This window comes from Candidatus Planktophila lacus, from assembly GCF_002287925.1.
GTDB classification, from domain to species: domain Bacteria; phylum Actinomycetota; class Actinomycetes; order Nanopelagicales; family Nanopelagicaceae; genus Planktophila; species Planktophila lacus.
Window position 1 is genome coordinate 972741 of sequence record NZ_CP016769.1, and the last position, 115343, is coordinate 1088083.

The 115343-nt window shown below is 46.6% G+C and carries 108 protein-coding genes, 6 tRNA genes and 1 riboswitch (2 of these 115 cut by a window edge); of the genes, 31 read left to right on the forward strand and 83 right to left on the reverse strand.

Going from position 1 to position 115343, the window contains the following annotated elements; all coding sequences use genetic code 11:
- The 17 genes from A1s21148_RS04865 to A1s21148_RS04945 form a co-directional block, all read right to left on the reverse strand.
- Positions 1-1453 carry the 5' portion of an Rne/Rng family ribonuclease gene (locus A1s21148_RS04865; RefSeq protein ID WP_095671324.1) on the reverse strand. 752 nt of this gene lie to the left of the window's left edge, so the window shows 1453 of its 2205 coding nt (coding positions 1-1453); it begins with the start codon at positions 1451-1453; the stop codon falls past the left edge of the window.
- A gap of 242 nt (positions 1454-1695) precedes the next feature.
- Positions 1696-2847, reverse strand: coding sequence for a rod shape-determining protein RodA (gene rodA, locus A1s21148_RS04870; protein WP_095671840.1), 1152 nt, complete (start codon positions 2845-2847; stop codon positions 1696-1698).
- Between the two features lie 5 nt (positions 2848-2852).
- Complete coding sequence (gene mrdA, locus A1s21148_RS04875) at positions 2853-4943, reverse strand: penicillin-binding protein 2 (protein WP_095671325.1); 2091 nt, start codon at positions 4941-4943, stop codon at positions 2853-2855.
- Positions 4940-5461, reverse strand: a complete 522-nt coding sequence (mreD, locus tag A1s21148_RS04880; protein ID WP_095671326.1) for a rod shape-determining protein MreD — start codon at positions 5459-5461, stop codon at positions 4940-4942. The genes mrdA and mreD overlap by 4 nt, the downstream gene beginning before the upstream one ends.
- Complete coding sequence (gene mreC / locus A1s21148_RS04885) at positions 5462-6385, reverse strand: rod shape-determining protein MreC (RefSeq protein ID WP_095671327.1); 924 nt, start codon at positions 6383-6385, stop codon at positions 5462-5464. It abuts the gene before it with no gap.
- A 9-nt stretch (positions 6386-6394) separates the two neighbouring features.
- Positions 6395-7426 (reverse strand): rod shape-determining protein, encoded by a 1032-nt coding sequence (locus tag A1s21148_RS04890; RefSeq protein ID WP_095671328.1) that lies wholly within the window; start codon positions 7424-7426, stop codon positions 6395-6397.
- A gap of 43 nt (positions 7427-7469) precedes the next feature.
- On the reverse strand, positions 7470-7889 hold the full coding sequence (gene ndk / locus A1s21148_RS04895) for a nucleoside-diphosphate kinase (protein WP_095671329.1): 420 nt from the start codon (positions 7887-7889) through the stop codon (positions 7470-7472).
- 51 nt (positions 7890-7940) lie between these two features.
- On the reverse strand, positions 7941-8294 hold the full coding sequence (locus A1s21148_RS04900; protein ID WP_095671330.1) for a DUF4233 domain-containing protein: 354 nt from the start codon (positions 8292-8294) through the stop codon (positions 7941-7943).
- Positions 8294-9664, reverse strand: coding sequence for a bifunctional folylpolyglutamate synthase/dihydrofolate synthase (locus A1s21148_RS04905; RefSeq protein ID WP_095671331.1), 1371 nt, complete (start codon positions 9662-9664; stop codon positions 8294-8296). Before A1s21148_RS04905 ends, A1s21148_RS04900 begins: the two co-directional genes overlap by 1 nt.
- A gap of 14 nt (positions 9665-9678) precedes the next feature.
- Entirely contained in the window at positions 9679-12267 is a 2589-nt protein-coding gene (locus tag A1s21148_RS04910) for a valine--tRNA ligase (RefSeq protein ID WP_095671332.1), read from the reverse strand.
- A 15-nt stretch (positions 12268-12282) separates the two neighbouring features.
- Positions 12283-13578, reverse strand: coding sequence for an ATP-dependent Clp protease ATP-binding subunit ClpX (clpX, locus tag A1s21148_RS04915; protein ID WP_095671333.1), 1296 nt, complete (start codon positions 13576-13578; stop codon positions 12283-12285).
- 41 nt (positions 13579-13619) lie between these two features.
- Positions 13620-14891 (reverse strand): MFS transporter, encoded by a 1272-nt coding sequence (locus A1s21148_RS04920; RefSeq protein ID WP_095671334.1) that lies wholly within the window; start codon positions 14889-14891, stop codon positions 13620-13622.
- Between the two features lie 41 nt (positions 14892-14932).
- Positions 14933-15559 (reverse strand): ATP-dependent Clp protease proteolytic subunit, encoded by a 627-nt coding sequence (locus A1s21148_RS04925; protein WP_095671335.1) that lies wholly within the window; start codon positions 15557-15559, stop codon positions 14933-14935.
- Entirely contained in the window at positions 15559-16146 is a 588-nt protein-coding gene (locus A1s21148_RS04930) for an ATP-dependent Clp protease proteolytic subunit (RefSeq protein WP_095671841.1), read from the reverse strand. Before A1s21148_RS04930 ends, A1s21148_RS04925 begins: the two co-directional genes overlap by 1 nt.
- 160 nt (positions 16147-16306) lie before the next feature.
- Positions 16307-16693, reverse strand: coding sequence for a hypothetical protein (locus A1s21148_RS04935; protein ID WP_095671336.1), 387 nt, complete (start codon positions 16691-16693; stop codon positions 16307-16309).
- Positions 16694-16716: 23 nt separating this feature from the next.
- Positions 16717-18015 carry a trigger factor gene (gene tig, locus A1s21148_RS04940; protein ID WP_095671337.1) on the reverse strand — a complete coding sequence of 433 codons (1299 nt, stop codon included), beginning with the start codon at positions 18013-18015 and terminating at the stop codon, positions 16717-16719.
- A gap of 45 nt (positions 18016-18060) precedes the next feature.
- A tRNA-Pro gene (locus A1s21148_RS04945) sits at positions 18061-18136 on the reverse strand.
- Between the two features lie 98 nt (positions 18137-18234).
- Between A1s21148_RS04945 and A1s21148_RS04950 the strand changes: the two genes are divergently transcribed.
- Positions 18235-18308: transfer RNA gene (locus A1s21148_RS04950), tRNA-Gly, on the forward strand.
- Between the two features lie 6 nt (positions 18309-18314).
- Here the strand turns inward: A1s21148_RS04950 and A1s21148_RS04955 are convergent.
- Positions 18315-19406 carry a collagen-like protein gene (locus tag A1s21148_RS04955; protein WP_223299361.1) on the reverse strand — a complete coding sequence of 364 codons (1092 nt, stop codon included), beginning with the start codon at positions 19404-19406 and terminating at the stop codon, positions 18315-18317.
- A gap of 261 nt (positions 19407-19667) precedes the next feature.
- Between A1s21148_RS04955 and A1s21148_RS04960 the strand changes: the two genes are divergently transcribed.
- Positions 19668-20369 carry a hypothetical protein gene (locus tag A1s21148_RS04960; RefSeq protein WP_190276866.1) on the forward strand — a complete coding sequence of 234 codons (702 nt, stop codon included), beginning with the start codon at positions 19668-19670 and terminating at the stop codon, positions 20367-20369.
- Between the two features lie 143 nt (positions 20370-20512).
- Positions 20513-20965, forward strand: a complete 453-nt coding sequence (locus A1s21148_RS04965; protein WP_095671339.1) for a ribose-5-phosphate isomerase — start codon at positions 20513-20515, stop codon at positions 20963-20965.
- Here the strand turns inward: A1s21148_RS04965 and trmB are convergent.
- On the reverse strand, positions 20940-21596 hold the full coding sequence (gene trmB / locus A1s21148_RS04970; RefSeq protein ID WP_095671340.1) for a tRNA (guanosine(46)-N7)-methyltransferase TrmB: 657 nt from the start codon (positions 21594-21596) through the stop codon (positions 20940-20942). The genes A1s21148_RS04965 and trmB overlap by 26 nt on opposite strands.
- A gap of 68 nt (positions 21597-21664) precedes the next feature.
- On the opposite strand from trmB, the gene pepN reads away from it, so the two are divergent.
- Positions 21665-24208, forward strand: a complete 2544-nt coding sequence (gene pepN, locus A1s21148_RS04975; RefSeq protein WP_095671341.1) for an aminopeptidase N — start codon at positions 21665-21667, stop codon at positions 24206-24208.
- Here pepN and A1s21148_RS04980 read toward each other — a convergent pair.
- Together A1s21148_RS04980 and A1s21148_RS04985 are read right to left on the reverse strand one after the other, a co-directional pair.
- Positions 24198-24416, reverse strand: coding sequence for a hypothetical protein (locus tag A1s21148_RS04980; RefSeq protein ID WP_223299362.1), 219 nt, complete (start codon positions 24414-24416; stop codon positions 24198-24200). The two genes, pepN and A1s21148_RS04980, sit on opposite strands and share 11 nt — an antisense overlap.
- 19 nt (positions 24417-24435) lie before the next feature.
- Positions 24436-24951 carry an HNH endonuclease gene (locus tag A1s21148_RS04985; protein WP_095671342.1) on the reverse strand — a complete coding sequence of 172 codons (516 nt, stop codon included), beginning with the start codon at positions 24949-24951 and terminating at the stop codon, positions 24436-24438.
- A gap of 120 nt (positions 24952-25071) precedes the next feature.
- On the opposite strand from A1s21148_RS04985, the gene A1s21148_RS04990 reads away from it, so the two are divergent.
- Complete coding sequence (locus A1s21148_RS04990; protein WP_095671343.1) at positions 25072-25617, forward strand: mechanosensitive ion channel family protein; 546 nt, start codon at positions 25072-25074, stop codon at positions 25615-25617.
- On the opposite strand, the gene A1s21148_RS04995 is transcribed toward A1s21148_RS04990, so the two are convergent.
- The 4 genes from A1s21148_RS04995 to ettA are packed head-to-tail and all read right to left on the reverse strand — an operon-like array spanning position 25589 to position 29314.
- On the reverse strand, positions 25589-25975 hold the full coding sequence (locus A1s21148_RS04995) for a globin (protein ID WP_095671344.1): 387 nt from the start codon (positions 25973-25975) through the stop codon (positions 25589-25591). The genes A1s21148_RS04990 and A1s21148_RS04995 overlap by 29 nt on opposite strands.
- Complete coding sequence (locus A1s21148_RS05000; protein ID WP_223299363.1) at positions 25972-27240, reverse strand: MFS transporter; 1269 nt, start codon at positions 27238-27240, stop codon at positions 25972-25974. Before A1s21148_RS05000 ends, A1s21148_RS04995 begins: the two co-directional genes overlap by 4 nt.
- Entirely contained in the window at positions 27240-27647 is a 408-nt protein-coding gene (locus A1s21148_RS05005; RefSeq protein ID WP_095671345.1) for an acyl-CoA thioesterase, read from the reverse strand. The genes A1s21148_RS05000 and A1s21148_RS05005 overlap by 1 nt, the downstream gene beginning before the upstream one ends.
- Positions 27647-29314 carry an energy-dependent translational throttle protein EttA gene (ettA, locus tag A1s21148_RS05010; RefSeq protein ID WP_095671346.1) on the reverse strand — a complete coding sequence of 556 codons (1668 nt, stop codon included), beginning with the start codon at positions 29312-29314 and terminating at the stop codon, positions 27647-27649. The genes A1s21148_RS05005 and ettA overlap by 1 nt, the downstream gene beginning before the upstream one ends.
- A 52-nt stretch (positions 29315-29366) precedes the next feature.
- Here ettA and A1s21148_RS05015 point away from each other — a divergent pair.
- The 6 genes from A1s21148_RS05015 to A1s21148_RS05040 all read left to right on the forward strand — a co-directional run bounded on the left by A1s21148_RS05015 (position 29367) and on the right by A1s21148_RS05040 (position 32344).
- Positions 29367-29440 (forward strand) — tRNA-Arg (locus A1s21148_RS05015).
- Between the two features lies 1 nt (position 29441).
- The gene (orn, locus tag A1s21148_RS05020) at positions 29442-30008 is read left to right on the forward strand and encodes an oligoribonuclease (protein ID WP_095671347.1); all 567 of its coding nucleotides are present in this window, start codon (positions 29442-29444) and stop codon (positions 30006-30008) included.
- A 40-nt stretch (positions 30009-30048) separates the two neighbouring features.
- Positions 30049-30124: transfer RNA gene (locus tag A1s21148_RS05025), tRNA-His, on the forward strand.
- Positions 30125-30157: 33 nt separating this feature from the next.
- On the forward strand, positions 30158-30643 hold the full coding sequence (locus A1s21148_RS05030; protein ID WP_095671348.1) for an inorganic diphosphatase: 486 nt from the start codon (positions 30158-30160) through the stop codon (positions 30641-30643).
- Positions 30644-30688: 45 nt separating this feature from the next.
- Complete coding sequence (locus A1s21148_RS05035; RefSeq protein WP_223299364.1) at positions 30689-31978, forward strand: ammonium transporter; 1290 nt, start codon at positions 30689-30691, stop codon at positions 31976-31978.
- A gap of 27 nt (positions 31979-32005) precedes the next feature.
- Positions 32006-32344: a P-II family nitrogen regulator gene (locus tag A1s21148_RS05040; protein ID WP_095671349.1), complete on the forward strand. Its 339-nt coding sequence runs from the start codon at positions 32006-32008 to the stop codon at positions 32342-32344.
- Here the strand turns inward: A1s21148_RS05040 and A1s21148_RS05045 are convergent.
- The gene (locus A1s21148_RS05045) at positions 32341-32997 is read right to left on the reverse strand and encodes an HNH endonuclease family protein (protein ID WP_095671350.1); all 657 of its coding nucleotides are present in this window, start codon (positions 32995-32997) and stop codon (positions 32341-32343) included. The genes A1s21148_RS05040 and A1s21148_RS05045 overlap by 4 nt on opposite strands.
- Before the next feature lie 89 nt (positions 32998-33086).
- Between A1s21148_RS05045 and A1s21148_RS05050 the strand changes: the two genes are divergently transcribed.
- Positions 33087-33159: transfer RNA gene (locus A1s21148_RS05050), tRNA-Lys, on the forward strand.
- Positions 33160-33341: 182 nt separating this feature from the next.
- Complete coding sequence (locus A1s21148_RS05055; protein WP_095671351.1) at positions 33342-34055, forward strand: FkbM family methyltransferase; 714 nt, start codon at positions 33342-33344, stop codon at positions 34053-34055.
- Positions 34056-34148: 93 nt separating this feature from the next.
- On the opposite strand, the gene A1s21148_RS05060 is transcribed toward A1s21148_RS05055, so the two are convergent.
- Together A1s21148_RS05060 and A1s21148_RS05070 are read right to left on the reverse strand one after the other, a co-directional pair.
- A complete protein-coding gene (locus A1s21148_RS05060; protein WP_095671352.1) occupies positions 34149-35345 on the reverse strand; it encodes a glycosyltransferase family 4 protein in 1197 nt (398 codons plus the stop codon).
- Between the two features lie 1288 nt (positions 35346-36633).
- A complete protein-coding gene (locus A1s21148_RS05070) occupies positions 36634-37896 on the reverse strand; it encodes a WHIM1 domain-containing protein (protein WP_190276867.1) in 1263 nt (420 codons plus the stop codon).
- 41 nt (positions 37897-37937) lie between these two features.
- Between A1s21148_RS05070 and A1s21148_RS05075 the strand changes: the two genes are divergently transcribed.
- The 9 genes from A1s21148_RS05075 to A1s21148_RS05115 all read left to right on the forward strand — a co-directional run bounded on the left by A1s21148_RS05075 (position 37938) and on the right by A1s21148_RS05115 (position 47760).
- Complete coding sequence (locus A1s21148_RS05075) at positions 37938-38789, forward strand: glycosyltransferase (RefSeq protein ID WP_190276868.1); 852 nt, start codon at positions 37938-37940, stop codon at positions 38787-38789.
- Positions 38790-39100: 311 nt separating this feature from the next.
- Positions 39101-39919 (forward strand): glycosyltransferase, encoded by an 819-nt coding sequence (locus A1s21148_RS05080; RefSeq protein WP_190276869.1) that lies wholly within the window; start codon positions 39101-39103, stop codon positions 39917-39919.
- Positions 39877-40743: a glycosyltransferase family 2 protein gene (locus tag A1s21148_RS05085; RefSeq protein WP_095671357.1), complete on the forward strand. Its 867-nt coding sequence runs from the start codon at positions 39877-39879 to the stop codon at positions 40741-40743. The genes A1s21148_RS05080 and A1s21148_RS05085 overlap by 43 nt, the downstream gene beginning before the upstream one ends.
- 181 nt (positions 40744-40924) lie before the next feature.
- Positions 40925-41275: an LbetaH domain-containing protein gene (locus A1s21148_RS05090; RefSeq protein ID WP_095671358.1), complete on the forward strand. Its 351-nt coding sequence runs from the start codon at positions 40925-40927 to the stop codon at positions 41273-41275.
- Between the two features lie 7 nt (positions 41276-41282).
- Positions 41283-42506: a glycosyltransferase family 4 protein gene (locus A1s21148_RS05095; RefSeq protein ID WP_095671359.1), complete on the forward strand. Its 1224-nt coding sequence runs from the start codon at positions 41283-41285 to the stop codon at positions 42504-42506.
- A gap of 69 nt (positions 42507-42575) precedes the next feature.
- Positions 42576-43223, forward strand: coding sequence for a response regulator (locus A1s21148_RS05100; RefSeq protein ID WP_095671360.1), 648 nt, complete (start codon positions 42576-42578; stop codon positions 43221-43223).
- Complete coding sequence (locus A1s21148_RS05105) at positions 43220-44620, forward strand: hypothetical protein (RefSeq protein ID WP_095671361.1); 1401 nt, start codon at positions 43220-43222, stop codon at positions 44618-44620. Before A1s21148_RS05100 ends, A1s21148_RS05105 begins: the two co-directional genes overlap by 4 nt.
- The gene (locus tag A1s21148_RS05110) at positions 44617-46323 is read left to right on the forward strand and encodes an ATP-binding protein (RefSeq protein WP_095671362.1); all 1707 of its coding nucleotides are present in this window, start codon (positions 44617-44619) and stop codon (positions 46321-46323) included. The genes A1s21148_RS05105 and A1s21148_RS05110 overlap by 4 nt, the downstream gene beginning before the upstream one ends.
- 6 nt (positions 46324-46329) lie before the next feature.
- A complete protein-coding gene (locus A1s21148_RS05115; RefSeq protein ID WP_095671363.1) occupies positions 46330-47760 on the forward strand; it encodes a sugar transferase in 1431 nt (476 codons plus the stop codon).
- A gap of 7 nt (positions 47761-47767) precedes the next feature.
- Here A1s21148_RS05115 and A1s21148_RS05120 read toward each other — a convergent pair whose 3' ends face one another.
- Both A1s21148_RS05120 and A1s21148_RS05125 read right to left on the reverse strand, forming a co-directional pair.
- Positions 47768-49312 carry a tyrosine-protein kinase domain-containing protein gene (locus A1s21148_RS05120; protein WP_095671364.1) on the reverse strand — a complete coding sequence of 515 codons (1545 nt, stop codon included), beginning with the start codon at positions 49310-49312 and terminating at the stop codon, positions 47768-47770.
- A 111-nt stretch (positions 49313-49423) separates the two neighbouring features.
- A complete protein-coding gene (locus A1s21148_RS05125) occupies positions 49424-49867 on the reverse strand; it encodes a VanZ family protein (RefSeq protein WP_095671365.1) in 444 nt (147 codons plus the stop codon).
- Between the two features lie 16 nt (positions 49868-49883).
- Here A1s21148_RS05125 and A1s21148_RS05130 point away from each other — a divergent pair, with 16 nt between their 5' ends.
- Genes A1s21148_RS05130 through A1s21148_RS05140 form a run of 3 tightly spaced genes read left to right on the forward strand, consistent with a single transcriptional unit; the run spans position 49884 to position 55572 of the window.
- Positions 49884-50741: an arsenate reductase/protein-tyrosine-phosphatase family protein gene (locus A1s21148_RS05130; protein ID WP_095671366.1), complete on the forward strand. Its 858-nt coding sequence runs from the start codon at positions 49884-49886 to the stop codon at positions 50739-50741.
- A complete protein-coding gene (locus A1s21148_RS05135; protein WP_095671367.1) occupies positions 50735-52156 on the forward strand; it encodes a DUF4012 domain-containing protein in 1422 nt (473 codons plus the stop codon). The genes A1s21148_RS05130 and A1s21148_RS05135 overlap by 7 nt, the downstream gene beginning before the upstream one ends.
- A gap of 2 nt (positions 52157-52158) precedes the next feature.
- On the forward strand, positions 52159-55572 hold the full coding sequence (locus A1s21148_RS05140) for a coiled-coil domain-containing protein (protein WP_095671368.1): 3414 nt from the start codon (positions 52159-52161) through the stop codon (positions 55570-55572).
- On the opposite strand, the gene A1s21148_RS05145 is transcribed toward A1s21148_RS05140, so the two are convergent.
- Together A1s21148_RS05145 and A1s21148_RS05155 are read right to left on the reverse strand one after the other, a co-directional pair.
- Complete coding sequence (locus A1s21148_RS05145; RefSeq protein WP_223299365.1) at positions 55573-56925, reverse strand: metallopeptidase domain-containing protein; 1353 nt, start codon at positions 56923-56925, stop codon at positions 55573-55575.
- A gap of 70 nt (positions 56926-56995) precedes the next feature.
- Positions 56996-58198: a cysteine desulfurase-like protein gene (locus tag A1s21148_RS05155; protein ID WP_095671369.1), complete on the reverse strand. Its 1203-nt coding sequence runs from the start codon at positions 58196-58198 to the stop codon at positions 56996-56998.
- Positions 58199-58295: 97 nt separating this feature from the next.
- Between A1s21148_RS05155 and A1s21148_RS05160 the strand changes: the two genes are divergently transcribed.
- Positions 58296-59159: an alpha/beta fold hydrolase gene (locus A1s21148_RS05160; protein WP_095671370.1), complete on the forward strand. Its 864-nt coding sequence runs from the start codon at positions 58296-58298 to the stop codon at positions 59157-59159.
- Here A1s21148_RS05160 and A1s21148_RS05165 read toward each other — a convergent pair.
- The 25 genes from A1s21148_RS05165 to A1s21148_RS05285 form a co-directional block, all read right to left on the reverse strand.
- Entirely contained in the window at positions 59149-61359 is a 2211-nt protein-coding gene (locus A1s21148_RS05165) for a hypothetical protein (protein ID WP_125932390.1), read from the reverse strand. The two genes, A1s21148_RS05160 and A1s21148_RS05165, sit on opposite strands and share 11 nt — an antisense overlap.
- A gap of 53 nt (positions 61360-61412) precedes the next feature.
- Complete coding sequence (locus A1s21148_RS05170) at positions 61413-63104, reverse strand: hypothetical protein (protein ID WP_095671372.1); 1692 nt, start codon at positions 63102-63104, stop codon at positions 61413-61415.
- A gap of 58 nt (positions 63105-63162) precedes the next feature.
- Positions 63163-63405: a hypothetical protein gene (locus A1s21148_RS05175; protein WP_095671373.1), complete on the reverse strand. Its 243-nt coding sequence runs from the start codon at positions 63403-63405 to the stop codon at positions 63163-63165.
- A gap of 11 nt (positions 63406-63416) precedes the next feature.
- Positions 63417-64145 (reverse strand): hypothetical protein, encoded by a 729-nt coding sequence (locus A1s21148_RS05180; protein ID WP_095671374.1) that lies wholly within the window; start codon positions 64143-64145, stop codon positions 63417-63419.
- A 58-nt stretch (positions 64146-64203) separates the two neighbouring features.
- Positions 64204-65940 (reverse strand): hypothetical protein, encoded by a 1737-nt coding sequence (locus A1s21148_RS05185; protein WP_095671375.1) that lies wholly within the window; start codon positions 65938-65940, stop codon positions 64204-64206.
- A gap of 116 nt (positions 65941-66056) precedes the next feature.
- Positions 66057-66995 (reverse strand): sulfotransferase family protein, encoded by a 939-nt coding sequence (locus A1s21148_RS05190; RefSeq protein ID WP_095671376.1) that lies wholly within the window; start codon positions 66993-66995, stop codon positions 66057-66059.
- 9 nt (positions 66996-67004) lie between these two features.
- On the reverse strand, positions 67005-67760 hold the full coding sequence (locus A1s21148_RS05195; RefSeq protein WP_095671377.1) for a sulfite exporter TauE/SafE family protein: 756 nt from the start codon (positions 67758-67760) through the stop codon (positions 67005-67007).
- Positions 67757-69580 carry an adenylyl-sulfate kinase gene (gene cysC / locus A1s21148_RS05200; protein ID WP_095671378.1) on the reverse strand — a complete coding sequence of 608 codons (1824 nt, stop codon included), beginning with the start codon at positions 69578-69580 and terminating at the stop codon, positions 67757-67759. The genes A1s21148_RS05195 and cysC overlap by 4 nt, the downstream gene beginning before the upstream one ends.
- Positions 69580-70479: a sulfate adenylyltransferase subunit CysD gene (cysD, locus tag A1s21148_RS05205; RefSeq protein WP_223299366.1), complete on the reverse strand. Its 900-nt coding sequence runs from the start codon at positions 70477-70479 to the stop codon at positions 69580-69582. Before cysD ends, cysC begins: the two co-directional genes overlap by 1 nt.
- Before the next feature lie 35 nt (positions 70480-70514).
- Positions 70515-71354, reverse strand: coding sequence for a bifunctional DNA-formamidopyrimidine glycosylase/DNA-(apurinic or apyrimidinic site) lyase (mutM, locus tag A1s21148_RS05210; protein WP_095671380.1), 840 nt, complete (start codon positions 71352-71354; stop codon positions 70515-70517).
- A gap of 3 nt (positions 71355-71357) precedes the next feature.
- Positions 71358-71816, reverse strand: a complete 459-nt coding sequence (gene ribH, locus A1s21148_RS05215; protein ID WP_095671381.1) for a 6,7-dimethyl-8-ribityllumazine synthase — start codon at positions 71814-71816, stop codon at positions 71358-71360.
- Positions 71816-73009, reverse strand: coding sequence for a 3,4-dihydroxy-2-butanone-4-phosphate synthase (gene ribB / locus A1s21148_RS05220; protein ID WP_095671382.1), 1194 nt, complete (start codon positions 73007-73009; stop codon positions 71816-71818). The genes ribH and ribB overlap by 1 nt, the downstream gene beginning before the upstream one ends.
- Positions 73006-73614: a riboflavin synthase gene (locus A1s21148_RS05225; RefSeq protein ID WP_095671383.1), complete on the reverse strand. Its 609-nt coding sequence runs from the start codon at positions 73612-73614 to the stop codon at positions 73006-73008. Before A1s21148_RS05225 ends, ribB begins: the two co-directional genes overlap by 4 nt.
- Positions 73614-74633, reverse strand: a complete 1020-nt coding sequence (gene ribD, locus A1s21148_RS05230; RefSeq protein ID WP_095671384.1) for a bifunctional diaminohydroxyphosphoribosylaminopyrimidine deaminase/5-amino-6-(5-phosphoribosylamino)uracil reductase RibD — start codon at positions 74631-74633, stop codon at positions 73614-73616. Before ribD ends, A1s21148_RS05225 begins: the two co-directional genes overlap by 1 nt.
- 116 nt (positions 74634-74749) lie before the next feature.
- A riboswitch (FMN riboswitch) is annotated at positions 74750-74878 on the reverse strand.
- An 8-nt stretch (positions 74879-74886) separates the two neighbouring features.
- A complete protein-coding gene (locus A1s21148_RS05235; protein ID WP_095671385.1) occupies positions 74887-76434 on the reverse strand; it encodes an inositol monophosphatase family protein in 1548 nt (515 codons plus the stop codon).
- A gap of 3 nt (positions 76435-76437) precedes the next feature.
- Positions 76438-77451 carry an ABC transporter ATP-binding protein gene (locus A1s21148_RS05240; protein ID WP_095671386.1) on the reverse strand — a complete coding sequence of 338 codons (1014 nt, stop codon included), beginning with the start codon at positions 77449-77451 and terminating at the stop codon, positions 76438-76440.
- A gap of 19 nt (positions 77452-77470) precedes the next feature.
- Positions 77471-78313, reverse strand: a complete 843-nt coding sequence (locus tag A1s21148_RS05245; protein ID WP_095671387.1) for an ABC transporter permease — start codon at positions 78311-78313, stop codon at positions 77471-77473.
- Positions 78313-79254 (reverse strand): ABC transporter permease, encoded by a 942-nt coding sequence (locus A1s21148_RS05250; RefSeq protein ID WP_223299367.1) that lies wholly within the window; start codon positions 79252-79254, stop codon positions 78313-78315. The genes A1s21148_RS05245 and A1s21148_RS05250 overlap by 1 nt, the downstream gene beginning before the upstream one ends.
- 44 nt (positions 79255-79298) lie before the next feature.
- Positions 79299-80420 carry an extracellular solute-binding protein gene (locus A1s21148_RS05255; RefSeq protein ID WP_125932391.1) on the reverse strand — a complete coding sequence of 374 codons (1122 nt, stop codon included), beginning with the start codon at positions 80418-80420 and terminating at the stop codon, positions 79299-79301.
- Positions 80421-80575: 155 nt separating this feature from the next.
- The gene (locus tag A1s21148_RS05260) at positions 80576-81025 is read right to left on the reverse strand and encodes an MgtC/SapB family protein (protein ID WP_095671389.1); all 450 of its coding nucleotides are present in this window, start codon (positions 81023-81025) and stop codon (positions 80576-80578) included.
- A gap of 70 nt (positions 81026-81095) precedes the next feature.
- Positions 81096-81566, reverse strand: coding sequence for an FKBP-type peptidyl-prolyl cis-trans isomerase (locus tag A1s21148_RS05265; protein WP_095671390.1), 471 nt, complete (start codon positions 81564-81566; stop codon positions 81096-81098).
- Positions 81566-82906: an argininosuccinate synthase gene (gene argG, locus A1s21148_RS05270; protein ID WP_095671391.1), complete on the reverse strand. Its 1341-nt coding sequence runs from the start codon at positions 82904-82906 to the stop codon at positions 81566-81568. The genes A1s21148_RS05265 and argG overlap by 1 nt, the downstream gene beginning before the upstream one ends.
- Positions 82907-82916: 10 nt before the next feature.
- Positions 82917-84098, reverse strand: a complete 1182-nt coding sequence (locus tag A1s21148_RS05275) for a class I SAM-dependent methyltransferase (protein ID WP_223299368.1) — start codon at positions 84096-84098, stop codon at positions 82917-82919.
- Positions 84099-84138: 40 nt separating this feature from the next.
- Entirely contained in the window at positions 84139-85350 is a 1212-nt protein-coding gene (locus tag A1s21148_RS05280) for a sensor histidine kinase (RefSeq protein WP_095671392.1), read from the reverse strand.
- 2 nt (positions 85351-85352) lie between these two features.
- Entirely contained in the window at positions 85353-86060 is a 708-nt protein-coding gene (locus tag A1s21148_RS05285; RefSeq protein WP_095671393.1) for a response regulator transcription factor, read from the reverse strand.
- 145 nt (positions 86061-86205) lie between these two features.
- On the opposite strand from A1s21148_RS05285, the gene A1s21148_RS05290 reads away from it, so the two are divergent.
- Positions 86206-86679, forward strand: coding sequence for a hypothetical protein (locus A1s21148_RS05290; protein WP_095671394.1), 474 nt, complete (start codon positions 86206-86208; stop codon positions 86677-86679).
- On the opposite strand, the gene hpf is transcribed toward A1s21148_RS05290, so the two are convergent.
- The 9 genes from hpf to msrA all read right to left on the reverse strand — a co-directional run bounded on the left by hpf (position 86676) and on the right by msrA (position 93620).
- Positions 86676-87023, reverse strand: coding sequence for a ribosome hibernation-promoting factor, HPF/YfiA family (hpf, locus tag A1s21148_RS05295; RefSeq protein WP_095671395.1), 348 nt, complete (start codon positions 87021-87023; stop codon positions 86676-86678). The two genes, A1s21148_RS05290 and hpf, sit on opposite strands and share 4 nt — an antisense overlap.
- Positions 87024-87110: 87 nt before the next feature.
- On the reverse strand, positions 87111-87494 hold the full coding sequence (locus A1s21148_RS05300) for a hypothetical protein (RefSeq protein ID WP_095671396.1): 384 nt from the start codon (positions 87492-87494) through the stop codon (positions 87111-87113).
- The gene (locus A1s21148_RS07525; protein WP_190276870.1) at positions 87495-87647 is read right to left on the reverse strand and encodes a hypothetical protein; all 153 of its coding nucleotides are present in this window, start codon (positions 87645-87647) and stop codon (positions 87495-87497) included.
- Between the two features lie 34 nt (positions 87648-87681).
- Entirely contained in the window at positions 87682-88800 is a 1119-nt protein-coding gene (locus A1s21148_RS05305; protein ID WP_095671397.1) for a trans-sulfuration enzyme family protein, read from the reverse strand.
- Between the two features lie 9 nt (positions 88801-88809).
- Positions 88810-90357 (reverse strand): phytoene desaturase family protein, encoded by a 1548-nt coding sequence (locus tag A1s21148_RS05310; RefSeq protein ID WP_095671398.1) that lies wholly within the window; start codon positions 90355-90357, stop codon positions 88810-88812.
- A 7-nt stretch (positions 90358-90364) separates the two neighbouring features.
- Positions 90365-91531, reverse strand: coding sequence for a MalY/PatB family protein (locus A1s21148_RS05315; RefSeq protein ID WP_095671399.1), 1167 nt, complete (start codon positions 91529-91531; stop codon positions 90365-90367).
- Positions 91532-91548: 17 nt separating this feature from the next.
- Positions 91549-92562 carry a LacI family DNA-binding transcriptional regulator gene (locus A1s21148_RS05320; protein WP_095671400.1) on the reverse strand — a complete coding sequence of 338 codons (1014 nt, stop codon included), beginning with the start codon at positions 92560-92562 and terminating at the stop codon, positions 91549-91551.
- A 123-nt stretch (positions 92563-92685) separates the two neighbouring features.
- Positions 92686-93090: a peptide-methionine (R)-S-oxide reductase MsrB gene (gene msrB / locus A1s21148_RS05325; protein WP_095671401.1), complete on the reverse strand. Its 405-nt coding sequence runs from the start codon at positions 93088-93090 to the stop codon at positions 92686-92688.
- Positions 93090-93620, reverse strand: coding sequence for a peptide-methionine (S)-S-oxide reductase MsrA (gene msrA, locus A1s21148_RS05330; RefSeq protein ID WP_095671402.1), 531 nt, complete (start codon positions 93618-93620; stop codon positions 93090-93092). Before msrA ends, msrB begins: the two co-directional genes overlap by 1 nt.
- A 52-nt stretch (positions 93621-93672) precedes the next feature.
- Here msrA and A1s21148_RS05335 point away from each other — a divergent pair.
- Positions 93673-93744 (forward strand) — tRNA-Arg (locus A1s21148_RS05335).
- Between the two features lie 162 nt (positions 93745-93906).
- Positions 93907-94176: a WhiB family transcriptional regulator gene (locus A1s21148_RS05340; protein WP_095671403.1), complete on the forward strand. Its 270-nt coding sequence runs from the start codon at positions 93907-93909 to the stop codon at positions 94174-94176.
- A 13-nt stretch (positions 94177-94189) separates the two neighbouring features.
- On the opposite strand, the gene A1s21148_RS05345 is transcribed toward A1s21148_RS05340, so the two are convergent.
- The 4 genes from A1s21148_RS05345 to A1s21148_RS05360 are packed head-to-tail and all read right to left on the reverse strand — an operon-like array spanning position 94190 to position 97792.
- Positions 94190-95659: a sensor histidine kinase gene (locus A1s21148_RS05345; protein WP_095671404.1), complete on the reverse strand. Its 1470-nt coding sequence runs from the start codon at positions 95657-95659 to the stop codon at positions 94190-94192.
- Positions 95660-95665: 6 nt separating this feature from the next.
- Positions 95666-96058: a DUF6912 family protein gene (locus A1s21148_RS05350; protein WP_095671405.1), complete on the reverse strand. Its 393-nt coding sequence runs from the start codon at positions 96056-96058 to the stop codon at positions 95666-95668.
- Positions 96059-96091: 33 nt separating this feature from the next.
- A complete protein-coding gene (locus tag A1s21148_RS05355) occupies positions 96092-97186 on the reverse strand; it encodes a CpaE/TadZ family protein (RefSeq protein WP_095671406.1) in 1095 nt (364 codons plus the stop codon).
- Positions 97187-97189: 3 nt separating this feature from the next.
- Positions 97190-97792, reverse strand: coding sequence for a flagella basal body P-ring formation protein FlgA (locus A1s21148_RS05360; RefSeq protein WP_095671407.1), 603 nt, complete (start codon positions 97790-97792; stop codon positions 97190-97192).
- A gap of 123 nt (positions 97793-97915) precedes the next feature.
- Between A1s21148_RS05360 and A1s21148_RS05365 the strand changes: the two genes are divergently transcribed.
- Positions 97916-98455, forward strand: coding sequence for an Rv3235 family protein (locus tag A1s21148_RS05365; protein ID WP_095671408.1), 540 nt, complete (start codon positions 97916-97918; stop codon positions 98453-98455).
- Here A1s21148_RS05365 and secA read toward each other — a convergent pair.
- The 13 genes from secA to fdxA form a co-directional block, all read right to left on the reverse strand.
- Positions 98452-101124, reverse strand: a complete 2673-nt coding sequence (secA, locus tag A1s21148_RS05370) for a preprotein translocase subunit SecA (protein ID WP_095671409.1) — start codon at positions 101122-101124, stop codon at positions 98452-98454. The two genes, A1s21148_RS05365 and secA, sit on opposite strands and share 4 nt — an antisense overlap.
- 63 nt (positions 101125-101187) lie before the next feature.
- A complete protein-coding gene (locus tag A1s21148_RS05375) occupies positions 101188-101847 on the reverse strand; it encodes a ComF family protein (RefSeq protein WP_125932392.1) in 660 nt (219 codons plus the stop codon).
- A gap of 40 nt (positions 101848-101887) precedes the next feature.
- Complete coding sequence (gene mtrB, locus A1s21148_RS05380) at positions 101888-103462, reverse strand: MtrAB system histidine kinase MtrB (RefSeq protein WP_095671411.1); 1575 nt, start codon at positions 103460-103462, stop codon at positions 101888-101890.
- Between the two features lies 1 nt (position 103463).
- The gene (gene mtrA / locus A1s21148_RS05385) at positions 103464-104150 is read right to left on the reverse strand and encodes an MtrAB system response regulator MtrA (protein ID WP_095671412.1); all 687 of its coding nucleotides are present in this window, start codon (positions 104148-104150) and stop codon (positions 103464-103466) included.
- A complete protein-coding gene (gene ahcY / locus A1s21148_RS05390; protein WP_095671413.1) occupies positions 104150-105430 on the reverse strand; it encodes an adenosylhomocysteinase in 1281 nt (426 codons plus the stop codon). The genes mtrA and ahcY overlap by 1 nt, the downstream gene beginning before the upstream one ends.
- 94 nt (positions 105431-105524) lie before the next feature.
- On the reverse strand, positions 105525-106898 hold the full coding sequence (locus A1s21148_RS05395) for a phosphomannomutase/phosphoglucomutase (protein ID WP_095671414.1): 1374 nt from the start codon (positions 106896-106898) through the stop codon (positions 105525-105527).
- A 42-nt stretch (positions 106899-106940) separates the two neighbouring features.
- Entirely contained in the window at positions 106941-107318 is a 378-nt protein-coding gene (locus tag A1s21148_RS05400; protein WP_190276871.1) for a DUF3499 domain-containing protein, read from the reverse strand.
- Positions 107319-107360: 42 nt separating this feature from the next.
- Positions 107361-108674 carry a DUF5719 family protein gene (locus tag A1s21148_RS05405; protein WP_095671415.1) on the reverse strand — a complete coding sequence of 438 codons (1314 nt, stop codon included), beginning with the start codon at positions 108672-108674 and terminating at the stop codon, positions 107361-107363.
- Positions 108671-111712, reverse strand: a complete 3042-nt coding sequence (locus A1s21148_RS05410; RefSeq protein ID WP_095671416.1) for a glycosyltransferase family 2 protein — start codon at positions 111710-111712, stop codon at positions 108671-108673. Before A1s21148_RS05410 ends, A1s21148_RS05405 begins: the two co-directional genes overlap by 4 nt.
- Positions 111713-111717: 5 nt before the next feature.
- The gene (locus tag A1s21148_RS05415; RefSeq protein WP_223299370.1) at positions 111718-112026 is read right to left on the reverse strand and encodes a WhiB family transcriptional regulator; all 309 of its coding nucleotides are present in this window, start codon (positions 112024-112026) and stop codon (positions 111718-111720) included.
- 177 nt (positions 112027-112203) lie between these two features.
- Positions 112204-113181: a nucleotidyltransferase family protein gene (locus A1s21148_RS05420; protein ID WP_095671417.1), complete on the reverse strand. Its 978-nt coding sequence runs from the start codon at positions 113179-113181 to the stop codon at positions 112204-112206.
- Positions 113182-114252 (reverse strand): succinyldiaminopimelate transaminase, encoded by a 1071-nt coding sequence (gene dapC, locus A1s21148_RS05425; protein WP_095671418.1) that lies wholly within the window; start codon positions 114250-114252, stop codon positions 113182-113184. It lies immediately after the preceding gene.
- 41 nt (positions 114253-114293) lie between these two features.
- A complete protein-coding gene (fdxA, locus tag A1s21148_RS05430) occupies positions 114294-114611 on the reverse strand; it encodes a ferredoxin (protein ID WP_095671419.1) in 318 nt (105 codons plus the stop codon).
- 104 nt (positions 114612-114715) lie between these two features.
- On the opposite strand from fdxA, the gene A1s21148_RS05435 reads away from it, so the two are divergent.
- A protein-coding gene (locus tag A1s21148_RS05435; protein WP_095671420.1) for a GNAT family N-acetyltransferase crosses the window boundary here: on the forward strand, positions 114716-115343 show its 5' portion. 356 nt of this gene lie beyond the right edge of the window; the window shows 628 of its 984 coding nt (coding positions 1-628); its start codon is at positions 114716-114718; its stop codon lies off the right edge, out of view.

Consider the following 115343-nt stretch of genomic DNA (forward strand, 5'->3'; position numbering starts at 1 on the left):
GGTAAGAGCTGATCTCTTCCCAAGCCTCATTGCCTTGAATTGTAAGTTTACGGAAATCTTCATTGAAGATATCGCGGATAACGCGAACTGCAAGATCTGGCTCTGAGAGCAGAAGTGCCGGTGCGTGGAAATTTGGATTTTCAGATTTCTGATAGATATCTTCCCATTGTGCTTTTAGACGTGCGACATCGTTGGTGAGTTCTTCTTCGCTAACGCCTTCAGCAGCGGTGCGGACAATTACGCCAGCTTCTTCAGGGATTAAGTTCTTTAAGATCGCCTTGAGTCGGGTGCGCTCTGATTCAGGAAGGCGCTTTGAAATACCGCTCATTCCGCCGCCAGGAACATAGACAACATAACGGCCAGGAAGTGAGATCTGGCTAGTTAAGCGCGCACCCTTTTGACCGATTGGATCTTTGGTAACTTGTACAAGGACAGGTTGACCGGTCTTTAAAACCATTTCAATTTTACGTGGTTGAGTTTCAGAGATACCTGCAGCATCCCAATTAACTTCACCGGCATATAGAACTGCGTTGCGACCTTTGCCGATATCAACGAACGCCGCTTCCATAGATGGAAGAACGTTCTGTACGCGACCGAGATAAACGTTTCCGACATAAGAAACGTTGGCGTTACGGTTTACGTAGTGCTCAACCATGACTTTATCTTCGATAACTGCGATCTGAATGCGATCACCAATCTGGCGAACCACCATCTCGCGATCTACGTTTTCACGACGAGCCAAGAACTCTCCGTCAGTAATGATTGTTCCGCGGCGACGATATGGCTCGCGATAATCTCCACGACTATCACCACGATTGTCATTGCGTCCGCCACGATCGCGATCGCGCCCACGGCTACGTGTTCCACGTTCGTTGCGCTCTGCGCGCGCAGGACGTTCGGTACGTTCGCGAACTTCGCGGACCTTAACAACTGTGATTACGCCATCTTCATCAACGGTCTCGCCAGGAGTTACACCCTCTCCAGTTGCACGGCGGCGACGACGGCGACGATGAGTTGTGCCTTCTGCAGAATCTTCGCTGGAATCCTCTGAACTATCTGTTCCTTCATCTGAAGCGTTAGCGTCGGCGCCATCTGCACCGGGCTTACGGCGACCGCGTCCACCACGACGGCGGCGACGATTGCGTCCACCACGGCCATCGGAATCTTCAGAGTCGTCAGAATCAGGCGCTGCTGCAGAAGTACTTACCTTCTCATCAGATCCGCTTTCGACTTCAACTTTCTTTGCGCTCTTCTTTGCTGCAGCCTTCGGTGCTTTCTCTTCTGGAGCAGCCTGAAAAATTGGGACAGGGATCGAAGGCGCTTTCTTCTTCGACTTGGTTTCAACCGCTTCTGTTTCGGGGGTTGTATCAACGGCTGCGCTTTGTTCGGCAGCTTTCTTCTTACTAATCTTTTTCACCGCACGTTTGCGCGGTGACTTTGGCTCAATCGCCATGGCACCAAATCCTCTATGCGTTTAAATAAACGCGCTCTGGCTTGTAGATACTCAACTAGCTAACGCCCCGAACGGGATGCGCACTTGGGTCAAATCCTTCAAGCAAATCTCTGTGGGTACTTCTGTGTTAGTCCGCCGCTGGCTGTGTGCCGCGAATTGGTTCGCGAGCCGCGCTGAACTGTTGGGGTAAGTATGCCAGAAGATGGGGGTAAATCGCGAAATGAGCGGGGTTTGCGCCTGAATTAGCCGCGGTGGCGAGCATTTACGTTTTGCAATAGACCGAAACCGATCATATTGGCGAACATGCTTGAGCCACCATAAGACAGGAATGGCAGCGGAACACCAGTCATAGGCATCATGCCTAAAGTCATACCAATGTTTTCAAATGTTTGAAATGCAAACCAAGCGATAACACCGGTGCAAACTAATTTTCCATAAGGGTCGCTAGATCTTCGGGCGATTCCAAATGCCCGCATCAAAATAATTAGATACAAGAGAATGATAAATCCGCAGCCAAGAAAACCTAACTGCTCTCCAGCAACTGTGAAGATAAAGTCAGTTTGTTGTTCAGGAACGAAACGTCCATTTGTTTGTGGGCCGTTGAATAATCCTGTGCCAAGTAATCCACCAGAGCCAACGGTGATTCGTGCCTGACGTAATTGGTAACCACTCCCCTGCGAATCTGCATTTGGATCAACAAAGGCCTGTAAGCGCTTTACCTGGTAATCATTAATAACACCGACTTGCACCGCTGCAAAACTGCCAACGATGGCAACAATGATTAATCCCGCAACCCAACGAAGTGGGGCGCCAGATACTGCAATGATTGTTACGACCGCGATACTAATAATAAAAACAGTTCCCATATCTGGTTGAGCCAGAATTAAGAGAACTGGAATTGCTGCAATAACCAGCGCCTGCATAACATCTCTGTGGGAAGGCGCATCTGAGTCGTGGCTACGCTCAGATAAAATCATCGACATACCAACGATGATTGAAATCTTTGCCAGCTCTGCCGGCTGTACTTGGAATCCACCAGGTAGACCGATCCACGCGTTTGCACCATTTACTTCTTCGCCAATGCCTGGAATCAAAACCAGGGTAAGCCCAACAACGCCGCCGATCCATAAGAACGGCGTGTACGCGCGAATCAATCGGTAATCAATGATCGTGGTTCCCCAGGCAAGTAGCGAACCGATCAAAATATTTACAACATGGCGCTTTAAGTAGTACTCGGGATCTAAACCATTTGCCGCATACCAATTTCGCGTTGCGGCATAAACCAAAAGAGTTCCGATCACCAACAACGCAGCAACGGCAATTGTGAGGATTGGATCAAAACCGGCAAAAGCAGACGGGCGCTGAGCTTTTCGGTAGTTAATGCGCTGGGACATCAAGCTCATTTGGCACCCTTAACTTTTGTTGCTGGGGAAATCTTCGGCAATCCTACGGGCGGAATTCCACTTGGGAACAAAATCTTCGCTGAACTTACCTTCGATCCCTCAACGCCAAATAAAGTCTCGTAAATCTTGCGCGTTCCTACACCTGATACTGATGCACCAAAACCACCCTGGCTCACCATCATGACGACGGCAAATCTAGGTTTATTGGTTGGACCGTAGGATGCAAACCAAGATGTATCTGCCTTCGCGCTGCCATTTGGATTGCGACCAAAAACTTGCGCTGTTCCGGTTTTTCCACTGATAGGAATCGGAAATGAGTTAAATGCTCCAGCACCAGTTCCACTGATTACAACTTCGCGAAGTGAACCATGAAGGAATTTAATCGTCTCCTTAGTTGCAGGAATTACTCCTAATTTCTCTGGCTTAAACTCCTTGATTACGGTGCCATCAGTTTTCACAATTGCTTTGGCAATAGTTGGCTTCAAAATAGTTCCGCCATTGGCAATCGCGGCGTACATCTGCGCCAGCTTTAGTGGAGATATAACTGTGTCGCCTTGGCCAATTGAGAAGTTAACTGCATCGCCTGCGCGAATCTTGTCGCCATCTAAACAGTTTTCATATGCGAGTTGTACCAAGAACGCGGTTTGCTGACTCTTTGAGGCGCGCTCTTTGTAATTGCAATAGAAATCTTTATTCTGTTCATACCAAGATTTACGCCATTCGCGATCTGCTAATCGTCCAGATGATTCAGATGGCAGGTCAATTCCCGTCTTTACGCCAACCTGAAATCCTTTTGCCGCGCTAAAGAAGTGGTCATTTGCATTTGATTTAGGTTTTAGGCCACCATCGCGAAGCCATTCATCAAAGGCGATGCGATACCAAATAGTGTCACAGGAAACCGCAATCGCCTTTTTCATTGAAATTCGCCCCTGCGCTTTGCTTTCGAAGTTTTGAAAGGCGCGCGTGCCTACTTCAACTTGTGAAGGACAATCGTAAGAAGCGTTTAAGTCATAACCTGCATTGGCTGCAGCAACTGCTGAGACCGCTTTAAATGTTGACGCAGGGGCAAAAAGTCCTTGCAGCGCGCGTGAGAGCGCAGGTACGCCCGCCTTCTCGCTATACAAATTCTTTGCCTCAGCAACGGTCAGCCCGCGCTCAAATGCATTTGGATCGTAAGTCGGATGCGATGCAAGAGCGATTATCTGTCCGTTGCGAACATCCATTACAACTGCAGCGGCGCCATCTGATGGATACCCCATTGATCGCGCACGTCGCACTGCATCGGCTAGCGCCGTTTCGGCAGCGGCTTGAACGCGAACATCAATACTTGTTACTAGGTGATTTCCGCCAACTGGCTTTGAATTTTGAGTCGTACTTGTTACCGCTTCTTTACGATCAACAATTACTGTCTTGATACCTGGCGATCCTCTTAAATATTCATCGTATTGAATCTCAAGTCCTGCTTTACCAATTGACTCAGATCTGAAATAACTTCTGCCGTTAGCGCCCGATAAATCTTCTTCTGTAAGCGGTCCGATGTAACCAAGTAAATGCGCAGCATTAGCGCCAGCGTTTCCTGGATAGTTTCTTATCGAAACCGGTGTTGCCGAGACTCCCGGATACTGGTCTGGACGTTCGACTATACGTAAGGCAAGTTCGGGATCGGCTTCCTTGGTTAGCGGAATCGGTTGGAAACGAGATCCGGTCCAGCATCCCGCACGTTCTCCCTTGGCCAGTTCTCCGCAAAGTCTGGTTCTTTGATAGATATCTCTATATTCAATCTTAAGTAAGGTAGAAAGACTTCGCAGAACTGCAACACCTTTATCTGACTGGCGATCCAATTTTGTGCGATCTACGGTGATAGCGACACCGACTCTGTTAAGTGCCAGTGGCACCCCCGATGAATCAACTATTAACCCACGTGTTGCAGGCGTGACAACATCGCGACTTTGAATAGATAGTGCGGCATCACGGTATTTCGGACCTGCAGCAACCTGTAGGTAGAACAAACGTCCCATTAATCCAAATAGCAGAGAGAAGATAAAGATTTGTACAACTAAAAGGCTAAGTCGTGCGCGCTGATTCATATCCGACTCTTAACATCAAAGAGCGCTTCATGAATTCTTGTAACAATCGGTAGTAGTAAAGGAGCGAGTGCTGCTGACCAGAAAGCAGAAGAGAACAGTGAGACAAAAATTGACCAAGTGCTGCCAATATCACTGCCAAGGAAGAGTCCAAGAATTAAGTAGATCAAGCGGATTACTACGACTGCTGCCGCGACTGTGAAGACCAATGAAATTGGATTACCTCGGAAGTTATCGTCACCGTAACCAAGATAAGAGACTGCAAATCCTGCCAGGATCATTATCAAAGTCCACTGTCCCATAGGTCCTGACGCTGTTTGGGAAAGATCCATCAAGAGGCCGGCGCCAAAACCAGTTAGCGCTCCCATCTCAGGGGTGCCGAGTGCGGACCAGAGAAGTGCGAATATAAGAAATAATGAGAATCCCCCACCAAATAATTTAAATTGGCTAACCACGCTCTCTTGCAGAATGTAAATCAATGTAAATATTGGAAGTGAGATAAAGAATCTGCGGGCAAACATTTATGGGGCTGGCGATTCTGATGGTTGAGCGTAGATAGTCACAGTTGGAACTGGCGTTGGAACTGGTGCTTTCGGCACAAGAGCATCGCGTGGATCCTCTTTTGGCGCTGATACAACAACTGCCACAGTGCTAAGTGAAGAGAAATTAACGTAGAGCTTGATGTCAGCAGTTTGGGTTACCGCACCTGCTGCATTATCTACCGCGGTTACTTGGCCGATAGGAACGCCGGGAACAAATGGTCGATTGTTGACGCTGCCGCGAGCCAGAATTACATCGCCGACCTTAAGAGTGGTTTGGTTATCTAAAAGTTGAAGTACTGCTTTGGAGGTTCCTTGACCGCTTAATATTCCAATTTGTTGGCCGCCCGCGACTCTTGCTCCGACTTTAAATGCCGGATCGGTTGCCAGCTGCACCAGCGCGCTATTTGGATAAGAAATTTTCACAACGCCAACTAAACCTAGCCCAGTAATAACCGTCATATTCTGCCGAATACCGTTATTAGTTCCGGCATCAATAGTGATTGTTTGGGTGAATGAAGAAGTAGATCCGAGTGAAATTACTTTGGCATTAACAACTTTATATTTTGCGGTTCCGGCTAGATCAAGCACTGACTTTAATTTTTCAAGCTCGGCATCTGCGTTCTTGCGATCAATTAGCTCTTTGCGCAATTTTTCATTGGTCGCCTTTAATCTCTCAATTTCTCCGCGAGTGCGACCAAGTTGGGTTACATCAGAGAAGAAATTTCCAACCGGGCGAAAGATTGTGGCGGCAACTGATTGAACTGGTGAAAGCGCAGATTGTGAACCGTTACGTAGCCCAGTTATCACCTGTACGCCACGCAGATCTAAAGTAATTAGAAAGAGCGCAGTAACAATAAGTGAAATGAGAAGGAGACGACCGCGGTTGTCGCCGCCGCTACGCATCTTTAAAGCCTATCGACGAGGCTCGGAGATCAAAACCTTTTCAAGGGCTTCGAACTCTTCAATGCACTTACCGGAACCTTCAACAACTGCATCCAACGGACGGTCAGCGATATGAATTGGCATTCCGGTCTCTTTGCGAAGACGCTCATCTAGACCCTTAAGGAGCGCTCCTCCACCAGTTAGAACAATTCCGCGATCCATAAGATCTGAAGAAAGTTCTGGTGGACATTTATCGAGCGTGCTCTTTACTGCGTTGATGATCGCGTTGACTGGCTCTTCGAGCGCTTTGCGAATTTCTGCAGCGGAAACAACGATTGTCTTTGGAAGTCCGGTTGCAAGATCGCGACCGCGGATTTCTGCATCGTTTTCACCTTGTAGTGGATATGCAGAACCAATCGCCATCTTGATTTCTTCTGCTGTGCGCTCACCAAGAAGAAGTGAGAATTCGCGCTTAACCCAGTTAATAATCGATTGATCTAGCTCATCTCCACCAACGCGAATTGAAAGGGATGTAACGATTCCGCCCAATGAAATAACGGCAACTTCAGTTGTTCCGCCACCGATATCTACAACCATATTTCCAGTTGGTTCGTGGATTGGAAGGCCCGCTCCGATTGCTGCTGCCATTGGCTCTTCAATGATGTAAACCTTGCGAGCACCTGCTGCATAACCAGCATCTTTAACTGCGCGCTGTTCAACACCTGTGATACCTGAAGGAACGCAAACGACGATGCGTGGCTTTGCCAAGTAACGACGGCGGTGAACTTTCTGAATGAAGTACCGGAGCATGCGCTCGGTTGTATCGAAGTCTGCGATAACGCCATCTTTAAGGGGACGGATCGCAACAATATTTCCAGGTGTGCGACCAATCATCTTCTTGGCTTCAAGACCAACAGCAAGGATTCCGCCAGTGTCTTGGTTTACAGCAACTACTGAAGGCTCGTTTAGAACAATGCCACGACCACGTACGTAGACCAGGGTGTTTGCAGTTCCCAAGTCAACGGCCATATCTCGGCCGATAAATGACATTTTATTACTCATGTTTAACCCTTCAGTTAATCGCTTTGCTTTGAATTACTTGGAATTACTTGCCGAAGAAAATTTCGATTTCGCGTGCTGCAGATTCTGGTGAATCAGAACCATGCACGATGTTCTGAACAACTTTTGTGCCTTGATCGCGAGCTAGATCGCCGCGAATTGTTCCGGGCGCTGCAACCGTTGGATCAGTTACTCCAGCAAGGGAACGGAAACCTTCGATTACGCGATTTCCTTCGGCAACTATTGCAACGATCGGACCTGACATCATGAACTCAACTAGTGGTTCGAAAAATGGTTTGCCTTGATGTTCTGCGTAATGACGTTCGAGAAGTGCACGATCTGCCTGCATCATCTTGAGCGCGGTTACAACATAACCTTTCTTCTCGATACGCGAAATAACTTCGCCTACCAATTGGCGGCGTACGCCATCTGGCTTTACGAGGATCAAGGTCTTTTCTGTGCTCACCTGCCTAGTCTATTAGGCATCTGGGTGTGTCCGCTCCATGGCTATTTCGCCCTACTTTTCATCGCCTTTGCGGTCGGCGGGGTTACCTTGCGCCAAAAGGGCGGCGCGGGCGGCCTCACCCTTACGGCCAACAATTATCGCCGCAATCCATAACCCCACGAACATGACATTAACAATCGCCATGGATGGAACAACAAAGCTATATGCAGCCATTGCGATCTGAAGAATTGAACCAAAGATCCAACCTGAGCGCTTCTTGAGAAGTCGAATTGCATAGATCATTAAAAACATAACTACTGCGCCATAAATTAAAGTCAGCGGCTCGCCGCTATCTTTCGCAAGCAACATTGCAAAACCCATAATCAAAAATTCCATGGAAAGCACAGCAGAACCAAGTACGCGCATTATTTGCCTTCCTCAATCGATGACTTCGCATATTTCTTTCGCACCGCAGTGCGAGCTTCGCCAACTGTGACTACTGATCCGGTTATCAAGATAGCTAACGATTCTTCACTAAGTGGACGAACTGAATCCTTAATGGCTTTCTCAATTGCATCGGCAAGTGTTGGCTGAGCAAAGACTCGGTCAGCGCCAAATACTTGGGTAGCCAAAGCCTCTAAATCGCCAACTGCCATCGAGCGTGCAGCTGAGTTAGTTGTAACAATTATTTGGTTCATGATCGGCTCCAGCGCCTGCAAAATTCCTAGAGCATCTTTATCGGCCATCAGCGCAACAATTCCTGTGACATCATCAAAGGTGAATTCACTCTGAATGGTTTCTGCAATCGCCTTAGCTCCATGCGGGTTATGTGCGGCATCCAAGATAATTGTTGGATCGCGATGAATAATCTCGCAACGCCCTGGTGAGGTCACATTGGCAAACCCGGCGCGCACCGCATCTATATCCAAATCTTGTTCTCCGAAAAATGCTTCAACAGCGATCAAGGCAGCCGCCGCATTTGATGCTTGGTGCTTGCCGTGTAGCGGTAAGAAAATATCGTCGTAAAGTCCACGCAAACCTGTAATTGAGATCAACTGACCACCTACTGCAATCGCGCGAGAATCAATTGAGTATTCAAGGCCTTCACGTGCTACATCAGCACCGACTTCAGCGGCTCTGCGTAGTAGTTCTACCGCTGCTTCGGGCTCTTGTTGTGCCAAGACTACAAAGCCTTGTTCCTTGATAATTCCCGCTTTAGTAGTCGCAATTTCTGCAATTGTGTTTCCGAGATATTCCATGTGGTCAAGACCGATTGGCATAATCACCGATACATCGGCATCGACAACATTTGTTGCATCCCACTGTCCACCCATGCCGACTTCAATTACTCCGACATCAATCGGATGTTCTGCGAAAGCGGCAAAGGCCAGCGCGGTAATGGCTTCAAAGAATGAGATTGGGTTATCAAACTTGGTATCCATTAAATCTAGGTAAGGGCTGATGTCGTTAAAGGAGAAGATCATCTCTTTAGCATCGATCGGTTGGCCGTTGATGCAGATACGTTCTAGATAACTTTCTAGGTGCGGGCTGGTGAAGCGACCCGTGCGTAGACCCATCTCAAATAGAAGTGAATCGACCATACGTGATGTTGTGGTCTTGCCGTTGGTGCCACCGATATGAATCGTTGGATAAGTAAGTTGTGGCGAACCAAGCATGTCAACGAGCGCTGAGATTCTTTCAAGAGTAGGTGCGATGCGATTTTCTGGCCAGCGCGCGAGCAAGGCTTTTTCGATTGCGTCTATGCGCGCCTGATCATCTGGATTGATGTTATTCATAATTTATATGCGATTTACTTTAGCGCAGCAAGAGCGGCAGTAATGCGTTCGATATCTGAAGTTGTCTTACCTAACCGCTCTTTGATCTCGACAACGACATCAGCCGGCGCCTTCGCCATAAAGCCGGCATTGCCTAATTTAACTTCCGCGGTCTGAAGATCTTTCTTGGCCGCGGCTAAATCTTTCTCTAAACGTGCGCGCTCTGCGACTACATCGATTGAACCAGTTAAATCGAGTTCGATCTTGATGCCGCCAATTTCAAGAGATGCAGATGGTGTGAAATCTTTGTCTTCGAGTTTCAATAAGAAGCGAAGAGCGCTGGAGTATTCGAGCACATCGGCAGAGCCAGAGAAACGACCCGGCACTTTCTGCGAAGGCTTAAGCCCTTGATCATTGCGAAAGCGACGAACTTCAGTAACAACTTCTTGCAGAGTTGAAATCAGTTTCTCTGACTTCTTATCTACATGTGAACTATCTGCCTTCGGCCATTGCGCAACAACTAGAGACTCTCCCCCGGTGAGCGTGCACCAGAGTTCTTCAGTAATAAATGGCATAACTGGGTGCAAGGCGCGCAAGAGTTGATCAAGAACGTGGCCAAGTACGCGCTGTGAATTTGCCTTGTTATCTGAGGCGAAAGTTTCTTTAGAAAGTTCTAAGTACCAGTCGCAGAGGTCATCCCAAGCAAAGTGGTAGAGAGTTTCGCAGGCGCGAGCGAATTCGTAACCTTCGAGAAGTGAATCAACATCGCGCAGAGTTTCGCTAAGGCGAGACAAGATCCAGCGATCAATTGCATTTAAATCAGATGTAGCCGGTAGCGATCCATTTACATTTGCACCGTTCATCATCGCAAAGCGAGTTGCATTCCAAAGCTTGGTTGCAAAGTTACGAGATCCGCCGATCCAATCTTCCGCCAATGCTTGATCTGTGCCGGGGTTGGCACCGCGCGCTAAGGTAAAGCGCAGCGCATCGGCGCCGTACTTATCCATAAACTCAATTGGATCAATTACATTTCCGCGGCTCTTCGACATCTTCTTGCCAAATTGATCTCGCACTAGACCGTGCAACATGATCGTTTTAAATGGAGCAACGCCATCCATTGCAAAGGTGGACATCATCATCATGCGAACTACCCAGAAGAACAAGATGTCATAGCCAGTTACAAGAACGCTTGTTGGATAGAACTTAGCAAGATCGGCTGATTTCTCTGGCCAGCCAAAGGTAGAAAATGCCCACTGTCCTGATGAGAACCAGGTATCTAAAACATCTGGATCTTGCGTCCAACCTGCGGGTGCAGTTTGGTCAGGTCCAACAACTTCAACTTCACCATTTGGTCCATACCAAACTGGAATGCGATGGCCCCACCAAAGTTGGCGAGAGATACACCAGTCGTGCATGTTATCTACCCACTCAAAATATCTAGGCGCAAGTGCTTCTGGTTCGATCTTTACTTCACCGCTGCGCACAGCATCAGCGGATGCTTTTGCAAGAGGTGCAACCTTTACAAACCACTGCTTTGAAAGTCTTGGTTCAACAGTTGTATCGCAACGTGAGCAATGCCCAACTGCGTGAATGTATGGACGCTTTTCAGCAACAACGCGCCCCATCTCTTTAAGCTTTGCAACAACTGCAACGCGGGCATCGAAGCGATCCATGCCATCGAACTCGGTGCCGGTTCCAGCCATGACGCCATGCTCGTTCATGATCACAACAAATGGAACGTTATGGCGCATCGCCATTTCAAAGTCATTTGGATCGTGGGCGGCAGTTACCTTAACTGCGCCTGTTCCGAAATCCATCTCCACGAGTTCGTCGGCAATAATCGGAATCATGCGGTCAACCAGAGGCAAGAGAACTTCAGTACCAATCATGTGCTTATAACGTGGATCATCTGGGTGAACTGCTACAGCGCCATCGCCCAACATTGTTTCGGCACGCGTGGTTGCGATAACGATTGATTGTTCGCCTTCACCATAACGAATCTGAACAAACTCGCCAGCATCATCTTGGTGATCAACTTCAATATCTGAAAGCGCCGTTAAACAACGTGGACACCAGTTGATAATTCTTTCTGCACGGTAGATGAGTCCAGCATCGTGCATCTTTTTAAAGATCGATACAACGGCCTTGGACATTCCTTCATCCATGGTGAAACGCTCACGCGACCAGTCGACGCTAACGCCTAGCCGCTTCATCTGATCAAGGATTGCTCCGCCAGATTCAGCTTTCCATTCCCAAACTTTCTTAACAAACTCTTCGCGACCTAAGTCATGGCGGGAAAGCCCCTGTGCGCCTAATTGTTTTTCAACAACGTTCTGCGTTGCGATACCTGCGTGATCCATTCCGGGTAACCAGAGAACTTCATAACCCTTCATGCGCTTCATGCGAGATAGGCAATCTTGGAGAGTCTGATCTAGCGCGTGGCCAATATGTAGAACACCGGTCACATTTGGTGGAGGAAGAACAATTGTGAACGCTTCTTTTGAAGATGAAGCATCTGCGGTGAAGTAATCAGCTTTCAGCCATTTTGAATAAAGGCTTGACTCAATATCGGCCGGATTAAAGGTCGATACGAGTTCTTTGCCAGATGGCGAGCTTGAAGACATAGAGCGCAGTCTAGATTATGCGCTCTTCTCCTCTGTACCTTTTTCGCGGCGTGAAGCGCGCTTTGGAATATCGCCAGTGCGTGCAACCAGGGTAGGAGCCACATTTTCATCGATACATTCCTTATTAATGATCACTTTTGCGATATCGCTGCGACTTGGTACGTCGTACATCACAGATAACAGAACTGATTCCATGATCGCGCGAAGTCCGCGAGCACCAGTGCCACGCTTTAGCGCAAGCTCTGCGATGGCATCGAGTGCCTCGGAAGTAAACTCGAGTTCAACATCATCTAAGTTAAAGAGGCGCTGATATTGCTTTACGAGCGCATTCTTTGGCTCCGTCAAAATCTGCATTAGCGCCGGCTTATCTAGATTCTCGACGCTAGTAAGAACTGGCAGGCGGCCGATGAATTCAGGGATCATTCCAAACTTCAAAAGATCTTCTGGCATTACATCGGAGAAGATATCTTTGCGGTTCTTATCTGTAGCCTCTTGCAGAGTTGCATTAAATCCAACTCCAGCTTTTCCGCTACGCGCTTCAATGATTTTATCTAGACCAGCGAATGCTCCACCGACGATAAAGAGAACATTTGTTGTATCGAGTTGAATAAATTCTTGGTGTGGGTGCTTGCGTCCACCTTGAGGTGGAACTGATGCGACCGTGCCTTCAAGAATTTTAAGGAGCGCCTGCTGAACGCCTTCACCTGATACGTCGCGAGTTATTGATGGGTTTTCGGATTTACGTGCAACCTTATCGATTTCATCGATGTAGATGATTCCAGTTTCGGCTTTCTTTACATCGTAATCTGCAGCCTGCAAAAGTTTGAGCAAAATGTTTTCTACATCTTCACCAACGTAACCTGCTTCGGTGAGCGCTGTGGCATCAGCGATTGCAAATGGAACATTGAGCATGCGCGCCAAAGTTTGCGCCATGAGTGTTTTGCCACAACCAGTTGGGCCAAGTAACAAAATATTTGACTTGGCTAGTTCTACGCCGTCTTCGCCTTTCGCTTCACCTGATTGCACGCGCTTGTAATGGTTATAAACGGCAACCGCTAAAGATTTCTTTGCGCGATCTTGTCCAATTACATATTGATCAAGGAATTCAAAGATTGCTTGTGGCTTAGGAAGTTCAGTTAAGCCCAGCGTGCCCGCTTCGGCGAGTTCTTCAACGATGATCTCATTGCAGAGTTCGATACATTCGTCACAGATGTAAACACCAGGACCGGCGATCAGCTTCTTGACCTGCTTCTGTGTCTTGCCACAGAAGGAACATTTGAGCAGGTCGCTAGTTTCACCGATACGAGTCATGGGATAAGAATAGTTTTTTGCCCGAAATTTTGTGGGTTAAATCAGGCTCGAGGTTGTTCGCCCATAGATGAATTACCTGAAGAGTAAGGCGGCTTGGTGGATTTCATCTCCTTAACTCCAGGTACAAATAAGACGATGCCGCAGATGAGTAAGTGAAATACCGCTACGCCGATCAAGAGTTCTTTCTCGCCAAAAACGCTAACCATTGGCCCCGCAAGTGCCATACCTAATGGCATTAAGCCAAGTGATCCCATGTAATCAATGCTAAAGACGCGCCCTTGATATTCGGCAGGAACTTCGCGTTGAACTTGAGTTGCCCAAAAAGCTTCCCAAGGTCCAACTGAAAATCCTGCTACAAAATATGCCAGGAAGATTAATTCTTTCGAGGAAGGAAAAGCTAAGACTAGAGGTGCAAAGATAAACAATCCCCAGACGACTACTGAAACTAACCCTGGATTTTTAACTTTTGCTTTGATGCAAATGACGGCTGAAATTGCCCCACCCAAACTAAAGAGCGCAGCAGATGTTGCAAAAACCGAGGCTGTTCCAAAATCTCGTTTTGTAATCACTGGCAACAATACGTTCTCAACTCCGATAACCATCATCAGTTGAACTGATGCCATAAGGATCATCGCTGCAATCCACTTGTAATACCAAACAACCTTTAAGCCTTCGCGAATTTCTAGGAAGAAGCGGCTCTCTTTTCCAACAGGCGCGATTGCAGGACCCTCATCTATTCGAATCAGTAACACTGCTCCAAGAACAAAGAAAATCGAGGTTGCTATATAGGTTGCGTGCGTTCCCAATGAAACGACGATTACTCCAGCAACTCCTGGTCCAGCAATGTGACTACCTTTTAACAAAATTCCGCGGATTACATTTCCAGAGGGAAGCAAGTGATCCGGAATCAGGCTTGGAATAATTGCACCAGCAGCAGGACCTCCAAATGCATCGCTAATTCCCATCAGAACAACAATTCCGCCAAGAATCCACATTGAGATACTTTCCGGTCTGATGAATATGACAATGCTTCCGATAACAGCTCTGAATCCATCAGAAAAAATCAGAATCATTTTCCGTGGCAAACGATCGACCCAGACTCCGCCAACGGGAGCAAGTAATACTCCAGAGAGAACGCGCGCCGCGAGAATTAATCCAAGAGTTGAAGCAGATCCACCGGCATCGAGAACGGTTACGGCTAGTGCGATCGGAAATGCAGACATTGCGATAACGGTAAGAACGTTTGAGATAAGCAGGTTTCTATATGCCTTATAAGAAAAAAGAGCGCCAGGTTCGAAATATTTTTTCAACATTTCTAGACCGACGCCCCTTTATTTAGAGAATTAATTAAGAATTATGCGGAAGGCTTCGCCTTACGTGAAGACATAACCCTATCGATAATTCCGTATTCAACTGCTTCTGCTGCAGTAAGAATCTTGTCGCGCTCGATATCTTTCTCGATTTCTTCAATACTCTTATTTGAATGCTTTGCAAGCATTGTTTCGAGAAGGCCACGCATACGCATGATCTCGCGCGCTTGGATTTCGATATCTGAAGCCTGTCCCCCACCCTCAGATGAAGGTTGGTGGATAAGGATTCGAGAATGTTCTAGTCCGTAGCGCTTTCCTTTAGTGCCACCAGCAAGGATGATCGCCGCAGCTGATGCTGCTTGTCCGAGACAAATTGTTGTGATGTCTGGGCGAACAAATTGCATGGTGTCGTAAATAGCGGTGAGCGCTGTAAAAGATCCACCAGGTGAGTTGATGTAGATCGAGATATCGCGATCTGGATCCATTGACTCAAGGGTTAGCAACTGTGCCATCACATCGTTTGCAACGGTGTCATCAATTGGCTGACCCAAGAAGATGATGCGCTCTTCGAATAGCTTTGTATAAGGATCAAGGCGCTTGTAACCGTATGCGGTCTTTTCTTCAATTGTTGGAAGAACGTAGCGGTTGGTAATTTCTTGGATATGTTTCATTACTTCTTGCCTCCCGCAACTTGTCCATCATTTGTAGCGATGTGATCGATAAAGCCGTATGCGAGCGCATCCTTGGCGTTGAACCAGTTATCGCGATCTGAATCAGCGATGATCTTTTCTAGAGGCTGACCAGTGTGCTTGGCATTTAGCTCAGACATTGTCTGCTTGGTAATCGCCATTTGTTCTGCCTGAATACGAATATCTGTTGCAGTACCGCCGATGCCGCCCAGTGGCTGGTGCATCAAGATGCGTGCATTTGGGGTTGCAAAGCGTTTTCCAGGAGCACCTGCTGTAAGAATGAATTGACCCATTGATGCAGCCATTCCCATCGCAACGGTTGCAACATCGTTCTTGATGTAATGCATGGTGTCGTAAATCGCCATACCTGCTGTTACAGAACCACCAGGTGAGTTGATGTAAAGGTAGATATCTTTCTCGGAATCTTCAGCGGCTAGCAAAAGCATCTGTGCGCAGATTGCATTGGCCATCTCGTCGCGGAATTCACCGGCAAGGAAGATGATGCGCTCACGGAGCAAGCGGTTGTAGATGTTTTCATCTAACGCATTGCCGGTTGCTGCCCGAGACATTGATCCGGTCAATTGTGGGTCTTGATAATCCACGTAATCCTCCTGATTGATAACAACTTTTATATGTAGAGACCTTAACAATGCCTGAGGCGAAATGCTTCCCAAATATCGCAAAAAGGGTGCAAATCTCCCCTTGTTCGCTCAGGGCAGAGGAGATTGGTTACGAAACGGTCAGCTTGAGCAGGTAGGTCTTCTTGCCATCGGTCAGCGATACCGAAGTTTTACCTTTTTTCAGAATAGTCAGCGATGGATTGGTTTCATAGGTTGATTGCGGGCCGCCTGGAACAAATTTGGCAATTGATGAGTTAATGACTTTGCCTCGCCAGATCTCTGGATTTTCAACTCTAAATACAACTACTCGCCCATTTTTTACTTTGATCGTCTTCGCCTTAAGCGGGTTGACCATGACCGGAGGAATAACTCTTGCCTGTGGTGCAATCTCTTCGACAGTAGCTGTCTCTGACTCATCCGCTGATGAAATCGCAGCTGGGTAGAGAGATGAGAAAAGCAGAACAAATAGCGTTACAAAGAACTTAAGTTGACGCATAAGACCGTCGACTTTAGTGGTGGTTATTCCTCTGAATCAATAGGTGCAGCGGGTGGTGTCTGTGGGCGAAGCGCCTCGAGATCAACCTTCTTGCCTGATTTGTCGACAACGTTAACGCGGCCAAGAACTCCAGCCAAAGCCTTCGTGCGAGATACCTCAGCAACTAGTTGTGAAATCTGACCAGCATCCTGAAGTTGCTTTGCGAATTGCTCTGGTGGCATTCCGTAACGCTGTGATGCACGGATGAGATATTCAGTTAACTCGATTTCGTTAACTTGAACTTCTTCTGCCTTAACAATTGCATCGAGCAAGAAATCAGATTTGATTGATGTGCGAACTTGGCCATCTACTTCAGCGCGGTGTTCAGCATCTTCTAGTCGGCCTTCGCCTTCAAGGTGTTCATTAACTTCATCAGTAACCAACTTTTCTGGAACTGGAATATCAAGATCATCGATCATTTTCTTAAGTAGCAAGTCGCGTGCTTGTGCGCCTTGTTCCATCGCCTTAACGCGCTTCAAACGCTCAGCGAAGTCAGCCTTCAATTCTGCAATCGTGTCGAATTCTGAAGCCAACTTTGCAAAGGCATCATCAACTGGTGGGAGTTCGCGCTCTTTAACTGCCTTTAACTTAATTTCAACATCGCCCTTTTCGTCATCTTTCTGACCAACGAGCTGTGTTTCAAAGTTCTTTTCATCTCCGGCCTTCATGCCAAGAAGTGCGGCATCTAAGCCATCGATCATGCGGTTTGAACCGACTTCATATGAAATGTCATTTGCCTTGCCGCCATCAACTTCTGCGCCATCGATCTTGGCAGTTAAATCAACGGTTACGAAGTCGCCATCTTTTGTTTCGCGTTCAACAGTCATGAGAGTTCCAAAGCGAGCGCGGAGCTCATCTACTTGCTCATCGATATCTGAATCTGTGACAGCGAGATCATCAACTTCGATTGTGATCTTTGAAAAGTCAGGGAGAGTTACTTCTGGACGGACATCAACCTCAACTGAGAAGACCAACTTCTCGTTATCGACGTATTCCTTGATATCTACTTCTGGGCGTCCCACGACTAAAACTTCATGTTCGCGAGCTGCCATTCCGTAAAACTGTGGAAGTGCGTTATTGATCGCTTCATCGATTACTGATCCGCGACCTACGCGTTGATCGATCATTGAAGCTGGAATTTTGCCTTTGCGGAAACCTGGGATGTTCACCTTTGCAGCGACAGCTTTGTAAGCATCAGCTACGTACTCGGTGAGATCTGCGTAAGGAACTTCGATATCGAGACGGACGCGAGTTGAGGAAAGTGTTTCGACCGTGCTCTTCACAAAGTGCTCCTTGAAATAGAGATACAAAGAAAAACCAAAAAATTCTGGTCGGGGCGGGGAGATTCGAACTCCCGATCTCCTGCTCCCAAAGCAGGCGCGCTAGCCACTACGCTACGCCCCGAGGCGCAAGAGGTGAGTCTAGAGTAATTTTTTACTCTCGGTTACCGAGGCAGTAGGCTTAGCCCTCACACGAAACCTTTACAGGTTTTAGCACCTTCCGCGGGTGTAGCTCAATGGTAGAGCCCCAGCCTTCCAAGCTGGCCATGCCGGTTCGATCCCGGTCACCCGCTCCATAGTTTTTATAAGGCCCCGATAGAGCCAACCAGAGTTGCAACATAAGAACCTTCGGACCGAGCAAGATGAACGCTTGTGTCATATCCAATAATCAATTGAATATTCAATGACGCATCGATACTTGAGGTGGCATCGACTGTTACTTGGGCTATAACAACATATTCGTTCCTCATTGAGCCAGAACCTGAACGATAAGAAATACCCTGGAAGGTTTGATACTTGTACCAAACATCTGGCGTTCCAACATTATTGGAAATGGAAAGTCCCATTGGAAATGCGTTATCCATATTTCTAGTTGGCTGATATGTGACTATTGAAATGGTTAATGCGTACTTCTTACCAGCTGCAAAATTCCCAATAGTTGCGATCTGGCTAGTGCCCACCCCACCACTTATATCTGGAATGGTGAATGTTCCTCTGTAAACATTAGATGGCCCTGTTGCGCCGGCAGTTCCCGTTTCACCTTTCAAACCCACTGCTCCAATTGCGCCATCTGCTCCCGCTGTTCCTGTCTCGCCTTTCGCACCTGTAAGACCTGTTGCGCCTGCGGAACCGGTTGCACCAGTCGCACCAGTTGCACCAGTAGGTCCGGGTGATCCTCCACCTCCACCACCAGATGGACCTTGCGGTCCTGTTGCACCTGTTGCACCAGCTGGTCCTGCAGAACCGCTTGAACCTGGTGAACCTGCTTCACCCTTCTCTCCCTTTTCGCCTTTCTCCCCTTGTAAACCTTGCGCACCTATAGGGCCCGCAACATTTGATGCGGTTGCAATTGTCTTTCCTTCACTTCCATTTTTTCCATCAACCCCATTTGCCCCAACTGGGCCTTGCAAATTCTGCGGTAGCGGCCACTTTCCACTTTTCTTTGGACCATAAATCAAAAGACTTCTTGTATCAATGTAGAAATCACCATCAATACCGATCTTTGATAGCGGCGCACCTTTGCCATTTAATATCGTATTTGGAATGGTTGTTGAAGTTCTTCCGGCGGCTTTTGGCTTAGTTGCGGCGCTAGTTAACGGCGCTGAAATTATTGAGAGCGTTGTAGCAAGTGCAATTGAAAGTGTGACAACTACTGACATCCGTTTGCGATTCATGGAACCTCCGGGCCCACTTCGACGAATTGGTTATGGAAAAGTGTGAACTCGGAAATCAAGCCGGCGAAGAGGGCTTTCCCTGAGTTTTCTCTTAGAGCCAGTAGGAGAATCCCCGCTTGCAAGCGTGGCCAGAATCCAAAAAACTCCCACGGGTCTCACAGGATCTAGGGGTACTTTCTTGAGAAATAGGGAGTTATCTACGAGTAGTCGATAACGAGGGTTTCGACAAAGTGCAAAACGGGATGAAAGGTAGACATGCAAATGTCATCAAAGAAAAATGTGATCGCAATTGCGGTTACGACTGTTGCTCTAACTGTGGGCAGCATCGGAATCGGACATGCGACATCAAAAGTTAAGTCAGTCTCAACTAAGGTAACTCGCACTTCTTCAACAGGAGTTGCAAATCCAATGGCGAAGACTGGTGGACCAGAAGAAGCAGTTGCTTCAGTCCTTTCTGCACTAGTAACTAAGGGAACAATTACACAAGCGCAAGCAGATGCAATCAAAACTGCGTTCGCCGCAGCTGCACCAGTTCGTGGAATTGATAAGCCAGGTAAAGGTATGGGTCTTCTTGGGGAAGATCGTGCCGCTGCCGAAGCATTGATTTCAAAAACAATTGGTGTTGATACGGCAACAATTCGTACTCGTATTGCAGCAGGTGAATCACTTGGTGCAATCGCAGGTGCAAAGCGAGCAGAGTTAATAACTGTTCTTGTTGCGGAAGCAACTAAGCGTATCGATGCTGCTGTTACAGCAGGAAAGATGACTGCAGCGCAGGCAACATCGCATAAGGCCGGTCTTACCGCACATGTAACTGCCGAAGTTGATCAAGTCGGCGGAAAGCGTGGTCCAGGAATGGGCGGTAAGGAAGGCAAGCACGACCGAGGACATGGTGGACCAGGAAAGGGCGGCATGGGGGCTGCTCCAAAAATTCCTGCACCATCAGCAACACCTTCAGCGTAGTTTTTTCAAAAGCACTGAAGTAACAACTTCATATCTCCTCCTAAGGTAAGAAAAACCCGTCGCGAATTCTCCTTCGCGGCGGGTTTTTTCTTTGGGTTGAGTTGCTAATCAATAATCAATTAAGCCCATGAGAGACTTCGCATATGCGCTTACATATTGGTAGTGATCATGCAGGTCTTGAGTTAAAGAATGAACTCCTTGCCCACTTAGTAAATAACGGGCACGACGTTACCGACCATGGCCCGTACGAATATGACGCCTTAGATGACTATCCAGATTTCTGTATCCCGGCTGCTCAAGCAGTTGCTAAAGATGCAACATCACTTGGCATTGTCATTGGCGGATCTGGCAATGGAGAACAAATCTCTGCAAATAAAGTTAAGGGCGTCCGTGCGGTGCTGGCATGGAATATCGAAACTGCGAAATTAGGTAAAGAACATAACAACGCCAATGTTGTCTCTGTCGGTGGCCGCATGCATTCAATTGAAGAGTGCAAAGCGATTATCGATGCCTTTATCGCCACACCGTTTAGCAATGACGAACGCCATATACGCCGGATAGAAAAGATCGCTAAGTTCGAAAGAGAAAATCAGTAACTCTGTGATCTTTCGTTAAACCTTGTCCTTCAAAGCGCGTTAGGGGACGAGACTCTGGTCGATCAATAACTCCCCCGGTAAATTGCTTTGTTTCATTAAATTGCTCAGTAATCCATTCGGCATACGGAAACCAGTCAGTTGCAATATGTAGATACCCACCAGGCTTTAACTTCCTTGCGACTTCGCTGATAAATCGTTGATTGATGATGCGGCGTTTATTGTGGCGCTTCTTTGGCCAAGGATCTGGGAAGTAAAGATGTACTCCATCAAGTGCGCCATCAGAGATCATGAAGTGAAAAACCTCAAAGACATCGCGTTCGATTAACTTCACATTTGTTAATTCATATTCATTTAACTTCGCCATTAGCTTTCCAACACCTGGCATATGCACTTCAACGCCCAAGTAATTAACATCTGGATTTGCTTTGGCTATCTGCCATGTGGCCTCCCCCATGCCGTAACCAATTTCCATTACTACGGGTTGGGCTTTTGCGAAAGAGGTAGATAGATCCAATAAAGACTCTTGGAACTCAATACCGAATTTGGCCCACAAAGTATCGCGCGCTATTTGCTGGGCAGGGGTGATCCTCACGCCGCGTAAGCGATAACTTCTATTGGTAACTGGTTCCACAGCACAACTCTTTCATGATTAGACTTGCGAGAGCAAAACGGTCCGTTAAGCATCTAAAGGAGTTTTACGTGTCAGGCACAAATATCACGCAGATTGAAGCAGCCCAACGTTCTGAAGTTATCAAGGTTTCGAGTTACAAAATCGATCTTGATCTAACAACTGGTGCAGAGACTTTCTTGGTCAAGACAACAGTTAACTTCGCTGGGCTAAAACCTGGTGCAACTACCTTTATCGACTGCGTTGGTAAGCGCGTAATTAGTGCAAAGCTAAATGGTGCCGACTTCGATCCAAAGTTCGATGGCGAAACCGTCTTCTTGCCCGCGTTAGCTGCAGAGAACGTCCTAGAGATTGAACATGAGGGTATCTACTCAAACTCCGGCGAAGGTTTACACCGTTTCGTAGATCCTGCTGATAATGAGGTCTATCTGTACACACAGTTTGAAACCGGCGATGCGCGTCGTATGTATGCCTGCTTTGACCAACCTGATCAAAAGGCGACATTTACTATCAGCACAATTACGCCAAAGCATTGGGAAGTAATCTCGAACTACGGCATCGAAGCCACAAAGGATGTTGATGGCGATCGTAAGCACATTCAATTTGCTACATCACAGGTAATTTCGACATACGTCACAGCAATTGTTGCTGGTGCGTATAAATCAGTTCATGACGAATACAAGGGTGAGAAGACAATTCCGCTTGGTATCTACGCCCGCAAATCTTTCTTCCAGCACGTTGATGCTGAAAATATCTTCGAAGTAACCAAGCAAGGCTTTGCCTACTTTGAAAAGACTTTTGGTCTGGCTTACCCATTCGGTAAGTACGACCAGATCGCCGTTGCCGAATACAACTGGGGCGCGATGGAGAACGTCGGCTGCGTAACTTTCCACGAAGATGTTTTGATCTTCCGCAGCAAGGTAACCGAACGCAACTACATCAGTCGCGCGACAACGATCCACCATGAAATGGCACATATGTGGTTTGGTGACTTGGTCACAATGAAGTGGTGGCAAGACTTGTGGCTCAATGAATCTTTCGCTGAGTGGGCTTCTTACATGTCCGTTAGCGAATCAACTCAGTACAAGCACGCTTGGACAGAATTTAACTCAGTCCGCAAGAACTGGGCATACCGCGTGGATCAGATGACATCTACCCACCCAATCGCAGTTGAGATGGAAGATCTCGATGCAGTTCGCACAAACTTTGACGGTATTTCATATGCCAAGGGCGCATCAGTGCTGCAGCAACTTGTCGCACACGTTGGTCGCGATAACTTCATCGCTGGATTGCGTAAGTACTTTGCAAAGCATGCTTATAAGAACACTGAATTAAGTGATCTAATCACCGAACTCGAAGCAGCATGCGGAAAAGATTTAACTGCTTGGGTTAATACCTGGCTACGTACCGCTGGCGTAAACACCCTTCGCCCAGTAATCAACCTAGATGCCGATAAATACGCATCTGTTTCAGTGAAGCAAGAAGTTCCTCCGCTACCTCTTGGCTCGAAGGAACTTCGCCCACACCGTTTATACGTTGGTCTCTTTGATGTGAAGGGCGATGCACTTGTGCGCCGCGAAAGCATTGAGGTAGATATCGCAGGACAGTTAACAGAAATTAAGGAACTAGCAGGCAAGAATGCTGCAGATCTATTGCTCATTAACGACCACGATCAGACCTACGCCAAGCTTCGCTTCGACGATCGCTCGGTTGAGACCATGAAGAAATACCTTGGTCAGTTAGATGACTCACTTGCCCGCGGACTTATCTGGGCATCACTTTGGGATTCAACTCGCGATGGCGAGCTTCCTGCAAGTGATTACATCACCATTGCACTTAACGCGCTAAAGGGTGAATCAGATATCTCGATGATCACGGCAACATTTATGCAGATTGATACCGCTATCTGGGCATACGTTGCACCAAAGAACCGCGAAGCAATTCGCCTTGCTGTTGCAAACGCAGCCGAAGCTTTACTTGATGGCGCAAAGCCAGGTAGCGATCACCAACTTCAATATGCACGTGCATTCGCAAATAACGCCGTTACACCTGCGCAATTCGATCGCTTAAAGGCGATGCTAGATGGTGCAGTTAACGGCTTAACCGTTGATGCCGAACTTCGCTGGTACATCTTTATCTGCGGAGTAAAGCGTGGAGTATTTGGCCCAACCGAAATCGCAGCCGAAGGCGATCGCGATAAGACCGCTCACGGTAAGCAGTACGTTGCCTACGCTCATGCTGCGATTCCAACTCGCGAGGCAAAGGTTGCCGCATTTAAATCAATCACAACCGATGATTTAAGCAACACGATCCACTCTTATAAGTGCCGTGGCTTTAACGAGAATATCCATTGCGATCTTCTTGAAGCATTTGTTGATGATTACTTTGATGCCATCTTGAAAGTCTGGGAGACCAAGGGCTTTGAGATCGCCGAGACAACTGCAACGCTGACTTTCCCAACTTGGGCAATTAGTGAAGGAACTGTCACAAAGGCTCAGCACTGGCTAGATGTCACGGGCAAAGATGCATCACATGCTCTGCGTCGTTCAGTGACCGAAGGTCGCGATGCAATGACTCGTGCGCTTAAAGCGCGCGCTGTTGACGCTACTCGATAGAGGTTATTGCTGAAGCTGAATTCTTTGACTTCTTGCGATCGCCAGTTAGTGCGTAAGTAATAACTGCGATCAAAAGAAAGAGCGCTGTTGGCGCTGCGAAAAAGTAAGCGAAAGTTTCGACTGCGCTTAAGCCTTCGCCGGCTACGGTGCCATCTTCTTGGTTATCTAACTTCAAGAAATTAATTGCGGATGCAAGATGAATCATCATGGGCGTAAGTCTAAGCGAATTAAGCGGTAGCTGCTGCCACGCCAAATGGCGCAAGGTATGGAAGCCAACGCGTATCTGTGCGACCGGTGCCGAGAATTCTCCAGGCGGCACCAACTGGTTCGCGAGGAAGTGAGCGAAGTCTCCAACCTAATTCTTTCAGCGGCTTATCAGCTTTTAAGTGGTTGCACTTATGGCAAGCAGAGACAACATTTTCCCAGTTGTGACCACCGCCACGAGAGCGCGGAATCACGTGATCGATCGAAGTCGCAGGTGCGCTGCAGTAAACGCAACGCCCACCATCACGTGCAAATATCGCACGCCGTGAAAGTGGAACAGCATGGCGATAAGGAATCTTCACAAATTTATTTAAGCGAATAACAGATGGGAGTTCGATCTGGCCTTGCGAGAAATGTAAAACGCTGCCTGATGCTTCAACCATAGTTGCGCGAGTGTTGAGAACTAAGAGCAGCGCACGGCGTTCTGTAACAACACCTAGTGGTTCATAGGTGGCGTTTAGAACTAGCGAACGAGACATGGCTACCCCAGTTAATTCAGGCGCGTGGCTCGCGCCGATTGGTTTATCTTGCACTAATTTGGCGCGGATCGGGGTATTTGTAGGTCAATTTTAGGTAAAGAATTAGTTAGAGTTTGCGTTATGAGCGAGCAGACCCGCAATATCTTGGAATGGCTAAGCGGCGCCCCGCTTCGCGTCTTTAGCGTCCTGGTGGCGGCTTGGATCGCCCAAAGCATCGGCCACCGTGCAATCGTGAGAGCCGTTAACAAACTTGCGACCGCCGATTTAAAGCCAGGTCCAGGTTTTGCAAAACGCCAATCTGAGCGCGCCCGAACAACTGGTTCAGTACTCACTTCAATATTGAAAGCGGCGGTTTGGATCATTGCGATCGCCATGATCCTGGGCGAATTCGGATTTAACTTAGGCCCGGTAATTGCATCTGCAGGCGTCATCGGCGTTGCTATTGGTCTTGGTGCGCAAACACTAGTTCGCGATATCTTGTCAGGAATCTTTATGTTGATTGAAGATCAATATGGTGTTGGAGATCAGATCACAACTTTGGAGATTGAAGGCGTTGTTGAAAAGGTTGGCCTGCGCATCACAACGATTCGCGATAAAAAAGGCGTGCTTTGGTATGTGCGAAATGGTGAAATTTTAGTTATAGGGAATGCGTCTCAGAAGCATTAACCATGCCATGCGCTGCCATCTCTAAATATTCGCGCAGCTGCACGCGATGAATCTCTGACATCTCCATACCTTCAAGTGCGCCCATCGCACAATTAAGCCAAGCATCGCGCGCTGCTAAATCAATATGAAATCCGGCATGGCGCATACGTAGTCTTGGGTGTCCACGTTCATCAGAGTAAGTGGTTGGTCCACCCCAATATTGTTCTAAAAACATCTTTAGGCGAAGCGCTGCGCCATGCATATCTTTCTCGGGATACATGGGGCGCAAAATAGGATCTGTCGCGACTCGGGCGTAAAACTGCGAAACGAAGTCGTTGAAGAAAGGCTCTCCCCCAACTTCTTCGTAAAAGGTCGTCATGTTCGCAAGACCTTATCGTCAACACCTTTGGCGATCTGCAAAACGAAGTATGCGGTGATGATGCACATTGCACCGCTTATGTAGAAGGCAACTGCATAATCACCAAGCTGAACGCGCAAGATGGCGGCGCCGAAGGCAGCGATTGCTCCGCCAATTTGATGGCCTGTGAAAACCCAGCCGTAGACGATGCTGGCTCGTTCCGGTCCAAGGATTGCGCGGCAGAGCATTATTGTTGGTGGAACCGTCGCAACCCAATCAAGTCCGTAGAAGATAACAAAGACCAAGGTTGATGCATGAATGTCCGAGAATAAAATTGAAGGCAAAAGGAATAAAGAAAGCCCTCTTGTTCCGAAATAGAAGAAGAGTAGCTTTCTCGGGTCGTAACGATCAGTTAGCCAGCCACTGAAAACAGTTCCAATGACATCAAAAATTCCAACCATTGCAAGTAGCGAAGCAGCAAGTGTTGTTGGCATTCCGTGATCGTGCGCTGCAGGAATAAAATGCGTACCAATCAGACCGCTAGTGGAAAGTCCACAGACAAAGAATGACCCGTACAAATACCAGAAATCTTTCTTTTTAGCACTCTGCTTCAAAGTATCGATTGCTAGCGCGCCGGCACTTAACTCGCTCTTTACTGGTGGCTGCCAATCCGAATCGGCCCCGTATGGAAGGAGGCCAACTTCAGCGGGGCTCTCGCGCAAGAAGAAAAATATAAAAGGAACAACCAAGATTGCAAATGACGAGACTGTTATTGAGACGCTCTTCCAGCCATAAGTATTAGCAAGATGTGAAAGTCCAGGTAAGAAAATTAACTGGCCGGTTGCAGAAGCTGCGGTAAGGACTCCGGTTACTAATCCTCGTTTAGCGACGAACCAGCGGTTTGCAACTGTTGCGGCAAAGACCAACGCCATTGAACCGGTGCCAACGCCGACGATGACTCCCCAAGTAGCAATTAGCTGCCACGGCGCATGAATGAATATGGTGAGAAAGGCGCCAATTGAAATAGTTGTTAGCGCCGACATTACGACTCGTCGAATTCCAAACTTCTCCATAAGGGCTGCTGCAAAGGGTGACATCAGCCCAAAGAGAAGAACGTTTATCGCAACCGCTAAAGAAATATCTGAACGAGACCAGCCAAAGGCATCTTCAAGCGGAACGATTAGGACTGATGGCGCTGATCTAAACCCAGCCGTTGCCATAAGCGTTGCAAAGGTAACTGCAACGGCGATCCAGCCTGGGTGAATGCGGCGCGAAACTGGAGCCACTAATTACTCTCTTGATAACGTGAGAGGAATTCTCGCTCCGCATCGGTTAGCGGCCGTGACTTCTTGGTCTCCATTGAAACAGCAACTTGCACAGTTTTAATCTTTGCAAATACTTTGCCGCCGTCAGAGATTGTGTAGAGAAGAACAAACGAGGTGTTTCCGATTTTCTCAACAGTTATCTCTACATCCACAAACCGACCGCCTTCGTATATCGGTTCAACGAAATCAACTTCAGCGCGTGCAACAACCATCTCGATTAAAGAGGACTCTCGCATGGCTGCTGCGAATTCTTCAGTTGACCAGATAAAGCGCGCCTCTTGAGCAAAGGTTAAATACTTAGCGTTATTGACATGCCCCATGGCATCAAGGTCATCCCAACGAACAAATTGCTTATTGATGTATTTCATTAACGGGTTAGCTTTCGGTAGGTCGCACGGTGCGGACGCGCGGCATCTGCACCAAGGCGAGAGATCTTATTTTCTTCATAAGATTCGAAGTTTCCTTCGAACCAGAACCAACTGGAATCGCCTTCGTAGGCCAAGATATGTGTTGCTACACGGTCAAGGAACCAACGATCGTGAGAGATCACCACTGCACAACCCGGAAATTCCAGCAGCGCATTTTCAAGGGAACCAAGTGTTTCTACATCGAGATCGTTCGTTGGCTCATCGAGAAGTAATAGGTTTCCACCGAGCTTTAAAGTCAACGCCAAGTTCAAACGGTTACGTTCTCCACCTGAAAGTACGCCGGCTTTCTTCTGCTGATCAGGGCCCTTAAATCCAAATGCAGATACATATGCGCGAGATGGCATTTCAACTTGTCCGACCTTAATAAAGTCCAAACCGTCTGAGACAACCTCCCAAAGTGATTTCGTTGGATCGATTCCACCGCGTGACTGATCGACGTAGGCGATCTTTACAGTTTCACCAATCTTTACCGTTCCAGAATCTGGTTGCTCTAAACCTAAGATTGTTTTGAAGAGCGTTGTCTTTCCGGCACCGTTTGGCCCAATGACTCCAACGATTCCGTTGCGCGGCAAAGTGAATGAAAGGTTATCGATCAAGATGCGATCGCCAAATCCTTTAACCAAGTTTTCTACCTCAACAACAACATTTCCTAAACGTGGCCCAGGTGGAATTTGAATTTCATCAAAGTCCAACTTACGCATCTTGTCGGCCTCTGCCGCCATTTCTTCGTAACGAGCAAGACGCGCCTTTGATTTAACTTGGCGCCCCTTTGCATTCTGGCGAACCCATTCAAGTTCTTCAGTTAAACGCTTAGCGCGCTTGGCATCTTTCTGTCCTTCGATTTTCAGACGCGTTGCCTTGGTCTCGAGATAAGTTGAGTAGTTACCTTCATATGGATAAGCGCGACCACGATCGAGTTCGAGGATCCATTGTGCGACGTTGTCGAGGAAGTACCGATCGTGAGTAATCGCAACGACTGCGCCCGGATATTTATTTAAATGTTGTTCCAGCCATAAAACAGATTCGGCATCAAGGTGGTTTGTTGGTTCATCGAGAAGCAAAAGATCTGGGGCCTCTAACAACAACTTACAAAGTGCAACGCGGCGCTTTTCTCCACCAGATAAAACCTTTACATCGGCATCAGGTGGTGGACAGCGCAGGGCATCCATCGCCTGCTCAAGTTGTGAATCAAGCTCCCAGGCATTTCGGTGATCAAGCTTTTCCTGAAGGTCGCCCATTTCGGCAAGTAACTTGTCGTAATCAGCATCAGGCTGTGACATCTCATCGCTGATTGCATTGAAGCGATCGAGCATTGCAACAGTTTCGGCAACGCCCTCTTTAACGTTATCAATTACATTCTTCTCTTCATTTAAAATTGGTTCCTGCATCAAGATGCCGACGGTGTAACCAGGAGTTAGGTATGCCTCACCATTAGATGGTTGCTGTAAGCCGGCCATGATCTGCAAGACCGTTGACTTACCGGCGCCGTTAGGGCCGACCACGCCAATCTTTGCTCCGGGATAGAACATCAAGGTGACATCGTCGAGAATTACCTTTTCACCATGCGCTTTGCGCGCCTTTTTCATCGTGTAAATGAACTCAGCCATAGAGAAAACCTTAGTGGTTGATATCGGTACAATTAACTAACGACCTCTGCAGGCGCCTGTAGCTCAGTCGGATAGAGCACTCGCCTTCTAAGCGAGTTGTCGCTGGTTCGATTCCAGCCAGGCGCACATGACTACACCTTTGCCCCACCTGATCTGGATCGACTGCGAAATGACCGGACTCGACTTGGCATCTGATGCCCTAGTTGAGATTGCGGTCTTAGTGACCGATTCTGACCTCAATGTGATTGGTGACGGTGTTGATCTTGTGATTGCAACCACTCCTGAAAAGTTGGCTGGCATGAACGAGTACGTAACCCAAATGCATACGACTTCAGGGTTGATCACTGAAATTCCAAATGGAGTTACTGCAAGTCAAGCCGAAGATGCGATTATTAAATATCTCGAATCCACCGAAACTGTTGCGGGTAAATCACCACTGGCGGGAAATTCAGTTAGCGTCGATCGCAACTTCATCGCCCGCGATATGCCCCGCCTTAATGAATACCTGCACTACCGCACCGTCGATGTTTCATCGATTAAAGAGTTGGCAAGGCGTTGGTATCCCAAGACCTATTTCGCGGCCCCCGCTAAGACCGGCAACCATCGCGCGCTGGGTGATATCCAAGATTCGATCGCCGAACTGGCGTATTACCGCTCAACCTTGTTTATCCCGACCACTCCAGAGAACGGGTAAGAGTGGATAACGGGTACTATTGGATTTCAATCAGCACATGGTGGGCGTAGCTCAGCTGGTAGAGCACTCGGTTGTGGTCCGAGATGTCGCGGGTTCGAGCCCCGTCGCTCACCCCAAGTTTTTTCATTAACCAAACGAGAGCAGCAATTATGATCTTTGATGTAATCATCGAAATCCCGGCAGGATCTCGCAACAAATACGAAGTCGATCACGTAACTGGTGAGATCCGCTTAGATCGCATGCTCTTTACTTCAACTCGTTACCCATATGACTATGGCTATGTAAAGAACACTTTGTCGCAAGATGGCGACCCGCTTGATGCTTTGGTGATGCTTGATGAGCCAACTTTCCCGGGCTGCGTTGTCTCTTGCCGCGTAATTGGAATGTTAAATATGACTGATGAGGCAGGCGGAGATGACAAGTTGCTCTGCGTTGCAGCCGGCGATGTTCGCAAGTCATACCTGCAAGATCTAAGTGATGTCCCTGCTTACGAACTCTCTGAAATCAAACACTTCTTTGAGGTCTACAAAACTCTCGAACCTGGCAAGTCTGTACAAGGCGGCGAATGGGTTGGGCACGACGCTGCGGAGGAAGAAATCCACGCGTCATATAAGCGATATAACGAAACCCACTAAGACTCCCCTTTAGCATTACTCCATTGCTCGGCCACTCATTAGGCGGTGCAGATTTCGGAGAGCGCTGTGATTGATGTAAATACTGGTGATACCGCTTGGGTTCTAGCAAGCGCTGCCTTAGTTCTATTCATGACACCTGGTTTAGCGGTTTTCTATGGCGGCATGGTTCGCGCCAAGAGCGCGCTAAATATGATGATGATGTCTTTCGCTGCAATGGGCGTTACGACAATCATCTGGGTGTTATACGGATACTCATTAGCTTTCGGTAAATCAAATGGCGGTTTAATCGGAAACTTCGATCACATCGGTTTATCAAATACTTTAGATCAAGTCACCGGCGCTGAAGGTCATCAGATCCCAGTACTTGCTTTTGCAATGTTCCAATTAACTTTCGCGATTATCACCGTGGCACTTCTTTCCGGCGCTATTGCAGATCGTGCGAAATACGGCTCATGGGTTGTCTTTGTCGCAGTCTGGATCACCTTGGTTTATTTACCAATCGCGCACTGGGCTTTCGCCACACAAGGTGGTAACGGCGGATGGATCATCGACAAACTTGGCGCGCTCGATTTCGCTGGCGGAACCGTTGTTGAAATCAACTCCGGCGCGGCTGCTTTAGCCCTTGCACTAGTTCTCGGAAAGCGCGATGGTTTCAAGCGCGATCCAATGCGTCCTCACAACATGCCACTTGTTCTGCTCGGCGCAGGAATGCTCTGGTTCGGTTGGTTTGGATTTAACTCAGGTTCTGCGCTTTCTGCAGGTTCTCTTGCGGCAACAGCGATGATTAACACTCAGATTTCTACCGCTGCGGCAGCAATGACTTGGATCGCTTATGAAAAGAAGCGCGATGGCAAGGCAACAACTCTTGGCGTTGCATCTGGTGCAATCGCTGGAGCTGTAGCAATCACACCTGCCTGCGGTTACCTAAACCCAATGGGCGCGCTAGTTCTTGGACTAATTGCAGGTGTTGCATCTGCTTGGGCGGTAACTCGCAAATACAAGTTCGGATATGACGATTCACTAGATGTTGTCGGCGTTCACGGTGTGGGCGGGCTTATCGGAATGCTCTTTATCGGCTTGGCAGCAACAGTCACAGCCAATGCTGCAGGTAAAGACGGGCTCTTCTTTAGCGGCGGCACCGGCTTACTTCAATCACAAATAATCGCCATTGTGGCTGTTGCGACCTTCTCGTTCTGCGCAACATGGTTAATCGCAACCGTGATTTCAAAAACCATCGGCTTCCGAGCATTCCGCGACGACGAGCTAAATGGCCTCGATACGACTTATCACGCCGAATCGGCATATGACATAACCGGAAACTCAAACCGGTACTAGAGTTCAAACAAGAGAAGCGAGATAAATATGAAACTAATTACCGCAATCGTTAAGCCAGCAAAGGTCGATGACATCAAGGTTGCTCTACAGGCAGCCGGCGTTCACGGCATGACCGTCTCTGAAACGCGTGGCTTTGGCCGTCAAAAGGGCCACACCGAAATTTATCGCGGCGCTGAATACACAGTTGATTTCATTCCAAAGGTGCGCATCGAACTTCTTGCTGAAGATGCAGACGCTGCAAGCTTGGTCGACATCATTGCAAACACTGCCAATACCGGATCAATCGGCGATGGAAAGATCTGGGTTACTCCAGTTGAAACCGTTGTTCGTGTGCGCACTGGCGAGCGCGGAGCAGATGCTCTTTAATTTGTCGGTGCTTTAAAGCCTGGGCATTTAGCAAGCAGGGATTGCATCGCGGCCTTTTCAGGTGGTGTAACCCAAAGGCCATACTTCGCCTTCACGACTATTTGTTGTGACACATAAGCACATCGAATATTTTTTAGAGGCGGAAGCCAAGTCGCGGCATCTCCATCGCCCTTCTGCGAATTCAGCCGCCCCTTTACTGCCAATAAATTCATCGGGTCATTGGCGAATTCACGACGTTTCTCGTAACTCAACTTAAAGGCGCCGGTCTGCCAGGCATTTGATAACGCCACCACATGATCTATCTGCACATCCATGCTGGACTTCACGCCGCGTTCAAATGAGATCTTCTCCCCCGAATACGGATCAACCAATATCCCAGATATAACCACGCAATCGCGGGTCCCTGATTTGAAAACGATTGAAGTTAAATCACGAGACAAAATATCGTTGCGGGTATCGCAGCCATTGCGATCGACATCAGACCATGCCGGACCAAATTGCGATCTCTCATATCCAGTCTTTGGCGCTCGACCTTTAACGGCCAACGTTTCCAATACCGCTTCCGCTGTCTTGGTTGAAGCCTCAACTGGTACTTGACCCATGAAAACGCCTGCGGCCAATAGCACCGTAATACGTATCTGCCAGCGACTCATGTCACCATCTTCGCGTCAGCCGACGTGTTAGACAAGCCGCGCTGCCCTGATAGGGTCTGCTCTGCATTCAAACATTCGACCGTTTGAATGGGTTGTTAGCTCAGTTGGTAGAGCAGGTGACTCTTAATCACCGGGTCGGGGGTTCGAGTCCCTCACAACCCACTTAATAATTGTAAATGCTGCATGATTGATGAATTCTCAACATCACGTGAATGCGGATCGCAGGCAATGCGGTTATAGCATGTAGGAGAACTTAAAGACCAGTGCGTTCGAATGTACCCTCCTGACCAATGCAAATATAATGAAAACTCGTGAAATGAATCAAATTAGAGAGGCGTTCAAGAATGAGAATTAGATCAAAAATCAAAGCTATCCAAGTCAGATTTTACGATCTAATTAAAGTGACTTCCCTAGCTTCATTTCTTCGTTCGAGAAGTTACTCTCAATTCTGGGAAGACCGGTTGATTCTAAGGATGCTAAATTCAAACATTGGATCCTACGTCGACATTGGAGCCGGAGCACCTTCATGGGGGTCCAACACATACTTACTCTACAAAAGGGGCTGGAGAGGCGTGTGTGTTGACCCCATAAAATTCAATATAGATTTACACAAAATAATCAGGAGACACGATCGCCAGTATAAATCGGTAGTCTCGTCTGGGTCCTCCCAAATTCAATTTTACGAACTTTCTCCCTGGGAATTATCAACGACAGACGAATCCATTGCCCAACTACGCATAAGGGAAGGCGCTAGACATATTCAGAGTGGATTGCTAAATAGTATTTCTCTGGAGAAAATCTATGAGGAGAATCCAATCAAAAGACCTGCACTTCTAAGTATTGATGTCGAAGGTGCTGAAATGAGCGTGTTGCAAAGTAACAATTGGAGCAGATATTCCCCTGACATAATCTGCATCGAAGAATTGAATAATCCTCTTTCAGACTCAGAAATCAAGTCTTTCTTATCAAAAGTGGGGTATCAGATGGCAGCCTATAACGGAGTCTCATCAATTTACATTTGGACTAAAAGCGACCAATTGATTAATTCTTTAACTTAACTTTTTTTCCGTTTTAAGTTTGCATTTCTTAAAATAATTTCGTTAATTCTATAAAGTGATCCACTACTTGCCTACAAAAAAAAATCATTTGCCTTATCTTAACTTCTCTAGAATTGACAAATAACGCTGATCGGTATACTCATCGGCTATTGTTTTTTTCGCATTTACTTGAATTCTATTCTTGAACTCATCGTCTCGCTCTATCTCATCAATCCAGTGAATAAAAGAGAGTGAGTCAAGCTTAGAGATAATTCCATTAAATCCGTGGGTTATTGGAGAACCGCTATTCCAAGTGGTAATCACTACTTTCCCTATAGCCATGGCCTCTGTCACCACACGTGCACCACCTTCTGCGTATGAAGGAAAAATAAAGAGGTCTGTCGTTGACATTTCATCTGCTAATTCAGCTTCGGAAACCCATGACCTCTGACGAACATGTGGATTCGCAAGCAGATCACTCTTCACATTCGCTTTAACCTTACCCCAGTTGCCAATAAGTGTAATTTCAAAATCTTTATTTCTCGATCTGAGATTTTCCGCAATGTCGCGAATATGGTTTATTCCCTTACGCTCTTCTAAACCACCGGCAAATAGAATTCTTGTAGTTCCACCCTTATCAGCATGGGATGAGAGTTTCTTTGAGAAAATCGGAAGCGGAGGAAGGTACGCGACTACAATTTTCTCATCCGGTACTCCTGCGTACAGAAATGACTCTCTGACAAAATCGCTGTTTACGAGAATTCTATTTGCGCGATCAATATCCTTCAGAATCAATCGATCACACAAACTTAGATCAATTTTCTCAGTTAGACCGAATTTCCCTTCCTTGAGTAACGTAGGAATCGTCGAAGGATGAGCTAGTGAAGCATCGCAAACAAGCGTACGGTCTCCCTGTCTTATTCTGCTGCCAAAACCTGCTCTCACTAACAAGATTTCAGCGCCTGAATTTGGACTTCGACTAATTATGAAATTTGCAAAATATGAATGCAAAATAAATGAAAAACAATTAACAACATCAGCTAATTTAAATAGTTTTCTTTTATGCAAACTTCTTCCTAGCTGATAAACCAATTCCGTCACTGCGCTAGAGCGTCTAGGAAGATTCTCAACGTTTTCGATTCTAGAGTTAAATTTGTTGCGAATTCTTATCGGAAAAAGGGTTTCAAAAATCCGTTTCTGAGGAATATACGATGTTACTCCTACTCGCAAGAGATTCTGATCGCTGAGAATCCTCATTGTTCTCAGTAGATGGCTCTTCGAAACGCCAGTTACAACAGTAAATTGCTTCATTATAAATCTCTCTTCAAGAAGTCATACTGATCGAATTAATGCACTAGAACGTAGAAAAGTGTATCTAGTTAGGAGAATATCCTGTATACAAAACGCAATTACAATTCCAAGTAAACCAAATTTCGGTGCTAGATAGAATAGGGAAACAACTCCAATCAGAGAACTTAACAGGAAACGTTTCGCAATTCCTTCATGTTCATTCGCCGCAAAAAGGAAAACTGACCGATAATTCCAAGGTACATCAATTGCGACCGAGAGCAAAAATACGATGAATATCAATGGAGTGACAAGAGGGGCGTTTTTAAAATACTCGGAAATGATGAAATCTGAAGCGAGAGCTAGAATTGAAAAAGGAATAACCGTGCTGAAAATAAGTCGGTTTCGTATCTGAGACTTTAGACTTAATAATTGAATCTTGTTGCCCGAGAATATCTCGCGACTTAAGGTAGGTGAATAGCTAGTTAGTATCGCACTTGAGAGCTGTCTTATCACTCCCGTGGAAATCCTTAAAAGGCTCAAGGAAGCAACGAATTCTTTAGACATTATGACACCCAGGATTAAGTTCGATGCGTCAAACAAGAGTAGGGAGCCAACAGGCATGGCGAGGAAACCGAGACCCTTCCTTAGGTTCAAATGCAAGAAATCAACGATCTCCTTTACAGATCGCTGATTTGCCCTCCTAAAGGACAACCATTTTCGATTCAGAATAGAACCGACCGAAACAAAAACTAGTCGTGAAAGCAGCGTACTAATAGCCAGAGTTTCTATAGATGTTTGTAGAGTGATACAAATTACCAGCAAGATGGATTCGAGAATATAACTAAAAACAAGCACACCAAAACCTCTAGGATTAACGTGTGCGCGGGAGATTGCCTCGTTTAGTCGAATTATGACTTGTAGAACTAAACCAATGGCTATGTAAGAGAACAGGTTTCCGGAGTTAATTAGGGCGAGGAGCGTTCCATCGAGTACCAAAATAACTGTAATTAACGTAAGAGCTATCATGAAAGTGTACTTCCAGAGACATTCCAAGGTTTTTTCGGCCTCGAATTCCTTCCCTAATGAACGTAACCTTATGGCCTCATTGGTCACCGAATTGAACATGCCAAAATCGCATAAACTTATAATTGTTGACAGCGATAATGCAATTATCCATTCTCCATAACCATCCAAACCGAATTCACGAATGAAAAGAATCGGAATTCCAATCTGGAATAAAGTCATGAACAGTATGTATATCGCCCTTAGAGCGAGATACGTTTCCTCAGTTTTCAAATTTTTAATTCTTTTAATCATCAGAGCTACTATCCGAGTGTAGAGACTTTCCGAGACTGAGTAGCATCACAATCGTCAGAGGAATTAGGATTCGATACGTTTCACCATAGGGAGAAAACAGTACATTCCACATTCCACTCAAAGCTAAGTAGTAGAAAACAGGTTCGCGGTTTCGGATTCTCAAACTCTTGATATAGAGAAAACCTAGCCTAAGAGGAAATAGCATTCCTACAGCTCCAAACCATAGCCACCATTGAAGTAGCATCGAGTGAACTGGAATTCGATCGCCATATATCCTGTTTAATGGCGCCATGTCATAATGAATTCCAGCCTTTTCTAAAAAATTCAATATCTTTATTCTTAATTCTGGACTCATCTCCGCATAAGAACCGTGTCCCAAAATAGGAGAATCCGCTATTCCTCTCGCTGCAAAAATCAATTCGCTTCTGCTGTTGATGATTATATTTCCGCCCGATGATGTTTGTGCCAAATACTTGGATTGAGCTTTGACTCCCAAGGATCCGTTTTCCGCAAGGTTTGAGTAAACCGAAGAGAATGCGAAAATTACGATTGAAATAATTAATAGCGCCGGAAAAATTCTAGCGTTGTTAACAATTCTCGTGGATTTATTGTATTTTAAAAAGAAAAGTGGGAGTAATGTGAAAAGTGCTAAACTTCTTGCCCCTAAGGTTAGTGATACTGCGCTAAGAAGGGCTAGTGATACCAATGGCAAAAATCGAAATCTCCCGAATAATGGCAAGGAAATAAGCACCAAAATGGTTAACGTAACTGGGTATCCAATACCAAACTTCCAAATTTCACTCCGAGCATAAGTTGTGGGTTGAAGGAAGAAACCAGCCAATCCACCAAGCGAATATCCAAGCAACGCGACTCTAATCTCCATAGGCCTAAATTTTGTTAACAACGATACTCCGTAGAGGTTGGTCAAAGTAAATAGAATAAGAGAGAAACCTTTTAGCATCGAGATAGGTAAGGTTCCCGATATCATGTCAACAAATATCTGTCCTATTAGGGCTAACATCAACAATCCAACAAGTGGTTTAAGCCTTTTCGTTGTAGGCGCAATCTTCCCTTCAACGCTATGAAAAAGAAAAACAATAAATAGCAACAACTCGACTAAGAGAAATCTACCAAAAAAATTAACGGAATAAAATGAGAAAAACATCATTATAAATATGAAAACGAAGCGCTTGGTGTTCGGTTTTTGTAAATAACTTAAATCATTCGAATCCCCACCACGTCTGAAATTTTCCACAATATCTCCGAATGATAGAAAATGAAGGATATGATAGCCGCATGAGTGAAAGAAGACTAGACCCAAACTTGCAAATCTCAGTTTTAATGCTCGCAAAGAATAAAGAAAAGTACCTTGGACAAGCGGCATTGTCAGTCTTGGAAGATAGAGGCGTTCAATTGGTTTTGATTGAACCTGGTTCAATTGACGATTCTCGAAAAATCTGTGAAAAATTCAAGAGAGAACGCACGGGACAAGTTTCTCTTATTACCAAAAGCGACAAATCAGCTTCAGAGGGCCTCAACAATGGTTTAAATGTTGCACGAGGATCTATTGTTGGCGTACTTAATGGCGATGATGTTTATCTCCCGGGTGCATTAGGCCATGTTTCTAATTACTTTATGAGGAATCCACAAGTTGATGTTCTACTTGCCTGCGGCTTTTTGATAAATGAAAATTCTGGCAAATGGAAATTTGTCTTACCGTCAAAGATTTCCAAGAAAGCACTTGGTCTGGGTCAACATGGAAGTTTGACTTTTTTTCATCAAGGAATGTTTTATAGAAAGGATAAATTCCCAAAGGTAAGATTTAATCCTGGAAATCGTATCAACTGGGATAAAGAATTCTTGATTGAACTATGGACCCAAGGAGCCCGATTCGGATATTGTGATATTCCAGTTGCCATATTTAGACTCAATAATGATTCAATCACCTCGCGAGGATTTTCAAAAGCTTCCCTAGACGCAAACACAGCAGAACTTGATCGACTTCTACAATTTGACAGCAATAGTTTCTTCGCACCAATATTAGGACTCTTTTTTAGAATTTCAAAAGCTTTTTTTCTTGCGCGACATACACTTAAAATTCATACGTCTTCATTTCAAATGAGTGAGACTATCTCGGAGAATCAATGATGAAATCACAATATCTAATCGATAATGAAAGACTCTTAAAATTAACTCAGGTATCGGCCTCATTAGACAATAAACTTGGTGGGCCTGTACAGGTTGTAAACCATGTCTCACGGCTTCTTGAAGAAATTTGCGATCACGAGTTGATAGTATTTGGGACTGAACATTCGTCTACAAAGAGGACGTTTTCTGTTCCAACATTTAGGCAGAATAGGTATGGACTTTTTTTCGGGAAGTTGAAAACTCCTACCCGCACCCAAATTCGTACATCAGATGTCCTCTTGGTTCATGGATTCTACTTGTATTCAACATTGGTGACTATCGCGCTTGCAAAGAATAGTCGAATTTTCGTTATGCCTCACGGTTCTCTTGAGCAATATCAAAACAGTGCTGGAAGATTTCGAAAAATAGTTTTTGATGTTTTTTTTCGGGCCCTTGCGTTTTTTCGAAATGTTGCATTTGTTGTTGGTTCACCAGATGAAATTATTGGGGTTAGGGATAAATTCAAGAAGTATCCGGTTCATGTTTTGGGGCTTGGGATAGATGAGGTTCCTGAAAATTATCTCCGTAAAAATGGCCTTCAGGAATCAATCAGATTACTCTCCTTTTCACGAATTGCTGAAAAAAAGAGGGTGGATCTATCTATTGAAGCGGTCAGAGTGCTGCGAGAAGAAGGGGTCGATGCAAGATTGACTATCGCAGGTGTTGGGAGCGATCAACTTGTTAAGGAATTAAGAGATCTTGTTGAGCTTTACAATCTCGACTCGTTTGTAGACTTCATCGGATTTGTGGATGGTGAAGATAAAAACAATGTATACATGAATTCCGATATTTTTTTATTACCGAGCGAGAACGAAAACTTCGCAGTGGCCGTCGCAGAATCAATTGCGCGACAAGTACCAGTGGTTGTCTCTGATCGCGTTGCTATGCACCGATTTGTTGAAAGATATAAAACCGGTATTGTCATCGAAAAACTTGATGTGAGTTTATTAGTAAAGGCTATTAAAGAGATTATTTCCAATCATAACATTTATTGGCAGGGTTGCCTCAATTCGCGTCATTTGCTTTTTTGGGACAACGTATTTGAAGAATGGAAGCGTATTTTGCTTACAACGAAAGAAGCGAGAAAATAGTGTTGGGTTTGACTGTTGTTATCTTCACAAAGAATGAAGAGAGCAATATTCGTGAATGCATCGATTCCGTGAAGGACTTCTCTCCAGTTTTAGTTATCGATTCGAATAGCTCAGATTCAACGAGAGAAATTGCACACTCTCTAGGCGCTAGCGTAATTGAATTTGAATGGAACCGGCAATATCCGAAGAAGCGACAATGGACTTTGGATCAATTTTCCGATGGAAATAGTTGGATTTTATTCTTGGATGCAGATGAACGGATGTCAATGACATTGCAACAAGAACTGGAGATTTTCCTGACTGGAGATAATGATGCATTTGCTGGGGGATTAATTGAACTTGATTATTATTTTGCTGGAAAGCGCCTTCGGTTTGGTCAAAGACCAAAAAAACTAGTACTGCTTCGAGTTGGCAGTGTCTCATATCCAATTATTGATGATCTGAATTCTGAAGGCATGGGCGAACTGGAAGGGCATTACCAGCCCAAAGTTAATGGAAAGACCAGAAAATTTAAGTCCCGAATCGTGCATAATGACAAGGACCCAATTTCAACTTGGATGACCAGGCACGTCAATTACGCTAAGTGGGAGGCTCATCTCATGCAAAATTTAGTGGAAAAGTACAGAGTTGATTCATCCAAAGGGATGGTGGCTTCCGCTGCACACAGATTACCCGCGAGGCCGTTATTATTTTTTATTTATTCTTATGTGTTGAAATTTGGATTCTTAGATGGGAAAGCCGGCTTTGATTATGCATTTGCAAAATCTTGGTACTACTGGCTAAGCGCTGTAATTGCTAGAGAAAAAAAGCAAAGTGAACGTTAAGCGTAGGCTTACTGATTTTAAAGGTTCCAGGCTATCGCTTGGTCGAAAAATCACCATGGGACTATGGTTATGCTGCCAATATTTTATATTTAGATTTACTTTCCTTCCATCGGTCATTAGGACCGTAATACTCCGAACATTCGGCGCGTCTGTCGGGAGTGGAGTTTTAATCCGCCGCGGTGTGCGAGTTCATATCCCTTGGAATCTTGAAATCGGAGATGACTGCTGGATTGGTGAGGAAGTTTGGTTCATCAACCACGAAAAGATAACTATCGGTTCAAATGTCTGCATCTCGCAGAGATCGATCATCTGCTCAGGTGGTCATGACTATCGAAGCGCTTCGCTTGAATATGCTCATAAGCCAGTAGTGATTAAAGATGGTGCATGGGTTTGTTTGGATGCCAAGGTGCTACCGGGAGTCACGATTGGTGAGTGCTCTGTGGTTTCTGCGGGCGAGATTGTGCGTAAGTCTTTGCCGGATTATTCAATGTTGGTTGGTGGGCAAGTTCGCCAGATAGATCCGCCTAAGTAGATTAGTGATGTCTCGAGTATTACTTGTAACAACCAATTACTGGCCTGAGCCTACTGGGATTGCTGTTTACACAACAGACTTGGCGGAGTTGCTGCAGAAAGATGGTTTTGAAGTATCGGTCCTCACAAGTCTGCCGCACTATCCATGGTGGAAGATCCCAAGTGAGTTTGCTCATTTAACTGAAGGTGTATCTCGACATGAATCAGTTGAGCTAATTAGAGCTAAGCATTTGATACCGCCGAAGATGAATGCGCTGGTGAGAATTAGATTTGAGAGTTCGCTGTGGTGGAATTTGAGAAGGGTCTCAAAGCGCTTGGTGGGTAATGACTTTGATGCGGTTATCGCGTGTATTCCAACTGTGGCTGCCGGTGTTGTGGGAAAGAGTATTGCGAAGAAGTTAGGTGTTCCGTTTTGGCTAATCGTTCAGGATTTATCTGGAGCTGGTGCGAAGCAGTCGGGGCTTAAAGGCGGTGCGTTGATTTCAAAAATTGCACTTGCTGTTGAGGGGTCGGTGCTTAAGGCGGCGGATTCGATGGTGGTCGTATCCCCTGCGATGCGCGATGTGGTTTTGGGCTTTGGGGTTGCCTCGACAAAGGTTTCGCAGATTACGAATTACGCGGCTAGGAATATTGAAAACGTGAATAGAGATTTGGCGCGTGCCGGTTTAGGTTGGGCAAGTGAAGACTTTGTTGTGATCCATACCGGCAATATGGGGGCGAAACAGGGCTTAGAGAATGTAGTTGAGGCGGCCAAGGCGCTTGGTGCGGATGCAAAGGTAAAGGTTTATCTGGTCGGTCATGGCAACCAAGAAGCGAATTTAAAGACGTTATGTGAAGGTATTGAAAATATCTCTGTGGTGGCGGCGGTTGCAGATGATCAGTATTCGGCGTTGTTAGCAGCAGCTGACTTACTGCTGGTTAATGAGCGCAGTACGCAGATGGAGATGAGTTTGCCGAGCAAGTTGACCTCGTATTTATATAGCGAGCGCCCAGTGATTGCTGCTGTGCCAAGGGGTGGGGCGACTTGGAAGTTCTTAGATGGCATCGCTGAATTGGTGGAGGCAGGAGATCCCAAGGCGTTGGCGAAGAAAATTTTGGAGTTGAAGGCAGATCCAAAGCGATGCGCTGAATTGGCAGATAAGGGGAGCTTATTTGCCGCCAAGAATCTAAGCCCCGAAGTTGGTCGGGCGAAATATCTTGAATGGGTCGGCAAACTCATCGTTTCCAAGTAAAAACCGATAAGTACCCCTTATTAGGTTGGGGCACCGCGCATAAACTTGCGACCTACCCCTTGGAGATTTATGACTACTGGTTTTAGAGCACGCGTGCTGATCGCAGAAGATGAGGAGTTCACCCTCGGTCTGTTGCGTGAAGTGCTTGAGGGTGCAAACTTCCAGGTGGAAGCGGTTACAAATGTGGCCGATGCGATTGCGCGCGTTGGGTCATTTGATCCGCATGCGGTGATTACAGATTTGAACTTTGGCGTTACTGGGCCTAGTGGGGCCGACCTTCTGCAATTTATCGAGAAGGAGCATCCATGGATTGGCAAGGTTGTGCTGACTTCGCACGCCTCCCCTGCGTTGGCGATTCCCAATGGAGTAGCGCTGCCGGCAGGTGTTACCTACCTCGTTAAATCTCAGTTGGGTTCTATTTCGGATTTGGTTGCCGCAGTCGAAGATTCTATTTCTCATTCGTCAAGCGAGATTGAAAAACCAGTCATTGAGAATGATCGCATTGTTATCAGCGCTACGCAGGGTGAGATTTTATTGTTGCTGGCTGAGGGTTACACCAATGCCGCTATTGCGAGAAAACGTGGCACATCCCTGCGCGCGGCAGAGACTTTGGTGCAGCGGACTTTTTCAAGCTTGGGACTTAAGAACGATGAAGATTTTAATCCGCGCGTTCTGGCTGTGCGCATGTGGCAACAAGGAAAAGTAGTCGTGAAGTGAAATTTGCACTGCAAAGGTTTCGCTACGCAGCAACTGGGCGCTGGGCTATATCTATACGAACGTATTTGGCTGTTGTCTTTCCTTTCGGTTACCTAACTTCAATTGAGCGCGAGGAGCTGCTCAATGCAAGATCAATTTCGCAGGCCGCGGTGATAGCACTTGGTGGTGAGTTGGCTTGTGCGCTCTATCTATTTGTGGCGCAGGCGCTATTGCTGGGAAATCGAACCCGAGAATTGCAGCCGCTTTGGAAATGTGTTTTTGTGTGGTTTAGCGCTGGATTGGTACGTGGACTATTCACCGCAGTAAATGCGAAACTGGGATTTGACCAGAGTTATCACTTAGGTGTTCGCCTGCCGGCTGCAATTTTCTACACAGGTGTTGCCATGGCTCTTGCCGCTTTTTACTTTGGGACTATCGAGCGCAGGCGAATGGAAGCGCGTGCCTTGAGCTCCTTAGGACGCGTGCTTGAGCAGGAGGAGTTGGGGCTGACCGAAATTGAATCCCAGACACGTTTGAGCGCGATCGCTGTGATTGAAGATCAGTTGCTACCGCAGGTGAGTCAATTACGTAATGGCATTAAAAACATGTTGGCTACTAAATGGGCATCTGGTTCTCAAGATGTGGAAGATAAAACCTTGGAAGATTTATATCAACAGAGCCTAGGTCTTTCTCGCTCGCTGGAAGAACAGAAAAAGTCTTATGGGGTTTATAGATTAGATAAGAGTTTTGAAAAAGAGAATGAAAGTTCATTTACTTATCTTTCCTCTTTGCTACCCAGGGTTATCTCTATCCGGGTAACGTTTGTTATGGTTCTTGTTGGAAGCTTCACTGGACAGTTCGCGCGCAATGGCTTTGATGGCGTGATTGCTGGCGCGATAGGCGCCACAATCATTACTTTATATTTACTGCCGTTCTCACAATTACTTAAGAGAAAATTGCTAAGCCCATGGATTATTTATCCATTTGCTTACATAGGCGTATTTTTCGTACAGGGCGCTTTTAATTATCTTCAGCCAACCGTTGGGATTTCTCTGGACTACCCATTTCCTGCTTGGTATTCGGGAATTAAAACAACATATGGCGTTTTTATCGCTTCTATTATTGCCTCTCTGATTATTGCCGTGCAAGGTGATTTTGAGGGTAAATCTGAGAGAGGTATAAACCTAAGTCAGAAAGTCGAAAGGATAAGTGCTAGTACTCAATATCTCGAAGATTCTGTTTTTGCAAGCCGCTATGGCACTCTTCAAGGCAAGATCACTGGAGTAACCATGGCACTTCATTTAATGAGCGGAATGACGAATGTCAGCAGTGAGAGAAAATCTAAGTTGCTATCCGAGGCCAATGAAATGTTGGCAAACAGTATTAACGAAATTGAACGTCTAAGAGCTCGAATATGAATCTTATGCAATTTTCCAGTGAAGCAAAATCAATTATTAAACTACTGCCTAAGACACTGATCAGCATGAAAGTGTTTCTGTGGACTTACCCAATATCGGTTGGACTTTCAGTATTTCTAGCACCAGATAATTTCTCAAACTTTAAGAATTCTCTCTTATGGATCTTTGTTGGGTTCGCCGCCCACAGCGCAATGTTGCCATTTGTGATCTACGGCAAGAATCAAGGACGGCTACCTGAGCAGATTTTCTTGGTCTTGGCTATGGGCGCAACCCGGGGCGCAGTTTTAGTTCTTCTACCCCCAATTTTAAATCTGGAAGACTCGCTCTCTGCATTTGCTCGAATAACTAACTCAACAGTCGCTGTTTTTTACTGGTTTCAAGCTGGCTCAATTATCGTCCAGTATGGATCAACATTTAGATCGCGTATTAAGGACCTAATTAAAGAGTTACTTGAAAAGAAGATAGTTGATATGCCAACTGCCGCAAAATCTAGTTCGAATCAGTTGATAGCCGTAATTGGACATTTGCAAGCGAAGATAATTGAAACAGTGGGTTCAGCCCCATCAAAGGAAGAAATTGTTCGGGCATCAAACGATATTGATAAATTGATTACAGAACATATACGCCCATTATCTAAATCAAGTTGGAAAGATGGCGAGTTGACTTGGATTCGAGCAGGATTCTTGTCAGTTATTCGCCGAACTTTAACCACAGAAAGAATTCCTGTAACTGGCGTAATTCTGCTGACTTTGCCATTTTCATTCCTTACACAAAGTAGTCGTGTTGGAGTTTTTACTACCCTCGTTGTACTTACGATTTGGATATCTATAACTATTTTTGCTGATCGAATAATCTATAAGGATCTTCGTCAAAGTGATTATTTAAAGGTGAATCTGCAATTCTTGGGCTCCCTAGTTTTCTTTGCCTACCCGATAACCTTCTTTTTTCAGTTAGTCCTGCCGATCAGCCGTGATCCATCGCTAGCGCTAATGATTTTAGGATATTTACTAAGTATGGTCACACAGTTAACTTTATTTGCCGTGAGTACTCTTCTAGTTGCACTTTATGATGATCAAGAATTTGCGTTTGAATTTCTGAGAGATTTAATTAGGCGCGGTGAGTTGGAAGAGTTCCTCATAAAGACCAAAGAGGGAGGTGGTGACGAATACTTTGCTCAGTACGTTCATGCAGAGGTTCAATCTCAACTTCTGGCTTGTAAATTACTTTTATTGAAGGCAGCGGAGTCAGATTTCGATCTTTTCCCGCCTGAAATCACCGCACAGATAATTGACCGAATGGAAAAGATAAAGCAGCCTTACCAAAGACTTGCTTCTCGCGTTCCTGCCCAGAGGATTGAGGAGTTGAGTAAATCTTGGGCCGGATTGGCAGAGATATCCCATGATCTACCACCCAAACTAAGTCAAGTAACGCCCAACAGTGATGTGATTTCTCAGCTAATCGAGGAGGCCGTTGTTAACTCGATACGGCATGGTGGAGCAAGGAAAATCTCTGTCTCTGCAAAAACGCTACCAGCGGGAATTGAGGTGACGATCAGCGATAATGGAAACATGTCACCAGCATCTGACGTTACCTCCGGGTTAGGTTCAATTCTATTTGATACTTTCACTAAAAACTGGAGTCGAGTCCGAGAAGGAAATACAACAGTTGTAACTTTTTTAGTAGAAGACTTGCTGGATAGGTAATTTAAGATGAGAAAGCCATTTATTCAGCGACTTAAAGAGCGTGCTAACCCGCAGCAGGTTGTCATTCTGGCGCTGCAACTGATCCCTGATTCATTTGCCATAGCTTTTTCGGCGATAACTGCATATAACTTTAGATTTCCAGATTCACGAGATTTAGTCGATGGTAAACCTGCGATTGCGCAATTCGAATATCGAGGAATTCTTACCGTTCTAGTTTTGAGTTGGATTAGCTTTATGGTGGCTAGCGGCATTTATCGCTTTAGCCATTCCACCCTAGTGATCTTTAACCTGCGGATGATCATTAAGCGTTCCTTCGCCTTCTTCTTCTTTCTAGGCTTCCTCTCCTTCATTTTGAAGGCATCATTTTCACGTTCAGTCTTTCTGGTGATGTTGGCAAGTGGTTTGGTCTATCTCTTTTTGGTTCGGATAAGTATTTATGCACTTATTCTGCGCCCATTGATTTTAAAGAAACGCGTCTCCTCTAATTTAATGATTGTGGGTCGCGAGAAGAAAGACTTAGAAGAACATAGCGAATGGTTGATTTCAAACCGCAGCCTCGGCTTCACAATCGCTTCACGTTTAGTATGCCCTGCTATAAATAGCACATGGATCGAAGAGTTCGATAAGTTACTGCGCTACAAGAAGATTAATGAAGTGCTACTGCTGCCAGGTATGGAATCAGATCCCAACTTCTCGAAGTTCATTCACTACTGCGAGGATTTAGATATTCACGTGAATTGGATCCCGCTTGATTCAGGCAACTTGGGCTACTGGTTGATCCCCTCACCTCAAGAAGGAATTCCATTTCTCACTTTTGAGAAGTCTGAGATCTCGGTTCTTTGGCGCCTGGTCAAGCGAGTCTTTGACTTGGTCTTTGCAATTACCGTCATGTTGCTTCTGAGCCCAGTCTTTGTCGCAATTGGAATAGCCGTTCTAGTTAGCAGCGGCTGGCCGATCTTTTACTCTCAGAAGCGAGTTGGCTTAAACGGGCGCACTTTTAAGTTCTATAAGTTTCGCTCAATGGTTAAAGATGCTGACAAGATCGTGCACGAAGTTGAGAACGTTCATGCTGGTGACCATGTGATCTTTAAGAATAAGCAGGATCCCCGCATTACCCCGGTGGGGCGCATTCTTCGAAAGTACTCATTGGATGAGCTTCCACAGTTCTTAAATGTCTTAAATAACAGCATGTCGGTTGTGGGGCCACGCCCTGCGCTGCCAAGTGAGGTAAGTATCTATAACTCAATTTACGAGCGTCGCTTAATTGCGAAGCCAGGGATCACCGGGCCATGGCAGATATCAGGACGGTCTGACCTAGATCTACGAACCAGCGTTGCTCTAGATTTAAATTACCTAATCAACTGGAGCTTTACCCGCGACTTGTGGATCATCGTTTCGACTGTTGGAGCGGTCTTTAAAGGTAAGGGTGCTTACTAGTTAAAGGCTAGATGCGCTTTGAAGTTGGTGTGCGTGAATCTTGGCGCTTTAACTCTTCTTTAAAGCGCTGGCCTTTAATGTGCTGGAAGTTATCTTCCAAGGCCTGACGATCTAGAACGTCAGCGCTCGGTGCATACTGACCCTCATCGGCGCCACGCTTGGCGTATGGACGGTAATTAGCACCGTAGTAACGAGGGTATCCGTAACGGTAGCCGTACTCGTATTCGAGAGATGACTCAGGAATCTTATTGATGATCACACCAAGAATTGTTGAGCCGACAGCCTTAACTGCATCGCGTGAACCGATGAAGTGCGGTTTCTTGGTGACGCCAGCATGCACAATAAGAACGCAGCCATCTGCTTTAGCAGAAACAATGGCGGCATCTGTAACGGGAAGCAGTGGTGGGCAGTCGATGATTACGTACTCAAATTGGGTACGTAGCACTGCGATTAGCTCGTCGAATTTATTGGACCCAAGAAGTTCCGATGGGTTAGGTGGCACTTTGCCGGAAAGCAGTACTTTTAAGCCAGTTGACTCATAAGCATGGAGCTTTGCCTTAACGCTCTGTGCGGTAATTTTTGCTGGACCAGATATTAACTCGCTAAGGCCCTCTGACATTGATGACATCTCAAGATAGATCGGAGTTTTTGGCCGGCGTAAATCAGCTTCTACTAGAACTACTTTTGCGCCAGCCTGCGCTAGAGAGAGAGCCAGGTTGATTGATGAAGTTGATTTACCTTCATTAGGAAGCGCAGAGGTCATTACGATTACTTGTGGGTGCGCATCGGGGTTTAAGAACTGCAAATTAGTGCGCAAAGTACGGAAGGCTTCAGTGCGTGCGGCGTATCGTCCGATTTGTGTAATAAGTGGTTTTTCATCAGCCATAGCATCAAAACCAATTGCTGCAAGGAGGGGTGTACCCATCAAATCGTCTTCGTTCTTAACTGAGTTATCAAGAAGGCGGCGAAGTGAGGCAAGACCGATTCCGAGACCAAAGCCAAGTAATAATCCAAGTGCGAGGTTTATCGCTTTCTTTGGAGATGCGGGAGCATCTGCAGGTATTGCTTCTTCGACTGTTGAAACTTTTACAGGTGAATCAATTCCGATGCCACTTAATTCTAAGTCGCTAACGGTAACCGCGAATTGATCTGCAACTGCGTTTGCAATATCTGCTGAACGCTGTGGGTCGGTATCGGTAACTGTCAGTGTGATCAAAACTGTGTCAAGAGGCGCAGAAGCCGAAATCATTCCGGCAAGTTCAGTTGCAGACATCTTTAGATCAAGTTCGCGGATCACTGGCGCGAGGGTAAGTGGGCTGTCAATAATCTGCGCGTATGACTTAACGCGCTGTTGAGAGAAACTTGAACCTGTTGCGAGCGCAGAAATATCGAGCGTTGATGCAGGGGTTGATACAAATATTTCAGCTTGTGCTTCATAAAGCGGTGTTGTTGTGAAAGTAATTGCCGTTGCCGTTATTAAGCCAAGCAAAGTGCTGACGGCAATAATTAAGCGATTTTGGACGATTAGGCGCCAGTATTGAATTAACTCCACGCCTCACCCCCAAGAAAAATGGCTTTGCTATTGGTGAAATCCTAACTTTTTCCGCATGAAACGCCCATTTGTGGTGGCACTTAAATTTGTAAAGCCCGTACCCACGGCTAGCTAATCTGGGTAGCGATTGAACAGGGCATGCAAAAACCGAATAAGGATTAGGCCCAGAAATACGCTTATGACATTCGAATAGAGGTCACGGATATCGGAGACTCGACCTGGGATAAAGCGTTGAACTAACTCGATAGCGAGGGAGATGAGGGTTCCGATTAGGGCCAGCGTGCGCTTTCTAGTCTTAGGTGAAAGCGCGTGGGCCAGCAGAATGAAGGGCGTGAGCATCAAATAGTTGGCGTATGCGACTAGATGGGTGTCGGCATAGAGAATTTTGTAGAAAACGTTGGCATGGCTCTGGATAAATTCTGCAATTGCAGATTCATTACCTGTCTCAAGAATTGGGCGTGGAAAGAAAACAAAGAGAGCTAGCAAGAGTAAGTAACTTATAAAGAGCGCAGCGGCCAAGCGATGCTTTCGGAATTGACCCCCGGATATACCCACGCAGTAACCTTAACTCATGCGTATCGGACTCGTCTGCACAATGAATCAGGCGCGATCTCCCTTTGCAGAAATGCTGCTTAATGAGAATTTCCCTGAGCACGAATTTTTCTCTACCGGGGTCAAGGCAATTTATGGAACTCCGATTATGGATTCGGTTCTGGCTGCGGCAAAAGAGTGGGGGCTTAACGCAACTAAGAAGAGTTCAACGACCATTTTTAACGATGAGGCTCAGATTCTTAGCTCTGATTTAATCGTTGTCGCAGAAGCTGACCAGAAAATGGCTATAACTGAACTCGGCTACAAGAACGTTTTGCGCTCCTATGATGAAATTTTTGAAGATCAAGATTTCACACCGCGCGATCCTGAAGGATTGGCTTTTGATGCGATGAAGCGCGAACTTGGAAAAGTAGCTGCTGTATCACTACGTGCAGTGCTAGATCTCGGAGGCTATGCACATAAGAATCCTGTCATAGCCGTTATTCCACATGGAGTCAGCGATTTGGGAATGGCCCTTGCCCATGCGCAGTTGGAGCGAGTTAACCGTGGGGCGATTTTGATAGATGGTGATATTCGGGCACCGCACGATGCGGAGATTGCAAACGCCGGACTTGAGAGAGTTTTTTTTGATATTCAAAAACTAGATGAATACGACTTTGCAGCGCTAAGTTCAAATCAAATCCTCACACATGTACGCGAAGTGGATTTTCCCGAGAAATTTTTTATTAAAGAGCAATGGCGCAATTTTCTAGCCAAGATGAGCCAGGTTGCTCCCGTGGTAGTTGTCACTGCCCCCCGCCATTCGCATATGCGCAAACTTGCGGATTCTTATCTGGCTTCTTACATGGCAGATGAGTTCTCGGTGATCTCATGTTAAAGCCTAAATATCTCTTGGTTCTGCTTGGCATACCCATTGCATACTTATTGGTAGTCACCGTGCATCTATTTCCCGTGGCTACGGGAGCCAGCGGGTATATCGCCCTAGTGCGTGGTGAAGAAAGTAGTGCGAACTCTAAAAATTTCGCCGAATCAGTCGATAAGTTGATTGCAGATCTTGATGTACCCGTACTTAAGCAGTTGTTAAATGCGGCAGGGCTTGATGTTTCGCCTATCCGCGATGAAATCCGATCTCTGGTTGAAGCAGGACCGATACTCGCAGGTGCCAATGGTCCAAAGAAATATTTAATTTCATTTCAAAATAGCGCTGAAGCTCGCGGAACCGGTGGCATCTTGGGTGCCTTTGCAATCGTTGAGATGAATAAAGGCAACTTGAAAGTCCTGCGAACTGGTTCAAATGCTTCGCTTTATTCGATGTCGATCTCTACCCTGCCTATAGATATGCCGCAAGAATTTCTACGGCTATATGGAAATAACCCAGGAATTTTGCAGAATTCAAACCTATCCCCGCATTTTCCTTATGGCGCCGAAATCTGGATGGGGCTTTGGAAGAAGGCCTATAACGAAGATTTAGATGGAGTTATCGCCGTTGATCCCAGCGCTCTAAGTTACATCTTGAAGGCAACCGGACCAATTGAATTACTAAATGGTGAAAAGATAACTGCAGATAATGTCGTCTCTGAAACTTTGGAGAGAGCATATAAACGTTTTGAAAAGGACAATAAAGCCCGTAAGGATTATCTGGTACAAATCCTAAATGCTGCTGCAGCGAAATTAGTTGCTCAAGATTTTGATAGGCGAAAAATGGTTGCGGGTCTGGTTCAAGGGATAATTGAGCACCGCATTTTAATTTACTCAACTGATAAAAAAGCAGAGGAAATCCTCTCTCGATCCAGAGTTGCTGGATATATGTCGAAGGAACCAAATAACGAATTTAGAACCGTTATCCAGAATATTGATGCGAGTAAGTTGGATTACTACCTAGATCGCGATGTTGTCGTTGAATCTATGGAGTGTAAAGATGTTAAGAAAACGCAAGTACGTATTGTTGTGACAAATACTCTAAAAAGCGGCAAAGGATTGCCAGCATATGTTTTGACGCGTGCCGATAAGGGAAAGCCTGCAGATTTAATAACTGGCGCACATCGCTTCAAGGTTTTCATTTACGGACCAACGGGGGCGCAGCTGGTTGATGCTTGGCGTGAAAACCGAACAGCAGATTTAGGTGGTGGTTCAAAAGAACGCTTACGTCCTGTGTATGTAGCAGATGTTGATCTCTCTCCTGGTGAGAGTGAAGAGTTACAGGCTAACTTTGCTGGTGGCGTCGGTAAAATCACCTTTATCGATCAGCCGCTTGTGCGCAAGACCCAAATCGAAATTAAGGATAAGTGTTAGCAATGGTAAAAACGATTAGAACAAATCGTTTAATAACTCTTGCTCTGACAATTTCATTAACTTTAATCTTCACGCAATTACCTAGTACTGATGTAAAAGCGGCATCAGTTTGCTTGGGGCCTGCCGCCTATCCCCCAGATCTTCCAGACTGTTTAGATCCAGTTGAAGAAGCAAATAAGGCGGCGGCGATTAAGGCGGCGGCAGATAAAGTTGCTGCTGAAGCCGCAGCGTTAAAGGCAGCGCAAGAAAAAGCTGAGTCAGATGCAATTGCCGCACAGATCGCAGCCGGAAACATTGCTGCTGCAGCCGAGGCGGCTAGAAAAGCGGCAGAAGAAGCGGCGGCTGAAAAAGTCAGAACCGATAAAGCGAAAGCTGATGCAGAGACTGCGCTAACTGAGCAGAACGCCCGCATTGAAGCGGCGCGAGTTGCGGCGGAAAACGCTGCTAAGAAATTAGTCGAGGAACAAGCTGCAGCACAAGCAAAAATTGATGCTGCGAATGCTGCGGCTGAAGAACAACGTAAAGAAACTCTGAAGAAGCAAGCGGAGGCAGCGGCGGCGCAAGCAGTTTATGAAGCACAACGTGCCGCACTTGAGAGAGAAATTGCGGCAAAGGCTGAGGCGAAACGGTTAGCAGATGAGGAAAATACTCGTCGAGTAAATGCGGCGGCTGCGGCGGAGAGTGCTCGAGTTGCAGCAGTCGCAGAAGCGACGCGCCGCGCCAATGAAGAAGCTGCAGCGAAAATTGCAGCAGCCAGTGCTCAAACAGCCGCAACAGCCTCTACTAGCGCTGCTGCAGATGCTAAGACCGCGTACGAAGCAGCCGGAGGTGTCGCCCTCAGAACTCAAAATTTTATAGTCACAACAGATGAAGCCGAGTTAAACGCTGCTCTTGATACTCCACTTGCTTTCATCACCGATGCCGAACTTTCAGCCTTACGAACTGCTTGGCAGAACGCTGAAAAGAAGAAGGCCGATGACGCTGCTGCGCTAGTAGCAGCGCAGAAAGCACAATCTGATGCTGAGGCTGCCGCCAAGAAGGCCGATGATGACCGCAAGGCTGCTCTAGCTGCTGCTGAGACTGCCAATAAAGCAGCTGAGGAAGCTGCGGCGGCGAAAGCAATTGCTGATGCTGCGAAAAAAGCGGCGGATGATGCACAAGCGGCAGCAGCAAAAATTGCCGATGACGCGCGCAAACTTGCCGAAGCGGCCGCAACTGAAAAAGCTCGTTTGGATGGAATCGCTCGTAATGAAGCTGCAGCAAAGTTAAAACTTGAAAATGATGCCAAGGCGGCTGCAACGCAGTACTTATTGCGTCAAGCAGAGTTAGCTGCAATTGCGACCGCAAAATCACTTGCCGATGCGGCAGCTGCCGTTGCAAATGCAAAATCTTCTGCGCTAGATAAAGCTGCTGATTCACTTGAGTCGGTGGCATCTAGTGGAGCGGATTCTGCCGATGCGGCCGCAGCGGCTCTTGCATCTCTTGGGGATGCCAACAGCGCATCTGCTGCTGCAGCAAAGGCTGCTGCAGATGCTGCGAAAGCCGCAGATGATGCTGCGAAAGCCGCTGCAAAGGCGCTAACTGATCAACTAGCTGCTGAAGAAGCTGCTCGTATTTCTGCTGAACGCGCAGCAGAAGCAGCACGTGCGGCGGCTGCTGCTGCCGCTTCAAATTCATCAAACCGTTCTTCAAATATTCAAATCGCTGCTGCTGCGCGAGCTGCAGCCGAGGAGGCTGCTAAGAAAGCTGAACAGGAAAGGCTAGCGGCTGAGAAATCAGCGAAAGAGAAGGAAGAGGAAGAGAGAAAAGCTCAAGAAGCACAAGAACTTTTAGATAACCTGGCCGGTGATCAGAATAATGCGGTGGCTCAAGCCGAAGCGAAGAAACGTGAGGCCGAAGAATTGGCTGCACGTGCAGCGGCCGAGGCAAAATCCATGGATGAAAAAGTAGCCGCAACAATAGAGGCTGCAAAGAAAAAAGCTGAAGAAGAGATTGCAAAGATTAAAGATAAGCTAAAAGTAAGCAGTGCTGCCGCTGATAAAGCAGTCGCCAACTTTGACTCAAAAAATGAAAAGACTATCGAACAGGTAAAGCAGGCTGAGAAAGTTGTTGAGGCAGCGCAACAGGTAGCTAAAGATGTGCAGGCTAAGTTAACTGCTGCGCAAGCAGAGGTAGCCAAGGTTGAGAAAGTGTTGCTACAAGAAACCAAGGTGTTAGAAGCGGCGGTAAATGATAAGAAGGCTTTAGAGGCGAAGATTGATTCAACCTTTACCCAAGTTTCTAAGATGCAGGGCACATACGAGAAGTTGCGTATCGAAATCAGCAATATTCAAGAGGAATACTCGGAGGTTAAAGTAACTGCGCAGAAGGCTGAAGCAGTTGCCAATGAGAAGGCAAGGGTTGCACAAGAGAGTAAGCGAGCCGCAGATAGCGCATTGGCGGCTTACAACTCAGCCCGGAAGAATGGCTCATTGATTTCAACAGAGAAACCCGCCACGGTAGAAAACCTCGAAGTGGAAGATGGTGCGAATCTATCCATGGCTACGGATACTTCAAAGTTGAAGACGCTTGCTGATCAGGCTGCAGCACGTTATGCGCGCGATAAGAAGGAAGCCGATAAAGCCCAGGCTGAAGCCGGGAAGGCTGAGGTTGCGTTTGCCAAGATCCAAACGAAATTGGAAGAGACAGTAAACGAGGCGAAGACTCTTCAGGCAAAGATACGAGCTTCAAAGAAGGAGATCGAAAAGTATCAAGATGAAGTTGCCGTTCTAAACACTGAAATTCTCAAAACCGAGAAGAAGATCTCTGCCAGCAAGAGTGCTCTGAATGATAAGAAGGTGCAACTAAACGCTGTCAAAATTAGCGCTCAGAGCGCCCAAAACAAACTAGCGTTGGCTAAGCAAAAATTGATTTCGAGTCAGAAAGCACAGGCTGGCAATCAATCGGTGGCAGATGTTCTTTCCAATAACGTTGATGTTGCAGACCAGGCAAATAAAGATATCGATGCGATCGGTGACTCAATTGATCAAATTGCCAGCGAAGAGAAGAATGGCACTTCATTCTCTCTTCAGCCAATTGCAATAGCCGTTGGGTCTATAGCCGCGGTTGCTCTTTTTACGACACTAGCCGTCAGACGTAGACGCAGCCGTCCTTCTGTAGAAGTTTCCAAAGACTTTGCAGATGAGCTTGATTTTGATGCGCTTCTGAAAAAGATCCGAATTGATAACCTGAATAAGGATATTGCGACGACATCTTCCGGAACAAAGAAGGCTGCTCCGAGAAAGCCTACTGTTAAACGTGCCGTGGCAAAGAAGGCGGCTCCTGCGAGAAAGAAGGCAGTCACGCCCAAGAAGGCTTCGGCTGCAAAGAAGAAATCCACCGCAAAGAAGATTGCAGTAAAGAAGAAGATTAAATAGCTATTTGCTGATTTCGACCGTATCTCCAGAAGCATCTGAAGCAATAACCTTTACAGTCACACCCTCAACTGTCACAGATTCCCCCAGTGCTCTTGGTGCCTTTAAGTACCGAGGATCACTTGCAAGATCTGAAGGAAAGACTTTTACGGGGCCGATTCCTGATTGAATTGAAGAATCCACAAGATAAACAAGGGCGCCTGATTTGTTAAGTGCCTTATCAATTCCAAGTGGGCGCCTACTCTCGATCACCACGGCTTTAGTTCGTGAAATTGGGATTATCACCGCTTTAGTTCCGCCTATGGCTTGCACAGGTGAAATCAGCTTAGTTAATTGAGCGCTCTTCATGCATTCGATCTGGGAGTCTTCAACCCATCCAAGATTCCAGCGTTCAAAAGCCAACAAACTTGGAGAATTAGCTTCATAGCTGCTAAATCCCATATAGCTAAATTCGCCGGTAAAGCGGAATCCGTCATATCGGTCGGCAGCGTTACTTCTGGTGAATGCGTATAGATCAACAAGTCCCATACTGTGTGAGATTTCATGATTGAGCCAGATTGATTTCCAATTGTTTAAATCGTATGCCGAAGTTGCCCCATTGGATATGTACCTTCCATCCAACGTTAGGCCAGCACCGCGAATCGCAGCAAAGGCCGGTCCTGAATAACCCATTCCTTGGGCATCGGGGTTGGCGAGGATGATCAAGCTATCGGTGGAGCTAAAATCTACATCTGCATCGGCAAGTTTTGCCGCCTCATTTATGTAATCCCTATGTTTTAAGAATGTCCATCCCCCTGCAACATACTCACTGGACTTCTTACTCATCCGATACCACTTCAACTGCGGCTTTAAGTTATAACTCAACTTTCCATATGACATCTCTTTAAATACATCTTGCGCCGGCGAAATACGGGATAGTGCCTCTGCCGGAGTCATGGTGGCGGGAGCATCAGAGAAATCAACCATGATTACTGTTGCTGTGACATCACCTAAAGTTTTGGATCGCTCGGAAATTCTTGGCCATCCCCCGATGGACACATCTCCGCGACCATCAGCCACCGGCAATTTACATTCAGCTGAAGAATCCACAACCGGTGCGACAGTAGGTGTTGGTGATGGAGTTGGTGTGGCCGAAGGAGTTGGCGTCGCTAAAGGCGTTGAAGTGGTTACCTTCACGCCTTTGTTCCACACAAGTTTTTTGCCCGACTTGATGCATTTGTATTTGATTCCGAAAACAGTTGTAGCCGCATTAAGTTTGCTACAAGGCGCTCCCGCCTTAACTGCGCCAGAAGCCGACATCGCTGGAACCAGAACCATGATCAAGGCAAGAACGACTGCGGATATGGATCGCTTCATAGGATGATCTTAGATTTCCTTCTTAGTCGAGGCTAGTGGTGTTGAGGAGATTTTAAAGTGATTTTGTTACTTACCCAATAATCTCTTTCAATCCAGCCACTAAACGATCAACATCTTCTCGCGTTGAATATGGCGCCAAGCCAGCACGAAGTGCGCCTGCATCACCAAGTCCCAGTTTGCGGGAAGTTTCCAAGGCATAGAAATTAGATGCTGGCAGTGTCACCGACTTCTTCGCCATCGCTTTGTAGATCTCTGCGCTTTCAAAGCCTTTAAATGAGAAGTAAAGAGTAGGCGTGCGCTTCTTGGCATGGCCATAGAGAGTTATGCCTGGAAGTGCTTTGAGCGAACTTTCCATGTAGTCCAAGAGTTCATCTTCGTAAGTTTCAAGAGCGCGCATTGAGTTAACAATCTTGTCGCGGCGGCTTGTGGCACTGCCTGGTGCAAGGTTTGCGATGTATTCAATTGCTGCAACGCTTCCTGCCATTAATTCATAAGGCAAGGTACCGAATTCAAACCTTTCTGGGACTACGTTAGTTGCGGGCAGCAACTTATCGTTCTGCAAAGTTTCAAGGAGTGCCGGAGCGGCAGCCAGTGCTGCGCAGTGTGGACCGAACATCTTGTAGAAGGAAAACCCTATGAAATCGGCGCCAATCTCTTTTGCACTGATTGGTGCGTGCGGGGTTAGGTGAACTGCATCGACATAGAAGAGCGCCCCAACTTTATGAACCGCAGCACCAATCGCCTTTAAATCCGGGCGAGTACCGATCGTGTTTCCTGCACCAGTTACTGCAACAAGTTTAGTTTTGGCGGATAAAACAGATTCAACGGCTTCTACTGATAACTCTGTTGTAGTTGGATCCAACTGCGCCCAACGAACGGTTGCACCCACAGCTTCAGCCGCCTGCACCCAGGGGCGAACATTGGAATCATGATCGAGAGTAGTAACTACAACTTCATCTCCTGGCCCCCAATTTTTGGCAAGGGTGCGTGAGAAGTCATAAGTAAGTTGCGTCCAGGATCGGCCATAGACAACGCCACGTGGATCCACATCGATTAAATCTGCAACTGCCGCACGAAAACTTAGAACGATTTCTTCCGCGTTCTTTTCAGACTCAGTATTCACATTACGATTAGAAATCGGCTTAGTGATGGCATCGGAGATAGTTTGGCCAACAACGTCAGGTACTTGGCTTCCGCCTGGTCCGCAGAAAAAGGCGAGGCCGGTATTTAACGATGGGAAACTTGCACGGACTTTGTTGACGTCATAGCTCATGTGGTTGAGGCTAACAGCGGTTGCATGAACTTCTCAATAGCAAAAGAGTGTGGTCGTTTACCTGCAAAACTGAGGCTTTCTCCGATACGCTTTTTAAATGACGCAGACTCGCCAGAATTTCACGCTCTCCGATGGACGCAATCTTGAATATCTAACCAACGGACTCAAATCAGAGTCCGCGGTTATTCTCCATGCTGGAACAACTCAAGACATTGCTGGTTGGCAGACCTGGCTTGATTACTTCGCGGCTAAAGGCGTATTCGCGCTCTCATTTGGGCGTAGCGGATATGCAGGAAGTACTAAACAACCAGGACGTTTAACCATTGATGTAGCCAAAGACATTGCTGAACTTTCCCAACATCTCGGGATAACCAAGTTTGTTAATTTAGGACTCTCTGGTGGTGGGCAACATGCGATCGCAACAGGGTTAGACCCGCGTTCAGTTGGCGTTGTAACGGTCGGAAGCTTGGCTCCCTTTGCTGAACTCGGTGAGCGCTTCTATGACGGCATGCAACAAGCTGATCTCGATGAATACGCAGATGCACTGCGCGATATCAACGACTTAATTAAGCGCTTCCAGAAATGGCAAGATGGAAACGTTGCCGATTCCGTTGCTGGAGCAGAATTGAGCGAACGCGATCAATTGGCAGCCTCAAAGCCAACTTGGAAAGTTGTTCTCGATTCCTGTGCATTCACAATGGGAAAAGGCTGGGATTGGGTTGCAGATGATTACAGCTCTTATTTGCAGCCATGGGGTTTCGATCCACGCGATGTAAAGGTGCCAACAGTCATTTGGCAAGCAGAGTTAGATAAGAATGTTCCAGTTCAACACGGAAAATGGCTTTCAGAAAATATGCCAAGCGCCCGCTTAGAACTCCGCGCTGGCGAAAGCCACTTAGGGATATACGTGAACTACGAGGAAGAGATTATGCAGAGCGCAATTGCCCTGCTTACTGCTTAGCCGGTTGCATCGGTATACCTGGTTGAACTGGATCTAGCGGTAGACCCGGCATACCTGGTTGTCCTGGTCCCATTGGCTTCATCTGATAACCACTAGGGCATTGCACGGGTGATTTACCTGTAACTTGTTTAGATTCAGCACCTTTTACACAGGTAATAGTTATATCAGCGTTTGGATCAAATTGCGGCGCAGGTGCATTTGGTTGTGGTTTTGTCGGTTGATTTGGAGTTCCTGGTTGTCCAGCCGGTGATTGCGGTGCAGGCATATCTGCAGGTGCATCCGGTTGTTGCGCCGCAGGTTGTGCAGGAACTGACGGCGCTTTTACTGGTGTTGCCGCACTCATTTTGTAACCTGCTGGACATTGTGGCTTTACACCAGTCACTATTTTCTTAGTTGCTCCCTTTGTGCATGTTACGGTCACTTGAACTTGTTGAGCAGCAGGTGCGCTAAAGTTTTGCATTTTGTATCCACTTGGACACTTTGGTTTAACACCCGTCACCTGCTTCTTTGTCGAGCCCTTTACGCAAGTGATCGTAACTTTTCCGCCACCTGAATTCGGTACAGAAGGGGTTGAACCTTGAGCACCAGAGTTAGGAGTTGGTGCATTTGAATTTGCAGAAGTCGATTTTACCCATCCATCCAATTTTACGCTAACAGTCGGTGGAGCACCTGTGTACTCGAAGTTATCTGCGTGTAGATTTACCCAATCTTTATTGGTACCAAGAATTACAGACGCTGTTTTCTTTTCACCTGTATCGTCATAAGTAATTTCAACTTTTGCATAAGCTGGCAATTTGCTCATTCCGTAAACGCACTTGATAAGTTCAGCCTTCATAGTAAATGCATATCGGCCAACATTCTGTGTTTTACCATCCGCCTTAAAAGTAGGCGCAGCAATTCGATAACCGAGGGCGCCTTCATTGCCATCCCACTTCGGAGATCCAGGCTCATAAACAGATGCATTGCTAGTAACAATTCCTTGCACTCCATCCGTTTTCTGACAAGGACCAGAAAATTGTTGCCCAGCGCTTGAAGTCGTATTTAGGCGCCAAGAAAGGGCGTTAGAAAGGGCAGAATTGCCGAATAACTTTGAAAGAGAACTGTAGTAGCGAACTGAATTCGCATCATCAGGATCTATACCGGCAATATCTAAATTTTTTGAGCCTGGCGCTGCTGTCTGAGCACGTTTTGATTCCTCTAGGTACTGTGTGACCGCACCAGTATTGGGTAGCCACTTGCCAGTCATTATCTCTTCAAGAGTGTTGCCTTCAACAACTAGTTCTGAATAGTTTTCGTCGTAATTTTCAGAGTAGGCGACTGGTTTATCGAGACGACCGTTTAGCCACCCAGTGATTACCTTTGGAATTCTCATAACAAGGGCAAATCGGAGATTCGAAGCAAAAGCGATTCTTTGATAACAAACCCCTGTATCAACAGCTAAACATCCAGTAACACCGGATCCTTCAACTAGCGCCGGGTTCTCGAATTTCTTCACCGGATAAATAGATAGGCGAAGACTTTTTTCGGAGGCATCCCAAGTTGACACACCATTTGGTCTATTAAAAAGCGCACTTACCAACCCCAGAATCAGGTAATCGGTACTCTTGCCGCCATCGTTGATTCTCCAGATCCAAGGTCCATCAGAACCTGGATAACCTGAATTTGTCTTTGAGTTGAATGTGGATGCCCAACCCGGACTTGTTTTTCTATAAACCCTAGTAACCGGTTCAGCTTTAACCTTCGAGCCATCTTCTTTGACTAGGGTCAAACTCTTAATGCATGCAGCTATTTGTCGAGCATCGCACGAACCCATAGCCACGTCATATTTGATTTGTTGAAAAGATGTATCAGCTAGTGCGGAAACACACTTTGGATCATCAGGTGTTAGGCAAGTTACAGCACCGCCTGCACCTGCTTGCCCTGCGCTTTGTTTCTCTAGAGAAATATATGACTTGAAATTAACTTGGTTCTGATCGAAGTAGACCATGGCGTTATCTGAAGAACTTGGTTCAATCACACGCAGAATTGAGCGAGCATCTTTAATAACTTCAGGATCTTCCGGCGGGGAAAATGCTGGACCATTAGGGGCTGCAGAACCTGGCTGAGGTGTATCAACGGCGAAAGTCGATGTAGGTAATAAGGAGAGGAATAGAACTGAGGTCAATAGAAGAATCGACACTTTTCGCGATGAAATTACCACGTCACTTATTATAGAAGTGCTGTACACAAATAAATAGACCTAGGCTTGGAAATCTACTTCTTCTTAAATCCTGTTGGGCAGACAGGCTTAACTGCAGTAACTTTCTTGGAAGTTTTCCCCTTTACGCAAGTAATAGTTGTCTTGCTCCCACTTGTTCCGGCCTGAGTAATCTTCATCTTGATAGTTGGTGATGAGAATCCAAAGCCATAAGCGCCCATTCGGAAGAAACCGTTCTTCTCATTAACAACCGTTGTAGCCACTTGGGCTTGGCCATCGCTGCTCAATACTGAAACCGTTGCCCCTATTGGCGCCTTTGAGAATCCATAGAGGCACCGCGCGACGCTTGAGTTGAGAACCAAGTCATAACTTCCTGTAGTTAGAGTGCCATCTGGTTTGGTGTGAGGAGATGCAACTTTGTAATCCAAAGTTCCTTCAGATTTATTGAAGGCTGGTGCGCCAGATGAAAACACGCTTGCATTGGTAAAGACCAAACCGGCGAGAGAATTAACGCTCGCTGTACATTTCGAAAGTTCTACCGCTGTATCGCTATTTAGATTTAGCGTTTGAAAACTCCACTGGCTAGGCATCGCTACCGCTTTATCGCCGAGGAATGGCAACCACGACAAGAATTCATCTATTCCAAGAGCGTCATACTTGTTGCTGTGGCCTTTAAGAATTGAGACAGAATCAAATGGATCTTGCCGACTCGCGCCGGCATAGAGACCTCCGCCGCGATCCTTTTGATATCTCTCGCGCAATTCTGGGGTCAGATCTGAATTCTTCGTCCAACCAAAGACGATCGGCACCTTTACTGGCTCAGCAAGAATTTCTACTTTAACCGAGCTACCGCTGGCAGCAGCAGTTACAGATATTTCTGGATTTGCCATTCGTCCGTAAAGCCAACCGTTAAAGCGCTTAGACATATTGAGGCTAATTCCAAAAGAGTAGTTTGCAGGAAAAGGTTGCGACTTTATACAAGTGGTTCGAGTTGCCATCAAACATCTGTCATCTGTTATGAATCCAGATAAACTGGAGTCCATAGTGTTTGTCCCTGGTCCCACTGGCTTTCCAACGTAAAACATAGGATCTAAATTTGGTCCACCAGGAACGAATTGTCCTGTTTCAACCGTAACCGGATAAATGCTATTAGTTAGTTGATCTAGAACGAATCTATTTGCTGTGCCTGCGTCACGATGCGTAAAAAAGTCAGATTTGACCAGATATAAATCTCCGGCTGAATGTGCGGCGCTAGGTATCGAAACAACCAGCGGGTTTCCACCATTTGGCAATCCGATACTCGGATCCCCCTTGACTGCGGCGTCAAAGTTTTCAGTTAACTCTGGTCTTGGGGTAAATGAATTTGAAACTGCGCCCGTCGTTAAATTCTTGGTAGTGATACCTGCAATGCAATCAACCTCGGTTGAGTTTGCGCAGGGAGTTAAATTCATATCCCCTAATTGAAAAGTAAAATTTGTCGGGCACTTATCCAGGGATTTGCATCTGGCCATCCCAGTAATTAACTGATTCTCAATCTTGAAAGTTGCTAAGTTGGTCCAGAATCGAGCAAGAGATCGTGAGTTATTTACTAGGTAGCCGGTGTATCCAGGACCGGGAGGATTTACAACCTGAAATTGCTCATCAATTTCACCAACTGCTTGTGCAGAATTAATCGCTGGCGAGGCTAAGAGGCCAAGGCAAAGCGATCCTATGAGAACTGCAAATTTAGCGCGGTGAGCGAATTTCATTGAAGTAATGTATCCCTCCTATCTGGATTGCTCTATAAAGATCTGGATGAAATACATTTTATTTCTTCTTAAATCCTGTTGGGCAGACCGGCTTCACTGCAGTCACCTTCTTGGAAGTTTTCCCCTTTACGCAAGTGATGGTTGTCTTCTTAGCTACCGCAGGCTTAGCAGCGGGAGTAGCAATTGGAGTTGGAGCTACAACCGGCTTTTCTGCTTCTTGTGTCAACTTAACTCGAACTGTTGGCGCTGAGTAGGTAAAGCCATTGGCTGATAGGTAAAGCCAGCCATTCTTTTCGTTCACTGTCGTTGTAGCTACCTGAGCAGTTCCATCTGAAGAAACGATACTAATGGTTGCACTGGCTTTCCAACGTAAAACATAGGATCTAAATTTGGTCCACCAGGAACGAATTGTCCTGTTTCAACCGTAACCGGATAAATGCTATTAGTTAGTTGATCTAGAACGAATCTATTTGCTGTGCCTGCGTCACGATGCGTAAAAAAGTCAGATTTGACCAGATATAAATCTCCGGCTGAATGTGCGGCGCTAGGTATCGAAACAACCAGCGGGTTTCCACCATTTGGCAATCCGATACTCGGATCCCCCTTGACTGCGGCGTCAAAGTTTTCAGTTAACTCTGGTCTTGGGGTAAATGAATTTGAAACTGCGCCCGTCGTTAAATTCTTGGTAGTGATACCTGCAATGCAATCAACCTCGGTTGAGTTTGCGCAGGGAGTTAAATTCATATCCCCTAATTGAAAAGTAAAATTTGTCGGGCACTTATCCAGGGATTTGCATCTGGCCATCCCAGTAATTAACTGATTCTCAATCTTGAAAGTTGCTAAGTTGGTCCAGAATCGAGCAAGAGATCGTGAGTTATTTACTAGGTAGCCGGTGTATCCAGGACCGGGAGGATTTACAACCTGAAATTGCTCATCAATTTCACCAACTGCTTGTGCAGAATTAATCGCTGGCGAGGCTAAGAGGCCAAGGCAAAGCGATCCTATGAGAACTGCAAATTTAGCGCGGTGAGCGAATTTCATTGAAGTAATGTATCCCTCCTATCTGGATTGCTCTATAAAGATCTGGATGAAATACATTTTATTTCTTCTTAAATCCTGTTGGGCAGACCGGCTTCACTGCAGTCACCTTCTTGGAAGTTTTCCCCTTTACGCAAGTGATGGTTGTCTTCTTAGCTACCGCAGGCTTAGCAGCGGGAGTAGCAATTGGAGTTGGAGCTACAACCGGCTTTTCTGCTTCTTGTGTCAACTTAACTCGAACTGTTGGCGCTGAGTAGGTAAAGCCATTGGCTGATAGGTAAAGCCAGCCATTCTTTTCGTTCACTGTCGTTGTAGCTACCTGAGCAGTTCCATCTGAAGAAACGATACTAATGGTTGCAGATATCGGAGCCTTAGAGAATTTGTATAGGCAACGCGCTGCTTCGGAGCTCAAAACTAGATTGTAGTTTCCCACATTGTCCTTGCCGTTAGCATCGTAATGTGGAGAGGAAACCTTGTAATCAAGTGACTGTGTTGACTCATTGAATGTTGGAGGGGCTGAAACATACATATTGGCATTTGTCGTGACTATGCCCGTCAAATTAGTGTTGTTTGAAAGGCACGCAGACGTGCCCGAACTAAAAATTTCCTGCTGGCTTAGAGTTCTGGCAATCCAAACTGATTTGCTGCCAATCGCCTTATCTTTGGCTACTTCAAGCCACCATAAATACTCTTTGAAGCCGTTTGCATCGTATTGATCGAAAGCCTGTAGCAACTGGACGCTATCTCTTCCTTTGCCCAATTTATCGTCGTATACGAAGTTTCCTCCCCAATCATTCATAGCGTAGAGGTAGTCGTAGAGACCCTTAGGCATATCTGAATTCTTTACCCAAGCACTTAACACTGGAACAGAAACTGGTCCGCCTTCGACTGAGAATATCTGTCTTCCCACCGAATCAGTTGTGATTTTTATTGTTGGATCAAGGAGACGCCCATGCATAAAACTGGTTAACTGAATACTTGTTCTTATCTCAAGACGATAGCGCACATCGGTTGGAAGTGGCCATGCCAGGCCACACTCTCCGGTGTCGCCAGTGTGTGCACCGATAACAAAGCAACCCATAGTTGGACCATTTGAATACCAAGCCTTTCCGGATGAATCCGCTTTTCCAGCTCTAACGCGGATATCTGGGTAAGAAGGATTCTTATCTGAGGACATTGCGAAGATTCCAGAATTAAACTGATGAGGAGAGAGCATTGGCTTGCTTCCACCATAACCACCAGGATGGAAATAGTCTGCAAAGACTAGGAATTTATCCCCACCTTGGTGAGTTATTCCATCAAAGGTCCAAATAGAAGGTAATCCACCGTCGGGAATCTTTAGGCTTGCATCACCTTTAAACGTGTAGTCAGACTTTTCTGGGAAGTTAACGACAAACTTTCCTGGAATTTCTCTGCCGGCTTTAATCGCCGTAACGCCAATAATGCAATTTGTATCGGCATCAGTTTTGCAAACATCGAGTACTGCGTCATACCAAATGTTATCTGCATTAGTGCAATTTGGATCTGAGTATGAGCGGCAAACAAAAGCCTCCTTCTGAACCCACGCACCATTTTTCTGCTCGTAATACATTCCAAGCAACTTAGAGTGACTGCCTGTGATGCGTCCTGCATCTTCAACTAAAATACCTGTGTAACCACCAACGTTCTTAACTGCAGGTCCCTGATCCTGAAACTGTTCAATTGGCTTGGTATCTGCGCTGGCGAGAATCGGAACCGATAGCCCCAAAATCAGAAGTGTTGAAAGTAGGCTCTTGATCAGCTTCTTGGACTTGCGCATTACGGCTCCCCCGCAGATTTAGAACATGGAACTATTTGAAACTTCACCGCATTTGGGGGCTCTTTTTATGCGCCGAAGTGGAAAAGTCATCAAAATTCTCCGCCCGTCTTGTGGGGTTATTGAAAGACCACGCCTGCTTTTGCGAGTCTGGCGGTCATAGCCGCATAACCAGCGCTGAACTCTGGTGAATCAATCTCTGATTTCCAGCGGCCGCTCGTTGCCGCATCTGGCGTCATTGATTGAGTAAAGAAAGCCTGCATCGTGGGTTCATCTGTAACCTTTAGAAAGCCAAGGAGTTTCTTGTATGTGGCTTCTCGGTTCTTGATTGCCAGATCCTCTAGAGCGATCGTAATTTTCTTTTCTGGCTTAACTGCGGTCAAGGCTTCGTGGCCTGCCAACAGTCGAGCTTCAATCCAATCCAAACCTTCTAGCGCAGTTGTTGGACCCCACTTCTTGGTCAGGAGCGAAGCTATAACATCGCGAGGATCGCGAACCATATTTATAAATAACGCATTGGGAAAGAGTTCTTGAAGTTTATTGGCCTCTGGAATATTCATTGGAGTTGTCTCGACCCAATAGATCTCATCTCCGGCACCAAATTGTTTACTAATAAACGTGGCCATGAAGTGACGGGCAGCCCATTTGCGATTGATCTTTAAATCGCGTTTAAGTCTCTTGAGTAAGTTTTCAAGATCTGTCTTTGCAATACCTGAGATCAGCCCGCGGCCATGCGGAGGGGGTGCATCGATATTCCACCACTTCTCCCATATAAATTTATTGAACTCTGCAAGGATCTTAGAAAATCGTTCTTTCTCTTTACGTTTACGTTTTCGGTACGTGCGAAAGTTAAGAATTGAAACTTTTCCTGCGCTCTTTTCAATTTCACTGCTATATCCGAAGACCACATCGACCAGCCCTGATTTATTGGTTAGGAACTTTATCTCGATTGGAGTGCTGGTTCTTATCTTGGAATGGTTTCCAAGCAGATCACCAATGACGGTAGTTCCGCTGCGGCCGGTTCCGCCCACAAAGACTGGGATGACCTTAGAACTCATTGGGTAAGACTAACTTGCGATGATTCGATAGCCGTTGATTACGATGACAGCTATTCCAACAAGTATTCCGATCTGCTTACGAGGTAACTTCACTACGATGCGAGCGGCGATTGGCGCCATTAAGCAGCCGCCGAGAGCCAGGCCCCCAACAGCAGCCCAATTGATATCTAAGCGGTGCAGGTTCGCCAAGAAGCCAACGCTGGCTGAGACAGCAACGATAAACTCTGAGGCGCTCACTGTGCCGATAATTTTGCGAGGTTCTATCTGAGTAGTTGTCATAAGGGTTGGCGTAACTATTGGACCCCATCCCCCACCACCAGATGCATCTACAAAACCACCAGTAAAGCCTAGATAAGTTAAAAACCTTGGGTTGGTAACTTCAAGTGAATTTGTATTCACCTGCGGTTGAAAGATATTTCGGTATAAAAGTAAGAAGCCGAGCAATAGAAGAAGTGTTGAGATAAATACTTTTGCGCTAGAGAGATCTATAGAAGATAGAAAGGTTGCACCTAGCAATGCGCCAATGCCACCTGGGATTGCGAGTTTAAAGAGAATTTTCTTATCTATGTTTTCCGCATGCCAATGTGATGCGCCAGATACTAAGGTTGTGCCGATTTCAGCGGCGTGAACTGCAGCGGATGCAACCGCAGCAGATGCTCCTAAGGTCAACAACAGAGTTGAGCTAGTTAAACCAAAACCCATGCCGAGAGTGCCATCAATTAACTGTGCGACCGATCCTGCCAAAGCAAAGAAAATCCAGTTCATAGAGCCACCTTAAGTATCGCGCTAACACTGGCATCGAGATCTGCAGTGCCATCGATTGTAATCTCAGGTTTTGTTGGGCGCTCGTAATCTTGACCTACGCCGGTGAAGTTAGGGATCTCTCCCTTGGCTGCTTTCTTATACAGACCCTTTGGATCGCGAGAGATACATACATCTACTGGTGTATCTACGAATACTTCAATGAAATCGCCTTCTGCAAATATCGAACGTGCGCGCTGGCGATCAACTTCAAATGGGCTAACTAGCGCTGTAATAACAATTAACCCGGCATCGACCATTAGTTTGGCAACTTCAGAGACTCTACGAACATTCTCTGCACGATCTTCGGGGGTAAAGCCCAAATCAACATTGAGACCCATACGTAGATTGTCACCATCTAATACATAGGCGTGCGCACCTTGAGCATGAAGGCGCTTTTCAAGAAGGTTGGCGATCGTAGATTTTCCTGAACCCGATAGACCGGTTAACCAGATAACTTTTGCACGCTGATTTTTGGCGACTTCGCGGGCTGTTTTATCGACTTCGTAGGCCTGTGCGGTGATGTTTTCACCACGGCGCAATGAGTGGCGAATCATGCCAGCGCCAACTGTTTGGAAGTTGGTGCGATCTACCAGAATGAAGTTACCGAACTCGCGAGACTGCTTATATGGATCTAGTGCGATTGGTTGATTGGTTGCAATTTCAACTTCGCCAATTTCATTCATGGCCAAGGTATTTACTGAGAGGTGCTCACCTGTATGAACGTCAATCTTGTGACGAATCTTGGTGATGATTACTGGAGTCTCGCTAGGGCCTGAGATTAGAAGGTATGAACGGCTATGAATAAACGCGTCTTCATTTAGCCAGACTAGGTTTGCGTTAAAGCGATCAGATGGAGTTACAACGCTTTGGTTGGCGTAAACCAGATCACCGCGAGTTATATCTACTTCTGGCTCAAGGACAAGAGTTACCGCATCCGACTGAGCGGCAACTTTTTGGCTCTGCATGTCAGAAATTATCTGCGCAATCGTTGCTACTTGATTGCTAGGAAAGATCTTTACCTGATCGCCTAATTTGAAGTCACCTAAGTGAACAGTGCCGGTAACGCCTCTAAAATCTTCGGCGCGAGCGATCGATTGAACGCGCAGGCGAGCTGTTGCTTCTGCAGATTTGCTTGGCTGCCAGCCTTGAATTGCCTCAAGCAGAGTTTCACCGGAATACCATGGCGTTGAATTACTGCGATAAACCACGTTGTCACCAGCTAGAGCACTAAGCGGAATGAAGTGAACGTCGGCGATATCAAGGCGCGCTAGCGTCTTTTCAATCTCGCTCTTGATCTCGTTATAGATACTTTCTTGGAATCCAACTGCATCTAATTTATTGATCGCAACCAATACTCGCTGGACTCCCATTAGAGAACAGATAGTTAGATGGCGCAAAGTTTGGGTGCGCACGCCCTTTGTGGCATCGACTAGAACTATTGAGATCTCGGCGCGCGATGCGGCAACTGCCATATTGCGTGTGTACTGCTCGTGTCCTGGAGCATCAGAGATTATTAAGCGCCGGCCATCAAGTAGTGACATCGAGCGATATGCCACATCAATTGTGATTCCTTGTTCGCGCTCTGCTTCAAGGCCATCTGTAAGCAAACTAAAGTCAATTTCACCCGCTGGGATTATTGAACCCGCGCGACGAACTTTTCGCGTTGAATCGATAGTGTCGTGAGGAACGCTATCGGTCTCAACCAATAGACGTCCGATCAAGGTGCTCTTTCCATCATCAACGCTGCCGCAAGTTAAGAGGCGAACAATCGGGGTCTGCATTAGAAGTACCCCTCTTTCTTCTTCTTCTCCATCGAATCTTCATTTGCGCCGTCGATTAAACGCGTTGCACGTTCGCTCAGCTTTACCTTTAAAACCTCGTCAACAACTTCGGAGATTGTTGTTGCATTTGATTCAACAGCTGCGGTAAGCGGGTAGCAACCGAGAGTTCTAAAGCGAACCATCTTTGGCTCTGGAACTTCTCCAGGGTTAAGTGGGTAGCGATCATCATCGACCATTATCAATTGGTCACCGCGCTTAACCATGGGGCGATCTTTTGCAAAGTAAAGTGGATTTACTTCAATTTTCTCTTGTTGGATATAGCGCCAGATATCGCCTTCGGTCCAATCTGAAAGTGGAAAGACGCGCATTGTCTGACCTGGCGCTAAGCGAGTGTTGTAAGAGCGCCAGAGTTCAGGGCGTTGATTACGTGGGTTCCAGCTATGGCCTTCATCTCGGACGCTAAAGATTCGTTCCTTTGCGCGAGATTTTTCTTCATCACGGCGTGATCCCCCGATAGCGGCATCTACTTCATGGTGATCGAGTGCCTGCCGTAGTGCAACTGTCTTCATGATGCGCGTGTATTCAGAAATTCCGGTAGTAAATGGATTTGCTCCGGAAGTTGCGCCCTCTTGGTTTGTGTGAACAATCAAATTCAATTTGTGATCGGCGACAATCTTGTCGCGGAAGGAGATCATCTCTTTGAACTTCCAGGTTGTATCGATATGTAGCAGTCGAAATGGAACTGGCGCTGGATAGAAAGCCTTAATTGCTAGATGGAGGAGAACTGAAGAATCTTTTCCAATGGAATACATCATCACTGGGTTTTTGAAGGCGGCGGCAGTCTCGCGCAGAATCTCTATCGATTCAGCCTCAAGGGCCTTTAAAATTCCTTCGTTCACATGCACGCGCCTACGCTACTGGTTAATCCTGTGATCTACCTGTATTTCTTCTGGCAGCGCGGGCAAAAATGCGATGATCTCGCACCAAATGTGATCCGACGAATAGGTGTTCCACAACGCGGGCATGGCTCATCGGTACACCCATAAGCCGCAAGGGCTTGTTCGAAGAATCCACTTTCGCCATTTACATTTATATAGAGATCATCAAATGATGTGCCACCTTGTTCGATTGCTTCACTCATAACCTCTGTTGCATAACTAATTATCGAAGCAAGCTTCTTCTTGGAAAGATCGGCTGTAGATACTTCTGGATGAACCTTGGCGCGCCAAAGAGTTTCATCGGCATAGATATTTCCAACACCGCTCATGATTTCTTGGTTTAGTAGCGCGGTCTTAATTCGGATCTTTCGCTTTGCAAACTTCTCAATCGTCTCTTGCAGATCAAATTGCGAATCAAAGGGATCGCGCGCAATGTGCTGGGCTGAACTTGGCACGCCATCAATTGTTTCCTCAACTGATACCCAGCCGAAGGTTCGCTGATCATTAAAAACTAACTCGCGCTTGCGCATCTGCTTGGTTAGGTCAAACTGTGCGCGAACATGCTTTGCTCTGGGATGGCCTTGCTGATGAATTAAGAACTGCCCACTCATACCCAGATGTGCAACTAATACTTGTGGGCGATCCAAAACAAACCAGAGAAACTTGCCACGTCTATTTAAGTCAATAATCTTGGCGCCCTGAATTGATTTTAGCGGTGCGATTGATTCAGGTTTAAGCGCGCGTGGATGTAAATCATGCGCCCCAACAATTTTGTAACCTTTAACCAGGCTGACTAAGCCGCGGCGAACCGTTTCAACCTCTGGAAGTTCAGGCACAACTTAACCTTTGTTAGCCACGCTAAGTGCGGCAAGTGCGCTGTCATAACCCTTATCTTCTTTGCTGCCAGGTAGACCAGCGCGCGCAGTAGCTTGTTCTAAGTTGTCGCACATAAGCACTCCGAAACCAATGGGCTTAGAACGGCTCAGCGAAACATCCATTACTCCTTGAGTTACTCCTTGGCAGACATAATCAAAGTGTGGGGTTTCACCGCGCAGAACCAGCCCAACGATTACAGCGACATCAAAGCCTTCATCAAAAGCTAACTGCGCCGCAAGTGGGAGTTCGAATGAACCAGCCACTGTGCGAACTACAGGATTAGCTATTCCAGACTCTTTAAATCCACGAACCGCACCGGCAACTAGGGCATCACAGATATCTGGATGCCAAGCGGCAGTGATGACAATTGCCTTGAGATGTGGCATTTGTGGAATCTTTACTTCGGGGGCATGTCCAGCCATTAGAGCGCTCCTAACGCGTGGTTTAACTTATCTCGCTTGGTTTCTAGATACTTCTGGTTATGTTTGTTAGCGAGTACTTCAAGTGGTGCGGTAGTTAGAGAAATTCCAGTTGCCTTTATCGCGGCAATCTTTTCAGGATTGTTGGTCAATAAAGTTAGTGATTTTACTTTTAAGCGGTGAAGGATCTCTGCCGCATCTTCATAGGTGCGATCATCTACAGGCTGACCGATTGAAATATTTGCTTCAACGGTATCTTGGCCAGAATCCTGCAACGCATACGCGCGGATTTTCTCAGCAAGACCTATGCCGCGGCCCTCGTGATCGCGAAGATAAATGACATATCCGTGGCCGCTTTCTTCAATGAGGCGAATTGCTTCTTGGAGTTGCGGACCACAATCACAGCGCTTGGATCCGAATACATCTCCAGTTAAGCATTCGGAATGAACGCGCACTACCGGCTGACTACTTGGAGTCTGGGCAAATTTAAGAACTGCGTGTTCTGCTCCAGTTGGTGAAATATATGTGGAGATCTGCCATTGCGCGCTGCCAAGTGGAAGCTCTGCCCATTCAAGGCTTGCTATATCAGCGCTCTTCTTTTCGGGTAGTACGCGAGATAGCTCATCGATAGAGATCACTTCTAAATCATGCGCTTTGGCAAATTCGGTTATCTGAGAACCGCGCATCATCGATCCATCATCATTTACTAATTCAGAGAGAACTGCACAAGGATTAGATCCAGTTAGTTCGCATAGAGCCATACTTGCCTCGGTATGGCCACGACGTTGGTGAAGTCCACCCGGTACTGATATCAGCGGAAACACATGTCCTGGTCGTGCAAAATCTGTCGGTAGTGAACTGGCATTAGCAAGTGCACGCAGTGTGTTTGCTCGCTCGGCTGCCGGAATACCTGTTGAGCGGCCAGCGATAGCATCGACCGTAACAGTGAAAGCTGTTGTGTGGTTATCTTCATTACGCTTAACCATAAGTGGAAGTTTTAGCTTCTTGGCAGTTTCCTCAGTAATGATTCCGCAGATGACACCAGATGTGTATCGAACCATAAATCCGATATTTTCAGGCGTGGCTTTATCAGCAAGGAGAATTAAATCTGCTTCGTTCTCACGATTTTCATCATCGGTTACGACGATGAACTTGCCCGCCTTGAATTCAGACAATACTTTTTCTAAATTACTCATTTGTCATCCTGTCCGCGTGCAATAAGTCTTTCAACGTACTTTGCTAGAACATCTACCTCGACGTTGAGGGGGTCAGAAATCTTTTTGGCAGCAAGATTGGTCTTAGCTAGAGTTTCTGGGATTAACCAGACAGATACTTGATCAAGCCCATCGTTTAGTTCGCCAACCGTCAGCGATACACCTTCAATACAAATAGAACCTTGTGCAACCACGTACTTCATAAGGTGGGCAGGCACTGCAATATCCATGCGCGTCCACTCTTTATCAGCCGAGATTCCAGCAACTTTCGCTACGCCATCAACATGGCCTTGCACGATATGGCCACCAAGGCGATCTTGTGTCCGGGTAGCAAGTTCCAGGTTTACAGGAGAACCAACACCAAGTGCGCCCGTTGAAGTTAGGTTGAGCGTTTGCATCATTACATCTACTTCAAAACTCTGGCTGTCAAAAGAAGTAACAGTTAAACAGACACCGTTAACGCTGACCGAATCTCCTTGGGCTATTTGTGCGCAAATTTCGGCGCTCTTGATCTGCAATTTGGCGCTGCTTTCTTGGCGCACAATTGCAGAAACTTGGCCGACAGCCTGAATTAGCCCTGTAAACATTAGCGCCCACCTTCTTCTTGGTTTGCGCTCTTGATAAGCGTGATCTTTAAATCAGCTCCGATTACTTCAACATCTGCGATCTCGAAATCTAAGCGCTCTGAAATAGTTGCAACTCCCAAATCTGAAATTGACGGTGTGCCCGAGCCAAAGAAAGTTGGCGCCTGATACAGAACTACTTCATCGATCAAGCCTGCCTTTAACAACGCGGTTCCCAAGGTTGGCCCTGATTCGATTAACAATTGGTTGAAGCCACGTGCCTGAGCCAAGGTGATTAGCTCTTGTAGGTCACGAGATTTGATGGCAATGGTTTCGGCATCGGCGTTAAGAATCTGCGCGCTTGAAGCTATTTCGGAGCCACCCATGACGAGACGGACTGGGTTCTTGCCGGCGCCTTTACTGGTGAGCAAAGGGTTATCGGCTTTTACTGTTGCAGTAGATGTGACAATCGCATCGGCTTGTGAGCGAAGCACGGCAACATCTGCGCGGGCTAGTTCGCTAGTGATCCATTTAGAAGTGCCATCGGCGGCGGCAACCTTGCCATCCATGGTCGATGCAATCTTCCAGGTAATTCGCGGGCGCTCTTTAGAAATCTTGGTTATCCATGCGCGGTTATCAAAGGCTGCCTCACTTTCCAGCAGCCCTTGCTCTACATCAATTCCAGATGCGCGAAGGTACTCGCCTCCCCCAGCAGCAATCGGATTTGGATCACCAACTGCATAAACAACTTTTTTGATTCCGGCGGCAATAATCGCTTGTGTGCAGGGTGGAGTTTTGCCCTGGTGGTTACATGGTTCAAGAGTTACATAAATGATTACACCCGCCGGAATATTCTTGGCCGCATTTATCGCAACTACTTCAGCATGATCTGCGCCCTGATGAAAACCTTCGCTGATGAATTCACCAGTTGCACTAGTTATAACTGCGCCAACAATTGGGTTTGGGAAGGTCTTACCAAGCCCAAGGCGAGCACACTCGATGGCACGCGCCATCGCAGCATCTGCACTTAATACTTGGTTCATCTTCAACACCCTTGATCGAGATTTGGTGTTGCATCTCGGGGTGGAAAAAGCGGTGGCAGCCGACGCACTAAACCCCTGAAACAAAGTTAATTGCGCAAAGGGTGCGACAGCTACACGTTGGTTTTCTCTCATCCGGACTTTAACCGTCGGTTCGGGAATTACACCCAATCCACCGGTCATTGGATATGACCGGGTCGCAGACTTTAACTGCCGGTTCGAAATTACATCGACCCCGAAAAACAACACTCTTATTCTAGCGCCCTGCTTTGAGGGCTTTCATCCAAATCTCATAAAGTGGTTTTGCCGCAGCCTGTGTAGCGGTCATTACGCCGCCTTTTTCGGGAAATAGGTTCTGTTTTCCATCTTCATCCCAAACTGCACCGCCTGCTTCGGCAACGATTAAGAGTGATGCCAAATGATCGATCGGACTGAAATGTCCGACGATTGCCCCAACTCCGCGCGCAAGTGCCGGACCAACGATCGTTAGCGTGCCAGAGCCCATGATGCGCATTGTGCAATATTGCTCTGCTAATCCATCTAGCAAGCCCAGCATTCCTGGCCAAGGCTGATATGCGGCAAGCTCGGTGCAAACAACGCGCGATGCCAAAGGATTTTCAGTGCCACTTTGATCTTCAATAACTAGCGGTTTGCCATTTCGTTTCGCACCCTTGCCACGCTGTGCTTCATACAACTCATCACGCCATGGATCTATAACAACGCCCACTAAGACATCGCGATTGTGTGCAAGTCCGAAACAGAATGATGTCCAAGGTAAACGATTTGCAAAGTTAGTTGTGCCGTCAATTGGATCGAGATACCAAGAAGGGGTATCGGCAAGGTAAGCACCGCCCATTTCTTCGCCAACGAAGTTATGTCCGGGCAGGTTTGCCGCAATTACTTCACGGACATGGGCTTCGATCATTACATCAATTTCAGTCACGATATCGGCGGCATTTGTCTTTAACTCAATTTTTCCAGGATCCATATTGCTAGCAACTAAAATGGCCCACTTGCCTAGATCGCGAGCGATGACCATCGCGCGATCTAAATCAATATCTTCTAACTTCATCTTCCGTGGTCCACTTGTATCAATGGTTGGATTTTCAGCGATCACCTTTTGTAATTGAGTTAATTGATTAGAGGTAATTGAATCAACGCCGATAGCTGCTGCCCAGCGCATGGTGGCCTCGTCATCAACGGTCCAGACCGCCACCTTAAAACCAAGTTCATGTAAGGCCTTAACAGACTTCTGAGTAACAAATGAGTAATGCAAATTTATAAATTCGGGCTGCAAAATATCGGTCTCAGCCTTTGTAGGAAGCGCCAACTTATCCCACGGCATCCAGATGCGAGCTTTTGGTGATAGCGAACGGATCGTGCGCATTCCATCGAAATTTCCGCACCAAAATATTTGTTCTTCAGGAAGTGGGCCACCGGCAACAACCTCATAGGTTGGCTTTGCTGGCTCTGGTTGTTCCATGTCGATCATCAAAATTGATTTGCTACCGACAAATAACTTTAAGACATCAATTAATAGCGGAATACGATCTTGGCCATGGCCGAGTTGAGATATCTGTGCCCAATCCATCTCGGTGCTCGCTTTGGAAATTCCCCACAAGCGCTCCAGGTTTGAGTCATGTAGAACAATTACCTTGCCATCGCGTGTTATGCGAACATCAATTTCAACGACTTCAGCGCCGGCGTTAATTGCACTTTGGATGGCGACAATTGTATTTTCACGAAAGCGGCTAGAATCTCCGCGATGTGCGCAGGCAAAAGTTTTGGATTTGGATTCAGACATGGGTTAAGCAGTTCTAACTAGCTTGCCATCCTTGTAAATCAGAGCTTTATTTATCTTTGCAAAGCCAGTATCGCCAACTTTTGGAACATCGACTGAGATAAATGCACGAAATGATGCATCGGCACGCTTTAGATAAATCTCATAGAAGTGGCCACGTGGCACAACTAAATCAACAGTTGCTGGATAACTACCAGGAGCCTGAGTCTTCGAGAATGTAACATCTTCGGGACGAATGCCAACAACTTCATTGCCTGCAATAACTTGTCCGTCACCAAAACTTCCTTCAATGCGATTTAAGCTTCCGATAAAGTTGGCAACATATTCGGTTGCTGGTTGATCATAGAGTTCCTGTGGCGTACTGAACTGTTCGATGCGACCATCGTTCATAACCGCAATTCGATCAGAAATAGAGAGCGCTTCATCTTGATCGTGGGTCACGATCACAGTCGTGATTTGGAGGCGACGTTGCAGGGCACGGATATCTTCACGAACCTTTACGCGTAACTTAGCGTCAAGGTTGGAAAGTGGTTCATCTAGCAGCAAGATATCTGGCTCTTGTACTAAAGCGCGCGCTAGTGCAACACGTTGCTGTTCTCCGCCAGAGATCTGTCCAGGGCGAGAATCTTTATGGTGCATCAGATTAACGACAGTCAGAACATCATGCACTCGCTTTTCAATCTCTGCTTTACCCATCTTGCGAATCTTTAGTGGGTAGGCAACATTCTTAAAGACTGTCATATGTGGCCAGAGCGCGTAGTTCTGAAAGACCATCGCACTCGGACGCTTTTCAGGACCTAGCTTTGTTACATCTTTACCAGCAAGATTTATTGTCCCACTTTCTGGGATTAAGAAACCTGCAATCATACGAAGCGTGGTTGTCTTACCGCACCCTGAAGGGCCAAGAAGCGAGACCATCTCACCTTTTTTAACAGTTAAATTCAAATTATCAATAATTAAGCGCCCACCAAGAACTTTAGATAGACCGATTAGCTCTAGACCTTCTATTTCATTACTCATTTACAGCCTTTCTTAGTTTTCACTTGATTTGGAAGCCTTCTGCTAACTGGCCACCAATTATTTGCTTCCGTGCCAATCCGATAAGGAGAACTGAGGGGGCTGCAAGAAGAATTGAAAACACTGCTGCAATCTGAACTGGATAGGTAAGAACTAGCGCATACATTTCAGTGGGCATTGTGAAAAATGATGGAGCACCAACTAGGTAAGTACCTTGTGCTTCATCAAAGGCTGAGATAAAGGACATAACCATGGCAACGAAAATGCCAGGCGCTGCCATCCGCAAGGTAATGCCACGAAAGACCCGAAACTTAGAGGCGCCAGCATCACGCGCCGCTTCTTCTAAGTTTTTAGGAACAGCAGCAAATGCTGCCGCTGGAATCCAGGTCATATAGATAATTGTGCCGAGCAGCTGGATAATAATTACACCAACCATGGTGCCCATTAAATTAAGTGCGTAAAAGAGCGTTGCAATTGAGGCGAATAATCCCAACTTTGGAAATGAGTTAGCGGCAAACATACCGATTAGAAATACCCTACGGCCAATGTAGTTATAGCGCGCTGCAGCATAAGCAGCTGGTAAACAAATTACCGCAGAAAGGAGAACCACAATGGGCGCAGTGATAAATGAGTTACGGATCGCCTCCACCATTGATGGCGTTTCAAATACACGCCTCCACCAAATCAAAGTCCAGCCATCTGGCTTTATATTTGGGAAGGTCCAGGTCGTTGTAAATGCTTGTAACGCCAGCCAAAAAAGTGGTCCTAAGATAAAAACGCTCATAAATGCCACGAATAGACCAATAAAGAAGCGAGTAATCAGGTTTGAAGACTGAAGATTTAAACCGTTATCGCGCTTGGCCATTAGATTCTTCCACTCTGCTTGGCGCTACGAATATTTGCCCAGATGTAAAGGACTGCGATTCCAGATGCTGCCGCAAAAATTACAAAAGCCATAACAATTGATTGCTGTGGTCTGTTGTAGGCAGTAAAGAAGTTTGATATCTCAACGCCAAGCATTGTTGGCTGATTTGGACCAAGAAAGACTGGGACGGTAAAAGAACCCATTATGCCTATTGCGGTAAAAGTTCCAGCGATAACGATTGGTACAAAGGCTAGTGGAATAAGAATTGTGCGCACAATGCGCATAAAGCTAGCGCCGGCATCTTGTGCGGTTTCAATCAGAGCATTTGGCACTGACTGCAACCCTGAGGTGATCATCAAGATTGCAAAAGGGAGTGAAGTCCAGATAGTGCCAATAATTATGGCGTTACGAGTGGCGGTAATGATCGGAAAATCTATTCCAAACTGTGACATAAAGGTACGCATGAAGCCGACGCCATTAAAGAATTGAGCGACTGCAAAAGCAGCGATTACAACTGGAACGAAGAGCGGCACAAGTGAAAGCATGCTGAGAATTGACGCAATTTTTCCCCCACGAATGCGTTGATAGAGTCCCATTCCCATAGCCATTAGCAGGACAACAAAAGTTGATACAAAGGTGACGACAATTGTGAGAATGAAATCAGGAAGGAAACGTGGATCTCTAAAGACGGCGAGATAAGCATCTGCTGTTCCCCACCAACTATCCTTTTTGTAAATATCTTGCCCAATAATTGAAACAATTCGATTGGGCCCTCCGGTGTAGCCGATGCTGAAGATAAAAGCAATAAAGATCGGCGCGCCAACAAAAAGGATCAGCACCAAAACAGGGGGTAGTGCCATAAAAAAACCGAGAGTGGAGCGCTTTGCGGCTGTTACCGCCGCAAAGCCCTCCTTCGTGGCAACAAGATTAACTGTGGCCACAAATACCTCTCGAGATTTGTAACTTAGATATTTGTCTCAAGTAATTACTTACCTGGGACTGCAAGGGACCATGCGCTCTTAAGATCATTATTATTGACTGAGTAGTAAGGAGCGCGCATGTCGGTGACATCGATATCCTTAAAATTCTCAAATAACTTTTGATCAAGCTTCGATCCATTTATAACCGGAATCCCCTTGAGAGAACCTGCCATAAAGGCATTCTGCATAGCTGGTGATAAGGCGAAGTTTGCAAGCAAACGCCCACCAGTACGATTCTTGCCATTTATTGGGATTCCGAGAACCGCTGGACCACCTGTGAGTGAAGGGCTCTTGATTGCAGTGGCCTTTACGCTTGCAGGCATAGTGCCAGCATCCTTTGCTGATGCAAATTGATCAGACCAGACAGTTCCCATATCAATTTCGCCCGTAGCGAGAAGGTTCAAGGTTGCATTGTTGTTTGCTGGGTATGTACCGTTCTTGCCATAGGTGAACTTATTGAGTTCGCGCAGAGTTTCAAGACCCTTTGCCCACTTCTTTTGAATTTCCTTATCTTCAACGAGTGACATTCGCACACGCTCATCAGGGGTCAGGTTCATATCCACAACAGTCTGGACGAATGAGTAACCAGATCCACCACCAGATGGAACGTTGTAGCTGAACTTGCCTGGGTTGGCCTTTATCCATGCAAGGAGTTCATCTAAAGTCTTAGGAACTTTTGTAACCTTCGCTGAATTGTAGGCGAGCATCACTGTCGAAGCACGGTATGGGATACCACCACGTGACTGCTTAATTAAAAGTTTGTCGACATCTTTTAAGTTTGGCATAAGTGATGGACTTGGACGGTAAAGAAGGTTAGCCGCGCTCAGCTGCGCAACTGGGCCTGCTCCATCGATTAAATCCACCTGAGGATCACGACGAGTTGCTTTAGCAGCGGTAATTCGTGCGATTAATTGTGTATCACGAAGACCATTGCGGTCGAAAGTCACATTGACTGTGTAATCTGGGTATTGCTTTTCAAAGGCTGGAATAATTACTGTGGTCCAAAGAGTCTGAATATTTGTATCTGCTGAAAGATGCAATTCAATAGTGCTTGTTGCAGCAGGAGCGCTTTGGATTGTTGAGCTGATCGCAAAAGTTGTCATAACAGCGACAACGGCTGATCTCATTAACTTTGATTTAAACACTGATTTCCCCCGAATTCAGATAGATGAGATGGGGATTTACCCCATTTCTAAGAGTGAACTTATGCCTACCTAGCCCCCTAGTCAATCATCTTCAGGCAAAAAAGGAGTTTAATTGAAGAGTTATGCGATTGAGATCTTTACTCGTTGCGGCGGGAGGCTTCCAAGACTTGGGTGGAGCGCAAAATCGCCAGGATAATTAAGGTCAGACCTAAACCTGCTACTTGAAAACCGAGGCCAACTGCCACCCCCATCGCTGCAGTTGCAAAGACTGTCGCCGCTGTGGTGACCCCTTGAGTGCCACCGCTTCGATTAGTAAAAATCAGGCCAGCACCAAGAAAACCAATGCCTGTTATTACAGCGTGCATCGCGCGAGTTGGGTCACCAAAATCAGCTTCGACATCTAAAACTGCTCCGATCGCTACAACTGCAGCAGATGCCGCTCCGACTAAAGCCATCGTTCGCGGGCCAGCAGATTTTCCGGCGCGATCGCGCTCCCAGCCGATAACTGAACCAAGAACTGCAGCAAGGGCGGCGTTAATTATGACTGTTACTTGTTGCCAAATATCTATCTCCTGCATGTCTAGCATTTGAGGATCTTAGTGCGAGTTTACTAGTCAGCGCAATCAAAAAATGTATGAAGACGGTTGTACGTTGCCTTTATGCAACACCAATCGCATCGACGACGAAGATTAGAGTTTCATTTGGTCCAATAGGTCCGCCACCTTGTGCGCCATAACCTAGATCAGGTGGAATAACCAAAAGACGACGTCCGCCTACCTTCATTCCAGGAATACCTTGCTGCCAACCAACAATCACATTTGCTAGCGGGAAGGTTGCAGGAGATCCACCGTTCCAAGAAGATTCAATTAACTGACCATTTGACCACGTCATGAGCGTGTAATGCACAGTCATGGTTGAAGTTGGAAGCGCCTCTGCACCAGTACCAACGATTATGTCCTTGGTTACCAAGGTAGTTGGTGGGTTACCGGCAGGAGCCCCGATTTTTGGCGCTTCTCCTTGATTAGTCGTGACTGTTGGCAAGTTATCTGATGAAGCGCTCACTTCTTTATCTCCACATCCAGTTAGTAAAAGGGTACAAACGGCAAATAGTGCTAATACTTTCTTCATTACTTCTTTTCTCCTTCGCCAATTTCTTGGATCAACTTAAATTCTCCAGAACCAAGTTGGCCTTGATCGCGGTACATCTCAAGCTTGGCGCGGGTATCGGCGATATCAAGGTTGCGCATGGTCAGCTGACCAATGCGATCAACCGGACCAAAAGCGGCATTTTCAGTGCGCTCCATAGATAATTTTTCAGGGTGATAGCTAAGCGCAGGCCCAGTTGTGTTGATGATTGAGAAATCATCGCCGCGACGCAGGCGAATTGTTACTTCACCAGTAACGGCAGATGCCACCCAACGTTGCAATGATTCCCGCAACATCAAAGATTGTGGATCTAACCAACGACCTTCATACAGCAGGCGACCTAAGCGGCGACCTTCTGCGTGATAGTTAGCAATTGTGTCTTCATTGTGAATTGCACTTAGCAAACGCTCGTAGGCGATAAACAAGAGCGCCATACCTGGAGCTTCGTAAATGCCGCGGCTCTTAGCTTCGATGATTCGATTTTCGATCTGATCGGCCATGCCTAGGCCGTGGCGACCACCAATTTCATTAGCGGCCTTCATGAGTTCAACAACGTCACTAAAATCTTTTCCGTTAATTGCAACCGGGCGGCCCTGAACAAATTGAATCTTTACATCTTCAGAGGCAATAGATACAGATGAATCCCAGAACTTAACGCCCATGATTGGATTTACGATCTCAATTGAGACATCTAAGTTTTCTAGATCTTTAGCCTCGTGCGTTGCGCCCAAGATATTGGCATCTGTTGAATAAGCCTTTTCGACGCTGTCGCGGTACGGGAAGTTGTGCGCAACAAGCCATTGGGACATCTCTTTACGTCCACCTAGTTCGCGGACAAAGTCGGCATCTAACCAAGGTTTATAGATTCTCAAATTTGGATTGGCTAGTAAGCCATAACGATAGAAGCGCTCAATATCGTTGCCTTTATAGGTAGAGCCATCGCCCCAGATTTCAACTGCGTCTTGCAACATCGCACGAACCAACAAGGTGCCGGTTACTGCGCGGCCAAGAGGTGTTGTATTGAAATATTGCTTTCCGCCAGAGCGGATATGGAATGCACCGCAAGCGATTGCTGCAAGGCCTTCTTCAACTAGAGAAGTTTTGCAATCAACGAGTCGAGATATTTCGGCGCCATATTCTTTTGCGCGAACCGGTACTGAGTCGATATCTGTCTCGTCGTACTGGCCAAGATCTGCCGTGTAAGTGCAGGGAACCGCACCCTTGTCGCGCATCCAAGCAACGGCCACCGAAGTATCGAGGCCACCGGAGAATGCGATGCCGACTTTTTCGCCGACAGGAAGAGATGCAAGCACTTTAGACATACGTGTAAGTCTAACGGTTGAGAAGGGTTGCTAGCGCAGGCTTAACTTTCCAGAGCGAGAGCATCTCCTGATAGCGCTTCTCCTCAGATGAATCGGCAACTGCGCCCGTCTTTACTGCGCGAATCATCAAATTTCGCGGGGTGTGCTCTCCCCCAATAAATTCAATTGCTTCCACGCGATAGCCAGATAGCTTCATTATTTGTATCCGTAAACCATCGGTTATCAGATCGCCCAATCTCTCCTTCATGATTCCGTTCTTGGTAATCATTGACCAAGGTTCAGGTATCTCAACCATCTGGGCTTGAATATCGTGGTGACAGCATGGGGCAACCAATACCAGTTTCGCACCTGTCATCACTGACCAAGCAAGAGCATCGTCAGTTGCCGTATCGCAGGCGTGTAGTGCAATCGCGACATCTGCGCTCTTCAGGGTTGTCTCAGAAATTTCTTCGGCTCTAAACTCAATCGAATCTGAAATACCTAACTTCTTGGCAATTTCATTATTTCTAGCGCGTGCGCTTTCGCGAATATCAATACCAATTACTTTGACTGCAATTCCCTGACTACGTAAGTACTGGTGGGCAGCAAAGGTTAGGTAGGCATGACCACAACCGAGATCGACGATGGTTAATGGGCTCTTCTCATTCGGCTTATCAATATGCCCGGCTTCTATCGCTGAATTGAGAGAAGGAATTAAAAGACGGAGAAATTCTTCCACCTGTAAGTATTTATCGTTCTTGCTGGCTTTAACTTTTCCGCCAGAGTCTGATATCCCAACTTCGATTAGGAAAGGATCCGATGGATCCAGTAACCGGCTCTTATTTCGATCGTGGGAAAGGTCTGCACTGAATTCACCGCGCGCGCGATTAAGTAGCGCCTCACCTTTCTTGGTGATTCGAAGTGAAATTGATTGATCCTTCTCTTCTAAATGAATATTCGCAAAGCCGGCTTCAAGCAGACCTAGCTTCAAAAACTCCTGCGGTGAGTAATTCTTAGTAGTCATCGCTCGCCCATCGCTCTGGGCTACCTGGTATTTGATTTCACCTTTGATTAGTACTGGCTTTACATCGATTCGCTCATTTGGCGTCTGCATGTTACGACGTCTGCCAGAGAGAACAAGCCTCACAAAGTTATCGGAATTACCTAGCTTCTCTACGATTTCATTGAGCGCATCAGCGAGCGGCGTAGCCATGTAATTAAAGTACCGTAATTCTGGAAGTTACTTGCTGATGCTAATTCGGAATCCTGATTGTTACTGCTAATCCGCCTAATTGGCTCTTACTAAGTTCAAGTTCACCGCTATGTTCTTGAACGATAGCCGCGATGATGCTTAGACCCAGGCCTGAACCGCCACTTTCGCGTGAGCGCGATGGATCAAATCTATTCATAAATTTGATTTCACTTCCATACGCCGAATCAGGTAGCCCCGGTCCACCATCTTCAACCCTTAACTCTGCGCGTTTTCCGACATTACGAAGTGAAACAGAGACGGGAGCATCGCTCGGAGTATGGCGGAGAATATTTGAAAGACAATTTTGAATTAAGCGACTTAGATGATCGCGAGAGCCCTGAACGAAGCAATCATCAGGTATTGCAGTAGTAACTGTCCGCGATGTATTTAGTACTTGGAAATCATTGAGATGGGCTTTAACTAGCTCGTCGAAATCAACTTCTGCAAAATTTACTGGCTTGCTCTCTCCGAGTTCGGCAAGAAGTAAGAGGTCATGTATCAAACTCTCCATCCGCTCAATTTCAGAACTAACTCTAGAAAATGCGCGCGACTGGTCTGAAACTTGCGTGAATTGGCCCTTGCTAAGCATCTCGTTGTAGCCCTTAATGACGGTAAGCGGAGTTCTTAACTCGTGCGAAGCATCACCTAAAAATCTCTGCATACGTTGCAGCGCCTGGGCATCTAACCCACGGTTATGCCGTCTTAAGAAATAGATCGAGAAAAATATAGCTAGCGCATCGGCCCCTGCGGTGAATATGCCAAGGTTCTTCAAATTTGATATGAAATTATCGTTTAACTTATCAAGAGATGATGCGATAACTAGATAATCGCCACCTGCAATAGCTGCTGATTGAAAACGAAACTCTGTAGGTCTTGCCGTCGTTAAAGCGCCAGCCAAACCCTTTCTTACCAAAGCTAAATCGGTAATACCTGGGTAGATCAAATGAGATTCGTTAATGATCGTCTCCTCGCCCTCTTGCGTGACTAGAGAAAGAGTTAAATCCAAACTTTCATCCTCGATAGTCAAGATCGCAGCGGATATTGCCTCCGATGGAAAGGCGTTAACCCTAGTTACAACTTTTTGAAGTGATTGATCGATCTGCGCTAAATCCGCACTCCGGGCAGCAAGGGTTGCATATCCCCCAATAAGTGTTGAAAGAACTGTTGTTACGATTATTGAGATTACTGCGAACTTGCTACCCGACTTCTTCATGCTTATTTCTGCTCAGATTTTGGCTGCGGTTTGGGTTCCTGTATTACAAAGCCAACGCCTCTCACAGTCTTGATCCCCTCAAATCCATCGCGATGTAACTTCTTTCTCAGATAAGAGATATATGTATCTGCAACGGTGCTCTCAGATTCAAAGGTAATTCCCCATACTTCATCAAGTAGCAAGCTCTTACTTAAGACTCGATTTTTATTTTCAACCAAAACTTGCAAAAGTCGGAATTCAGTTGGGGAGAGATCAACTAACTCACCAGCAAAGGTCACGGTGTGGCTTGCTTCATCTACCTTTATCGGACCGCACGTAAGATCTGTGCCGCTTGATGTTGAGATCTGTGAGCGACGCAAAATTGCCTTAACTCGCAAAAGAAGTTCTTCCAAGCCAAAGGGCTTCGTTACATAATCATCTGCACCAAGAGTTAATCCGCGGGTTACATCTACGCGATCGGCCCGCGCGCTAAGCATCAAAGCAGGAGTGTTATCTCCAGTTGAGCGAAGCCTTTCAACTAACTCGAAACCATCCATCAGCGGCATATTGATATCGATAATCAAAAGGTCTGGCTTCTTATTTCTAATTGCCGTCAGCGCTGACATTCCATCGGAGGCGGTAGCTGTCTCAAAGCCCGCGATACGTAGAGCATCGCCCAATAACTCGCGAACTCCGGCCTCATCATCTACGATCAAAATCATCTGAGCCATGCGCTAAGCCTTTCATGTCGGCGATGAAATAGCCAAGCCTCTCGCAGAAATCTCTTCCATAAAGGTGTTTTCACCGATATTTCACAAACTTAACCTTGATACTTAGGGCTAATTAATAAAGGTGTATTCGAGAAAGCGGAGCCAGGTGAATAAGACTAGAACAGCGGCAGTATCTGCTCTTTTCATCGCCTTTTCATTCGTGGCGCTACCGTTAGCAAGCGCTGACAATAAGAATCCAAACTCTCCATCTCAGACCGAAGTAAATAAAGACTTTAAATCTGCAATCGAGAAATTTAAGCAAGATCAAAAGACATTCTCTGAAGCGGTAAAAGCTTATGAAGCCGCGAGAAGGGCAATCAACAAAGCCTTTAAAGAGAGCGTTGATAAAGCTTTATCTGATGCAAAATCTTTGAGCGCACCGGGTCAGACTCAACTCCAAAAGCGTCAGAGCGCTGTGGCGAAACAGAGCGCTGTTATCGCGGCGACTGCAATCAGAGATGCTGCAATTGAAGCGCTCGGACCACCTCCAGTACCGCCATCTCCACCTGCTAAAGCGCCACGCATGGAGAAGAGCAAGAAACCACAAACTGGTATTTCACCAAGCCCAGCATCAAATTAATCTATATCTGCAAGAGGTTTATTTCGTAAAGTTTCGCGATCGTGGCTCTTTGATTTCTCGTGATGCTTGCGAATTTGTAGTTCAAAGCTTTTAATCGCTTCATCAAATGCAGCAAGGTCATTAAACTCTGCGGCTTCTGCTCGCATCAGCGGTCCCGCACCATGGGAAGTTAAAATCACTCGATGTGAGTGTTTTCCTTGACGTGGATTTTGTTCATGCAAGATCTCTACTTCAACACGGTCAATGGTGACGTTAAATCTCTCCATGCTCATTAGCTTTTCATGGGCAATCTCGCGAAAATCTTCAGCGAGTTCTGCGTGACGGGCATGAATAACAATCTTCATATTCTCTCCCTATGTAACGACTTAGTGGTTATAACCATTCCACTTATTAGCTGCTTTGGGTAGAGTTAGATCAGAAAATAAAGCCCTTTAAAGAGGTAGCGCTACTACGGCAGCAGTGACCAACGCCGCATAAAGTGCGCTCTGGGCAAAGATCTTAATCGCAGTTTTTCGGTCTGCTGCACGATCTGCCTGATCTGAAACTTTTGAAAGTTTACCGAGAGTTCCAAAATTGAATGTACCTGCAAATCCATAAGCAAGGCAGAAACGTTTACGAGATTGCACCCAGCCAACTGACATAACAAGTGCCGGCAGGAAAATTCCCAGGCGGTTTTGGCGGCTTGCCTCGGCCGAGATCAGTGTCGCCGCTGAAGATAATGTGAGAATCAAACCTAAAACTGCAACCATTCGACGACGAGTGAGCTCTCCCCCACCGATATTGCAAGTACCGGGTATGTATTCTGTTTGGCTCACTTATGCATCCTCAAATTCATCTTCATCTTCATCAATCCAAGCATCAGCTGGCGCATCTTCTTGGCGCTGTGCCCATGAGAGAAAACTTCCTACCGCACGAAAGGCGACAGCAAGCAAGGCGAAGAAGGCCAACGCTCTGCGGAAGAATTTCATAACCTAAAAATACTACCTCTTGCGGAGGATTTCCTTATTTAGCAGCATGCAACGCGGAGTCGATATCAGCCCAAAGGTCTTCGACGTTTTCGCAACCAACAGAGAGACGGATCAAGGTTTCTGGGACGCTCGAACTTTCGATGGGCCAACGACGACGTCGCTCCCAGAGTGATTCAACTCCGCCAAGGCTGGTTGCATAAGTAACGATCTTGGAAGATGCACAGACTTTGTCCGTACTTTCAGCGCTACCGACATATTCGAAGGAGACAATTGCTCCGAAGCTTTTCATAAAGGCTTTGGCTTTTTCATGTTGCGAATCAGTAACTAGACCTGGATATCTAACGTTTCTAACCAATGGGTGGGCGCTGAGGCGCTTGGCAAGTTCGAGCGCGTTTTCGCATGACTTCTGAAAGCGCAGTGGGAAGGTGCGAATACCACGCAGCGCCAGCCAAGCTTCAAACGGACCAGGAATAGATCCATTAAATTTACGCGCATCTTCTAACGTCTTAAATTGCGCAGCATCTGCGGTGCTAAGTGAGCCAAGAACCACATCGCTATGTCCGGCTAAATACTTTGTCACAGAATTCATGACGATATCCGCACCTAGGCCTAGTGGCTTCTGACTCAGCGCAGTGGCAAAAGTGTTATCTACCGCAACGGTTACGCCTTTTTCTTTTGCCGCCTTGATGAGTGCGGGAAGATCGGCAACTTCTAAACCTGGATTAGTTGGAGATTCGATCCAGAGCAGAGTTGCACCGGATAACTCATTTATAACTGCTGATGTATCAGTAACAGATACAAAAGAAACCTTTAAGCGATTTGCTGTTGCATAGTTGTTGAGCAGTGTCATCGTTCCTGAGTAACCCTGATTTGATGCGATTACCTTTGCACCCACTGGAAGAGTTGAAAACACTGCGGTGACAGCAGCCATCCCAGATGAGTAAACCAGTGTGCGTCCACCTTCTAACGCGCTGATCGCTTCTTCAAGCGCCAGCCACGTTTCATTTCCGTAGCGCCCATAACCAACTGCTCCACCAGCAACAAAAGTTGAGTTAAGTGAGATTGGATGATTCAAGGAACTATCTGGACCTACTGTTGGACGGCCAGCGGTAATTGCGATCGTCTCGGGGCTTAGCCCTTTATCTGAACTCATGACCTAAGCCTAATCCTTTGTCAGCACTGCCATCGCTGCATTATGGCCAGCGATACCGCTCACTCCGCCGCCGCGTCGTGCACCAGCGCCAGCGAGATAGATATGCGCATCATCTGTTTCAGATCCCCATTTGATTAGGGCGCTCTCAGTCCCATCAATAAATGGGAAATCTAAATCTCGATGGAAGATATTTCCACGTGGTAGCCCGAGATCGTTATCCAAATCGATTGGAGATTTTGCTTCGATGGCGAGAGAGCCATCTCCGCAGACAGCCAGTACCGATTCGATTGGATCTTCTAAATATTGATTGAGGCTGGAAATCGCCGCAGCTTTAGCCGCCTCTTTTGCACCACTTGGATCTGAATCAAAGAGCGCAGCCGGAGTATGTAAACCAAATAGGGTCAAAGTATGGAATCCGCGCTGGCTTAACTCTGGCGAAAGAATTGTTGGATCAGTCAAGGTATGGCAATACATTTCAAGTGGTAGGTCACTCGGGATATCACCAAGCTTTGCAACTTGGTATGCCTTTTCTAACTGTGAATAAGTCTCGTTGACATGGAAAGTTCCCGCAAAGGCTAACTTTGGATCTACTCCAGATTTTAGTCGCGGAAGTTTAGATAGCAACATATTAATTTTCATCTGTGAGCCATCAAGAGATGCGGGAGCGCTCTTGCCGCGCAATTTCGCTAGGGTCTGTGGCGCTCCAGCGAATAACAGATCCTTTGCGACATATTTATCTCCAGATGCTGTACTTACTGCAACCCCGTTAGAACTTGAGTCAATATCGGTTACGTGTGAATTCAACTTAATTTCTACACCGTTTAATACCGCCACGCGATTTAACTCGGTGACGAAGGCTCCCATTCCGCCTTGTGGAACGCGCCATTGCCCGGTTCCGTTACCAATCAAGTGATACAAGAAGCAGCGATTTGCCTGCAAATCTTGGGCAGAAGTAAAGGTTCCAATTAGCGCATCTGTTAACACGACGCCGCGAACAAGATCATCCTGGAAGCGATCCTGAATTACCTCTCCGATTGGTCGCTCCATCATGAACTTCCAAACTTCCGGAAGACCGATTTCAGATTTCATATCCGCGGCAGATTTAAGAGGCTGCAACATATATGGAGCAATCCGCTCAGCAAGCACAGCTATTTCGCTATAGAACTCTTGCCACTTCTTGCCTTCTTCATCCCCACCAGTTAGCTCACGAAAACTTTCCGCAGTTCGAGCATCCCAGTTTTGAGATATCAAGAGCCCGCCATCTTTACCGCCTTTTTTATATGGCGTATATGAAGCGATGGATCGTTCTAAAGTCTTAAAGTTAATTCCTAGATCTGCAACGATCTGGTCAGGTAGAAGTGAAACCAGATAGGAGTACCGAGAAAGACGGGCATCGTATTCAGGGAAAGGTCGCACGCTAGTTGTAGCCCCACCTAGTTCGGAGGCGCTTTCCAATAAAACAACGCTCTTTCCCGCTTTTGCTAAATAAGTGGCGGCAACAAGTCCGTTGTGGCCACCACCGACAACAATGGCATCGTATTTACTATCGGTAGACATGTTGGAGTTAGAGCGCGCGCGCCATGCGATCGAAGGCTTCGGTAATTATCTCAGGGCTTGTTGCAAAGTTGAGGCGAACATAATCTTTTCCTAAGGCGCCATAGATATGGCCGGCGTTAAATGCCACTTTAGCGCGCTCCAATATGGCTGCGCCCGGATCTTCGCCAAGATTTAACTTACTTACATCAAGCCAAGCCAGATATGAACAATGTGGAATCGTGTAGCCAATAGTTGGAATCTTTTCTTTGATTTGTTCAGCGATTAGCTTTCTATTGTGATCTAGTTGTTCAATCACTGTATTTAGCCAAAGCTCGCCTTTTTCAAAAGCAGCCACGGTTGCAAAGGCTCCAAGCAAGGAAGCGCGATAGTGCAAGGCAGGTGGAAGTTCATTTAACTTCTCATGCATCTTCGCACTCTGCGAAATTATAATTGCGCATTTGAGCCCTGCGATATTCCATCCTTTACTAGCCGCGTTCACAGCCACTCCTACTTCAGCGGCATCTTCACCCAGTGCTAACAATGGGGTAAACGGTTGCTCTTTAAAGGTTAGCGGCGCATGAATTTCATCTGAGATAACTATGACGCCGTGCTTCTTGGCTAGCGCAACTATGCGAAGTAAATCTTCGCGGCTGTAGACCTTGCCCATTGGGTTATGAGGGCTACAAAGTAAATGAACCTTTAACCCGCTTTGATAAGCCTTTTCAATGCCGGCCCAATCGTGGCTCCAACCTGTTCCATCGGCTTCTTCTGCGTTTTTTATAAATGGAACATCGACCATTGCAATCTTGGTCTCATTAATCCAGGTGTAGAAGTTTTGATAGACGGGTGAGCTGATTAAAACTTTATCTCCCGGCTTGGCAAATACACGCAATAGCTCGACAACGGCAACTCCGACATCAGTTGCGATGCGAACAAAAGTTGGCTCAACATCCCAGTTCCAACGGCGCTTTGCGAAACCAGAAAATGAAGTACCCATCTCGGGGATTGAGCCGAGATATCCCAAATCTGATTTCGAAATCATTTCAGATAAAACTTCGCGAATGCCGTCGGCTACCGGAAAATCCATCTCAGCGACTGGCAGCGGAAGGATGTCATGGGTAAAGCCTCGCCATTTCTCGCTGCGATGTGTCTGTAACTCAGCAAGAGAAGGTGCAGAAATTAGGCGATCGCTCATGTGAGTGAGTATGCCAGTTAAGCCTCGTTTGGTGAAAGGCGGCGCGTAGAATTTCGTACTACAAGCGTTGTTGGAAGAACTAGTGAATGCGGTTCAGCGCTTGGTTTTCTTAACCTTTCCATAATTGACCACGCTGCCATCTCACCCATCAACTGCACTGGTTGTTCGATAGTTGTTAAATCTGTGTATTCAGACATTTCATGGCCATCAAATCCCACAATAGAGAGATCCTCTGGCACTTTTAGCCCATGGCGGCGAGCAGCTTGCATTGCGCCAAATGCCATCTCATCAGATTCGCAAAAGATTGCAGTTGGGCGATTTGGGCGAGCCAATAGATCATCCATCGCTCTTGCTGCTGTGTGCATTGTGAAATCTCCGTGGACCTCACGTGATGGAACCCATTCAATATTGTTTTCTTGCAGCGCTTGAATAAATCCTTTACGGCGATCTTGTGGCACGCTGAAATTAAAGGGATCATCCGGATGGCCCGACATCAAGCCGATTCTCTTGTGGCCCTGATTTACTAAATGTTGCGTAGCTGTTCTTGCTGCAGCAACATCATCGATTGCAACGCTAGAACATTTGTTATGGTGCATACCAACTAAAGAAACCGGTATTCCTAGATTCAAAATCGAGTCGAACTCTTCTTCAGTTGGCGGCAAACTAATTACGATCAACGCATCTACTCGACCCTTTAGAAGCTGATGTTGAAAGAGTCGTTCGCGGCCTTTCATCTGGCTGAAGTTGTAGAGAAGCAGATCAAAGCCCGCTTCGCGGAGCGCTTGTTCGGCACCACTGATTACTTGCGCGAAGTACCAACGCGAAATGAAGGGCGCAACTACTCCGATGCTGTTAGTTCTGCCGAGTGGGGTTTTATTAGTTGCTGGAGTAATCGGATAATTAAGTTTCTCCGCTGCAGCCATGATCTTTGCGCGAGTTGCATCGTTAACGTGGTGAAAGCCGCGCAGAGCGCGAGAGACCGTGGCAGTCGAAACGCCTGCCTCTTCGGCGATCTCTTTAATGCCCGCCATGGCTCCTCCTTTTATCGCTCCTGCAACCTCTGAAAATTTCTGCAACAGACTATGCAAGAACTGCAAAAGTACGGCAAGAGAGACGTTGGTTGCAAGGGGTGGAGTTTAGTTACTTGTTTTGGCTTATTTGGCTTCCAGGATCATTGAGACAGAGTTGATGCACCAGCGCTGATCTGTTGGAACCTCATAACCTTCGCCCTCAAAGACATGTCCTAGATGTGAGTCACACGATGCGCAACGAACTTCAGTGCGAATTCGTGGCGCAAGCGAGCGGTCTTCGATCAAGGTGACGGCATCATCGGCGGTAGGTGCGTAGAAAGAAGGCCAGCCGCAGCCGGAATGAAACTTGGTTTCCGAACGAAAGAGTTCTGCATTGCAAGCTTTGCAGCGATAAATGCCCACAGTTTCGCTATCGGTGTATTCGCCAGTAAATGGACGTTCGGTGGCGCCATTACGTAATACCTCATATGAAAGTGGGTCGAGTTTTGCCTTTAACTCTTCTTCATTGAGCTCAATTTTTTTTGCCATTAGATGCTCGCTCCTTGGGGAAATGCCGTGCCGGTACTTGAATGGCAGTCATATCCGTTGGGATTCTTCGCTAGATATTTCTGGTGATACTCCTCGGCTAAGTAGTACTCAACGCCAGCGGCGCTAAGAATTTCAGTAACAATCGCACCGATTCCATCTGCTGTGAGCGCGTTTTGGTAGAGATCTCTAGTTGCGAGCGCTTCGGTCATTTGTTCAGGCGTTGTCGTATAGATCGCGCTGCGATATTGGGTTCCGATATCTCCACCTTGCGCATTTAGCGAAGTTGGATCATGCATTGTCCAAAATTCTTCAAGCAGTCTGCGATAAGTAACAATTGCTGGATCAAATTCAACGCAGACCATTTCGGCGTGGCCTGTTGCTCCTGTGCATACAGCTTCATAGCTCGGATTGGCGATTGTGCCGCCCATGTAACCAACGCTGGTATTTGTTACTCCATCAATCTTCCAATAACGCCTTTCAGCGCCCCAGAAGCAGCCAGTTGCGAAATATGCGATCTCCATAGCGCGCATTCTTTCAGGTGATAGCGATTCCTGCTCAGTTAGGTAACCTAGGTCTACCTGCGCCCCCGTAGCTCAGGGGATAGAGCACCGCCCTCCGGAGGCGGGTGCACAGGTTCGAATCCTGTCGGGGGCACGCGACCTAAATCACCTCTCATTTACCAAATCTCTTTCCATTCATCCTTGTTTATCAACCTAGTAACAGGGAGAATTGGTCACTTACGCGAGAAGATTTTGAGCTTTGTCTTGATTTCATCGCGTCTTGGATTTCACTGCATTTACCAGAAGGAGATAACTCATGGATTGGCGACATCAATCAGCATGCCGCGACGAAGATCCAGAGCTCTTCTTTCCCGTAGGTAATACCGGCCCAGCCCTAACTCAAATCGAAGAGGCGAAAAAAGTCTGCAATCGCTGCATCGTTAAAGATGCTTGTTTAGCTTGGGCGTTAGAGAGTGGACAAGATGCTGGCGTTTGGGGCGGCCTCTCTGAAGATGAGCGCCGTGCGCTTAAGCGCCGTGCAGCACGTAATCGTGCGCGCATGATGGAGCAGAACAACTCCATTTAGTTTTTAAATTTATTTAAATAGGAAAAGTTAAGCGCGCCTCGGTACCTGCGGGCGTACGAACTAAATCTATATTTCCACGTAGCTCGTTCTCAGTTAAGGTTCGAACAATCTGCAAGCCCAGATTTGAAGATTCCGCAAGAGAAAATCCTTTTGGCAAGCCAACACCATCATCAAAGATTGTAATCTCAGCGCCACTTTCACCTCGTCCGACCGTTATCGTTAAATGGTTTCCGGACTCAGCAAGGCCATGTTCTAGGGCGTTATGAATTAACTCGGTTACAACTAATGAAAGCGGGGTTGCAATACGCGGATCAAGTGCGCCTAGCTCTCCCGTGCGCGCAATCCGCAACTGGCCCATTCGTGGACTTAGATCCAAAGCATGAGCAACTAAGCGATCTAAAACATCATCAAAGGCAACGGATGCTTCAGCGCTACTAGAAAGTGTTTCGTGAACGAGAGCGATAGATGCAATACGACGGACCGCTTCATTTAACGCAGCACTTGCGGCTGGATCTTCGATGCGACGAGATTGCAATCTAAGTAAGGCTGAAACTGTCTGCAAATTATTCTTAACGCGATGATGGATCTCACGAATAGTCGCATCTTTAGTCACTAGTTCACGCTCACGACGACGAAGTTCTGTAACGTTCTGCAAGAGGACTATCGCACCGATTCGATCTCCACCTGCAAGCAATGGAAGCGCTAACAGATCAACAGTTCCGCCAGCATTTTCAATTTCAACTCTTCGTAGCGCCTTGCCGCTCAAACCCACTTCGATCGCTTCTTCATGCGCTTCAAGTTTTACAACTGAAACGCTACGTGCAGCCTGTCCGAGATTATTTCCTTCGAGTTCGCCGGCCCAGCCCATTCGGCTAAATGCAGATTTTGCATTCGGGCTGGCGTAGATAATTGCACCGTTGATATCCAGTCTTATTAATCCATCTCCAACACGAACTGCCGGATCAAAGAGTTCGCTATGTTCGGTATAAGGAAAAGTTCCCTCTGCCACCATGCGATAAACGTTGTGGGCGACTTCTCGATAATTTAATTCGAGGCGACTTGGTTGACGCATTAATTCGGCGTTGCGATGTCGTGAAATTACTGCAATTACTTGATCGCCAAGAATTACCGGAATTGTCTCTTCCTTAATGAAAATCTCTCCGAACTTTTCTGGCTGCGTATCGCGAATAATTTCGGCTTCCGATAGCGCCTGATCAATTCTGGGACGGGCACCCCATTCGATTTCATCTCCTATTACATCCTGGTTAAAAACGGTGGCAGCCGTTGTTGGGCGAATATGCGCAACCGCAACATATCCAGATGGCCAAGTCTTAAAATCTTTGCGGAGTGGGACCCATAGAATCAAATCAGCAAAAGAAAGGTCGGCAAGGAGTTGCCAGTCAGATGTTAACTCGCGAATGCGCCTAATCTGTTTAGCATCTAACGGACTTCGATCACGTAAAAACTCTTCTAACTTAGGCATCGCAAACTATCCCTGCAACCAATCGCTAAGCGCTGGTTTTATCTCCTGAGTTGCAAACCAAGTTAGCTCTTCACCATCTGGTGAAACCAAGAAAGCGCATTGCACGTTTTCCCACTTGGCGAGATCCTTTAAAATCACAAAATTTTCACCGTGCTCGGCAATTTCAGGATCGCTAACTTCTAGCGCCAAGATAAAGCCGGCACTTGTTGGATTTGCGCGCATCTCTAGCGCTTCATCGGCTGCGAGCATGGAAAGAAGGAATTCGCCTTCTTCATCATCCATCTCGCTATTTGCTGTTAAAAACTTAATTGTTGGGGCATACAAAGGTCCGCACTCCATAGAATGTGATTCTAGGAATGCGGCGATTTCTTCAACCGTTACTGGAAGATACCCACGCATGGCGCTAAGGGTATAAGAGATTTAAGGCTGGCTTTACTTCCGAGAAATTGCGCTTATCGCCTGCGCGATCTTGCCGATCTCTTTGCGCAGCGCTCCCCTTTCAGAAGCTTGCACCAGAGTTGTGCGTTCATCGATTGCTAACTGGCAAGATCGCGGGTCCCAAGGAAGATTCCACTGAACCGCAGATCTGAGCGGCGCCCGCTTTGAAGCGTTTATCTCTTGATCGCGCTTATTCGAAGAATTTGTATTCACAAGATGAATCTCGGCAGATATGGAGATATTTGTAAGACTTTGAACAAATTCATCGCATCGTTTCTGCGCCAGAAAAGTTGAGTTGGTTGTAAAGAAAAGTTGATTTGCATTGCGAGCTGCCCAAATCTTTACCGCTGAACTCCAACGTCTATCGGATAGTTCTCGAGCGAGGAAGGCCACTGAGCCAAGATCAATAACTATCAGTTCGAACTTTTCTCCTGCAGCCATAACTCTTTCTTCAAAATCTGCGGTTGTCTCTTGGGTTAACTCCATTATCGATAAGTTCTCAGAAAAATCACGCCATCTTGCTTCGCTAGATAACTTACGTTGATCCAAGAGCGATGAGATAGCCGGTGCTTGAAAGCTGGCTTCAATCAGTAGAGTTTTAACGCCTAATAGAGCGCTTTCTTGCGCCAGATTTATAGCGATCGTTGTATTTGCAGTTCCATGCCCAATACCTCCAATAGCAACTACCTTGGCTCCGCACTTTGTATTTGCATGGATCATTGGCGCTCGAAAGCCAGAGGATCTGACATTTTCCAAGATGGCTAAGGTTAAGTTTTCCGGAGAAGTTGGCCTCGCAAAAACGTTGGAAAATCCTCGATCGTTTCCAGAATGATCGGCAAATCCAAAGAGTGAAGTACTAGGTGATTCCAACTTTTCTATCTCAGCTGAGCTAGCCCCGGGTAGGTCTGTTGAGAATAAAAGCAGAAGTTTTTTTCCTGAGTTAACAGATAACGCCCTTTGCAGTTCTGAAAAATCCATTACCCGGGCAACGACGTTCCATCCTTGGCTAAATAGCGCGCGTGAAACCTGTCCCTCAAATTCAGGATCTGCGATTGCAGTTATTACCGTTGGTACTTCTAAGAGATCCATGGGCTACTCCAAGGCGCGAACAATTACCAGTCGCCCACTAACTGTCGCATCGAGCAAGTTGATGATCTGCGAATCGATAAGCGAAATTGTTAGCGCGATATCGGATGAGAAATTGGCAGATTTTCTATCAATCGACCGAATATAGGCGCTCTGTACAACGATTTCTGGCATGCCAATCTGAACGCCGCCCATAGAGGGCTCGGGGACCCAATAGATATTGATCGCCTCGCCTATAGATATATCTATAGGTAAATCCGAACTGCGAACAGCAATTGGTACCTGCTGCGTGCGTTGACTTGGCGCGAGATCGCTAACGTCATCTATAGAAATTAACTCGCCGGCGCTCTGTGCTCTCGTGATAAAACTGCCAATCAAAGTTGTGCGACTTGAAAAGTACCTAGAAGAGCTCTCCCCCAGTGCAACCTTGATCTGTTCAATTTGGTCACCAGATATTTCAACTCCCGGGGCTAGTGCGTTCTTTGCCACCCAGTAACTATCGGTTCTATTTCCTAAAGCGGTCAGCGCTAGCGCGGAGATTAGCGCTGCGGCAAATAATGAGACTGCAACGATAAATCTCGTTTGGGCTGCCTTCTTCTGTGTATTCATAGTGGGGTACTAAATGCCATCAGCGCACTTCAGCGGCTTGCTTATCCACAGTAATACTTTCGGATGAGAAGAAGCAGCACTTTAAATTGATGAGTATTTCTGCATTGCGAGCGACCCTGCGCCATGACTACTCAAAGAGAATATACAGAAGTTAAAAGGGAGCTACGCCTGGTTTCTAGTTGCGAGGATCCAGCGCTATGGACCCATCCGCAGCTAGATCTTTACTCACTTTCCGAGATTGCCAATAAAAAGAAATTTGAGCCGCTTCCCCAGCAAAGTGCGAAACTTTACTTAATTCCATCCAACTTCGGTGAAGAGTATGAACCAGGGTTTGAACCTGTACCCACATCGGCAAGCGAATTGCCTGAGTTACATACTTGGACGATGAAATTTGCTGTAAGCGTTGTAGAAATTTGGGCCGGTCGCCGCCAGCCAGCACAATTGATATCACGCTGCCATCGCCATATCTATATGCAATTGCTAAAGCAGGTGGGAAGTCAGAAAGAGATTGGAAGAATTCGAACCATCCATCAGAGCCAACCCCTAGATGGTATTTGTGAATCAACGATCACCGTTAGATACGGTGATCGACTGCGCGCGATGGTAATCCGATTTGAAGGCGTTGATAAGCGTTGGTTATGTACGGAACTGCGTCTGCTTTAAGCGGCACCGTGGCAACGTTTGAATTTCTTACCTGAACCACACGGACATTGTGCGTTACGGGAAATTTCACCCTTTGTGGAAACACCAGATTCATCGGCTGCTGTGTATTGGAGCGCAGATAAATCAGAAGGTTTCTCAGTGATACCTGCCGCAACAACTTCGGAGCCATCGCCTTGGACAGAAACTTCAACGTTGAAGACCAAACTTGCAAGCTCCTCTTTGATTCCATCCATCATCGCTGAGAAGAGTTCATAACCTTCGCGCTGGTATTCAACTAGAGGATCGCGTTGCGCCATCGCGCGCAGACCAATTCCCTCTTGGAGGTAATCCATCTCGTAAAGATGTTCACGCCACTTTCGATCTAGAACTGAGAGCAATACCTTGCGCTCTAATTCACGCATCACACCTGCACCAAGTTCGTTCTGGCGCTTTTCATAAGCCGCTGTTGCATCTTCCAGGATTTGATCAGCTAAGTAATCGACATCTAACGCTGCGCGTGAGCCAATTTTGGCAATAAGTTCGTCGGCGGTAAAACCAATTGGATATACAAGCTTTAGCGCTTGCCATAGTCGATCAAGATCCCAATCTTCGCCGTAGCCCTCAGCGGTTTCGGCATTTACATAAGCAATTAGCGTATCTGCCAAGAAAGTTTGTACCTGCGTAGAAATATCTTCGCCTTCAAGTACTAGGCGTCGCTCACCATAAATTACTTCACGTTGGCGATTCATTACATCGTCATATTTCAAAACGTTTTTACGGATCTCGAAGTTCTGTGCTTCAACCTGAGTTTGAGCAGAGCGAATGGCATTGCTCACCATCTTTGACTCGATTGGTTCGTTATCTGGAAGGCCTGCTGCAGATAAGAATCGCTCAACTAACGCCGAATTAAAGCGGCGCATTAACTCATCTTGCAGTGAAAGATAGAAGCGAGATTCACCTGGATCACCTTGACGTCCAGAACGTCCGCGTAACTGGTTATCAATACGACGAGATTCATGGCGTTCGGTGCCAAGAACATAGAGGCCACCAAGGGCAACAACTGCCTCATGATCTTTGGCAACTGCGGCTTTCTGTTTAGCAATTTCTTCTGGCCATGCCGCTTCATATTCAACTGGGTTATCAACAGGTGAAAGTCCGCGTCGTTGAAGTTCGAAGTCAGCCATGAATTCAGGGTTTCCACCGAGCATGATGTCCGTACCGCGACCTGCCATATTGGTTGCCACTGTAACTGCGCCGCTAACTCCAGCACGAGCGATGATTGAAGCTTCGCGTTCGTGATGCTTAGCATTTAGAACTTCGTGAGGAACTCCTGATTTCTTAAGAAGTGCTGAAAGCTCCTCAGATTTTTCAACTGAAACTGTTCCGACGAGAACAGGTTGGCCTTTACGATGACGCTCGACGATATCTTGGGTAACCGCCGTAAATTTTCCGAGTTCAGTCTTATAGACCAGATCCGCCTGATCCATGCGCTGCATTGGGCGGTTGGTAGGAATTGGGACGACGCCAAGTTTGTAGATCTGTTGAAATTCAGAGGCTTCAGTCATCGCCGTACCGGTCATACCTGAAATGGTTTCGTATAGGCGGAAATAGTTCTGAAGTGTGATCGTAGCCAAAGTCTGGTTCTCATCTTTAATTTCGATGCGCTCTTTAGCTTCAAGCGCCTGATGTAAACCTTCGCTGTAGCGACGGCCCGACAACATACGGCCTGTGTGCTCGTCAACGATTAAGAGCTCGCCGTTCATGACAACATAATCTTTATCGCGCTTGAAAAGTTCCTTGGCGCGGACTGAGTTATTTAGATAACCAATTAACGTTGTATTTGCCGCCTCGTAGAGGTTTTCAATCTTAAGCAGTTCTTCAACCTTGGTCACGCCATCTTCAAGAATTCCGATGGTCTTTTTCTTCTCGTCTACTTCGTAGTGTGTGTTGCGCTGCAGTTTGTCGGCAATATTTGCAAACTCTACATACCATTTAGTTGCTTTATCCGCGGGTCCGCTGATGATCAAAGGCGTACGAGCTTCATCGATAAGAATTGAGTCAACTTCATCGACTACTGCAAAGAAATGATCTCGCTGAACACAATCATCGAGTGTCCATGCCATGTTATCGCGCAGGTAATCGAAACCAAATTCATTATTTGTACCGTAGGTAATATCTGAGTTGTACGCGATGCGACGCTCAGAAGGAGTCATGCTATTTACAATTACTCCGACGGTAAGTCCTAGGAAGCGATGGATACGACCCATCCATTCGCTATCGCGCTCAGCAAGATAATCGTTAACGGTAACAACGTGAACGCCTCGACCGGCAAGTGCATTTAAATATGAGGGAAGGGTTGCAACGAGAGTCTTACCTTCACCTGTTCGCATTTCAGCAATATTTCCGCGATGCAGTGCGGCGCCACCCATTATCTGTACGTCATAGTGGCGCTGACCAAGTGTGCGCTTTGCCGCTTCTCTAACTACAGCGAAAGCTTCAGGAAGTAAATCATCGAGAGTTGATCCAGCGGCAAAACGAGATTTAAATTCATCGGTCTTGGCGCGAAGCGCTTCATCGGAAAGGGATGAGATCGCAGGCTCAAAGGCGTTTACTTGATCGACAACCTTGCTTAACTCGCGAAGAATCTTTCCTTCGCCAGCCCGCATGATTCGGTCAATAATCTTTGCCATTTACGACCCTTTCCAAACCAATTCCTACCCATTTGGTATCCAGTTGCTACAAATCTAGACCCCTTATCGTAGGGGTTTAGCCGTACAACTTGTTACCGCGCCAAGCACGGTAAAACCTGCAGTACGCAAGGCCCGGATCGCCTCGGCCAGGGTGGCCCCAGTGGTGATCAGATCATCAATAACAATAATCTTAGGTCCAGTATTCCCTGCGCAAAATTCAGTGGTGAAATCAGGTGATATTGAAAGCGCCCCAGAAATATTCTCTGATCTATCCATGAGATTTAACTGAGATTGATCTCTTACTTTACGAATATGTGTCAATGGCGATTGGTGAGGTAGCCCTACTTCAATTGCTACCTGCGTTGTAATCTCTTGCAAGAAATTTCTGCCTCGTTTTCGATTAGCCGATTTTCTCGAAGGTATAGGTACAAGAGTTGCGGGGCCGTGACGGCTGACAAATAGTTTAAGTGAGTGAACTATTCCATTAACAATTAGTTGATCTGCTGCCTTAATTTGCGACTCCTTTGCGCTTAACAAGACGCGTGAAGCGATCGGAGAATATTGGATAGCAGAAAATACTGGGAAGCTTTCGCCACGACAATTTATCACTCGTTGATAAAAATGCGGATGCCACTGTTTGCGACATTCAGAGCAGATCGAAATTCCTAGCCTGGAACAACCGATGCAACGGGAAGGAAAAATAATTTCGGTGAGGTTAAACACCGCCGGAGTATTGCTTAGAAAATATCCACCCGAATTGAAATTAAATTGGCTGAGGATAATCTTTCGGTTGTGGACGTATTGGTCTACCGGAAATCTGAGATCCGGCAATTAGCGGAAGTGTAAGAACGAAGTGCGCCCCATGACCGAGCGCTCCCCAGGCATCGAGTTCGCCGTTGTGTAACCGTGCATCTTCAAGTGCAATTGAAAGACCTAGCCCTGTACCTCCGCGTACGCGCGCTCGAGATGGATCAGCACGCCAGAAGCGATCGAAGACTCGCGAGAGCGATGCAGGGTCCATTCCGGGGCCAAAATCTCTTACTCCAACTCCAACTTCGCTGTCGGTTGCAACAACTGAAACGTGAATTGGTTTCTCATCTGAGTGATCAAGAGCATTAGACAGTAAGTTGCGCATTATTCGCTCAACGCGTCGAATATCGGCCTTCACCATTACCTGCTCGGTTTCGTGGTCAATTTCCACAGAAATAGTGTGGTCGTGGGCGTTAGCTCGAACATCTTCAATACATCTTTCGATCAGCCTTACCAAGTCGAAATCAACTGGTTCAAGAACCGCTACTTCTGCATCAAATCGGCTTACTTCTAATAAGTCTTCAAGTAATTTCTCAAAGCGATCAAGTTGGGCAACCAAAAGTTCAGAGCTCCGCGCAATATTTGGATCAAAACTTGCTTTCGCACTGTAGATAACTTCTGATGCCATGCGAAGGGTGGTTAGCGGGGTACGAAGTTCATGCGAAACATCTGAAACAAATCTCTGCTGTACGCGAGATAAGTTTTCCAAACGTGTGATCTGTGATTCCAGTGAAAGAGCCATCTCATTAAATGCTGTGCCTAGTGTGGCAATTTCATCTGAGCTTTCCACCTTCATGCGCTGTGAAAAATCGCCTTCCGTAAACTGTTGGGCAATGCGGGCAGCTTCTCTAACCGGCCGAACAACTTGCCTTACTACCAACCAAGTGATTAAGCCGATCAGGAATAGCAGTGCCAGGCCGGTGAACAGCAGGGAACTTTTGATTAGCGAAAGAGTTGTATTTTGATTGGTTAGTGAGTAAACCAAGTACATCTCGTAGTTACCGGAGTCAGGAATCGCAATTCGACGACCTGCGATTAAGACATTCGCATCTGCACGGTTTTTATATTTTACTGTTGCGTACTTGTATTCGACTATGTCACTGGCACGAACGCGTTGTCTGAGCTCGGTGGGAAACGATGAGATATCTAAATCATCTGTTGCAGTGCTGTAATCGGGCGCTATTTCATTACCTAATGGGTCTGCGCTCTGACCGAAGCGACTGAGAAAGATTGATTTTCGATCTTGGTTAAGGCTTACTTCGGTCGAAGAAATAATTATCTCTTGAACTGTCTCGGTGATGATCTTGGTATTTGCGCCCTTTACCAAGAGAAATTCATATTGCGCATTGAAGAAGGATGAGCGAGCTTCGGCAAGTGAGGTCTCTAAATTAACCTGCTTAACGCCATCAGATAGCTGAGAATAAAGGGCTGAACCGGTAAGCCACACGACACCGAGCGATAGAAGAACCGTCGAGAAAATTACCTTAGAGGCAAGGGAATTTCGAAAGGCAAATAAATTTCGGTTCATACTAGGAACCGCCCAAGACTCCTGCTTTATATCCAACTCCGCGCACAGTCATGATGATGTGTGGGTGCTCTGGATCATGCTCAACCTTGGAACGCAGGCGCTGCACGTGGACATTTACAAGACGAGTATCCGTTGAGTGGCGATAGCCCCAAACCTCACCCAACAGCGCATCGCGTGTAAAGACGCGACCCGGCTCTTTAGCTAAGGCAACTAATAGATCGAATTCCAAACGAGTTAGCGCAATCTTTTTTCCGGCTCTGCTTACTTCATGGGCTGTAACATCAATTGAAAGATCACCGATTACGAGTAGCCCAGAGATGTCTGCATTTGTGCGACGCAAGCGCGTGCGAATACGAGCGATTAATTCGGAAGGGTGGCGAAATGGCTTAACCATGTAATCATCTGCACCGGCTTCAAGCCCGCGCACAACATCATGAGAGTCACCTTTTGCACTCAACATCACAATCGGCACCATAGATTCGGCGCGGATCAACTTACAAACTTCTATTCCATCTAAACCGGGAAGCATTACATCTAGCAGTACGAGATCTGGAGGATTATTTCTAAATACCTCCAGAACCTCGTCACCACGACTTACGAGATCGACATCGATGCCGGCACCGGTTAATACGATGCCGAGCATCTCTGCCAGGTCTTGGTCGTCATCGACGACCATAACCAAAGTCATTAGCTACCGTGCTCCCAAGAGTTGAGGTACATATCTTGTGCAGGAGTTAGCGTGTCGATACGGCCACCCATAGAAATCAACTTCAGGCTGGCAACTTCCTTATCGATATAAGTTGGAACGTTGTGAACACCAGCAGAAAGATTCTTCGCTTCCTTAACTAGGTATTCAGCAGTTAGCGCTTGATCAGAGAATGACATATCCATAACTGATGCTGGGTGTCCTTCTGCTGCTCCTAGGTTAACTAGGCGACCTTCTGCAAGAAGCAATAGACGGCGTCCATCTGCAAGAACGTATTCGTCAGTTTGGTGACGCATCTTCGCATTCTTCTTCTTGGCGTTCTGCTCAAGCCAAGCAACATCGATTTCGATATCAAAGTGGCCTGAGTTAGCCATGATTGCGCCATCTTTCATTACAGCAAAGTGCTCATCACGAAGTACATCGCGGTTTCCTGTAACGGTGATGAAGACATCGCCAAGCGTTGCAGCTTCGACCATAGGCATCACGCGGAAGCCTTGCATCATCGCATCTAGTGCCTTGGTTGGATCAATTTCAGTAACAACTACATCGGCGCCCATACCTTTAGCGCGTTCTGCAACGCCCTTGCCGCAATATCCGAAGCCAGCAACAACTACTACGCGACCTGCGAGCAGGAAGTTTGTAGCGCGGAAGACTGCATCAAGTGTTGATTGACCAGTTCCGTAACGGTTATCGAACATGTGCTTGGTGTCGGTGTCGTTGACAGCGATCATTGGGAATGTGAGTGCGCCATCTTTGGCCATTTGGTTAAGACGAATCACGCCTGTTGTTGTCTCTTCGCAGCCGCCAGCAATATTAGGAAGAAGTTCCTTGCGAGTTGTGTGAAGTGTGTTTACTAGATCGCAACCATCATCGAATACTTGGTGAGGTTCAATATCTAGCGCTGCGTTGATATGTGAATAGTAACCATCGCGATCCACTGCATTGCGAGCAAATACAGAGATTCCGTATTCGTGAACGAGCGCTGCTGCGGTGTCATCTTGTGTTGAAAGTGGGTTTGAGGCGCAAAGTGCAATCTCTGCACCGCCGGCTTTAAGAACGCGCATCAAGTTTGCGGTCTCTGTTGTCACGTGCATACATGCAGAGATTCGTACGCCTGCAAATGGTTGTGACTTTTCAAAGCGCTCACGAATCTGAGCAAGTACTGGCATGTTGCGTTCTGCCCATTCGATGCGCTTGCGGCCCTCGGCTGCAAGAGATGCATCTGCGATATCGTGTTTTGGAATTGTTGTTACAGGTGTCATTGAAATATATCTCCCTAGTTTAAACGGCTGTTTTTCGCTTGACCTTCGGCGTAGGGCTCTACTGTGCTAGTCGGCTATAGGCATAGCGTACTAGTTAAGGGATTAATACGAGGATGTCTAGGTCGCCACGGATCATGTTAAGTACATCATCTCGAACCTTTTTCATACGGGCTTCCGTGGAAGCCTCAACGTTGAGTCGAAGGAGGGGCTCAGTATTTGACGCACGTAGGTTAAACCACCAGGTATCGCCACTTATCGTCAGCCCATCAAGGTGATCGGTTGCTACGCCATCTTTCTTGCCATAAATTTCTTCAACGTGCTTCATTGCAGCGTTTGCATCTGCGACTTCAGAATTGATTTCGCCACTAGAGATATATCTTGAATAAGGTTTAAGAAGAGTCGAAAGTGAACCCTTTGCTTCGCCGAGAGCTGCAATGGCGTGGAGTGCTGCCAACATTCCAGAATCTGCTCTCCAAAAATCTTTGAAGTAGAAATGTCCAGAATGCTCTCCGCCAAAAACTGCTCCGGTATCTGCCATTAATTGCTTTATATAAGAATGGCCAACGCGCGAACGAACAGCCTTCCCGCCTTTTTCTTCAACAATTTCAACGACTGCTCGGGAAGAAATTAAATTGTAAATAATATTTGATCCTGGATATTTCTTTAATTCACGATCTGCAATTAAAGCCGTGAGAGTAGAAGGATTTACCAAATCTCCGTTTTCATCCACCAAAAAGCATCGGTCAGCATCTCCATCAAATGCTAATCCGATATCTGCCTTATGTTTTTTAACCGCCTTCTGCAAATCTTTCAAATTCTTGGGATCTATTGGATTGGCTTCATGGTTTGGGAATGTGCCATCTAACTCAAAATACATCGGAATTACTTCGCAGTTAAGCCGATCAAAGACCGCTGGAGCGGTGTGTCCAGCCATTCCGTTCCCAGCATCAATGACCACCTTTAGCGGGCGGATCTCTGATAGATCAACTAACGAAAGTAGATGATCTACATAAGAAGACAATAAATCCTGCTCTGACTCTTTACCCACGCTTCTAAAATCAATAGGAGATCCTTCATTTACAAATCGTTCAATTGTTAAAAGCCCTGACTCTTTTCCAATTGGACGAGCCCCGCTTAAGCAGAGTTTGATCCCGTTATATTCGGCTGGATTATGGCTAGCGGTAAACATTGCACCCGGAAAGTTAAGTTTGCCTGCCGCGAAATAGAGCATGTCAGTCGATGCTAAACCAATACGTATTACATCTAAACCTTGCGAGGTTACCCCTGCTGAAAAAGCATCGGCAAATACAGGTGACGAGGGGCGCATATCTTCGCCAATTACGACTGTTCCAGGTTCACGTTCTTGTTGCAGGAATCTGGCAAAGGCAACTCCAGTTGCAAATGTGAAGTCAGCGGTAATTTCTACATCAACTAATCCGCGAATGTCATAGGCTTTAAATATTGGAATTTTCTCTTCCTTCGTTAATTAATCTCGAGGAGTATCAATAATCTAGGACGGGACTGCGCGTAAGTGACCGCGCCGACCAAGTGATGCGCTATCGGTTGTAGATGTAGTGAGGCTGTGATCTTGCATTGACTCATGGTTTGCAGCAACTTCACGAACCGCATCTGCAATTGCCATCAAATCATCTTCAGATGGACCAAGGCCTGCCTGCGAAGACTCTTCCTTAATTACAGTCCAACCATTTGGAACAGTTAAGCGTTTTCCGTGAGCTTCACAGAGATCATAAGAATGTGGTTCTGAATAAGTAGCCAGTGGGCCAAGCACTGCCGTTGAGTCCGCGTAAATATAGGTAAGCGTCATCGAAGCCAAGCTTCGGCAACTTACCCGCGAACAACTGCGCCCTGTGCGCGCCAACTTACTCATGACGCTAAGGCTAGTGGTTGAGTAGCAAAAAAACTGGGATTGTCAGGGAGTTAGGACGCGAATATTCGACATTGGAACTGACGATTTAGTCAGAACGCTTCCTGCTGTAAGTGGGAAATATCCATAGCCGCTCTTGGTTGCAACCAGCCCTGCGCCATAAATTCCTTTTCCTGCGCCGGTAATAGATATCGAGCGAACCCCATCTGGAATCTTTACCGCGGCGATATCTTCCCCGTTAATGCGAACGGTTTTACGTTTGCCATTATTGAAGAGAAGTACAAGCTCGGCTTTAACTTTCGCTCCGATAAAGATTAATTGAGGGGCAAGACCTGCGACCGAAAAGTTTGATTGGGTCAATTCTGCGGCTGCTGTACTCCAGATAAAGTCTGATTTACCCTCAGAGATTGTCTGTGAAAAAACTGAAGCAACAATCGGCTCATCGGAAGAAATTTTGATTCCGAATTTGCTCGCTGGTAAATTCGGATTCAAATCTAAAGTCGCAACCGATCCGCTCTTGATAACTTTGCCTTCTAGCCCAGCAGGAATAAATGATCCATCGGTCGAGTAGACAGAAACGGTGATGCGAGCATCTATTTCACCAGGTGCCAGGATCCGTAAGGTGTGAGGCAATTCAACTGATTTTGATCCGACTTTACGTACCGTATGTGGAATCGCGGGGATAAAGACCTCTTTACTTGCCTTTGGCGCGAAATTAACAATATCGCCACCAAGAGCGCGTAACCCCCGACCGCGCTCGTCGATCATATAACTCGTAACTCGACCTGCTCGTGTGATCGTCTTGATAACTAGCGATTGAGAACCGGGAGATAGTGAATCAACTCCAATTTCAAGATATGAGTTTGCCTTAATGGTGATTGCCTTGGTTGGTTGCGCTCCAATTTCATTCCAAACTTCAATATCTACGATTGCAGCACTTAATCCACTGTTTACCAGGATCAACTTGCCTTTACTTGTTACATCAGCGGCCCCGCCAACAAACCATTGCTCAGTCTGCAATGAAGAACAAATAGTGGAGCCGGCCCAAACGCCTTTTCTAATCTGCCACACAACCGGCGTTGCACCCTGTGACTCTAAAATTATTGGCGCTTTCTTCTGCATGTAGCGCAGAGTTTGCGCAGGAATGAAGGAGAGGGATTTAGTTCCAGTTGATCGAATCTGACTCTTTGAGGAAGGCAGAGAAATCGCACTGGTTAAACCGTTGGGCGTTGAAGGACAGACAACGGCAGGGTAATTTGAAGAGAATTTTCCATTAGATACTGCGACATCCGCCGCATTAGAAAGGGCTAAAACTAAAGCTAGGCCAGATGCCAGAGCCAATGGACGCCTGATCTTCATGCCAGCTCCGAATCTTCAATTTCGCGACGGCGACGTCCAGCGGGAAGTGCCAAGACTACGACGGTGATAAAGATGATTAACTCCAAAGAAATTAGCGCGCGGCGCAGGGATCCGTCATAAAGGAAGCTAACCGTCCCTGGTTGTAATACTTCAAACACCGGCAAGTTAACGACGCTGCGATTTCTATCCAGACGCTGACCTTCTTGCATAGCCCGCCAACCTTGAGCGTAATTCTCGGTAAGAGTTAAAGTTCCTGGCTCTGGAACTGTGACTTCAAATTCAGATTGACTTATCGGTAGCACTGTCGTCTTGCCAGCAAGATTAGTAAATAAAACTGTTCCGGTGTTTGCAGAAATCTTCCAGACAATTCCTGCATTTGTTGATGAGGCTCGAGTAAATCCCCCTAAGCCATCGACAATGCGAACTAAGTTTTCATCGGTCGGATTTTTAAGGAATAGATACTTGATTCCATTAAGTGCAAAGGTGGAACTTGAAGTTAGTCCACTTCCATCGGCAAGCTCAAGTACAGCATTGGTGATTTGTTCACGATTTGATGGCGCCATATCTGGATCGCCAAGTCTGGCATCTCCACCACGCGCCAAATAAAAGTTTAGTGATACATCTTCACCTACTGTGCGAGGTCTAATAACCATTGTCTTCGCATCTTTTTCAACCGCTAAGAACGGAGGAAGTACTATCTCGCGTCCACTTTGCAATGGAGCAGATCCTGCAGTCGTGGCTACCCAAAGCGTTGCCGAGAGCGCATATGTGGTGGTTGCAATTAGCATTACCGCAGCCGAGATGTGACGGAAATTCACATGCGTTGCTTTAAGCCTTTCTCGCAACTTGTCAGATACGGCAATTGCGGAGGCGATTGCCGTCATAGTAGTGATTGCCATAAGAGTTCCGGGGTAGAGCTGCGTTGCGATACTTGTGCCGTTACCTGTTATAGAGATTGCACTGAAAAGAATAGAAATCAACAGTGATACAAATCCAATTTCTGCGATAAAACGAGCACGGGTTGACGAGAAGAGGGAAATTACTAGTACCAAAGTAAGTGGACTAATTAGATACCACGGTAAGGAGCCAGGACCACCTGGGTTCCCTAATAATGCAAAGTTTGGACCACTTCCCTGCAGAAGAAAACCGGAATCCAAGAAAAATCTATTTGGATTAATGATTAACTCGAAACTCCAAGGTGCGCAGATGAGAAGTGGCGTAAATGTCAACGCTAAGCGGCGATAGAGACGAGCGTTGAATAAGACGATATTTACGCCGCTACTGCTATCAATGTAGTCGCGATAAATTGAAAACCCAGTTAGAGCAATTCCTAAAATAAAGATAAATGGGGAAAATGCAAAAATAATCGAGACAAGAAGCGAAAGAGCAAAGACCTTGCGCCAAGAAAATTCCTCAATTTCAAACCAACCTCGGGCGGCGATAGCCAATAATGGCAGTAGCAGCAAGACGATTAAGGTGCTCAAGCGACCAGAGTTAACTGCTGAAATGGCAACTGGGGAAAGTGCATATAGAACAGCGCCAGATGTGGTGAGCCATCTATTTGTTGAGAACTCCTTTAAGAAGTGATGTCCCGTCAGCGCCAGCAATATCGGCGCCAGAAAGAAGAGCACTGCAATAAAGAAGTTGACGTTTCCGAAGAATGGAGTAGCCGCCACCGCAAGAAAAGCCATCCACGTTGGGGCTGATGCGGATGTGCCCATAGCGATGGAGTGCCAACCACTGAAATAGGTATTCCAGAGCGCACTTACACCTGAAGGCTGTTCGGGTAAGGCGCCTCCTGATATTGAACCCAATCTAAACCTTGACCAGAAGAAAGTTAAAACAAATAAAAATAATGTGGCTGCGATTAATGGACGTTTTAAGAGCGTTATCCAACTGCGACTGTTAGCGGGAGTAAGCAAATCTTCTTCATCTAAATTCTCATCAAGCAGAGACGGGTTTCGGACTTCGGTAATCTCACTTGGGAATAGCTGTTCACGAACCCACTCTGCTGAACGCGAGGCGGCCATTCTAAGTTGCGACCATCTGGAAGGAATAAATCGAAGTGCAATCCCTGATGGAACAAGGCGTTGCAACTTTCTTATCTTTCGGGCACGAACTAGTTCACCAGGATGTAAAAATTGCGTTCCTACTGCCAAAATCTCATCACCGGCATAGCCAGGTAGTTTTGCAAAGAGAAAGGCAATTGATCTAAATATTGCACCGGCTAGCAATTGCACGGTGAGCAATGGAAGTCGCCACCAAGATGAATTAACTAATAGAACATACGCGGCATTTCGGCGATCTAATAACAGTGGACGATGTAAGAACGCTTCGGCTACATCAACCGAGCGACGCTCATTTGCAGAAGCTTCTGCATGGAATGCAACAGCGCTCGAAACCGCTATAGCCGCAAATCCCGCTGAGTAAAGGCGCCAACCAAAATCAACATCATCGCGGAATAGATCTAAATTAGGATCAAATCCACCTAGTTGTTCAAATACATCTCTGCGAATTAAAGCTCCTGCGGTGCTAACTGCAAGTACTTCATGGACGCCATCGCGCTGACCTTGGTCGTATTCAGCTGGTTCAAGTCCGGTCCAACGATTTCCATTTGCAGCGATACTGATACCCATTTCCAAAAGGTGCGTGCGATCATGCCAACCAAGGAGTTTGGGGCCGGCCATTGCAACGTTTGGTCGTGTATCAACTTCTGCAATTAAATTTTCAAGTGCAGAACGATCTACAGAAAGATCGTCATGAATTATCCAGAGCCATTCGTGTTCCGGATCGCTGGATGCAGGAAGAGTTGCAACAGCGTGTGCAACTGCTTCGCCGAATCCGGTATCGCGATCCATTGGTAGCACTGGAATGCGTGCGCCTTTAACCAGTTTTGCTGATGAATCAATAGAACCTGTATCAACGGCAACTATCGAATCAACCTGCAGAGTCTGCGAAGTTAAAGAGGCGACTACTTCGGGCAACCAAAGTGTTCCGTCATGTAGAACCAGAATCGCGGTGACGCGATGTGAACTCATGAGAGTTACGCTGGGCGGCGCTTCAAACGGCGACGCTCACGTTCGGAGAGTCCACCCCAGATTCCAAAACGCTCATCGTGTGCGAGCGCGTATTCCAAACATTCTTGACGAACATCGCAAGAGAGGCAGACGCGCTTTGCTTCGCGAGTAGAGCCACCCTTTTCTGGAAAGAATGCTTCTGGATCTGTTTGTGCGCAGAGTGCGCGTTCTTGCCAAGAGAGCTCTAAGTTCTCTCCGCTTGCTAATTTAATTGATGGTCCAGCAGTAGGGGCTGTTGGATTGCCAGTAGGTGTAGCTTCTGGACGAATCGGCATCGACTAATCTCCTCAAGACCTTCGCAGCCAGCCTCGTGTTGAGGTCGGCTTCTCTAGAACGAATTACACGCTTGTAATCCCATTTAGTCAAGTGCGATCCCGAGGTTGAGACTCGAAAATCCGCACATTTCTCGAAGATTGCCGCCAAATCCACCACTTTTTCGGTGATTTATCGACTTAAGCAGGTGATATTTCTAAATTTTCCGTTGGAGATAAGTATTTCGAGACTATCTGCGCATCTGCTTGAACTTCACTTCCGTGGAGAATAAATGAATCGCGAATCAGCGCGCCAGCGCCGATCTTTACGTTATCGCCGATTATCGAATTCTCAATTCTTACACCTTGGCCGATTTCGCAATTAGCTCCGATACTCGAGCCACCAGTTGCCAAGCTATCTGGGCCAAAAGTGGTGCCCTCCCCCGCGGCGAAAGCGCCATTTACTAAATCACGAGAACCCTTAAATAGCGCTGCCGGGGTTCCGATATCAAGCCAGTAAGACTGCTCGCTATATCCAAACACCGGGCGTCCTGAATTTACTAAGTTCGGGAATGTTTCGCGCTCAACACTCACAACTTTATTCAGCGGAATATCTGAAATTACGCTCGGTGAGAAGACGTAGCAACCGGCATTTATGGCGTTAGTTACTGGGTTATCCATTTTTTCTAGAAAAGCAGTTACACGTCCTTGATCATCGGTTGGAACACAGCCAAATGCCCGAGCATCTTCAACGCTTATTAAATGTAAGGTGATATCAGCCTTATTCTTGCGATGAAACTCTAACTGCGCAGCAATGCTGTGGTGGCTAAGTACATCGCCATTAAAGATCACAAACTCTTCATCTTCAGCTTTTGCCGCTTCTAAATCAATTAGCTCTGCAGCATTACGAATTGCCCCGCCAGTGCCTAAGGGTTCTTTTTCGACGGCATATTTAAGTTGCATTCCCCATTTAGAACCATCTCCAAAGTAAGGAATAAAAACTTCAGAAAGATATGAAGTAGCCAGAATTACCGTTGTGATCCCAGCTTTCTTGGCTGCAAGAAGTTGGTGCTCGGTTACCGGCAGGCCCCCCACTGGCAACATTGGCTTGGGGGTTTGATTTGTTAGCGGCTTAAGGCGAGTGCCAAATCCACCAACTAAGAGAATTCCAATAGCCATTTAAATCGCCGCTTTAATGCGCTGTGCAGCGCCAGAGATCTGCGCATCCGTTGCAGTCATTGCGATTCGAATATGTGAAGCACCGAGAGCGCCATAGAAAGAGCCTGGTGTTGCGACGATGCCCAATTTGGCCAGCCATTCCACAGATTTCCAGCATTCTTCTGACCGGGTGCACCAGATATATAAACCGGCGGCAGATTCTTCAATTTTAAATCCGGCTGCAATCAAGGCTGGTGCGAGCACTGCGCGTCGAGAGTTATAGCGATTTCGTTGTTCAGCTACATGGGTCTCATCACTTAGCGCTGCCACCATTGCGTTCTGAATTGGCAACGGAACCATCATTCCGGCATGTTTGCGGACTTCTCGAATTTGCGAAATTAGCTTTGCATCACCGATCAAAAACGCTCCACGATAGCCAGCCATAGAAGAGCGTTTAGATAGCGAATGAACCACCAAAATATTTGAGTTATCGCCATCTGTGTATTTCAGAAGCGAAGTTGGAGTAGCCGTATCTCCGAAGTCGATATAACACTCATCGCAAACCAGCGTTGCACCCTGCTTACGCGCCCAGTTAATCGTTGCGCGAAGTTCGGATTCAGAGTGCACGCGTCCTGTTGGGTTAGATGGTGTGTTAACCCATGCAAAATCCGCACTCGGCCAAGCTGCCGCATCAATTCCAACTGCAATAGGTTCTGATTGCGCAAGTAACGCTCCAACTAAATAAGTTGGATATGCGATATCTGGATAGATAACTTTCTGGCTTTGCAAAAGGGTTGGTAGCCAAGCAACTAACTCTTTAGAGCCGATAACCGGAAGTACATCGAAATCTCCCGTTGCACCTAAGTGGTTGATCGCCCAATTGCGAATAGCCTCTTGTAACTCTTTTGTTCCGGCAGTTACGGGATAGCGCGGCGAATCAGAACTTTCTTTAAGTGCGCTTTGAATGAGTTGCGGAGTTGCATCAACTGGCGTTCCTTGTGAAAGATCTATCGCACCATCTGGATGTTGACGTGCGATTTCAGAATATGGGGCGAGCGCATCCCATGGAAAATCCGGCAGTTTTTCACGCATCGTTTTTCCAGTGGATAAAGGGAATCAGCGTCTCTTAGAAATTATTCTTTAGGGGGAAGCGAAACCACATTTGGGTGGTCGCTATTAGTAAGGCCAACCTTGGCCGCTCCGCCTGGTGAACCTAGCTCAACGAAGAACTCAGTATTTACCTTTGAGAAATCTTTCCATTGTGATGGAACATCATCTTCGTAGTAAATCGCCTCTACTGGGCAGACTGGTTCGCACGCGCCGCAGTCGACGCATTCGTCGGGTTGGATGTAAAGCATGCGGTTACCTTCATAGATGCAATCAACCGGGCATTCCTCGATACAAGACTTATCTTTGATATCAACACACGGCTGAGCAATGATGTAGGTCACGAGAGTTCCTCCAAATAAAGTCCACATCGCTCTGGGTGTTCAGAGCCTGCGATGGCGCTAATTCTAACCATGCACTTGGGCCAACGCCCGATTAAAGTAACGACATGAGCCCGTCTAGCCAAAAATCGCAACCTAACCTGGCTGCTGCAATTGGCGCTCGAGTCACAGTACGGCTGCATGAAGCAACGGGTGGCTTTAGGGATATCGTCGGGATTCTGCAGCGTTGCGGCGATGGCGTAAATGAGTTGCTTAACTCCAAGGGTCAGATGATTTCTTTCTCAGAAGATGAGATCGCTATTTGGAGAGAGATTAAACCGCTACCCGATCGCGCGGGAATGGGCGCTCCTTTCTCGCTGCGAATTCAAGAGCTAGAACATCTCTCTGATTTAACGTGGCCAGCAGATGAGATTGAAGAAATAGGTAAATGGCGGCTGAGAATTTCTGATGGCTTCACAATGCGCGCGAATTCTGTTCTACCCATAGGTGCTGCACCATTCGGAGAACCTAATTTAGATATAGAAAAGGCAGTTGACGAAGTCGTAAAGATTTATCAGGCGAAAGGGCTAACGCCAACATTTACTTTGCCTTTACCACTTTACGAAGAACTTGATAATTATTTAGCTGGGCTTGGATGGAAAGTTAAAATCGGTGCAGAATATTTAGTCAACGACATTCCAGATAACCTCGATCTTGAAAGTGCCGATTTTCAAATTGTGATCACCTCCGAGCCAA

Excerpts from the sequence above, each read along its gene's own strand:
- A1s21148_RS05155 (WP_095671369.1), bottom strand. The coding sequence starts at position 58,198 with ATGAGCTATGACGTCAACAAAGTCCGTGCAAGTTTCCCATCGTTAAAT.
- A1s21148_RS07525 (WP_190276870.1), bottom strand. The coding sequence starts at position 87,647 with ATGAAATTCTTCCGCAGAGCGTTGGCCTTCTTCGCCTTGCTTGCTGTC.
- A1s21148_RS04995 (WP_095671344.1), bottom strand. The coding sequence starts at position 25,975 with ATGACGACCTTTTACGAAGAAGTTGGGGGAGAGCCTTTCTTCAACGAC.
- ahcY (WP_095671413.1), bottom strand. The coding sequence starts at position 105,430 with ATGACACCTGTAACAACAATTCCAAAACACGATATCGCAGATGCATCT.
- A1s21148_RS05185 (WP_095671375.1), bottom strand. The coding sequence starts at position 65,940 with ATGCGCAAGTCCAAGAAGCTGATCAAGAGCCTACTTTCAACACTTCTG.
- A1s21148_RS04965 (WP_095671339.1), top strand. The coding sequence starts at position 20,513 with ATGCGCTTACATATTGGTAGTGATCATGCAGGTCTTGAGTTAAAGAAT.
- A1s21148_RS05040 (WP_095671349.1), top strand. The coding sequence starts at position 32,006 with ATGAAACTAATTACCGCAATCGTTAAGCCAGCAAAGGTCGATGACATC.
- A1s21148_RS05075 (WP_190276868.1), top strand. The coding sequence starts at position 37,938 with ATGAGTGAAAGAAGACTAGACCCAAACTTGCAAATCTCAGTTTTAATG.
- A1s21148_RS05110 (WP_095671362.1), top strand. The coding sequence starts at position 44,617 with ATGAATCTTATGCAATTTTCCAGTGAAGCAAAATCAATTATTAAACTA.
- A1s21148_RS05265 (WP_095671390.1), bottom strand. The coding sequence starts at position 81,566 with ATGAAGAAAGTATTAGCACTATTTGCCGTTTGTACCCTTTTACTAACT.
- hpf (WP_095671395.1), bottom strand. The coding sequence starts at position 87,023 with ATGAAGATTGTTATTCATGCCCGTCACGCAGAACTCGCTGAAGATTTT.
- ribH (WP_095671381.1), bottom strand. The coding sequence starts at position 71,816 with ATGGCTGGACATGCCCCCGAAGTAAAGATTCCACAAATGCCACATCTC.
- A1s21148_RS05360 (WP_095671407.1), bottom strand. The coding sequence starts at position 97,792 with ATGAATACACAGAAGAAGGCAGCCCAAACGAGATTTATCGTTGCAGTC.
- A1s21148_RS05095 (WP_095671359.1), top strand. The coding sequence starts at position 41,283 with ATGTCTCGAGTATTACTTGTAACAACCAATTACTGGCCTGAGCCTACT.
- mreC (WP_095671327.1), bottom strand. The coding sequence starts at position 6,385 with ATGCGTAGCGGCGGCGACAACCGCGGTCGTCTCCTTCTCATTTCACTT.
- A1s21148_RS05285 (WP_095671393.1), bottom strand. The coding sequence starts at position 86,060 with ATGGCTCAGATGATTTTGATCGTAGATGATGAGGCCGGAGTTCGCGAG.
- A1s21148_RS05055 (WP_095671351.1), top strand. The coding sequence starts at position 33,342 with ATGAGAATTAGATCAAAAATCAAAGCTATCCAAGTCAGATTTTACGAT.
- secA (WP_095671409.1), bottom strand. The coding sequence starts at position 101,124 with ATGGCAAAGATTATTGACCGAATCATGCGGGCTGGCGAAGGAAAGATT.
- A1s21148_RS04930 (WP_095671841.1), bottom strand. The coding sequence starts at position 16,146 with ATGTCTCGGGCAGCAACCGGCAATGCGTTAGATGAAAACATCTACAAC.
- argG (WP_095671391.1), bottom strand. The coding sequence starts at position 82,906 with ATGTCTAAAGTGCTTGCATCTCTTCCTGTCGGCGAAAAAGTCGGCATC.
- rodA (WP_095671840.1), bottom strand. The coding sequence starts at position 2,847 with ATGTCCCAGCGCATTAACTACCGAAAAGCTCAGCGCCCGTCTGCTTTT.
- A1s21148_RS05245 (WP_095671387.1), bottom strand. The coding sequence starts at position 78,313 with ATGGCCAAGCGCGATAACGGTTTAAATCTTCAGTCTTCAAACCTGATT.
- A1s21148_RS05275 (WP_223299368.1), bottom strand. The coding sequence starts at position 84,098 with ATGGCTACGCCGCTCGCTGATGCGCTCAATGAAATCGTAGAGAAGCTA.
- A1s21148_RS05225 (WP_095671383.1), bottom strand. The coding sequence starts at position 73,614 with ATGTTTACAGGGCTAATTCAGGCTGTCGGCCAAGTTTCTGCAATTGTG.
- A1s21148_RS05140 (WP_095671368.1), top strand. The coding sequence starts at position 52,159 with ATGGTAAAAACGATTAGAACAAATCGTTTAATAACTCTTGCTCTGACA.
- A1s21148_RS05160 (WP_095671370.1), top strand. The coding sequence starts at position 58,296 with ATGACGCAGACTCGCCAGAATTTCACGCTCTCCGATGGACGCAATCTT.
- A1s21148_RS04960 (WP_190276866.1), top strand. The coding sequence starts at position 19,668 with ATGTCATCAAAGAAAAATGTGATCGCAATTGCGGTTACGACTGTTGCT.
- A1s21148_RS05320 (WP_095671400.1), bottom strand. The coding sequence starts at position 92,562 with ATGGCGGGCATTAAAGAGATCGCCGAAGAGGCAGGCGTTTCGACTGCC.
- A1s21148_RS05355 (WP_095671406.1), bottom strand. The coding sequence starts at position 97,186 with ATGGATCTCTTAGAAGTACCAACGGTAATAACTGCAATCGCAGATCCT.
- A1s21148_RS05060 (WP_095671352.1), bottom strand. The coding sequence starts at position 35,345 with ATGAAGCAATTTACTGTTGTAACTGGCGTTTCGAAGAGCCATCTACTG.
- A1s21148_RS04985 (WP_095671342.1), bottom strand. The coding sequence starts at position 24,951 with ATGTCTCGTTCGCTAGTTCTAAACGCCACCTATGAACCACTAGGTGTT.
- A1s21148_RS05415 (WP_223299370.1), bottom strand. The coding sequence starts at position 112,026 with ATGCCGATTCGTCCAGAAGCTACACCTACTGGCAATCCAACAGCCCCT.
- A1s21148_RS04900 (WP_095671330.1), bottom strand. The coding sequence starts at position 8,294 with ATGCGCGTACTTGGTTCTGCTGTGCTTTCCATGGAATTTTTGATTATG.
- A1s21148_RS05400 (WP_190276871.1), bottom strand. The coding sequence starts at position 107,318 with ATGAGTAAGTTGGCGCGCACAGGGCGCAGTTGTTCGCGGGTAAGTTGC.
- clpX (WP_095671333.1), bottom strand. The coding sequence starts at position 13,578 with ATGACTCGTATCGGTGAAACTAGCGACCTGCTCAAATGTTCCTTCTGT.
- orn (WP_095671347.1), top strand. The coding sequence starts at position 29,442 with ATGACTACACCTTTGCCCCACCTGATCTGGATCGACTGCGAAATGACC.
- A1s21148_RS04920 (WP_095671334.1), bottom strand. The coding sequence starts at position 14,891 with ATGTTGAAAAAATATTTCGAACCTGGCGCTCTTTTTTCTTATAAGGCA.
- A1s21148_RS04955 (WP_223299361.1), bottom strand. The coding sequence starts at position 19,406 with ATGAATCGCAAACGGATGTCAGTAGTTGTCACACTTTCAATTGCACTT.
- A1s21148_RS05310 (WP_095671398.1), bottom strand. The coding sequence starts at position 90,357 with ATGTCTACCGATAGTAAATACGATGCCATTGTTGTCGGTGGTGGCCAC.
- ribD (WP_095671384.1), bottom strand. The coding sequence starts at position 74,633 with ATGAACCAAGTATTAAGTGCAGATGCTGCGATGGCGCGTGCCATCGAG.
- A1s21148_RS04910 (WP_095671332.1), bottom strand. The coding sequence starts at position 12,267 with ATGTCTTCAAGCTCGCCATCTGGCAAAGAACTCGTATCGACCTTTAAT.
- A1s21148_RS04990 (WP_095671343.1), top strand. The coding sequence starts at position 25,072 with ATGAGCGAGCAGACCCGCAATATCTTGGAATGGCTAAGCGGCGCCCCG.
- A1s21148_RS05410 (WP_095671416.1), bottom strand. The coding sequence starts at position 111,712 with ATGAGTTCACATCGCGTCACCGCGATTCTGGTTCTACATGACGGAACA.
- A1s21148_RS05045 (WP_095671350.1), bottom strand. The coding sequence starts at position 32,997 with ATGAGTCGCTGGCAGATACGTATTACGGTGCTATTGGCCGCAGGCGTT.
- msrB (WP_095671401.1), bottom strand. The coding sequence starts at position 93,090 with ATGGCAAAAAAAATTGAGCTCAATGAAGAAGAGTTAAAGGCAAAACTC.
- ribB (WP_095671382.1), bottom strand. The coding sequence starts at position 73,009 with ATGAGTAATTTAGAAAAAGTATTGTCTGAATTCAAGGCGGGCAAGTTC.
- A1s21148_RS04905 (WP_095671331.1), bottom strand. The coding sequence starts at position 9,664 with ATGAATAACATCAATCCAGATGATCAGGCGCGCATAGACGCAATCGAA.
- A1s21148_RS05180 (WP_095671374.1), bottom strand. The coding sequence starts at position 64,145 with ATGAAATTCGCTCACCGCGCTAAATTTGCAGTTCTCATAGGATCGCTT.
- A1s21148_RS05280 (WP_095671392.1), bottom strand. The coding sequence starts at position 85,350 with ATGAAGAAGTCGGGTAGCAAGTTCGCAGTAATCTCAATAATCGTAACA.
- A1s21148_RS05170 (WP_095671372.1), bottom strand. The coding sequence starts at position 63,104 with ATGAAATTCGCTCACCGCGCTAAATTTGCAGTTCTCATAGGATCGCTT.
- A1s21148_RS05195 (WP_095671377.1), bottom strand. The coding sequence starts at position 67,760 with ATGAACTGGATTTTCTTTGCTTTGGCAGGATCGGTCGCACAGTTAATT.
- mreD (WP_095671326.1), bottom strand. The coding sequence starts at position 5,461 with ATGTTTGCCCGCAGATTCTTTATCTCACTTCCAATATTTACATTGATT.
- A1s21148_RS05405 (WP_095671415.1), bottom strand. The coding sequence starts at position 108,674 with ATGAAGATCAGGCGTCCATTGGCTCTGGCATCTGGCCTAGCTTTAGTT.
- A1s21148_RS05030 (WP_095671348.1), top strand. The coding sequence starts at position 30,158 with ATGATCTTTGATGTAATCATCGAAATCCCGGCAGGATCTCGCAACAAA.
- A1s21148_RS05115 (WP_095671363.1), top strand. The coding sequence starts at position 46,330 with ATGAGAAAGCCATTTATTCAGCGACTTAAAGAGCGTGCTAACCCGCAG.
- A1s21148_RS05130 (WP_095671366.1), top strand. The coding sequence starts at position 49,884 with ATGCGTATCGGACTCGTCTGCACAATGAATCAGGCGCGATCTCCCTTT.
- mtrA (WP_095671412.1), bottom strand. The coding sequence starts at position 104,150 with ATGACTTTGGTTATGGTCGTCGATGACGACCAAGACCTGGCAGAGATG.
- A1s21148_RS05260 (WP_095671389.1), bottom strand. The coding sequence starts at position 81,025 with ATGCTAGACATGCAGGAGATAGATATTTGGCAACAAGTAACAGTCATA.
- A1s21148_RS04925 (WP_095671335.1), bottom strand. The coding sequence starts at position 15,559 with ATGAAACATATCCAAGAAATTACCAACCGCTACGTTCTTCCAACAATT.
- A1s21148_RS05085 (WP_095671357.1), top strand. The coding sequence starts at position 39,877 with ATGGAAGCGTATTTTGCTTACAACGAAAGAAGCGAGAAAATAGTGTTG.
- A1s21148_RS05005 (WP_095671345.1), bottom strand. The coding sequence starts at position 27,647 with ATGAAATACATCAATAAGCAATTTGTTCGTTGGGATGACCTTGATGCC.
- A1s21148_RS05365 (WP_095671408.1), top strand. The coding sequence starts at position 97,916 with ATGACTACTCAAAGAGAATATACAGAAGTTAAAAGGGAGCTACGCCTG.
- dapC (WP_095671418.1), bottom strand. The coding sequence starts at position 114,252 with ATGCGTGAAAAACTGCCGGATTTTCCATGGGATGCGCTCGCCCCATAT.
- ettA (WP_095671346.1), bottom strand. The coding sequence starts at position 29,314 with ATGGCTGAGTTCATTTACACGATGAAAAAGGCGCGCAAAGCGCATGGT.
- A1s21148_RS05345 (WP_095671404.1), bottom strand. The coding sequence starts at position 95,659 with ATGCCTAAGTTAGAAGAGTTTTTACGTGATCGAAGTCCGTTAGATGCT.
- A1s21148_RS05315 (WP_095671399.1), bottom strand. The coding sequence starts at position 91,531 with ATGAGCGATCGCCTAATTTCTGCACCTTCTCTTGCTGAGTTACAGACA.
- A1s21148_RS05135 (WP_095671367.1), top strand. The coding sequence starts at position 50,735 with ATGTTAAAGCCTAAATATCTCTTGGTTCTGCTTGGCATACCCATTGCA.
- A1s21148_RS05190 (WP_095671376.1), bottom strand. The coding sequence starts at position 66,995 with ATGAGTTCTAAGGTCATCCCAGTCTTTGTGGGCGGAACCGGCCGCAGC.
- A1s21148_RS05100 (WP_095671360.1), top strand. The coding sequence starts at position 42,576 with ATGACTACTGGTTTTAGAGCACGCGTGCTGATCGCAGAAGATGAGGAG.
- msrA (WP_095671402.1), bottom strand. The coding sequence starts at position 93,620 with ATGCGCGCTATGGAGATCGCATATTTCGCAACTGGCTGCTTCTGGGGC.
- mrdA (WP_095671325.1), bottom strand. The coding sequence starts at position 4,943 with ATGAATCAGCGCGCACGACTTAGCCTTTTAGTTGTACAAATCTTTATC.
- A1s21148_RS05340 (WP_095671403.1), top strand. The coding sequence starts at position 93,907 with ATGGATTGGCGACATCAATCAGCATGCCGCGACGAAGATCCAGAGCTC.
- A1s21148_RS04890 (WP_095671328.1), bottom strand. The coding sequence starts at position 7,426 with ATGAGTAATAAAATGTCATTTATCGGCCGAGATATGGCCGTTGACTTG.
- cysC (WP_095671378.1), bottom strand. The coding sequence starts at position 69,580 with ATGCAGACCCCGATTGTTCGCCTCTTAACTTGCGGCAGCGTTGATGAT.
- A1s21148_RS05350 (WP_095671405.1), bottom strand. The coding sequence starts at position 96,058 with ATGCGTGGGTATCTTCCAGTAACGGTTGAAGAAATCGCCGCATTCCTA.
- A1s21148_RS05145 (WP_223299365.1), bottom strand. The coding sequence starts at position 56,925 with ATGAAGCGATCCATATCCGCAGTCGTTCTTGCCTTGATCATGGTTCTG.
- A1s21148_RS04935 (WP_095671336.1), bottom strand. The coding sequence starts at position 16,693 with ATGCGTCAACTTAAGTTCTTTGTAACGCTATTTGTTCTGCTTTTCTCA.
- A1s21148_RS05420 (WP_095671417.1), bottom strand. The coding sequence starts at position 113,181 with ATGGCTATTGGAATTCTCTTAGTTGGTGGATTTGGCACTCGCCTTAAG.
- A1s21148_RS05255 (WP_125932391.1), bottom strand. The coding sequence starts at position 80,420 with ATGAGATCAGCCGTTGTCGCTGTTATGACAACTTTTGCGATCAGCTCA.
- A1s21148_RS04980 (WP_223299362.1), bottom strand. The coding sequence starts at position 24,416 with ATGATGATTCATCTTGCATCCGCAATTAATTTCTTGAAGTTAGATAAC.
- A1s21148_RS05235 (WP_095671385.1), bottom strand. The coding sequence starts at position 76,434 with ATGTCTGAATCCAAATCCAAAACTTTTGCCTGCGCACATCGCGGAGAT.
- mtrB (WP_095671411.1), bottom strand. The coding sequence starts at position 103,462 with ATGAACCGAAATTTATTTGCCTTTCGAAATTCCCTTGCCTCTAAGGTA.
- A1s21148_RS05240 (WP_095671386.1), bottom strand. The coding sequence starts at position 77,451 with ATGAGTAATGAAATAGAAGGTCTAGAGCTAATCGGTCTATCTAAAGTT.
- A1s21148_RS05305 (WP_095671397.1), bottom strand. The coding sequence starts at position 88,800 with ATGAGTTCAGATAAAGGGCTAAGCCCCGAGACGATCGCAATTACCGCT.